The 115,343-nt window shown below is 33.0% G+C and carries 105 protein-coding genes and 3 tRNA genes (2 of these 108 cut by a window edge); 44 read left to right on the top strand and 64 right to left on the bottom strand.

Translation table 11 applies throughout. From position 1 onward, the window contains the following. From P0R33_RS11340 to P0R33_RS11330, 3 genes are all read left to right on the top strand, one after another. Positions 1-806, top strand: the 3' portion of a protein-coding gene (locus P0R33_RS11340) for an HlyD family efflux transporter periplasmic adaptor subunit (RefSeq protein WP_276175542.1). The gene continues 484 nt to the left of window position 1, outside the view; 806 of the gene's 1,290 nt are visible here — the last part of the coding sequence; the start codon falls outside the window, past its left edge; its stop codon occupies positions 804-806. Between the two features lie 42 nt (positions 807-848). Then, positions 849-2,498, top strand: a complete 1,650-nt coding sequence (locus P0R33_RS11335; protein ID WP_276175541.1) for a S41 family peptidase — start codon at positions 849-851, stop codon at positions 2,496-2,498. Between the two features lie 66 nt (positions 2,499-2,564). Then, positions 2,565-4,220, top strand: coding sequence for a S41 family peptidase (locus P0R33_RS11330; RefSeq protein WP_276175540.1), 1,656 nt, complete (start codon positions 2,565-2,567; stop codon positions 4,218-4,220). 46 nt (positions 4,221-4,266) lie between these two features. Here the strand turns inward: P0R33_RS11330 and P0R33_RS11325 are convergent, their stop codons facing one another. From P0R33_RS11325 to P0R33_RS11315, 3 genes are all read right to left on the bottom strand, one after another. Beyond that, a complete protein-coding gene (locus P0R33_RS11325; protein WP_276175539.1) occupies positions 4,267-4,974 on the bottom strand; it encodes a methyltransferase in 708 nt (235 codons plus the stop codon). An 81-nt stretch (positions 4,975-5,055) separates the two neighbouring features. Next, the gene (gene rimM, locus P0R33_RS11320) at positions 5,056-5,580 is read right to left on the bottom strand and encodes a ribosome maturation factor RimM (RefSeq protein WP_276175538.1); all 525 of its coding nucleotides are present in this window, start codon (positions 5,578-5,580) and stop codon (positions 5,056-5,058) included. Between the two features lie 15 nt (positions 5,581-5,595). Further along, positions 5,596-6,156: a 30S ribosomal protein S16 gene (locus P0R33_RS11315; RefSeq protein ID WP_276175537.1), complete on the bottom strand. Its 561-nt coding sequence runs from the start codon at positions 6,154-6,156 to the stop codon at positions 5,596-5,598. Positions 6,157-6,356: 200 nt separating this feature from the next. On the opposite strand from P0R33_RS11315, the gene P0R33_RS11310 reads away from it, so the two are divergent. Both P0R33_RS11310 and P0R33_RS11305 read left to right on the top strand, forming a co-directional pair. Next, entirely contained in the window at positions 6,357-6,851 is a 495-nt protein-coding gene (locus P0R33_RS11310; protein ID WP_276175536.1) for a DUF6252 family protein, read from the top strand. Positions 6,852-6,964: 113 nt separating this feature from the next. Then, entirely contained in the window at positions 6,965-7,312 is a 348-nt protein-coding gene (locus P0R33_RS11305) for an RNA-binding protein (RefSeq protein ID WP_276175535.1), read from the top strand. 122 nt (positions 7,313-7,434) lie between these two features. Here the strand turns inward: P0R33_RS11305 and leuB are convergent, their stop codons facing one another. The 4 genes from leuB to leuC all read right to left on the bottom strand — a co-directional run bounded on the left by leuB (position 7,435) and on the right by leuC (position 12,463). Continuing rightward, positions 7,435-8,490, bottom strand: coding sequence for a 3-isopropylmalate dehydrogenase (leuB, locus tag P0R33_RS11300; protein ID WP_276175534.1), 1,056 nt, complete (start codon positions 8,488-8,490; stop codon positions 7,435-7,437). A gap of 108 nt (positions 8,491-8,598) precedes the next feature. Beyond that, a complete protein-coding gene (locus P0R33_RS11295) occupies positions 8,599-10,119 on the bottom strand; it encodes an alpha-isopropylmalate synthase regulatory domain-containing protein (RefSeq protein WP_276175533.1) in 1,521 nt (506 codons plus the stop codon). 241 nt (positions 10,120-10,360) lie between these two features. Then, complete coding sequence (gene leuD, locus P0R33_RS11290) at positions 10,361-10,957, bottom strand: 3-isopropylmalate dehydratase small subunit (RefSeq protein ID WP_276175532.1); 597 nt, start codon at positions 10,955-10,957, stop codon at positions 10,361-10,363. 111 nt (positions 10,958-11,068) lie between these two features. After that, on the bottom strand, positions 11,069-12,463 hold the full coding sequence (gene leuC, locus P0R33_RS11285) for a 3-isopropylmalate dehydratase large subunit (RefSeq protein ID WP_229353150.1): 1,395 nt from the start codon (positions 12,461-12,463) through the stop codon (positions 11,069-11,071). Positions 12,464-13,123: 660 nt separating this feature from the next. Here leuC and dnaE point away from each other — a divergent pair. Together dnaE and P0R33_RS11275 are read left to right on the top strand one after the other, a co-directional pair. Beyond that, a complete protein-coding gene (gene dnaE / locus P0R33_RS11280; RefSeq protein ID WP_276175531.1) occupies positions 13,124-17,659 on the top strand; it encodes a DNA polymerase III subunit alpha in 4,536 nt (1,511 codons plus the stop codon). 178 nt (positions 17,660-17,837) lie between these two features. Beyond that, on the top strand, positions 17,838-18,788 hold the full coding sequence (locus tag P0R33_RS11275; protein ID WP_276175530.1) for an outer membrane beta-barrel protein: 951 nt from the start codon (positions 17,838-17,840) through the stop codon (positions 18,786-18,788). A gap of 207 nt (positions 18,789-18,995) precedes the next feature. Here P0R33_RS11275 and P0R33_RS11270 read toward each other — a convergent pair whose 3' ends face one another. The 4 genes from P0R33_RS11270 to P0R33_RS11255 all read right to left on the bottom strand — a co-directional run bounded on the left by P0R33_RS11270 (position 18,996) and on the right by P0R33_RS11255 (position 25,291). Continuing rightward, positions 18,996-19,991 carry a Gfo/Idh/MocA family oxidoreductase gene (locus tag P0R33_RS11270; RefSeq protein WP_276175529.1) on the bottom strand — a complete coding sequence of 332 codons (996 nt, stop codon included), beginning with the start codon at positions 19,989-19,991 and terminating at the stop codon, positions 18,996-18,998. Between the two features lie 236 nt (positions 19,992-20,227). After that, positions 20,228-22,336: a prolyl oligopeptidase family serine peptidase gene (locus P0R33_RS11265; RefSeq protein ID WP_276175528.1), complete on the bottom strand. Its 2,109-nt coding sequence runs from the start codon at positions 22,334-22,336 to the stop codon at positions 20,228-20,230. Positions 22,337-22,568: 232 nt separating this feature from the next. Continuing rightward, a complete protein-coding gene (locus P0R33_RS11260; protein ID WP_276175527.1) occupies positions 22,569-24,776 on the bottom strand; it encodes a TonB-dependent receptor in 2,208 nt (735 codons plus the stop codon). Positions 24,777-24,937: 161 nt separating this feature from the next. Beyond that, entirely contained in the window at positions 24,938-25,291 is a 354-nt protein-coding gene (locus P0R33_RS11255; protein ID WP_276175526.1) for a hypothetical protein, read from the bottom strand. Between the two features lie 222 nt (positions 25,292-25,513). Here P0R33_RS11255 and P0R33_RS11250 point away from each other — a divergent pair, with 222 nt between their 5' ends. Next, positions 25,514-26,218: a porin family protein gene (locus P0R33_RS11250; RefSeq protein ID WP_276175525.1), complete on the top strand. Its 705-nt coding sequence runs from the start codon at positions 25,514-25,516 to the stop codon at positions 26,216-26,218. Here P0R33_RS11250 and P0R33_RS11245 read toward each other — a convergent pair. After that, positions 26,213-26,818 carry a hypothetical protein gene (locus tag P0R33_RS11245; protein ID WP_276175524.1) on the bottom strand — a complete coding sequence of 202 codons (606 nt, stop codon included), beginning with the start codon at positions 26,816-26,818 and terminating at the stop codon, positions 26,213-26,215. The genes P0R33_RS11250 and P0R33_RS11245 overlap by 6 nt on opposite strands. Before the next feature lie 133 nt (positions 26,819-26,951). Between P0R33_RS11245 and P0R33_RS11240 the strand changes: the two genes are divergently transcribed. The 3 genes from P0R33_RS11240 (at position 26,952) to P0R33_RS11230 (ending at position 31,037) form a co-directional block, all read left to right on the top strand. Further along, positions 26,952-29,420, top strand: a complete 2,469-nt coding sequence (locus tag P0R33_RS11240) for a bifunctional UDP-N-acetylmuramoyl-tripeptide:D-alanyl-D-alanine ligase/alanine racemase (RefSeq protein ID WP_276175523.1) — start codon at positions 26,952-26,954, stop codon at positions 29,418-29,420. 68 nt (positions 29,421-29,488) lie between these two features. Continuing rightward, a complete protein-coding gene (mscL, locus tag P0R33_RS11235; protein ID WP_276175522.1) occupies positions 29,489-29,872 on the top strand; it encodes a large conductance mechanosensitive channel protein MscL in 384 nt (127 codons plus the stop codon). A 175-nt stretch (positions 29,873-30,047) separates the two neighbouring features. Next, positions 30,048-31,037, top strand: coding sequence for an aspartate-semialdehyde dehydrogenase (locus tag P0R33_RS11230; protein ID WP_276175521.1), 990 nt, complete (start codon positions 30,048-30,050; stop codon positions 31,035-31,037). Positions 31,038-31,169: 132 nt separating this feature from the next. Here P0R33_RS11230 and P0R33_RS11225 read toward each other — a convergent pair whose 3' ends face one another. From P0R33_RS11225 to P0R33_RS11215, 3 genes are all read right to left on the bottom strand, one after another. Beyond that, positions 31,170-31,487 carry a 2Fe-2S iron-sulfur cluster-binding protein gene (locus P0R33_RS11225; protein ID WP_091490641.1) on the bottom strand — a complete coding sequence of 106 codons (318 nt, stop codon included), beginning with the start codon at positions 31,485-31,487 and terminating at the stop codon, positions 31,170-31,172. A 197-nt stretch (positions 31,488-31,684) separates the two neighbouring features. Next, positions 31,685-31,924 carry a NifU family protein gene (locus tag P0R33_RS11220; RefSeq protein WP_057116000.1) on the bottom strand — a complete coding sequence of 80 codons (240 nt, stop codon included), beginning with the start codon at positions 31,922-31,924 and terminating at the stop codon, positions 31,685-31,687. A gap of 76 nt (positions 31,925-32,000) precedes the next feature. Next, positions 32,001-33,131, bottom strand: coding sequence for an Mrp/NBP35 family ATP-binding protein (locus P0R33_RS11215; RefSeq protein WP_276175520.1), 1,131 nt, complete (start codon positions 33,129-33,131; stop codon positions 32,001-32,003). A gap of 427 nt (positions 33,132-33,558) precedes the next feature. Between P0R33_RS11215 and P0R33_RS11210 the strand changes: the two genes are divergently transcribed. Continuing rightward, positions 33,559-35,148: a L,D-transpeptidase family protein gene (locus P0R33_RS11210; RefSeq protein WP_276175519.1), complete on the top strand. Its 1,590-nt coding sequence runs from the start codon at positions 33,559-33,561 to the stop codon at positions 35,146-35,148. Between the two features lie 64 nt (positions 35,149-35,212). On the opposite strand, the gene P0R33_RS11205 is transcribed toward P0R33_RS11210, so the two are convergent. The 3 genes from P0R33_RS11205 to P0R33_RS11195 all read right to left on the bottom strand — a co-directional run bounded on the left by P0R33_RS11205 (position 35,213) and on the right by P0R33_RS11195 (position 39,860). Continuing rightward, entirely contained in the window at positions 35,213-37,645 is a 2,433-nt protein-coding gene (locus P0R33_RS11205; protein WP_276175518.1) for an ABC transporter permease, read from the bottom strand. 125 nt (positions 37,646-37,770) lie between these two features. Next, positions 37,771-38,478 carry an ABC transporter ATP-binding protein gene (locus P0R33_RS11200; RefSeq protein ID WP_184158257.1) on the bottom strand — a complete coding sequence of 236 codons (708 nt, stop codon included), beginning with the start codon at positions 38,476-38,478 and terminating at the stop codon, positions 37,771-37,773. 140 nt (positions 38,479-38,618) lie between these two features. Further along, positions 38,619-39,860, bottom strand: coding sequence for an HlyD family efflux transporter periplasmic adaptor subunit (locus P0R33_RS11195; protein WP_276175517.1), 1,242 nt, complete (start codon positions 39,858-39,860; stop codon positions 38,619-38,621). A gap of 159 nt (positions 39,861-40,019) precedes the next feature. Here P0R33_RS11195 and P0R33_RS11190 point away from each other — a divergent pair, with 159 nt between their 5' ends. Together P0R33_RS11190 and P0R33_RS11185 are read left to right on the top strand one after the other, a co-directional pair. Continuing rightward, positions 40,020-41,381, top strand: coding sequence for a sigma-54 dependent transcriptional regulator (locus P0R33_RS11190; RefSeq protein WP_276175516.1), 1,362 nt, complete (start codon positions 40,020-40,022; stop codon positions 41,379-41,381). Positions 41,382-41,530: 149 nt separating this feature from the next. Continuing rightward, positions 41,531-42,856: a HAMP domain-containing sensor histidine kinase gene (locus P0R33_RS11185; protein ID WP_276175515.1), complete on the top strand. Its 1,326-nt coding sequence runs from the start codon at positions 41,531-41,533 to the stop codon at positions 42,854-42,856. Between the two features lie 176 nt (positions 42,857-43,032). On the opposite strand, the gene P0R33_RS11180 is transcribed toward P0R33_RS11185, so the two are convergent. From P0R33_RS11180 to P0R33_RS11160, 5 genes are all read right to left on the bottom strand, one after another. Next, positions 43,033-43,359, bottom strand: coding sequence for an MGMT family protein (locus tag P0R33_RS11180; protein WP_276175514.1), 327 nt, complete (start codon positions 43,357-43,359; stop codon positions 43,033-43,035). Positions 43,360-43,532: 173 nt separating this feature from the next. Beyond that, on the bottom strand, positions 43,533-44,171 hold the full coding sequence (locus tag P0R33_RS11175; RefSeq protein WP_276175513.1) for a LysE family transporter: 639 nt from the start codon (positions 44,169-44,171) through the stop codon (positions 43,533-43,535). A 42-nt stretch (positions 44,172-44,213) separates the two neighbouring features. Next, positions 44,214-44,891, bottom strand: coding sequence for a tRNA (guanosine(46)-N7)-methyltransferase TrmB (gene trmB, locus P0R33_RS11170; protein ID WP_144215838.1), 678 nt, complete (start codon positions 44,889-44,891; stop codon positions 44,214-44,216). Positions 44,892-45,108: 217 nt separating this feature from the next. Then, positions 45,109-46,491 carry an ammonium transporter gene (locus P0R33_RS11165; protein WP_276175512.1) on the bottom strand — a complete coding sequence of 461 codons (1,383 nt, stop codon included), beginning with the start codon at positions 46,489-46,491 and terminating at the stop codon, positions 45,109-45,111. Positions 46,492-46,753: 262 nt separating this feature from the next. Beyond that, positions 46,754-47,242: a nuclear transport factor 2 family protein gene (locus P0R33_RS11160; protein ID WP_276175511.1), complete on the bottom strand. Its 489-nt coding sequence runs from the start codon at positions 47,240-47,242 to the stop codon at positions 46,754-46,756. Positions 47,243-47,479: 237 nt separating this feature from the next. On the opposite strand from P0R33_RS11160, the gene P0R33_RS11155 reads away from it, so the two are divergent. Next, entirely contained in the window at positions 47,480-48,124 is a 645-nt protein-coding gene (locus P0R33_RS11155) for a hypothetical protein (protein ID WP_276175510.1), read from the top strand. Between the two features lie 90 nt (positions 48,125-48,214). On the opposite strand, the gene P0R33_RS11150 is transcribed toward P0R33_RS11155, so the two are convergent. The 5 genes from P0R33_RS11150 to P0R33_RS11130 form a co-directional block, all read right to left on the bottom strand. After that, the gene (locus P0R33_RS11150; protein ID WP_276175509.1) at positions 48,215-48,529 is read right to left on the bottom strand and encodes an HPF/RaiA family ribosome-associated protein; all 315 of its coding nucleotides are present in this window, start codon (positions 48,527-48,529) and stop codon (positions 48,215-48,217) included. Between the two features lie 146 nt (positions 48,530-48,675). Then, positions 48,676-48,948, bottom strand: a complete 273-nt coding sequence (locus P0R33_RS11145) for a hypothetical protein (RefSeq protein ID WP_276175508.1) — start codon at positions 48,946-48,948, stop codon at positions 48,676-48,678. A 21-nt stretch (positions 48,949-48,969) separates the two neighbouring features. Beyond that, complete coding sequence (locus P0R33_RS11140) at positions 48,970-50,283, bottom strand: restriction endonuclease PLD domain-containing protein (RefSeq protein WP_276175507.1); 1,314 nt, start codon at positions 50,281-50,283, stop codon at positions 48,970-48,972. Beyond that, positions 50,280-51,515 (bottom strand): DNA (cytosine-5-)-methyltransferase, encoded by a 1,236-nt coding sequence (gene dcm, locus P0R33_RS11135; RefSeq protein WP_276175506.1) that lies wholly within the window; start codon positions 51,513-51,515, stop codon positions 50,280-50,282. The genes P0R33_RS11140 and dcm overlap by 4 nt, the downstream gene beginning before the upstream one ends. Positions 51,516-51,612: 97 nt before the next feature. Further along, on the bottom strand, positions 51,613-54,087 hold the full coding sequence (locus tag P0R33_RS11130; RefSeq protein ID WP_276175505.1) for an AsmA-like C-terminal region-containing protein: 2,475 nt from the start codon (positions 54,085-54,087) through the stop codon (positions 51,613-51,615). Positions 54,088-54,330: 243 nt separating this feature from the next. On the opposite strand from P0R33_RS11130, the gene trxA reads away from it, so the two are divergent. After that, the gene (gene trxA / locus P0R33_RS11125) at positions 54,331-54,648 is read left to right on the top strand and encodes a thioredoxin (protein ID WP_008466289.1); all 318 of its coding nucleotides are present in this window, start codon (positions 54,331-54,333) and stop codon (positions 54,646-54,648) included. Between the two features lie 227 nt (positions 54,649-54,875). Here trxA and P0R33_RS11120 read toward each other — a convergent pair whose 3' ends face one another. After that, positions 54,876-56,960 (bottom strand): ATP-binding protein, encoded by a 2,085-nt coding sequence (locus tag P0R33_RS11120; RefSeq protein WP_276175504.1) that lies wholly within the window; start codon positions 56,958-56,960, stop codon positions 54,876-54,878. Beyond that, positions 56,957-57,661 carry a LytTR family DNA-binding domain-containing protein gene (locus P0R33_RS11115; RefSeq protein WP_276175503.1) on the bottom strand — a complete coding sequence of 235 codons (705 nt, stop codon included), beginning with the start codon at positions 57,659-57,661 and terminating at the stop codon, positions 56,957-56,959. Before P0R33_RS11115 ends, P0R33_RS11120 begins: the two co-directional genes overlap by 4 nt. 218 nt (positions 57,662-57,879) lie before the next feature. Here P0R33_RS11115 and P0R33_RS11110 point away from each other — a divergent pair, with 218 nt between their 5' ends. The 12 genes from P0R33_RS11110 to P0R33_RS11055 all read left to right on the top strand — a co-directional run bounded on the left by P0R33_RS11110 (position 57,880) and on the right by P0R33_RS11055 (position 70,458). Further along, positions 57,880-58,428 (top strand): hypothetical protein, encoded by a 549-nt coding sequence (locus P0R33_RS11110; protein WP_276175502.1) that lies wholly within the window; start codon positions 57,880-57,882, stop codon positions 58,426-58,428. A 51-nt stretch (positions 58,429-58,479) separates the two neighbouring features. Continuing rightward, a complete protein-coding gene (locus P0R33_RS11105) occupies positions 58,480-59,058 on the top strand; it encodes a hypothetical protein (RefSeq protein ID WP_276175501.1) in 579 nt (192 codons plus the stop codon). Between the two features lie 137 nt (positions 59,059-59,195). After that, positions 59,196-61,769 carry a M1 family aminopeptidase gene (locus P0R33_RS11100; RefSeq protein ID WP_276175500.1) on the top strand — a complete coding sequence of 858 codons (2,574 nt, stop codon included), beginning with the start codon at positions 59,196-59,198 and terminating at the stop codon, positions 61,767-61,769. After that, entirely contained in the window at positions 61,766-62,692 is a 927-nt protein-coding gene (locus P0R33_RS11095; RefSeq protein ID WP_276175499.1) for a DUF58 domain-containing protein, read from the top strand. The genes P0R33_RS11100 and P0R33_RS11095 overlap by 4 nt, the downstream gene beginning before the upstream one ends. 86 nt (positions 62,693-62,778) lie before the next feature. Beyond that, positions 62,779-62,852 (top strand) — tRNA-Asp (locus tag P0R33_RS11090). Positions 62,853-63,563: 711 nt separating this feature from the next. Continuing rightward, positions 63,564-63,637, top strand: a tRNA-Asp gene (locus P0R33_RS11085). A gap of 64 nt (positions 63,638-63,701) precedes the next feature. Beyond that, a complete protein-coding gene (locus P0R33_RS11080; protein ID WP_276175498.1) occupies positions 63,702-63,947 on the top strand; it encodes a GIY-YIG nuclease family protein in 246 nt (81 codons plus the stop codon). Positions 63,948-64,266: 319 nt separating this feature from the next. Continuing rightward, positions 64,267-65,091 carry an AraC family transcriptional regulator gene (locus tag P0R33_RS11075; RefSeq protein ID WP_276175497.1) on the top strand — a complete coding sequence of 275 codons (825 nt, stop codon included), beginning with the start codon at positions 64,267-64,269 and terminating at the stop codon, positions 65,089-65,091. 358 nt (positions 65,092-65,449) lie between these two features. Next, the gene (locus P0R33_RS11070) at positions 65,450-66,754 is read left to right on the top strand and encodes a TolC family protein (RefSeq protein WP_276175496.1); all 1,305 of its coding nucleotides are present in this window, start codon (positions 65,450-65,452) and stop codon (positions 66,752-66,754) included. Between the two features lie 66 nt (positions 66,755-66,820). Further along, positions 66,821-67,873 (top strand): HlyD family secretion protein, encoded by a 1,053-nt coding sequence (locus tag P0R33_RS11065; RefSeq protein WP_276175495.1) that lies wholly within the window; start codon positions 66,821-66,823, stop codon positions 67,871-67,873. Position 67,874: 1 nt separating this feature from the next. Beyond that, positions 67,875-69,458, top strand: coding sequence for an MFS transporter (locus P0R33_RS11060; protein ID WP_276175494.1), 1,584 nt, complete (start codon positions 67,875-67,877; stop codon positions 69,456-69,458). 331 nt (positions 69,459-69,789) lie between these two features. Next, complete coding sequence (locus tag P0R33_RS11055) at positions 69,790-70,458, top strand: HAD family phosphatase (RefSeq protein ID WP_276175493.1); 669 nt, start codon at positions 69,790-69,792, stop codon at positions 70,456-70,458. A gap of 60 nt (positions 70,459-70,518) precedes the next feature. Here the strand turns inward: P0R33_RS11055 and P0R33_RS11050 are convergent, their stop codons facing one another. The 3 genes from P0R33_RS11050 to P0R33_RS11040 form a co-directional block, all read right to left on the bottom strand. Beyond that, entirely contained in the window at positions 70,519-71,448 is a 930-nt protein-coding gene (locus tag P0R33_RS11050) for a YCF48-related protein (RefSeq protein ID WP_276175492.1), read from the bottom strand. 217 nt (positions 71,449-71,665) lie between these two features. Further along, entirely contained in the window at positions 71,666-71,974 is a 309-nt protein-coding gene (locus P0R33_RS11045; protein WP_229353082.1) for a hypothetical protein, read from the bottom strand. A 189-nt stretch (positions 71,975-72,163) separates the two neighbouring features. After that, on the bottom strand, positions 72,164-72,955 hold the full coding sequence (locus P0R33_RS11040; RefSeq protein ID WP_276175491.1) for a hypothetical protein: 792 nt from the start codon (positions 72,953-72,955) through the stop codon (positions 72,164-72,166). A gap of 573 nt (positions 72,956-73,528) precedes the next feature. Here P0R33_RS11040 and P0R33_RS11035 point away from each other — a divergent pair. Then, entirely contained in the window at positions 73,529-74,101 is a 573-nt protein-coding gene (locus P0R33_RS11035; RefSeq protein ID WP_276175490.1) for a helix-turn-helix transcriptional regulator, read from the top strand. 104 nt (positions 74,102-74,205) lie between these two features. Here the strand turns inward: P0R33_RS11035 and P0R33_RS11030 are convergent, their stop codons facing one another. Beyond that, positions 74,206-74,436, bottom strand: coding sequence for a helix-turn-helix transcriptional regulator (locus P0R33_RS11030; RefSeq protein WP_276175489.1), 231 nt, complete (start codon positions 74,434-74,436; stop codon positions 74,206-74,208). An 82-nt stretch (positions 74,437-74,518) separates the two neighbouring features. Between P0R33_RS11030 and P0R33_RS11025 the strand changes: the two genes are divergently transcribed. Beyond that, positions 74,519-74,752 (top strand): hypothetical protein, encoded by a 234-nt coding sequence (locus P0R33_RS11025; RefSeq protein ID WP_276175488.1) that lies wholly within the window; start codon positions 74,519-74,521, stop codon positions 74,750-74,752. A 185-nt stretch (positions 74,753-74,937) separates the two neighbouring features. On the opposite strand, the gene P0R33_RS11020 is transcribed toward P0R33_RS11025, so the two are convergent. From P0R33_RS11020 to P0R33_RS11010, 3 genes are all read right to left on the bottom strand, one after another. Further along, entirely contained in the window at positions 74,938-75,741 is an 804-nt protein-coding gene (locus P0R33_RS11020; protein WP_276175487.1) for a hypothetical protein, read from the bottom strand. Positions 75,742-75,782: 41 nt separating this feature from the next. Next, complete coding sequence (locus P0R33_RS11015) at positions 75,783-76,601, bottom strand: hypothetical protein (protein WP_276175486.1); 819 nt, start codon at positions 76,599-76,601, stop codon at positions 75,783-75,785. Between the two features lie 182 nt (positions 76,602-76,783). Beyond that, positions 76,784-76,865: transfer RNA gene (locus tag P0R33_RS11010), tRNA-Leu, on the bottom strand. A 109-nt stretch (positions 76,866-76,974) separates the two neighbouring features. On the opposite strand from P0R33_RS11010, the gene P0R33_RS11005 reads away from it, so the two are divergent. The 6 genes from P0R33_RS11005 (at position 76,975) to P0R33_RS10980 (ending at position 82,569) form a co-directional block, all read left to right on the top strand. After that, complete coding sequence (locus tag P0R33_RS11005; RefSeq protein WP_276175485.1) at positions 76,975-78,363, top strand: dipeptidase; 1,389 nt, start codon at positions 76,975-76,977, stop codon at positions 78,361-78,363. A 440-nt stretch (positions 78,364-78,803) separates the two neighbouring features. Further along, the gene (locus tag P0R33_RS11000; protein ID WP_276175484.1) at positions 78,804-79,820 is read left to right on the top strand and encodes a glycosyltransferase family 61 protein; all 1,017 of its coding nucleotides are present in this window, start codon (positions 78,804-78,806) and stop codon (positions 79,818-79,820) included. A 218-nt stretch (positions 79,821-80,038) separates the two neighbouring features. After that, the gene (locus tag P0R33_RS10995) at positions 80,039-80,470 is read left to right on the top strand and encodes a hypothetical protein (protein WP_276175483.1); all 432 of its coding nucleotides are present in this window, start codon (positions 80,039-80,041) and stop codon (positions 80,468-80,470) included. A 38-nt stretch (positions 80,471-80,508) separates the two neighbouring features. Beyond that, entirely contained in the window at positions 80,509-80,880 is a 372-nt protein-coding gene (locus tag P0R33_RS10990) for a BlaI/MecI/CopY family transcriptional regulator (RefSeq protein ID WP_276175482.1), read from the top strand. Continuing rightward, complete coding sequence (locus tag P0R33_RS10985) at positions 80,877-82,100, top strand: M56 family metallopeptidase (RefSeq protein WP_276175481.1); 1,224 nt, start codon at positions 80,877-80,879, stop codon at positions 82,098-82,100. Before P0R33_RS10990 ends, P0R33_RS10985 begins: the two co-directional genes overlap by 4 nt. Positions 82,101-82,128: 28 nt before the next feature. Beyond that, positions 82,129-82,569 carry an energy transducer TonB gene (locus P0R33_RS10980; RefSeq protein ID WP_276175480.1) on the top strand — a complete coding sequence of 147 codons (441 nt, stop codon included), beginning with the start codon at positions 82,129-82,131 and terminating at the stop codon, positions 82,567-82,569. An 87-nt stretch (positions 82,570-82,656) separates the two neighbouring features. Here the strand turns inward: P0R33_RS10980 and P0R33_RS10975 are convergent, their stop codons facing one another. Continuing rightward, the gene (locus tag P0R33_RS10975; RefSeq protein ID WP_276175479.1) at positions 82,657-84,021 is read right to left on the bottom strand and encodes a saccharopine dehydrogenase family protein; all 1,365 of its coding nucleotides are present in this window, start codon (positions 84,019-84,021) and stop codon (positions 82,657-82,659) included. 187 nt (positions 84,022-84,208) lie between these two features. Here P0R33_RS10975 and P0R33_RS10970 point away from each other — a divergent pair, with 187 nt between their 5' ends. Both P0R33_RS10970 and pckA read left to right on the top strand, forming a co-directional pair. Next, complete coding sequence (locus tag P0R33_RS10970) at positions 84,209-84,595, top strand: DUF423 domain-containing protein (protein ID WP_276175478.1); 387 nt, start codon at positions 84,209-84,211, stop codon at positions 84,593-84,595. A gap of 301 nt (positions 84,596-84,896) precedes the next feature. Continuing rightward, positions 84,897-86,501, top strand: a complete 1,605-nt coding sequence (pckA, locus tag P0R33_RS10965) for a phosphoenolpyruvate carboxykinase (ATP) (protein ID WP_276175477.1) — start codon at positions 84,897-84,899, stop codon at positions 86,499-86,501. A gap of 140 nt (positions 86,502-86,641) precedes the next feature. Here the strand turns inward: pckA and P0R33_RS10960 are convergent, their stop codons facing one another. After that, on the bottom strand, positions 86,642-87,700 hold the full coding sequence (locus P0R33_RS10960; protein WP_276175476.1) for a phytase: 1,059 nt from the start codon (positions 87,698-87,700) through the stop codon (positions 86,642-86,644). A 76-nt stretch (positions 87,701-87,776) separates the two neighbouring features. Beyond that, a complete protein-coding gene (locus tag P0R33_RS10955) occupies positions 87,777-90,587 on the bottom strand; it encodes a TonB-dependent receptor (protein WP_276175475.1) in 2,811 nt (936 codons plus the stop codon). Between the two features lie 239 nt (positions 90,588-90,826). Between P0R33_RS10955 and P0R33_RS10950 the strand changes: the two genes are divergently transcribed. Next, positions 90,827-91,927, top strand: coding sequence for a DUF4407 domain-containing protein (locus tag P0R33_RS10950; protein ID WP_276175474.1), 1,101 nt, complete (start codon positions 90,827-90,829; stop codon positions 91,925-91,927). 144 nt (positions 91,928-92,071) lie between these two features. Here the strand turns inward: P0R33_RS10950 and P0R33_RS10945 are convergent, their stop codons facing one another. The 8 genes from P0R33_RS10945 to ruvC form a co-directional block, all read right to left on the bottom strand. Continuing rightward, positions 92,072-92,773 (bottom strand): PH domain-containing protein, encoded by a 702-nt coding sequence (locus P0R33_RS10945; RefSeq protein WP_276175473.1) that lies wholly within the window; start codon positions 92,771-92,773, stop codon positions 92,072-92,074. 69 nt (positions 92,774-92,842) lie between these two features. Further along, positions 92,843-93,214: an MmcQ/YjbR family DNA-binding protein gene (locus tag P0R33_RS10940; RefSeq protein WP_276175472.1), complete on the bottom strand. Its 372-nt coding sequence runs from the start codon at positions 93,212-93,214 to the stop codon at positions 92,843-92,845. A gap of 6 nt (positions 93,215-93,220) precedes the next feature. Beyond that, positions 93,221-93,571 (bottom strand): DUF4260 domain-containing protein, encoded by a 351-nt coding sequence (locus tag P0R33_RS10935; protein WP_276175471.1) that lies wholly within the window; start codon positions 93,569-93,571, stop codon positions 93,221-93,223. After that, a complete protein-coding gene (locus P0R33_RS10930; RefSeq protein ID WP_276175470.1) occupies positions 93,568-93,969 on the bottom strand; it encodes a GNAT family N-acetyltransferase in 402 nt (133 codons plus the stop codon). The genes P0R33_RS10935 and P0R33_RS10930 overlap by 4 nt, the downstream gene beginning before the upstream one ends. 210 nt (positions 93,970-94,179) lie before the next feature. Continuing rightward, positions 94,180-94,977, bottom strand: a complete 798-nt coding sequence (locus tag P0R33_RS10925; RefSeq protein ID WP_276175469.1) for a cyclase family protein — start codon at positions 94,975-94,977, stop codon at positions 94,180-94,182. Positions 94,978-95,030: 53 nt separating this feature from the next. Further along, positions 95,031-95,408 carry a GxxExxY protein gene (locus P0R33_RS10920; protein WP_276175654.1) on the bottom strand — a complete coding sequence of 126 codons (378 nt, stop codon included), beginning with the start codon at positions 95,406-95,408 and terminating at the stop codon, positions 95,031-95,033. A 110-nt stretch (positions 95,409-95,518) separates the two neighbouring features. Continuing rightward, positions 95,519-96,655: a radical SAM family heme chaperone HemW gene (hemW, locus tag P0R33_RS10915; RefSeq protein WP_276175468.1), complete on the bottom strand. Its 1,137-nt coding sequence runs from the start codon at positions 96,653-96,655 to the stop codon at positions 95,519-95,521. 88 nt (positions 96,656-96,743) lie between these two features. Further along, the gene (gene ruvC, locus P0R33_RS10910) at positions 96,744-97,298 is read right to left on the bottom strand and encodes a crossover junction endodeoxyribonuclease RuvC (protein WP_276175467.1); all 555 of its coding nucleotides are present in this window, start codon (positions 97,296-97,298) and stop codon (positions 96,744-96,746) included. Positions 97,299-97,386: 88 nt separating this feature from the next. Between ruvC and P0R33_RS10905 the strand changes: the two genes are divergently transcribed. Together P0R33_RS10905 and P0R33_RS10900 are read left to right on the top strand one after the other, a co-directional pair. Next, on the top strand, positions 97,387-98,331 hold the full coding sequence (locus P0R33_RS10905; RefSeq protein WP_276175466.1) for a lysylphosphatidylglycerol synthase domain-containing protein: 945 nt from the start codon (positions 97,387-97,389) through the stop codon (positions 98,329-98,331). Further along, on the top strand, positions 98,328-99,431 hold the full coding sequence (locus P0R33_RS10900) for a glycosyltransferase (RefSeq protein WP_276175465.1): 1,104 nt from the start codon (positions 98,328-98,330) through the stop codon (positions 99,429-99,431). The genes P0R33_RS10905 and P0R33_RS10900 overlap by 4 nt, the downstream gene beginning before the upstream one ends. A gap of 2 nt (positions 99,432-99,433) precedes the next feature. Here the strand turns inward: P0R33_RS10900 and P0R33_RS10895 are convergent, their stop codons facing one another. Next, positions 99,434-99,919: a hypothetical protein gene (locus tag P0R33_RS10895; protein ID WP_276175464.1), complete on the bottom strand. Its 486-nt coding sequence runs from the start codon at positions 99,917-99,919 to the stop codon at positions 99,434-99,436. Between the two features lie 155 nt (positions 99,920-100,074). On the opposite strand from P0R33_RS10895, the gene P0R33_RS10890 reads away from it, so the two are divergent. Both P0R33_RS10890 and P0R33_RS10885 read left to right on the top strand, forming a co-directional pair. Then, the gene (locus P0R33_RS10890) at positions 100,075-100,575 is read left to right on the top strand and encodes a DUF456 domain-containing protein (protein ID WP_276175463.1); all 501 of its coding nucleotides are present in this window, start codon (positions 100,075-100,077) and stop codon (positions 100,573-100,575) included. Between the two features lie 265 nt (positions 100,576-100,840). Further along, the gene (locus P0R33_RS10885; protein ID WP_276175462.1) at positions 100,841-101,443 is read left to right on the top strand and encodes a DUF937 domain-containing protein; all 603 of its coding nucleotides are present in this window, start codon (positions 100,841-100,843) and stop codon (positions 101,441-101,443) included. A 66-nt stretch (positions 101,444-101,509) separates the two neighbouring features. Here P0R33_RS10885 and P0R33_RS10880 read toward each other — a convergent pair whose 3' ends face one another. From P0R33_RS10880 to P0R33_RS10855, 6 genes are all read right to left on the bottom strand, one after another. Beyond that, positions 101,510-102,418: a pseudouridine synthase gene (locus P0R33_RS10880; RefSeq protein WP_276175461.1), complete on the bottom strand. Its 909-nt coding sequence runs from the start codon at positions 102,416-102,418 to the stop codon at positions 101,510-101,512. A gap of 310 nt (positions 102,419-102,728) precedes the next feature. Beyond that, positions 102,729-103,685, bottom strand: a complete 957-nt coding sequence (locus P0R33_RS10875) for a geranylgeranylglycerol-phosphate geranylgeranyltransferase (RefSeq protein ID WP_276175460.1) — start codon at positions 103,683-103,685, stop codon at positions 102,729-102,731. A gap of 61 nt (positions 103,686-103,746) precedes the next feature. Continuing rightward, positions 103,747-104,337 (bottom strand): DUF502 domain-containing protein, encoded by a 591-nt coding sequence (locus tag P0R33_RS10870; protein WP_276175459.1) that lies wholly within the window; start codon positions 104,335-104,337, stop codon positions 103,747-103,749. A 174-nt stretch (positions 104,338-104,511) separates the two neighbouring features. Beyond that, a complete protein-coding gene (locus P0R33_RS10865; RefSeq protein WP_276175458.1) occupies positions 104,512-105,450 on the bottom strand; it encodes a mevalonate kinase in 939 nt (312 codons plus the stop codon). A 50-nt stretch (positions 105,451-105,500) separates the two neighbouring features. Then, positions 105,501-105,755 carry a hypothetical protein gene (locus P0R33_RS10860; protein ID WP_207298758.1) on the bottom strand — a complete coding sequence of 85 codons (255 nt, stop codon included), beginning with the start codon at positions 105,753-105,755 and terminating at the stop codon, positions 105,501-105,503. A 46-nt stretch (positions 105,756-105,801) separates the two neighbouring features. Further along, entirely contained in the window at positions 105,802-106,902 is a 1,101-nt protein-coding gene (locus P0R33_RS10855; RefSeq protein WP_276175457.1) for a diphosphomevalonate decarboxylase, read from the bottom strand. A gap of 145 nt (positions 106,903-107,047) precedes the next feature. On the opposite strand from P0R33_RS10855, the gene P0R33_RS10850 reads away from it, so the two are divergent. After that, positions 107,048-107,524, top strand: coding sequence for a TspO/MBR family protein (locus P0R33_RS10850; protein ID WP_276175456.1), 477 nt, complete (start codon positions 107,048-107,050; stop codon positions 107,522-107,524). A gap of 41 nt (positions 107,525-107,565) precedes the next feature. Here P0R33_RS10850 and P0R33_RS10845 read toward each other — a convergent pair whose 3' ends face one another. The 9 genes from P0R33_RS10845 to P0R33_RS10805 all read right to left on the bottom strand — a co-directional run. Beyond that, positions 107,566-108,288 (bottom strand): hypothetical protein, encoded by a 723-nt coding sequence (locus P0R33_RS10845; RefSeq protein ID WP_276175455.1) that lies wholly within the window; start codon positions 108,286-108,288, stop codon positions 107,566-107,568. Between the two features lie 20 nt (positions 108,289-108,308). Further along, complete coding sequence (locus P0R33_RS10840; protein WP_276175454.1) at positions 108,309-109,019, bottom strand: hypothetical protein; 711 nt, start codon at positions 109,017-109,019, stop codon at positions 108,309-108,311. A gap of 10 nt (positions 109,020-109,029) precedes the next feature. Beyond that, positions 109,030-109,749: a hypothetical protein gene (locus P0R33_RS10835; protein ID WP_276175453.1), complete on the bottom strand. Its 720-nt coding sequence runs from the start codon at positions 109,747-109,749 to the stop codon at positions 109,030-109,032. Between the two features lie 73 nt (positions 109,750-109,822). Then, entirely contained in the window at positions 109,823-110,497 is a 675-nt protein-coding gene (locus tag P0R33_RS10830; RefSeq protein ID WP_276175452.1) for an MBL fold metallo-hydrolase, read from the bottom strand. Between the two features lie 60 nt (positions 110,498-110,557). Continuing rightward, a complete protein-coding gene (locus P0R33_RS10825; protein WP_276175451.1) occupies positions 110,558-111,130 on the bottom strand; it encodes a Crp/Fnr family transcriptional regulator in 573 nt (190 codons plus the stop codon). A gap of 3 nt (positions 111,131-111,133) precedes the next feature. Next, on the bottom strand, positions 111,134-111,781 hold the full coding sequence (locus P0R33_RS10820) for an HAD family hydrolase (RefSeq protein WP_276175450.1): 648 nt from the start codon (positions 111,779-111,781) through the stop codon (positions 111,134-111,136). A gap of 6 nt (positions 111,782-111,787) precedes the next feature. After that, positions 111,788-112,996 carry an NAD(P)/FAD-dependent oxidoreductase gene (locus P0R33_RS10815; RefSeq protein ID WP_276175449.1) on the bottom strand — a complete coding sequence of 403 codons (1,209 nt, stop codon included), beginning with the start codon at positions 112,994-112,996 and terminating at the stop codon, positions 111,788-111,790. Between the two features lie 232 nt (positions 112,997-113,228). Further along, a complete protein-coding gene (locus P0R33_RS10810; protein WP_276175448.1) occupies positions 113,229-113,912 on the bottom strand; it encodes a glycerophosphodiester phosphodiesterase family protein in 684 nt (227 codons plus the stop codon). Positions 113,913-114,151: 239 nt separating this feature from the next. Next, a protein-coding gene (locus P0R33_RS10805; RefSeq protein ID WP_276175447.1) for an alpha-amylase family glycosyl hydrolase crosses the window boundary here: on the bottom strand, positions 114,152-115,343 show its 3' portion. It continues 470 nt past the right edge of the window; only the last 1,192 of its 1,662 coding nucleotides appear in the window; its start codon lies beyond the right edge, outside the window; the stop codon is at positions 114,152-114,154.

Genomic DNA, 115,343 nt, shown 5'->3' with positions numbered 1-115,343 from the left:
AAAGTATAGCGCAAAGCTCAGAGAAAATTCAGCTTAAAGAAAGATTGGATATTCTGCAGCAGCAAAAAGTGCTGAACGAAAGCGAACTCCAATTGCAGAAAAATGAAATTGCAAGATTTGAAACATTGTTCAATAAAGGTATTATTTCTGCCCAAGAAATGGAAGCCAAAAAGCTTGGATATCTTCAAGCAATGAAGAGCTATAAAGGACTTTTAACTTCGATTTCTCAAATAAAGTCATCTTTGATTGACAATACCAAATCAAGTCAAAATTCGCAGATAAACAGCACAAAAGAAGAAGTCAATCTGGGTAGAAGCATGGCACAATCTTTTTATCAGTTAAAAAAAGTGATAAAAGATTGGGAGCTGGCTTATACACTAAAATCTTCCGTAAGCGGTGTAGTTACTTTTTTGCAGGTTTGGAATGAAAATCAAACTATTAATGTGGGAGATAATGTTTTTTCGATAATTCCCGATGCAAAAAATACTTTTATAGGAAAAGTGAAAGCTCCGGCATTAAATTCAGGAAAAATTAAAATAGGGCAACGCGTAAATATCAGACTGGCAAATTATCCAGATAGAGAATTTGGTGTTCTAAAAGGCGAGATTAAAAATATTTCTTTAGTTCCAGACAAAGACGGAAATCTATTGGTGGATGTTGCTCTTCCAAACGGATTAAAAACATCTTATGATAAGCAAATTGTTTTTCAGCAGGAAATGAAAGGAAGCGCAGAAATTGTAACCGAAGATTTGCGCTTAATCGAAAGAATACTTTATCAGTTCAAAAGCATATTTGAGCAAGTTTAAAATTACCCAAAACTATTACTAACTAAAACCAATTTTTATTAAATGAAAAAACTTCTACTAGTTTCGATTCTTTTATTTTTTCAAAATTCATTTTCAAAACCAATAACCGAAACCCAAAAACTTGCTGCAACTTGTAAAGTTTGGGGATTTTTAAAATATTATCATCCTAATGTGACAGATGGAAGTAAAAATTGGGATGAACAACTCTTTCAAATTCTGCCAAAAGTTGAAGAAGCTCAAACTTCTGAAGCATTTTCTTTAGTAATAGAAAATTGGATAGATTCTTTAGGAGAAGTTAAAAAACTAAAAACAAATAAAGTGTCAAAAAAAGAATATTTTGATAAAAACTTCGATTTGTCATGGTTCAATAAAAAGGAATTGTTCTCGAAATCTCTTTCGAAAAAATTAAAATTCATTGAAGAAAATAGACTTCAAGGAAAGCAATTTTATGTTGATTTTGCATTTAATACAGGTAAGATGCCTTTGCAGTTTAATAATGAGGTAAAATATACAGATTTTAAATGGACAGATAAAAATATGCGTCTTCTTTCATTATTTAGATATTGGAACTACATCGAGTATTTTTTTCCATATAAATATCAAATGGATGAAAATTGGGATAAAGTATTGATTGAAATGCTTCCAAGATTTTATGCTCCAGAATCGGATAAAGATTTTGGTTTGGCAATGTGTGAGATTTCTATAAAATTAAACGATACGCACGCCTCTACTCAGATGCCACAATTATTTGAATATTTTGGAGATAAATTTATTCCAGCGGATGTCAAAATTATAGATGAAAAAGCAATTGTGTTTAGTTTGAAAAATGATTCATTGGCAAAAGTAAATGATTTAAAAATTGGTGACGTAATTACAAAAGTTAACGGAAAAAATATTGGTGAACTTATAAAAGAAAACCGAAAATATGTTGAAGGTTCGAATGAACCGTCTGTATTAAAAAATATATATTGGACAATTTTTAATGGAGCATCGCCATCAGTAGAAATTGAATTTATTAGAGACGGAAAAACGGCTGTAAAATCTATAAATCGTTATAAATACCAAGATTTAAAAATTCAGTTTCCAGAAAAAGGAAAATGGAAAATTTTAGAAGGAAATATTGGTTATGTCAATTATGGTGAATTAGAAGAGAGTGATATTCCAGCTTTAATAACTGCGCTAAATGATACAAATGCTATTGTTTTTGACAATCGAGAGCGTCCGCAAGATGTATTGTATGCTGTTTCAAACTGGCTTAATGCTGAAGAAAAAGAGTTTGCTAGATTTCTTGATCCTGATGTTAGTTATCCTGGGCGTTATGTTTGGAGAGAAAGAATTGAAAAATGTGGTAAAACCAATCCTGATAATTACAAAGGTCAAGTAATTGTTTTAATTGATGAAAAAGCTGTTAGTCATGCAGAATTTAATGCAATGAGTTTGAAAACAGTTCCTAAAGTTAAGATAATAGGTTCCCAAACTGGCGGAGCAGACGGAGCAAATTATGGATTTCCACTTATTAAAGGATTTTATACTTCGTTTACTTGTTACGGTGTTTTTTATCCAGATAAAAAAGAAACCCAACGTATAGGGATTGTTCCAGATATTGAAGTGAAACCGACTATTTTAGGTATTCAACAAGGAAGAGACGAAGTTCTGGAAAGAGCGATTCTTTTTGCTAAAAATGGGAAATAATATAAAAAACGTTTTTCATTCTCGATAATTAATTTAGACAATCAACTCACTTAATTCTGGTTTTTAATGAAAAAATATCTTTTAATTCTCCTTCTGTTATTATTTCAAAATTCATTTTCAAAACCGATTTCCGAAACTCAAAAACTTGCTGCAACTTGCAAAATTTGGGGATTTTTAAAATATTATCATCCAAATGTTGCCGATGGAAGTAAAAATTGGGATGAACAATTATTTTTGATTTTACCTCAGATTGAGAAAGCTCAAAGTGCTGAAGAATTTTCTTCTGTTATAGAAAAGTGGATTGCTTCTTTGGGAGAAATAAAGCCTTATAAAACGGTTGCGTCTGAAAAAAAGAAGGACTATTTTAATAAAAACTTCGATTTATCATGGATTTCTAATAAAGAATTGTTTTCTAAAGCACTTTCGAAAAAATTAAAATTTATCGAAGAAAATAGGATTCAGAATAAACAATTTTATATCCAATTTACAGAAGATGATGAAAAGGGAGTTTTTGAAGAAATTACGAACGAAATAGTTTATCAGGATTTTGTGTGGACTAATAAAAACCTGAGAATTTTAACTTTGTTTAGATATTGGAATTATGTAGAATATTTCTTTCCTTATAAATATCAAATGGATCAACATTGGGATAACTCTTTAAATGAAATGCTTCCCAAATTTATTAATCCTAAAGCAGAAGTTGATTTCCATTTGGCAATGAAAGAGTTGATTGTAAAACTGGATGATTCGCATGGTTTTTTTGGAACAAAAGTTCTGTATTTAGATTTTTTTGGAAATAAATTCGTCCCTTTTGAAACGAAAATTATTGATGATAAAGCTATTGTTATAAGCTTAAAAAATGATTCTCTTGCAAAATTAAGCGATATTAAGATTGGCGATGTTATAACGAAAGTTGATGGTAAAACCGTTAATGAAATTTTAAAAGAAAAAATAAATTATATAGAAGGTTCTAATATTCCAACAGTTTTAAGAAATTCGAATACGGCTGTTTTTAATGGAAGTTCGAAAAATGTAGAAATTGAATATACAAGAGGTGAGAAGACTGCTGTTAAATCCATAAACCGTTATATTTATTTGGATATGAAGGTAAAACCTGAAAAGAAAGAAAAATGGAAAGTTTTGGAAGACAATATAGGTTATGTAAATTTTACTTCGCTTATGTATGATGATATTCCTGCTTTGATCAAAAACTTAAATGATACAAAAGCTATAATTTTTGATAATCGCTGCTATCCTAATGGTGTGATGTCTGCAATCGCCGAGTGGATCAATTCTCAATCAAAAGATTTTGCAAGATTTACTTATCCAGATATCACTTATCCAGGAAAATTTTATTGGAGTAAAAATTTTGATATTGGAAGTGAAAATCCAAATCATTATAAAGGGAAAGTTATTGTTTTGGTAGATGAAAATACACAAAGCCATGCAGAGTTTACAGCAATGAGCATGAAAACGGCACCAGATGTTACAATAATAGGAAGTCAGACTGCTGGCGCAGATGGAAATGTTTGTAGTTTTCAGGTAATAAAAGGATTTTACACTGCATTTAGCGGAATAGGCGTTTTTTATCCAAACAAAAAAGAAACACAGCGAATCGGAATTGTTCCAGATATTGAAGTAAAACCGACTATTTTAGGTATTCAACAAGGAAGAGACGAAATTCTGGAAAGAGCGATTCTTTTTGCTAAAAACGGAAAATAGAACATACAATTCTTTGTCAAAGCTTTAAACTTTGACAAAGATGTTTTTACATCTTTAAATAAAAATCTTTAGTCAACTCGATATATTCTGGAGTATAAACGTGTCTGTCAATTTCGATAATTAATTCATCGATTTCGATTTTAGAAACTTCATTTCGGCTAAAAGCCAATAAACTACGTTTAATTTCAGTTTTTGGAGTTCCTTTTACGCGTGTAATTTTTATTGGATAAAGTTCGAATTCTTTTGCCAAAGCAGTGAATTTTTCTTCTTCTTTGAAAGGAATAATAACGGCTAAAATTCCATTTTCTGAAAGTAATAAATCTGCAGCTTCCACAATTTCTTCAAAAGGCATTGCGTCCTGAAATCTTGCCAGATCACGTTGTTCGTTTTCGGTTTTATAATCTTCGGCGTAAAAAGGCGGATTCGAAACGATTAAATCGTATTCATCTTCCGGTTCTTCAATAAATTCATCTAAACCAGCATGAAAACAAAATAATCGGTCTCCCCAAGGAGAAGCTTCAAAATTTTCTACAGCTTGTTCGTGCGCCTCTTCATCAATTTCTAGAGCGTCAATTTGTTCTGCGTTACTTCTTTGCGCAAGCATTAAAGCGATAATTCCAGTTCCTGCACCAATATCCAGAATACTAAAAGGATTATGATTAATTGGAGCCCAAGAACCCAATAAAACACCATCAGTGCCAACTTTCATTGCAGTTTTGTCTTGTTTGACACTAAATTGCTTGAATTGAAACATCTTAATTTTTGCTTGAAGATTAACGTTTTTTGATTTCAGATAAAAAAACTGAACACTAAAAACTGTAAACTGAATATTCTTTTAAAGGTACATTTCTACAAGACCTTCTGGAAGATCCATAATTACCTTTTTGTTTTCACGATCGATTTTTACAAGGAAATTGTCAATCATCGGAACTAAGATTTCTACTTCGCCATTTAAAACTTCAAAAAGAGGTTGAGCAGTAGAATCGTTAATAGAAGTTATTTTACCGAAAACACCTAAACGTTTATCTTCGATTTCAAAACCAATAACTTCGTGGAAATAAAATTTGTTACCTGAAAGTTTTGGCAACATTGTTAGCGGAAGATAAATGCCATTTCCGACAATTGCATCGGCATCTTCTTCTGTATTTACATCTTCAAAACGAACTCTCAAAAAGTCGTTTTTATGCATTGAACTTGATTCAATAAAAAAAGGAACCAAGTGTTTGTTGTGTTCAACAAACACTGATTCCAAGTTTTCGTATAACTCAGGTTCGTCTGTGTCTAAATAGATCAGAACTTCACCTTTGAAACTAAATTTTTTAGCGATTTTACCTAAATAAAAACATTCTTCTTTACGCATTATCGCTAAGTAAAATTATGCTTCAGTTGTTTCGTTATTCTCTTCAGCAGCAGGTGCTTCTTCAGTTGCTTCAGCAACTTCTTCTGTAGCCTCTTCAGCTTGTGCAGCGGCAGCAGCTTCAGCTTGTGCAGCAGCAGCATCAGCAACACGTTTAGCGTTAACTTCTTTCTCTGCTTTTAATGCAGTAGCTTTAGCGTCAGCTTTTGCTTTAGATAAACCATCTTTTTTAGCATCAACTTTTCCAGCTTTAGCTTCTAACCATGCAGTTAATTTAGCATCAGCTTGTTCTTGAGTTAAAGCTCCTTTACGAACTCCTCCATCAAGGTGGTGTTTCAATAAAGCACCTTTGTAAGAAAGGATAGCTCTTGCAGTATCAGTTGGTTGTGCACCATCGTGTAACCATTTAACTGCGCTGTCAAGGTTTAACTCAACAGTTGCTGGGTTTGTGTTTGGATTGTAAGTACCGATTTTCTCTAAGTATCTACCATCTCTTTTTGAGCGTGCATCTGCAGCTACTACCCAGTAAAAAGGTTTTCCTTTTTTACCGTGTCTTTGTAATCTAATTTTTACTGACATAATCTTATGATTAAATTTTGAGGTACTCGACCTCTGTTAATTAAGGGCGCAAAGATATAATTTTTTTATGAATAATGTGTTTCAAAACGTATTAAATGCAATTAAGGTGAATTTTTGTCATTTTTTACCCTATTTTGGGTTAATTTTGAAACGTTAATTAGCTGTAAAACGGTACTTTTGTGTAAAATTCATTTTTAAATATGAAAAAATACTTTTACTTTTTATCATTCTTGCTACTCATCACATCTTGTACAGAGGATATAAAATTTAATAATCCTGCTTTTCAAACTCTAAAAGATAATGTTTTTTGGAGAGGACGTAGTTATGAAGCCGAAACAGAAACTAATGGAGTTTTTACTATTGAAGGTTCTCTTGGGTATGAGAAAATAAGTTTCCAGTTTCCGGAGCCAAGCGAGAAAATCTATGTTTTAGGTATAAACAATACTTCAAAAGCAATTTACAAAAACACACTTTCTGGACACGAAGAAGAATTTGTTACAGGAGAAGGAAAAGGCAGCGGCGAGGTTGTAATTACCGAATATAATACTGTTGATAAAACCATTTCTGGAACGTTCAAATTTACTGCTGTTAATACAGATTCTAATGCCGAAAAACAAACAATGCATTTCTCAGAAGGCGTTTTTTATAAAATTCCGGTAAAACTAAGTGCGAACTTTGTCCCTGTTAATAATTAGCTCTAAAGCCATTATTTCTCTGCGAAATCAAAATAAAAACTTAAATAAAATCATAATATGGTTGATTACATATAAATAAGAGTACATTTGCTTATTATTATAAATAAATATCTATGAATATTTTTGTTGGAAGCCTTCCATTCAGTATTGAGGAAGCAGATTTAAGAGAGTCTTTTGAGGCTTATGGAGCAGTTGACTCTGTTAAAATTATTACTGATAAATTTACTGGAAGAAGTAAAGGCTTTGGTTTTGTTGAAATGCCAAATGATAGCGAAGCTCAGAAAGCTATAGACGAATTAAACGGTGCTGTTGTATCAGGACGTACAATCGTTGTTAATAAATCTGAGCCAAAACCAGAAGGCGAAAGAAGAAGTTTTAATAACAACCGTGGAGGAGATTCTCGCGGAGGTTATGGAAACAACCGTGGAGGAAATGACCGCGGAAACAGAGGAGGATATTAATATTTTTTTTCTAAAATATAAAAGGGATCAACGAAAGTTGATCCCTTTTTTTATGTTGTTTTTGTTTCAGGTTTCAAGTTTAACGTTACAACAACCTGAAACCTGAAACTTGAAATAACCAATTATACATTCGCAGCTAACCAGTCACCAACTTCTTTAGTACCGTATGCTTTGCCTCCGTTAGCTAAATCTTCAGTAACTACGCCAGCTTCTAAAGCTTTGTTTACAGCATCTCTCATTGCTTTTCCTTCTTCCATCAATCCGAAGTTTTCGAACATCATAGCAGCAGATAAAACAGTAGCCATTGGGTTTGCAATGTTTAATCCTGTAGCTTGTGGATATGAACCGTGAATAGGTTCGAATAAAGATACTTCAGCTCCCATAGATGCAGAAGGCATTAATCCCATTGAACCAGAAATTACAGAAGCTTCGTCTGTTAAGATATCTCCAAATAGGTTTTCTGTGATTAATACGTCATAAGAGTTTGGCCATTGAACCAAACGCATTGCTACAGCGTCAACAAATTCGTAGCTAACTTCAACCTCTGGATAATCTTTTTCCATTGCCTGAACTGTTTCTCTCCATAAACGAGAAGTCTCCAAAACGTTTGCTTTGTCAACGCAGCATAACTTTTTAGAACGAGTCATCGCTAATTCGAAACCTTTTTTAGCTAAACGCTGTACTTCTGCACGTGTGTAAACACAGTTGTCAAAAGCAGTATCTCCGTTGTCCTTTCTTCCTTTTTCTCCAAAGTAAATTCCACCAGTTAATTCTCTTAAGAAAACTAAATCAGTTCCTTCGATTCTTTCTCTTTTTAAAGGAGATTTATCTAATAAAGATGGGAATGTAAAAGTTGGTCTTACGTTTGCAAACAAACCTAATGCTTTACGCATTTTTAACAAACCTTGTTCTGGTCTTACTGGAGCAGAAGGATCGTTATCGTATTTAGGGTGTCCGATTGCGCCAAAAAGAACGGCATCAGCATTTTTGCAAACTTCGTGTGTTGCATCTGGATAAGGTTCGCCTACTGCATCAATTGCTGCTGCACCAGTTAAAGCTGGTTTCCACGTAATTTCATGTCCAAATTTTTGTGCAATAGCATCTGATACTTTTACTGCTTGATCAATTACTTCTGGTCCGATTCCGTCTCCGGCTAAAAGGGCTATGTTTAATTTCATTCTATATGTGTTATTAAGGTTCAAAGGTTTAGAGGAACAAAGGTTCAAAGTTTTAAAAGCAGGTAAAAACCTCTATGCCTTTGCAGCTTTGAACCTTTGTCCCTTATATTAAGTAATTATATTCAACATTTTTTGTGTCGCAATAATCGCTGCAACAGTTTGATCAGAGTCTAATCCGCGGGTTTTGAATTCTTTTCCGTTGTTTGTCCAAGTAATAATGGTTTCACACAACGCATCAGAACTACTTCCTGGCGGGATTCTAACTGCATAATCAATCAATTTTGGAAGCGTTAATTTTTTGCTTTTGTAAATCTTCGATAAAGCATTCATAAAAGCATCAAATTGACCATCTCCTTGCGCATTTTCTTCGATTATTTCTCCATTAAGATTTAATGATAGAGTAGTAGATGGACGCATTCCTTTAGAATGAACCAGCATATACGATTGAATGGTAATTTTTTCTTCGTAAGTATGACTGTCCAAAACATCTGAAATAATGTATGGAAGATCTTCTTTTGTAACAGTTTCTTTTTTGTCGCCCAATTCGATAATTCTTTGGGTAACCAATTTCAAATCTTCCTGATTTAATTGTAAACCTAATTCCTGAAGATTTTTCTCAATATTGGCTTTTCCGGAAGTCTTTCCTAAAGCATATTTTCTTTTTCTTCCGAAACGTTCCGGAAGCAAGTCATTAAAATAAAGATTGTTTTTATTGTCTCCGTCAGCGTGAATTCCAGCTGTCTGCGTAAAAACATTGTCGCCTACAATTGGTTTGTTGGCAGGAATTCTATAACCTGTAAAAGTTTCAACTAACTTACTTACAGAATATAAAGAAGTTTCTTTGATGTTGATTTTTACTTCTGGAAGATAATCATTAATTACGGCAACAGTGCTTTCAAGAGGTGCGTTTCCAGCGCGTTCTCCCATTCCGTTTACTGTCACGTGAAGTCCGTTAATACCCGCTTTTATAGCTTCCATAACGTTGGCAACGCTTAAATCGTAATCGTTGTGAGCATGGAAATCAAAATGAATCTGAGGATATTTTGCTTTTATTTTAGAAATAAATTCAAAAGTCAAAGACGGAATTAAAACACCTAAAGTATCTGGAAGTAAAATTCTTTTAATTGGCTGAGTAGACAAGAAATCCAAAAATTGAAAAACATAATCTGGAGAATTTCGCATTCCGTTGCTCCAGTCTTCTAAATAAACGTTCGTTTCGATGTCGTTTTCTTTTGCTAAAGCGATAATTTGAGCAATTTCGGAAAAGTGTTGTTCCGGCGTTTTTTTTAATTGATGCGTTAAGTGATTCATTGAGCCTTTGGTCAATAAATTCTGCACTTTTGCGCCAGATCTTTTCATCCAGTCAATTGATACACCACTATCAACGAAAGTTAAAACTTCGATTCTGTTTGTGTATCCTTTTAATTCAGCCCATGAAGTGATGCTTTTTACGGCATTAAATTCTCCTTCGCTTACACGCGCCGAAGCGATTTCGATTCTATCAATATTTAGTTCCTCCAACAACAATTGCGCAATGGTTAGTTTTTCTGCAGCAGAAAATGAAACTCCTGAGGTTTGTTCACCATCACGAAGTGTCGTATCCATTATTTCAATTTTTCTTTTTTCCATATTGATGTTGTTTCTAACGGGTGGATATTATTAATATCCCAATTTTAATTTTGGCACAGATTTAACTGATTTGTTTTAGTGAAGACACGGATTTAGCTGGATTTTTATTTTGGTTAAGAAATAAAATCAGTTTTTTTAGCGTTTTTGCGAAAGCAAATCGGTTTCATCCGCGTTCTATATTCTAGAAAAACCCGAGAGGTTTTAAGGCCTGTCGGGTCTAATAGATTTAACGATATTTCTATTAGTAAGGAAGTTTATCGGCAAAAGCCTTAATATCTTCCTTCATATCTTGTAAATAATCAATGTCGTCAAAACCATTAATCATATTGTTCTTTTTGTATCCGTTGATAGCAAAAGATTCTTGCTGTCCAGTTGATAATAAAGTAATAGTTTGATCTGGAAGATTGATTTCTAATTCTGTTTTAGGATCAGCTTCAATTGCTTTGAAAATATTTTCCAAAAATTCTGGGCTAATTTGAACTGGTAAAACACCAATGTTTAAGCAGTTTCCTTTGAAGATATCGGCAAAGAAACTAGAAACTACAGCGCGGAATCCGTAATCATAAACTGCCCAAGCAGCGTGCTCTCTTGAAGATCCAGAACCGAAGTTTTTTCCTCCAACAAGAATTTTTCCGCTGTAAGTAGAATTGTTTAAAACGAAATCTGCTTTTGGAGTATCGTCTCCATTATATCTCCAGTCTCTAAAAAGGTTGTCTCCAAAACCTTCACGTTTTGTAGCTTTTAAGAAACGAGCTGGAATGATTTGATCTGTATCAACGTTCTCAATTGGCAGTGGCACTGCACTGCTGGTAAGTATAGTAAATTTATCGTATGCCATTTTTTTTCTTTTGCTTTAGGCTGTAGGCTGTAAGCTTTAGGCTTTTCCTACAGGGTGTATTATGTATTGTGTTTTTGCTTAAAGCCTATTGCTTAAAGCTTACAGCGAGAATTAAAATAACTCTCTCGGATCTGTTAGTTTTCCTGTAACAGCAGCAGCAGCAGCCATAATTGGACTTGCTAATAAAGTTCTTGAACCAGGACCTTGACGACCTTCAAAGTTTCTGTTTGAAGTACTTACTGCATATTTTCCTGCAGGAACTTTATCATCGTTCATTGCTAAACAAGCAGAACAACCCGGCTGACGTAATACGAAACCAGCTTCAGTCAAAATATCTAAAATTCCTTCTTCTTTAATCTGCGCTTCAACAACGTGAGAACCTGGAACTAACCAAGCGGTAACATTATCTGCTTTTTTTCTTCCTTTTACAATTTCAGCGAAAGCTCTAAAATCTTCAATACGTCCGTTTGTACAACTTCCTAAGAAAACGTAATCGATTTGTTTTCCGATCATTACGTCATCTTCGTTGAAGCCCATGTAAGCCAAAGATTTTTTGTAAGTTTCCTCACCGCCTTCAACTTGGTTTGCACTTGGGATATGTTTTGTGATACCAATTCCCATTCCTGGGTTAGTACCGTAAGTAATCATTGGTTCAATATCCTCAGCTTTGATGTTTAATTCAGCATCAAAAACAGCATCAGCATCCGTTTTTAAAGTTTTCCAATATTCAACAGCTTTTGTCCAAGCTTCACCTTTTGGAGCGTAAAGTCTTCCTTCTAAGAAATCGAAAGTAGTTTGGTCAGGAGCAATCATACCTCCACGAGCACCCATTTCGATACTTAAGTTACAAACTGTCATACGACCTTCCATAGTCATGTTTTCGAAAACATCACCAGCATATTCAACAAAATAGCCTGTTCCTCCAGAAGTAGTTAACTGAGCAATAATATAAAGTGCAACGTCTTTTGGACCAACACCTTTACTTAGTTGACCGTTTACGTTGATACGCATTTTCTTTGGTTTAGGCTGCATAATACATTGAGTAGACAAAACCATCTCGACCTCAGAAGTTCCGATACCAAAAGCAATAGCTCCAAAAGCACCGTGAGTAGAAGTGTGTGAATCTCCACATACAATAGTGGCACCTGGCAAAGTAATTCCGTTTTCAGGACCAACTACGTGTACAATTCCATTTTTTTGGTGACCTAATCCCCAGTGCGAAATTCCGTATTCGTTAGCATTATCTTCAAGAGCCTGAAGCTGATTAGCAGAAAGCGGATCTTGAACTGGTAAATGTTGGTTTATGGTTGGTGTATTGTGATCTGCAGTTGCAAAAGTACGCTGTGGGTATAAAACGTTAACGCCTCTTGATTTTAATCCTAAAAAAGCAACAGGACTCGTAACTTCATGAATGAAATGGCGATCAATAAAAAACACATCTGGCCCATCTTCAATTTTACGCACTACATGTGAATCCCATACTTTGTCAAATAATGTCTTACTCATTTTTTATTTTTTTTAATTGTAATTTCTATAACCACAGCAATTCCCTGTTCATTATAATAGCAAAACAAAAGTAAAAAAAGATAAAAAAGCATCAATTTCGATATTTCATTATATACGATACCCAAACTAATTTACAAATTGCTAAACAGCTTTTGTACATTTAAATTTGAAAGAAAAATGATAAAGAAATTGATTTAATTTTTTCTTTTTGGCTTTAATTTTCCTTGTTTGTTTTTTGTTTTAATAGTTTGCAAATTTATTTCAAAATCACTACAAAATATAAGAATTTGTTTAAAAAAATCTAACAAATTAAATAAAAATAGTAATAATTGTTAGTTTTGATTTATTTGTAGAAAGGACACTTTTTAGGTTTTTTAAAGCTTTTAAACGAGTTTTTAAGGCGTTATTTAGATTCAATAAAACAACAAAATACTACGACATCCAAGAGGTGTATTTTTATGAAATTTTGTGAATTTTAAGAGAAAAACTGACGAATAAATAAGAATGCCTTTTTAGGAAATTATCCATTTTCTTTCTCCAAAAAAAACGTAAATTTGAACTTCCGCCATAATTTAAAAGCGATTTTTTACACTCCATATAATCAGATGTTTATATTGGAAAAGCTTTGGATTTGGAGTTTAATTTTTGTATTTTCACTCTATGTATTTAATATTCGATACCGAAACAACCGGATTACCAAAACGCTGGGATGCTCCAATAACCGATTCTGATAACTGGCCTCGCTGTATACAGATTGCGTGGCAGTTGCATGACGAAATGGGAAAGCTTATCGAACATCAGGATTACTTGGTAAAACCAGAAGGATTTAATATTCCGTATGATGCCGAGCGTATTCACGGAATCTCAACTGAATTGGCTGAAGCCGATGGAATCACTTTGGCCGAAGTTTTAGAGAAATTCAATATTGCTTTAAGCAAAACCAAATTTATTGTTGGACAGAATTTAGGTTTCGACGTTAATATTATGGGAGCCGAATTCCATAGAATGGGAGTAGAGTCTCAAATGAGTTCAATGCCTGTTTTGGATACTTGTACTGAAGTTACGGCTTCATTATTACAGCTTCCTGGAGGTCGTGGAGGAAAATTCAAACTTCCAACTTTGACTGAATTACACAGCTATCTTTTCGATCAGCCTTTCGCGGAAGCGCACAATGCAACTGCCGACGTTGAGGCAACTACGCGTTGTTTCTTAGAATTAGTTAGAAGAGAAGTTTTTACAAAAGAAGAATTAGATGTTCCGAAGGAATATTTCAAAGAATTTCAGGAAAGAAATGCGGAGCCATTTAAGTTAATTGGTTTAAAACACATTAATTTAAAAGCAGCTTCTGATAAAATCAGGGAACAGCTTAAAGCTTTAGTTGGAGAAGGTCAGCAGACCGTTGTTACAGAAGAAGATAAAGCTGATTTCAAAGCAGCAAAATTTGCACACTTGCACAATCACACACAGTTTTCGGTACTTCAATCGACTATCGGAATTGGGAATATAGTTGCCGCTGCCGCTAAAAACGGAATGCCAGCTGTTGCCATGACTGATACCGGAAACATGATGGGCGCTTTTCACTTTGTGAGCGCCATAATGAATCATAACAAAGCAGCTTCGGGAAAAAACAAAGCTTTGGTTGAAGCTGGCGAAGAACCAACAGAAACCGAAGTAAAACCAATCGTTGGATGTGAATTTAATATCTGCGAAAATCACTTAGATAAAAGTAAAAAAGACAACGGTTATCAGGTTGTTTTGATGGCTAAAAATAAAGCGGGTTACCACAACTTGGCTAAAATGGCTTCGATTGCGTATACTGACGGATTTTATTATGTTCCAAGGATTGATCGAAAGATTGTCGAGCAATACAAAGGTGATATTATGGTTTTGTCTGGAAATTTATACGGAGAAATTCCGAGTAAAATTCTGAACATTGGTGAAAACCAAGCAGAAGAAGCGTTGATTTGGTGGAAAGAACAATTTGGCGAAGATTTCTATCTTGAAGTAATGCGCCACAATCAGGAAGACGAAAATCGTGTAAACAAAACCCTGATTGAGTTTTCGCAAAAACACAATGTCAAATTAATTGCGACCAACAATACCTATTATTTAAATAAAGAAGATGCCAATGCGCACGATATTTTACTTTGTGTAAAAGATGGTGAAAAGCAGGCAACACCTATCGGACGCGGACGTGGTTACCGCTACGGACTTCCAAATCAGGAATATTATTTCAAGTCGCAAGACGAGATGAAAAAACTCTTTGCCGATTTGCCAGAAGCGATTATCAATATTCAGGAAGTTATTGATAAGGTTGAAGGATATTCGCTTTACAGAGATGTATTGCTTCCGAAGTTTGATATCCCAGAAGAGTTTTTTGTTGCAGAAGATGAAGCAGATGGCGGTGTTCGTGGTGAAAATAAATACCTGCGACACCTAACAATGGAAGGTGCTAAAAAACGATATGGTGAAATTACCGAATCAATTCAAGAACGTTTGGATTTTGAATTGCTGACAATTTCGAATTCTGGATATCCAGGTTACTTTTTGATTGTACAGGATTTCATTGCCGAGGCTAGAAAAATGGACGTATCGGTTGGGCCAGGTCGTGGATCAGCAGCGGGTTCTGCCGTTGCATATTGTCTCGGAATTACGAATATTGACCCAATTAAATACGACTTGCTTTTTGAGCGTTTCCTAAATCCTGACCGTGTATCGATGCCCGATATTGATATCGACTTTGATGACGAGGGCCGTGGACGTGTAATGGAATATGTAATCAATAAATATGGTCAAAAACAGGTGGCGCAGATTATCACTTATGGTAAAATGGCAACCAAATCGGCGATTCGTGATACGGCTCGTGTATTGGATTTACCACTATTTGAGGCGGATAGAATTGCAAAACTGATTCCGGGAATGATGCCGTCAAAATGGAATTTGGCGCGTTTTATTTCGGAGAGTGAAGATGAGGTTAAAAAAGCCCTTCGTTCGGACGAATTTGATAATGTAAAAGAATTAATAGCGATTGCCAATGAAGATGATTTGGCAGGAGAAACCATTCAGCAGGCAAAAATCTTGGAAGGATCGATGCGTAATACGGGAATTCACGCCTGCGGGGTAATTATTACGCCGTCGGATATTACGAATTATGTTCCTGTAACAACAGCAAAAGATTCGGATTTATATGTAACACAGTTTGATAACTCGGTTGCAGAAAGCGCCGGATTGCTGAAAATGGACTTCTTGGGTTTGAAAACCCTTACGCTGATAAAAGATACCGTTAAACTGGTAAAATATAGAACTGGAAAAGATTTGGATCCTGATACTTTCCCAATCGATGATGAAGAAACTTATGCGCTTTTCCAAAGAGGTGAAACTGTTGGAATCTTCCAATACGAGTCGCCTGGAATGCAGAAATACATGAAAGATCTGAAACCGACGGTTTTTGGAGATTTAATTGCCATGAATGCGCTTTATCGTCCGGGACCTTTGGAGTATATTCCGTCTTTCGTTCGAAGAAAAAACGGTGACGAAGAAATCAAATACGATTTAGATGCCTGTGCGGAATATTTGTCTGAAACCTACGGAATTACAGTTTACCAAGAGCAGGTAATGCTTTTGTCTCAGTCTTTGGCAGGATTTACAAAGGGTGAGGCCGACGTCTTGCGTAAAGCGATGGGTAAAAAACAAAAAGACGTACTGGATAAAATGAAGCCGAAATTTGTTGAACAAGCTGCTGCAAAAGGTCACGATGCTAAGGTTTTAGAAAAAATATGGAAAGACTGGGAAGCCTTTGCGAGTTACGCCTTCAACAAATCGCACTCGACTTGTTATGCTTGGATTGCGTATCAAACTGCTTATTTGAAAGCGCATTATCCTGCAGAATACATGGCAGCGGTACTTTCAAATAACATGAACGATATCAAACAAGTCTCTTTCTTTATGGAAGAATGTAAACGTATGGGATTACAAGTTCTTGGTCCAGACGTAAATGAGTCGTACTATAAATTTACGGTAAACGATGATTACGCGGTTCGTTTTGGAATGGGAGCAATTAAAGGAGTTGGTTCTGGAGCTGTAGAAACGATTGTAGAAAACAGGAAAGACGGAAGATATAAATCGATTTTTGATTTGGCAAAGCGAATTGATTTGCGTGCCGCTAATAAAAAAGCGATTGAGAATTTAGCATTGGCTGGAGGTTTTGATTCTTTTGAAGGAACAACCAGAGCGCAATATTTCCACGACGATGGTGACGGAATTACTTTCTACGAAAAAGCAATGCGTTACGGATCGAAGTTTCAGGAAAATGAAAACTCGTCTCAGGTTAGTTTATTTGGAGAAACCAGTGAAGTGCAAATTGCAGAACCAGTTGTGCCACCATGCGAAGACTGGAGCACAATGGAAAAACTGGCAAAAGAAAAAGAGGTTGTTGGAATCTATATTTCTGGGCATCCACTTGACGATTTTAGATTTGAAATGAAATACTTCTGTAATTCTCGTTTAGAATCGCTGAAAAGTATGAATGAGTATGTTGGGAAGAACCTAATGTTTGCTGGAATTATCAATAACGTTCAGCACCGTGTGGCCAAAAACGGAAAAGGCTGGGCTGCTTTCAATTTAGAAGGTTATGATGAAAGTTATGAGTTTAAGATTTTTGGTGAAGAATATTTAAAATTTCGTCATTTCTTGATTCAGAATAATTTTGCCTTTTTGAAAATAATGATTAAAGATGGTTGGGTAAATCATGATACGGGTAAAAAAACCGATCCGAGAATGCAGTTTGTTGAGATTCGACAGTTGCAGGATATTCTAGAAGCTTTTGCTAAAAAACTAATCTTGTTGTTAAATATTAAAGATCTTCATCCAGAGTTCATTCATAAATTAAGTCATTTGTTTAATGAGAATAAGGGAGACAATTCTGTGACTTTTGAAATTATGGAATTAGAAAAAATAAAACGACTCGTTGAGGTAGAAACTCCAACAGATTTTGAAGCCGAAGATGCCGTTTTTGAAGCAGAAAATGACAATGAAGATAGTGCAATGGAAGACACTAAAATTCAAGAAGTAAATGAAGTTGAAGAAATAAAAGTAGTAACTAAATTATCGATGCCAAGTCGTCGTTTAAAAGTGAGGATTTCCACGGAATTATTACAGGAATTAGAAAAAATGCAGATTAATTTTAAACTAAACTAAAAATTTAACAGTTAAAATTTAAACAGATGTTAATTTTTTGTGTTAAAAATATGCGTGCATAATAGTTTTTTAGTAATATTGCCCAAAATTACAACGATTTCGTTCCAAGTCTAACTTTGCAAACTTAAGAATATGTTAAAAATGCTCTAAGTTTGTATAAATCAATTAAATCAAAATTATGAAAAAGAACCTATTTTTATTAGGAATGCTAGTTTGCTCTATGGCAACGATGGCGCAAACAGAAAAGGCGGACAAACCAGAAAGCTGGTATTTCAAATTAGGTGGATCTTATTTTAACCAAACAGCTTCAACAGAATTTCCAACTGTAGGTGGAAATGCTGCATTAGATAGAACATATGTAGGAGGGAAATTAGTTTCTGAAAAAAGTGTTACAGGTTCGTTTGGACAAGGTTTCAGAACTGGCGTAACTGCAGGATATCGTTTTTCTACACGTCTTGGAGTAGAATTAGGAGTTAATTACTACACTAGTAATGACAAGAAAATGGCACAAACGACATCTGATGTTCCAATTACACCAAGTGGAGTTTATAGTTTTAAATCAGTAGGTCAAATTACTGCTTTTGATTTAGCACCGGCAATTGTAATGTTTTTAGGAGAATCTCATGGTTTTGAACCATATACTAAAGTTGGGGTTTTAGTACCTGTTCATGGTGATTTAGAAATTACTTCTGATGCGTATGCTCCAATTGCTTTTAGTCCAACAGGAACTCCAACAGCTTTTGGAAATGTTCACAGCGTTGATAAAGTAAAACCAAATCCAACAATTGGATTTACTGCTGCTGTAGGTACAACTTTTAAATTGACTTCACATCTTTCTGCATTTGCAGAATTAGAGTATCGTAACTTTACTGTTCACGGAAAAACAAAGGAGACTACAGAATTTACGGTAAATGGTAATGATGCTTTGGCAACGAGAACTACAGCTCAAATCCACACAAATTACAGAGATAAATTAGATGTTAATTCTAACAATGCTTTATTTAATCCTAACACAGCAACTCCTGATCAAAGAGATACTACAAGACCTAACGAGGCAATGGACGAATTAAGTTCTTATGTTGGAATCTCTGGTTTAGGACTAACATTAGGTATCAAATACAGTCTATAATTTTTTATAGAGTTTATAGTTTTTTGAAAAAAGGATATTCGAAAGAATATCCTTTTTTATTTTTTTGTCATTTCGGATTCTCGCTTTATTTGTCATTCCGAGGAACGAGGAATCTCCGCAAGAAACTCCGTAAAGAAAATCGTCAATCTTTGTTGAGCTACTTGTGGAGATTCCTCGTTCCTCGCAATGACAAAACTATGTAATACATTATTTAGAAGATGCTCTAAACTCCTTCAAAACCTGATCAATAACCCAAGTTGTTCTGGCTCCAGAAATTCCTTTTGAAGCCGAAGCACCTTCTTTTCCTAAAAGTTCCGCCATTACAGTTTCGATAAAAGGTTGTTGAATGTGAAGGGGATTTTCTATTGTAATACTTTCTTTTTCTCCATTTGTATATTGAATGTGTATTGGGTCATTTCCAAAAGTAGAGAAAGAAATTTTTCCTTTATCACCTACAATTTCGGTGTTGTCGTAACGCTCAAAACTGGCAAAATTCCATATTCCAGATCCATGAATTCCGTTTTCAAATAAGAATGACATTGAAACGGTATCTTCGGCAGGATAAGCTTTTAACTGAGAAGTTGCATGTCCGCGCACAGATTTTATCGGACCTAGAATAAAATCTAGAAAATCTAAAGTATGACATGCTAAATCAACAAAAATTCCGCCCCCAGAAATATGAGGCAACACAGTCCAAGGAAGATTGATTTCGTCATCGTAACGCGCTTCAAAAGGATGATATAAAACACAGTTTACATGTCTAATGTTTCCTAATTTGCCTTCGTCAATTATTTCTTTAATTTTTAAAAATCGAGGCAAGGCTCTTCTATAATATGCAACAAATAACGGAACATTATGCTCTTTGCAAGCAGAAATCATTTCGTTACATTCTTCAAAAGTTAAAGCCATTGGTTTTTCTACATAAACTGGTTTTCCGGCTTTGGCGCATAAAATGGTGTATTCTTTATGAGAAGATGGAGGAGTAGCAATATAAACGGCATCAACTTCTGGATCATTTATTAAATCTATAGCATTCGAATACCATTTTGGTACATTGTGGCGTTTGGCGTAATCTTCGGCAAGTGATGCATCTCTTCGCATAACAGCAACTAAAGCAGAATTTGGAGCTTTTTGAAATGCTGGTCCGCTTTTTACTTCTGTTACATTACCGCATCCAATAATTCCCCATTTTATAATTTTCATCGTTTGGTTTTTTAGTTTCTCAAATTTAAAAAAGGTTTGCCACGAATTACACTAATTTTCACGAATTATTTTTTGAAGTTTTGCCACAGATTAAAATGATTGTCACAGATTTTATAAAAATCCATTAAATCCTTTTAATCTGTGGCAAAAAAATAACCACGAATTACACATTCCTCACAATTTAAATTCGTGGAAATTAGTGCAATTCGTGGCTAATAAAAAATCAGTTTAAAGTCTTACTTTTTAGGTAAAGCTTTAAAACCCATATTGTAAAGCGTAAAAGCTTGAATATCTACATTTTCTTGAATTGTAGCCGCAACAGATTTTCCTGCACCGTGACCAGCTTTAACATCAATTCTAATTAAAACAGGATTTTCTCCAGCTTGTTTTTCTTGCAATTCAGAAGCAAATTTAAAACTATGCGCCGGAACAACACGATCATCATGATCTCCAGTTGTTACCATCGTAGCAGGATATTGAGTTCCTTTTTTAACATTGTGAACAGGAGAATAACCTTTTAAATATTCGAACATTTCTTTGTTATCTTGAGCAGTTCCGTAATCGAAAGCCCATCCAGCACCTGCTGTAAAAGCATTGTAACGAAGCATATCCATAACACCAACTGCTGGTAATGCAACTTTCATCAAATCTGGACGCTGTGTCATTGTTGCTCCAACTAATAATCCTCCGTTAGAACCTCCGCGAATCGCTAAATAATCAGATGAAGTATATTTTTGTGCAATTAAATATTCCGCAGCAGCGATAAAATCGTCAAAAACATTTTGCTTTTGCAATTTCGTTCCTGCATCATGCCATTTTTTTCCGTATTCACCACCACCTCTTAAATTGGCAACGGCATAAACGCCTCCATTTTCCATCCAAACGGCATTTGCAATACTAAAACTTGGCGTTAAACTAACATTGAATCCGCCGTAACCATAAAGGATAGTTGGATTTTTACCGTCTAATTTTGTTCCTTTTTTATAAGTAATAATCATCGGAACTTTTGTACCGTCTTTTGAAGTATAGAATACTTGTTTAGACTCGTAATCTTCACTCTTGAAATCAACTTTTGGTTTTTGATACACTTCAGATTTACCAGATTTTGGTTCGAAAGAGTAGATGCTTCCTGGAGTTGTATAATTTGTGAAACTGTAATACAAGATTTTTTCATTCTTTTTTCCGCCAAATCCGCCAGCAGATCCCACCGCAGGAAGTTTAATTTCGCGAACTAATTTTCCGCTATAATCGTATTGTAATACAAACGAAACCGCATCTTTTGTATAATTGGCAAAAAAGTATCCAGCGCCAGTTGATGGAGATAAAACATTTTCCGTTTCTTTGATGAAATCTTTCCAGTTTTCTACTTTTGGATTTCCTGCATCTACAGTAACCACGCGTCCATTAGGAGCATTGTAATCTGTTTGTATAAATAGTTTTGTGCCTTCATTTTCAATGATTGAATTCTCAGCATTAAAATTATCTACAATAGTAACAATTGGGCTATTTGGTTTAGTTAAGTCTTTAATGTAAAGTTCGTTTCCGTAAGTAGAGTTCGCCGCAGTAATAATCAAATAGCGATCATCTTCAGTAACGTGACCTCCAATATATCTTCTCTTCTGATCTGCACCAAAAATCACTTTATCATCTTTTTGAGAAGTTCCTAATTTATGAAAATACAATTTGTGCTGATCTGTTTTTGCAGATAATTCGCTTCCTTTTGGTTTTTCATAACTAGAGTAATAGAAACCTTCATTTCCATGCCATGAAATTCCGCTGAATTTTACATCAACCAAAGTATCTTCTAAAACTTTTTTAGAAACAGCATCAATAATAATTACTTTTCTCCAGTCGCTACCGCCTTCAGAAATTGCGTAAGCAGCTTTGCTACCATCTTTAGAAAAATCTAAACCGCCAAGAGAAGTTGTTCCGTCTTTAGAAAAAGTATTCGGATCTAAGAAAACCTCTTCTTTTCCGCTTTTATCTTTTCTGTACACCACAGATTGATTTTGAAGACCGTTATTTTTAGAAAAATATGTAAATTGTCCTTCTTTGTATGGAGCGCCGATTTTCTCGTAGTTCCAAAGTTTTTCCATTCGTTTTTTAAGTTCTTCACGAAATGGAATTTGATTTAAGTAACCATAAGTTACCTCATTTTCAGCTTTTACCCAAGCTCCAGTTTCAGCAGATTTGTCGTCTTCAAGCCAGCGGTAAGGATCGCTCACTTTTGTATCAAAATATACATCAACGGTTTCTCCCTTTTTGGTTTCAGGATATTTGATCTTGTTTTGAGCAAAAGAAATTCCCGCAGTTGTGATTGCCATTAATAAAAAAGTTTTTTTCATAGTTAATTTTTATCTGTTGTAACAAAAATAGTACTTTCTGTGAGATTGTTGTGTTATTAACCACAAAGAACGCAAAGTATTCAATATTAATCTCGCAAAGATGCAGAGACGCAAAGTTTTAAAATTTTTTTGCGACTTCGCGACTTTGCGAGATTCTTTTTAAACGTTGTCTAATAAAATAAAACTTAGCGAACTTTGCGTAATCTCATTGCGTTCTTTGCGGTTAAAAAAATTATAAATTAAAATTAACTCCTAGAACGATGTTTCTCCCAATATTCGGAATTCCATCTGTTTTCAATCTAGAAAGGTGCGCAATATATTTTTTATCGAATAAATTGTTTCCGTTTAAGTTAATATCGAAAGCCGTTTTCCCAAGTTTTACAGTACCTCCAAAACCTAAATTTACCAAAGTATAACCTTTAGAAGCAGTTTCAAATCCGCTTACATTATCTTGGCTGAAAGTTGAAGAAACGTTTAAAGAAGCAAACCCTTCGCTTAACCAATCTTTGATATTAAATTCTGTTCTTAATGTATTATTCCAGTTGTTTGCAGGAATTAAAGGTAAATAATCGTCATTATCTTTTTTACCTGTCACAGTTTCAAAACTTGTTTCAAAATGCAACCAATCTAGCGGATGTGGGTGAAAATGCAGACCAACTTCACCACCATATAATTTTGCATTATCTTGAACATAAGCAAAAACATCATTATCGTCACGAATTTCTCCAGTTGGCGAAGTATAGATATAATTATTTACATGATTATAAAATCCGTTTACGAAGAATTCGAAATGTGTGTTTTTGTATTCTAAGTTTAAATCTGTCTGAACGTTTTGTTCTGTTTTCAAATTTGCATTTCCAATTTCGTAACGATTTGTTCCTTCGTGAACACCATTTGAAGTCAATTCTGCTAAGTTTGGTGCTCTAAATCCTGTAGCAACATTCAATCGAAGCGTTAACGGTTCAGCCAATTTGGTTTTATAACCTAACGAAGCATTAAAACTGTCAAATGATTTGTCTAGTGGCAAGAAATAACCTTCTTCACCTTCAGTTCCGTGCGCTATTGACGTTACATTTCTGTTGTCAAAACGTAATCCAGCTTGCAAAACGTTGCTGTTCCATTCGTAATTTGCAGTTCCAAAAACACCAAAATCATTTGTTGTGGCATCTGGAATCAAATATTCTTCACCAGAATTTTTGTTTGTTTGATGCATTCCCTGAACACCAACGATAGTTTCAATTTTTCCAAATTTTGGAAAATGGTATTTTGCATTATAATTGAAAGTGTTCAATTTCATGTGAAGAGAAGCTTCATTGCTATCTTCAAATTCACTTCTGTCATTTGCGATATAACCTAAATCAACATCTAATTTTGAGTTTTCAAAAAAGATAACATTATTCAAACTCAACAAATGATTGAAAATTCCTTGTCTCGGAAATTGTGTGTCTTTGCTTGAAGATTGTTCTGCAATTCCGTCTTCTGGAATTCCGATATCCAATTTGTTGTAGTTGTATCTTAAAACACTTGAGAAAGTTGAATTACTGTACCCAATTCCGGTTTTAAAATCAGTTTCGTTGTAACGTGAATTGGTTACGCGGTCGCCATCGGCAATTTTGTAATCAGAATGGGTGTTGTAACCTCCTCTAACCAAAAATTTCCAATTATCTGTAGAAGTTTTTAATCCGATAGAAGAATTACTTCCTTGAGTATTCGTAAAATATTTTTGACTGAAATTAGCTTTAAAATCTCCAGCATCAGCAAATTTTTCTGGATTAAAATATAAAACTCCTCCCAAAGCATCAGATCCGTATAATAAAGAAGCTGGCCCTTTTATGACTTCGACACTTTCGATTCCTCCATCATTTAAACCTAAACCATGTTCGTCTCCAAACTGCTGATTTTCGATACGAACGCCTTGAGAATAAACCAAAACACGATTTCCGCTAAGTCCGCGAATAACTGGTTTTCCGATTGAAGTTCCGGTTGAAATTTGCGAAACTCCAGGAATTGTCGCCAAACCTTCAATCAAAGTTGAGGTTCCTTTCTGCTGTAAAGTTTTAATACTTTCGTGCTCAATCTTCATTACGTTTTGCGATTGCAATTTGTTAAAAGGTGTTGAAACTACGACTTCATCCATTTCTAAAATAGATTCTTCAAGCGTAATGTCTAAAGTGTTTTGTTTTAATAATTTAGCAATCGTTTTATTTTGATTGGCATACCCAACATAAGTAAAAGCAAGACGTAAAGCTCCGTTCGGAAGATTGTTCAATTCGTATTTTCCGTTTGCGTCAGTTGTCGTTCCTTTATGTAATTCTGGTACGTAAACAGAAACGCCTGGTAAAGGTTGATTTTGGTTATCAGTTACCGTTCCTGAAACCGAATTTTGAGCAGAAAGCATGCCCGAAAACCCTAAAATAAGGGCAATTATAAATTTTTTCATTTGAAAATGATGCTATAGTTAATTTGATTTTTTTCTTAGAATGAAAACCAAAAACCAACAATAAAGCATTCTGATCCTAGATTGAAAATATAGGATTAGGAAACTCAATGTTATTTGAATTTAAATTGGAAGAAATGTGATTTTTTTCGAATAATCGAAACCTAAGAAACTATAACTGAGGGCGGACCTCGTAAGAAATACGAAGTGGCTGAAATAGAAAAAATCTTCTCTGAAACAGGAAAGAAATAAGGAATTTCTTTTTCAAAAGAATGAAATTGAAATTGAAAAGTTTCAGGAACAATATAACTTCCAAAAGCAAAATTACAAACAAAACAAACCTCAAAATCATGATGTTGGTGCGTTATTTCGCCACTTGGATCATTGTAGTTATGATGGCATTGTTTTTCTGAAAGCTGTTTTACAATGTGCTCATAACTATGTATCGACTGAAACAATATCGAGAACAATATTGTCACAGCAAAAGACAAACTTAATATGAGCTGCTTTCTTTTCATACTCCGCAAAGGTATAAAGATTAAATAGAAAATTAATTTATTTTTTGCCTTTGTAAGCTTGTTTATTGAAAAAAACGCAGCAATTAATTTTGTGAAGCATCAAAAAGAGAATATTTTTATTTCTTCTAGCTACTAGAGAAACCATTATATTATATTTGTATTTGAAATAAATATACTTACAAAACGTTTATTTTTAAATATCTCTAAAACCAAACTTACGATATGAGAATTATTTTCAGCTGTTTATTTTTACTTAGTTTTTTTAACTCTTTTGCACAAGAAGCAGTTAAACCTGAGATAAAACCAGTAGTAAAAATAGATTCTTTATATCGAGAGGATCAGTTTTATTTTTCGGTAACTTATAATATGTTTACCGATATTCCGGTTGATTTTAAGCAAAATAAGTTCTCTCTTGGACTTTCTGGAGGTTTTCTTCGTGATATGCCAATTAATAAATCGAGAACTATTGCTATTGCGGCAGGTTTAGGTTTGAGTTATCAGAACTATTATCAAAATCTAACCATTTCTCAAGATGCGTCGGGAGGTATTATATATGGCGTAAACGATTATGGACAATTTGTTTCTAATCGATACAGACAATATTCTGTAGATCTTCCGATAGAATTTAGATGGAGAAATTCGACTTACGAAAGCACCAAATTCTGGCGTATTTATGGCGGTGTTAAATTGAGTTATGTGTTTTCGAATTCTTCCATTTTAGACGATGGCGAAAAGACGTACAGAATAAACAATAATGCAGCAATCAATAAATTTCAATACGGACCATATATTGCTGCAGGATATAATACATGGAATGTTTATTTGTATTATGGTTTAAGTCCATTATTTAATTCGGCAACCACGCTTTCGGGCGAAAAAATCAATATGAAAACCTTAAACGCAGGTTTGATTTTTTATATTTTATAACCACAAGTATAAAAACAAAAGTTGCGGCATTATTCCAGTGAATAGCCCAATTAGTATTTCTCTAGAAGTATGCGCATTCATTTCTAAACGAGACGAAGCTACAATTCCAGATAACAAAATCAATAATGCTGGCCAATACGGATTATGCATTTGAAAATGGATATTCAGACCAATTACAAAAATGGCAAAACCAGAAATGGCGACCATATGTAAACTTGGCTTTTTCTTGAAAAGCACAAAAACTAAAGCTAAAATTGTACTGAATAGCGCACCAAGAAAAAAGAAATGAAGTTCTGGATAGCGAGTAATTACAATACTTCTTTTTACTAATAAAATATATAAAAAACATTGCAATACAAGTGGAACAGTTCTCTCTGAAACTTGACTTAGCATGATTGATTTTACATGTCCTGTTGATTTTAAAAGTAAATAAAACAAAACGGGAACAATTACATTGATCACTGAAATTTGTATTAAAACAAAATATTTTTCTTGCGTACTGAAAACATCTCCAGCTGCATACAAATAAAATAATGTGGCGTATACCGATATAAAAATCGGGTGTAATATGTAAGAGAATATTGGAAGTAAATTTTTCAAAAGGCTCAAATTTGTGGTGCAAAAACAAATATACAGAAATATCAATAAGGAAGAACGGTGACTTTATTTTTTAAGAAAATCACAACTCTTTTCTACCTTTAATATCTTAATTTTGAAAAAAAGAAATTTCTAAATGAGCATAAATTCAAAAGACCTAACCTCAGTTATAAATGCCAAATGGACTGGCTCCAAAGAGGCTGTTTTAATCGATCATATTTCTATTGATAGCCGTTCGCTGCAAAACGGATCGCAAACTTTATTTTTTGCTTTATCAGGCGTAAACAATGATGCTCATTTATTTATTCCTGATTTAATCGAAAAAGGAGTTCAGAATTTTGTGGTGCAACATATACCCGAAAATTGTGCAGAGAAAGCTAATTTTTTAATTGTTGAAAATACCTTAAATGCGCTTCAGGAATTTGCAGCATATTATAGAAATCTTTTTCATTTTCCAATTATCGGCTTAACCGGAAGTAACGGAAAAACAATTGTAAAAGAATGGCTTAATTTTTTATTGAGCCCAGATTATAATATTGTTAGAAGTCCAAAAAGTTACAATTCTCAAGTTGGAGTTCCGCTTTCGGTTATTTCAATTAATAAAAATCACAATTTAGGAATTTTTGAAGCTGGAATTTCTACAGTAAACGAAATGGCTAAATTGGAGAAAATCATTAAACCCAATATTGGTATTTTAACAAGCATTGGTTCTGCACATGATGAAGGCTTTTTAAATTTAGTTCAGAAAATTGACGAAAAACTTCTTTTGTTCAAAGACTGTCCCGTTATTATTTATCAAAAAAATGAAGTTGTAGATTCTTGTTTGACGCAATTTGCAGCAGAATATATGATGCATCCTCGTGAACTTTTTTCATGGAGTTTTACAGATAAAAGCGCAGATGTTTTTGTTCTAAAAAAAGAAATCAAAAACGACCACACGCTTATTGAATATCAGTACAAAAAAGAAAAGTTTCATTTAGAAATTCCATTTAGCGATTCTGCTTCGGTAGAAAATGCCATTTCTTGTTTGTTAGTTTTATTGTATTTTAATTACGATCAGACCACGATTCAAAATCGAATTGAGATGCTTTATCCTGTTCAAATGCGTTTAGAAGTAAAAAACGGAATTAACAATTGCAGTATTATTGATGATAGTTACAGTTCTGATTTTCAGTCTTTAAAAATTGCATTGGACTTTTTAGAAAGCCAGAAAAAGAATGCATCGAAAACGGTTATTTTATCGGATATTTTTCAAAGTGGTTTTTCGAATGAAGAATTGTATTCAAAAGTAGCCGATTTAATTGCATCCAATAAAATAAATCGCGTCATCGGAATTGGAGAAACCATTAGCGCTTTCGCTGATAAATTTTCAAACATCACTATTTTCAAAACTAAAAATGAATTTATTGAGGCTATTGAAAGTTTAAATTTCAACAATGAAACTATTTTGGTAAAAGGCGCAAGATCTTTTCATTTTGAAGAAATTGTGTCGCTGCTGGAAGAGAAAACGCATGAAACAGTTCTCGAAATTAATCTGGATGCCATTAGCCATAACTTCAATTATTTCAAATCAAAATTGGCTCCAAACGTCAAAATGATGGTGATGGTAAAAGCTTTTGGATATGGAAATGGAGGTTTGGAAATAGCCAAATTATTAGAACATCATAAAGTAGATTATTTAGGTGTCGCTTTCGCGGATGAAGGAATTTCGTTGAAAAATGGCGGAATAAAATTGCCAATTATGGTTTTAAATCCCGAATCGACAAGTTTTCCATCGATAATTCAATATCAATTAGAACCAGAGATTTATAGCATAAAAGGATTAAATGCCTTTTTGAAAATTGCACGAGAAAAGAACTTAAGAGATTTTCCGATTCACATTAAAATTGATACCGGAATGCATCGTTTAGGTTTTGAAGAAAATACGCTTCAAGAATTAATTGAAACTTTAAAAGGAAATTCGACCGTTAGAGTTCAAAGTGTTCTTTCGCATTTAGCGACAAGCGATGATCCGAAACATTATGATTTTGTAAATCAGCAAATTGTTTTGTTTGAAAAATTGTCTTCAAGATTGATTTCCGAATTGCATATTAATCCGATCCGTCATATTTTAAATACATCTGGAATTAGCAATTTCCCGAATGCTCAATATAATATGGTGAGATTAGGAATTGGTTTATACGGCGTTTCCAACGATCCGTCAGAGCAGAAATATTTAGAAAATGTTGGGACTTTAAAATCGATTATTTCTCAAGTCAGAACCATTCCCGCTGGCGACAGTGTTGGTTACGGAAGACGTTTTATGGCGGAAAAAGAAACTAAAATCGCTACAATTCCAATTGGTTATGCAGACGGAATTGCAAGATTATGGGGAAATGAAGTTGGTTTTGTAGTCATTAAAAATCAAAAAGCCAAAATTGTCGGAAGCGTCTGTATGGATATGTTGATGGTAAACGTGACAGAAATTGATTGCAAAGAAGGCGATTCTGTAATCATTTTCGGCGAAAGCCCAACCGTTATTGAGATGGCTGAGGCATTAAAAACGATTCCGTACGAGATAATGACGAGTATTTCGCAACGTGTAAAGCGCGTATTTTTTAGATAATTTTAAGAATTTTAAATAAAATTACGTATTTTCGAGATTCATTTAATATTCAACTAAACAGATCAAATATGGGATTTTTTTCAGAATTTAAGGCATTTGCAATGAAAGGCAACGTGGTTGACCTTGCTGTTGCAGTAATTATTGGAGCTGCTTTTGGTAAAATTGTAAGTTCATTTATTGAAGATGTAATCACACCTTTAGTGTTAAAACCAGCTCTAGATGCAGCTCACTTATCTAAAATAGAAGATTTAACAGCTTTTGGTGGCGTAAAATACGGATTGTTTCTGTCAGCCGTTATCAACTTTTTGATTGTAGCTTTTGTTTTGTTTTTGATTATCAAAGGAATTAATAGTCTTAAAAAGAAAGAAGAACCAGCACCAAACCAACCTGCAGCACCAACTCAGGAAGAATTGCTTACTCAAATTAGAGATTTGTTGAAAAACAAACAATAAAATATAATACCGCTACACTAAGTCTAACTTAACCGCCTTCTAAAGAGGCGGTTTTTTTACAAAATGTTTGTTTTATAACATTTTGTTATTTTTTGTGAATCACCTTGCAGAGACTTTTATATTACTTACTTTTGCATTACAAATTAGATTAATTGATTTATTTAAACATATAAAAATGAGAATTGCAGTTGTAGGAGCTACCGGAATGGTTGGCGAAGTAATGCTTAAAGTTTTAGCGGAAAGAAATTTTCCTGTTACAGAATTAATTCCTGTTGCGTCTGAAAGATCAGTAGGAAAAGAAATTGAATATAAAGGAACAAAATATAAAGTAGTTGGTTTACAAACAGCAGTTGATATGAAAGCTGATATCGCTGTTTTCTCAGCTGGTGGAGATACTTCATTAGAATGGGCACCAAAATTTGCTGCTGCTGGAACAACTGTTATCGACAACTCTTCTGCTTGGAGAATGGATGCGACTAAAAAATTAGTAGTTCCAGAAATCAACGCTTCTGTTTTAACTAAAGAAGATAAAATTATTGCAAATCCAAACTGTTCTACAATTCAGATGGTTTTGGCTTTGGCTCCTTTGCATAAAAAATACAACATTAAAAGAATTATTGTTTCTACGTACCAATCTATCACAGGAACTGGTGTAAAAGCGGTAAAACAATTAGAAAACGAATACGCAGGAATTCAAGGTGATATGGCTTACAAATATCCAATTCACAGAAATGCGATTCCACATTGCGATAGTTTTGAAGAAAACGGATACACTAAAGAAGAAATGAAATTAGTTCGCGAAACTCAAAAAATTCTTGGTGATAACACGATTAGAGTTACAGCTACTGCAGTTCGTGTGCCAGTTGTAGGCGGACATAGTGAAGCAGTAAACGTTGAGTTTACAAATGATTTTGAAGTAAATGAAGTTCGTGAAATCCTTCACAATACAGACGGAGTAGTAGTGCAAGATAATTTAGATACCTTTACTTATCCAATGCCATTATACGCTGAAGGTAAAAATGATGTTTTTGTTGGAAGAATTCGTCGTGACGAAAGCCAACCAAATACATTAAACATGTGGATTGTTGCTGATAACTTAAGAAAAGGCGCTGCAACAAACACAATCCAAATTGCTGAATATTTAATTCAAGCAGGTTTGGTATAATCTGAGAGATTAAAGAAAATTGTTATAAAGAGAAAGCCGTAATTGCATTTTGTAATTACGGCTTTTTTGATTTTGTTAGAAACAGAAAACAAAAAAGCGAGAATCAATATAATTCTCGCTTTCTTATTTTTTTTAATATTCTGGAGCCAATTCTAATTCCAAACCTTCAAGATCTTCGGTAATTGGAATCTGGCAGCCTAAACGGCTATTAGATTTTACATAAAATGCTTCCGAAAGCATTGCTTCTTCATCATCTCCCATTTCTGGTAATGCAACATCATTTAGAACATAACATTGGCAAGAAGCGCACATGGCCATTCCGCCGCAAGTTCCTTCAACAGGAAGTTCGTATGCTTTGCATAACTCCATTATATTCATTGCCATATCAGTAGGAGCCTGTAATTCGTGTATAACTCCTTCTCGATCTTTAATCTTGATTAATACATCCATTTTAAATTATTGGAATTTTATTTTAGAATCTGAAAACGTGTTCAAATTCTGTAATTAATTTTAAATTTTTCGATTACTGTTTTGGGCTTTTTATAATGCGATAATGATGAAAAAGATATTTTTGATGTTTATGTAAACATCAGAAATTCTTATCGATTCGCTGTAAAAACATTAGTCGAAAAAAACAATCTGGTTTATTACATAATATTTACCACAGTTTCAATTTGTGGTGCGTATTTTTTTATTGTTGTTTCAACTCCTGCTTTCAGCGTCATTTGATTAACGCTGCAGCTAATACAAGCCCCTTCCAAACGAACTTTTACATGTTTATCATCTTCGATAGAAATTAATGAAATATCTCCACCATCAGATTTTAAAAATGGTCTTATCTCGTCTAAGGCCAATAAAACATTATTTGTTAATTCTTCTGTTGTCATAATTTTAAAGTGTCAATTAGGCAATGTGTCAATTAGAAAATTAATTATCTAATTGGCACATTATCTCATTATCTAATTAATTTTTCTTAACTGCCGAACAACCTGCCATTGTTGTAATTTTAATGGCTTCTGTTGCTGGTAAGCTTTCGTTTCTGTTTACTGTTTCTTGCACCACATTTCTGGTGATTTCTTCAAAAACTTTTTCTATTGGAGAAGCTGTCTGCAATGCTGCTGGACGACCATAATCTCCTGCTTCACGAATAGACTGTACAATTGGCACTTCTCCTAAAAACGGAACGTCTAAATCTTGAGCAAGGTTTTTAGCACCTTCTTGTCCAAAGATATAGTATTTATTTTCTGGCAATTCTTCTGGTGTAAAGTACGCCATATTTTCGATAATTCCCAAAACAGGAACATTGATATTATCCTGCATAAACATTGCAACTCCTTTTTTAGCATCTGCAAGAGCAACTGCTTGTGGAGTACTTACTACAACAGCACCTGTTATTGGAAGTGACTGCATGATAGATAAGTGAATATCTCCAGTTCCAGGAGGTAAATCAAGTAACATAAAATCTAATTCTCCCCAATCTGCATCAAAAATCATTTGATTTAAAGCTTTTGCAGCCATTGGACCTCTCCAGATTACGGCTTGACTTGGAGCTGTAAAAAATCCGATTGAAAGCATTTTGATTTCATAACTTTCAATAGGTTTCATTTTCGATTTTCCGTCAACAGTAATAGAAACTGGTTTTTCGTTTTCAACGTCAAACATAATTGGCATTGAAGGACCGTAAATATCAGCATCTAAAACACCAACTTTAAAGCCCATTTTTGCAAGTGTTACCGCTAAATTTGCTGTAACAGTAGATTTTCCTACTCCTCCTTTTCCAGAAGCAACTGCAATAATATTTTTGATTCCAGGAATTGCGCGACCTTTAATTTCAGGTTTCTCTGGAGATTCTACTTTAATGTTTACTTTTACTTTTGCGTCTGGCGATATTAATTCGTGAATTGTTTTTTTAATATCATCTTCAGCTCTTTTTTTAATGTGCATCGCAGGTGTGTGCAATACAAGGTCTACTACAGCTTCATCTCCAAATGTAATAACATTGGTTACAGCGCCGCTTTCAACCATATTTTTTCCTTCTCCAGCAATAGTAATTGATTCTAAAGCTTTAAGAATTTCTTTTCTATCTAATTTCATTGTAATGGGCTATTTTTCTATTCGCAGAATCCTGTTTTTAAAGATTATACTTATTTAAACCGAATTCAGGGTGCAAAGATAACAGATTAAGTTCGGAATTAAGCGATTTTAAATTGTAATTATTGATAGAGAGATTATTCAAAATTATGTAACATCGTTTTTAAAGTACTTTTTGAGGTTCAATTGATTATAACATGAAACGGTTTTCTCTTAAATGCATTTAATATTTTAAAAATGAAGCATTATGTTTTTGTCAAAATTTTCTGTTTTTTACCGCTAAAATCTCACAAATCTTGTGTATATTTGATTGCCCAAATCGATGATTTCCAGATGAAAAAAGAATACGAAAACTTGTTTTTCTAGAAGTGTTTTTTGGGTTTTCGATATTTTTTTTGAAGTTATTTTCTTCCACTTAAACTTTAGAAATATGCGAAATTTTACTTTTTCTACCATCATTATTGCAATTAGCTTTTTAGGTTTTTCATTTAACTCATTTCCTGAGAAAAGTAAAATGAAAGAAACTGCTAAAAATGCTTTTGTTATTACAATAGACGCAACGTCTATAAATGCGTTTTTTAAAAAATATCCTAAACTAAAAAAGTATCAGAAAGAGGTTGAAGATGTTTACAAAGCAAAACAATACAAATCTATTTGGTATGATAATGATAAGATAACCGAATTTGGGGCATTATTATACCAGAAAGTAAATGTGCTGAAAGATCAGGGAATAGACAGTAAAATGCCTTATAAAGAAATAATCGATCAAGCCTTTAACGAAAGCGATAATATTGATCCGCCGCAAGTTGACACAGAATTATTGCTGACAAGTATGTATATTTTTTATGCGAGTAATGTTTATTCTGGTGTAGATCCTGCAACTTTAAAGAAAATTGGCTGGTATTTGCCTGCTAAAAGTATTTCGTATTCTAAAATTCTAGATTCTCTAATTGTCGATACAAACCGATTGAATGAAGATGACAATCTTTTATTTAGCCAATATTACAAATTGAAAGATGCCTTAAAAAAATACCGTAAAATCGAAAAGGATAATCTTTGGCAAAAAATTACAATAGACAGCGCAACCTTTAAAGAATTAAGACCTGATGATACAGCCGTGGCGATTAAGCAAATTAGAAACCGTTTGTATGTTACGGGAGATTTGAAACAGGATTCTAAAAGCAATGTTTATGATGAAGAACTGATGGCTGGAATTTTAAATTATAAAAAAAGATATAATCTAAAATTGAATTATGTTATAACGAGAGATCATATCAATCAGTTTAATGAGCCAATTAGCAAAAGAATTAAAACCATAATGCTCAATATGGAAAGATGCAGATGGATTCCGACCAATTTGTCTAAAGCAAGTGAATATGTAATGGTGAATATTCCGTCGTTTAGAATGTTTTATGTGAAAGATGGGCAATACGCACTCGTTTCGGATATTTTTGTCGGCAATAGGCTGAGTGAAACAGTAATATTTAGCGGTATGATGGATCGAATCGTTTTTAGTCCGTATTGGTATGTGCCGAACAGTATTATTCAAAATGAATTAAAACTACAGATGGCAAGAGATAAAAACTATCTGGCAGAAAATAATATGGAGTGGAATGGAGGCCGCGTGAGACAAAAACCTGGCCCTAAAAATTCATTAGGATTGGTGAAATTTATGTTTCCAAATCCAAATGATATTTACATGCATGACACGCCAGCGAAGAGTTTATTCGAATTTGAAAAACGTACTTTTAGTCATGGCTGTATAAATGTAAAAGAAGCAAAAAATCTTGCACTAGCGATTTTAAAAGACGATCCAGATTGGCCAGCAGATAAAATTGACAAAGCAATGAGCGGCGAAAAGGAAACAACTTGTATGCTAAAAAATAAAATTCCAGTTTACATCGGTTATTTTACGGCTTGGGTTCAGGATAATGGTGAAGTTAATTTTTTTCCAGACGTTTACGATAGAGATGAAAGCTTAGATAAACTTCTTTATTCTGATGCTGTAACAATGAACTAAAAATAAAAGCCCGGCGGATTGAACTGAAATCTGTCGGGCTTCTTAAAAAAAATGGTCTACAAGCTTATTCGTATTTTAAATATTTTAAAACGTCTATTTTAGTTACTTGATATGCCTTTGTTAGTACAATTATTAATGTTAGAATTACCAACGAAATAAGTGCAACTGTAAACGGCACAACAGAAATATTAATTCTGAAAGCAAAATCCTCAAGCCATTTTTGCAATAAAATGTAAGCAGGTAGTATTCCGATTGCGAATCCCATAAAACAAAAAATGATATATTGTTTTGATAATTCTTTTAGCAAAATATCTGTTTCTGCACCCAGCGTTTTTCTAATTGCAATTTCTTTCAGTCTTCTTTCCATCGAAAATGATGCCAAAGCTAACAATCCGAACACAGCAATTATAATTACGACCAAATTTAAGATAAAAAACAGGTTTTTTTGCTTGATTTGTTCTTGATAAGTTCTAGCAAATCCTTTGTTAACAAATTCGTAATCAAAAGGATAGTCTGGATTTACGTTTTTCTCCCAATAAGATTTCAATTTTTCTAACGTTTCTGTTAAATTATTTGGAGAAACTTTTACAAGAATGTTGTTGAAATTATTCCATTTTAAGGTTTTGATGTTTACAAAAACCATTGGTGGAACTTTATTTTGAAGTCCTGTAATATGGAAATCTTTCACAACACCCACAATTTTAAACTTCAAATTATTGCCATCTCCAATACTCCAGCCTGAAGTTACAATCGTATTTATTGGTTTTTTCAAATTCAGCGTTTTAGCTAGCGTTTCATTAATAAGCATACTGCTTACGGTATCTGATGCAAACTCAGGTGATAAATCTCGCCCTTCGACGATTTTTATTTTCATCATTTTAAGGAAACCAAAATCGATTTCAGCATTTCTTGGTTGTACAAAAATACCATTGTGTGTAAATCCAGAACTTGAGTTGGTGCTGCCTCCAAAACTTCCTGCAAACGTAGTAACATCTACAACTCCAGATATTTTTTGGATTTCAGATTTATCAACGCCATATTGCTGTACTCGTTTTTGTCTGTCTGGTTTGTTGTACGGAATTGAAATTACCTGATCGCCAGTGAATCCAAGATCTTTATTCATCATATAATTCACCTGAGAGTTTACAATCAACGCGCCAATGATAAAAAATGCTGCAATTCCGAATTGAAAAATAAGCATCGAATTTCGAATCCAAATACCGCTTTTACTTCTAGAGAAATTACCTTTTAGAACTTTCAACGTCTCAAAATTTGAGATATAAATGGCAGGGAAAATACCCGCAAGAATGATTACTAATCCAAATATTAAAATGAGCTGCAGGTAAAATTCACTGCCATTCATAGTCAAATTTTTCTTTAAAAAGGTATTGTAATACGGTAAAGAAAGCTCTACAATTGCCAAAGAAAACAAAATAGCCAGTGTCACAATTATTGCTGTTTCAAAAATAAACTGTGCTATAATTTGATTCTTTGAAGCTCCAACAATTTTGCGAACTCCAACTTCTTTTGCTCGTTTTATTGCCGAAGCAGTAGCTAAATTGATGTAATTAACCAATGATAAAACAAGAATTAAGACAGACAAACCGCCCATGATGTAAAGCAACTTTAAATTTCCTACACCTTCTGGAAAATTTTGCCCTGCTGAACTTTTTGTTCCGTGCAAACGAGACATTTGCAATTGGTCAAGAATAACGGTGATTTCTCCATTTTCTTTTACATACTGTTCTACGGTCTGTCCGCTTTCTTTAGCATCTTTCAAAGTTCGATTAACAAAATTTACATTTTGCATTTTCTTTAAAACTGCAACTGGATCAGCCCCTTTTTTTATTTTAACAAGCAAACCATAATTAAAGTTTCCCCAACTATTTTCATCGCCTTCACGTTTTACACCGCTAAAAACATAATTAGGTTCCATAGATGACGGTTTAATAATACGATAAACCGATTTTACCGTATAAGCTACCGTGTTGTAGATTATGGCTTTTCCAATCGGATCTTCATCTTTAAAAATTAATTTTGCTTGTTCTTCAGAAATTGCAACGCTGTTTTTCTCTTTTAGAATATTGGTTTTTGCTCCTTGTACAATTTCAAAAGGGAAAAAATCGAAGAAACTTTCATCACTTACAGTGATTTTTTTAGCCATCAATTTTTGACTCTGATATTTGATCATTTCGTCGTCGTACCAAGTATTGAAAAAACAGATTTTTTCGATTTCGGGTATTGATGCTTTACAAGTTTCTCCAAACGGAATAGAATTAGAACCCCAAGTATCTCCAGTAGCGCCAATTTTATTCAATACCATATAAGCACTTTCCTTATTTGGGTTCCATTGATCATAAGAATGCTCATTATTCCAATAAAGAATGGCAAAAATAACACTCGCAATCCCGATGCTTAATCCTAAAACATTTAAAAACGAAAACAATTTGCTTTGTCTTAAATGATAAATAAATATTTTAAACCAGTTAAAAATCATGGTGTTTGTTTTTAGTTAAATGAGTTTCAAATCGTAAAGATTTCTTTAAAGCATTGTAAAAATTTTGCACACAAATTCTACCAGAACTACAAGTGCAGTAACAATAATTTTGATCATGATTTTTTTTATTTAGCGTCCATAAAAACATCTACATTTCTCTGATTTAATTTCTCAGAAAATATAACTCCGTCTTTCATATGAATGGTTCTTTGCGAGAAAGAAGCATCATAATCAGAGTGGGTAACCATCAGGATTGTTGCGCCTTTAGCGTGCAAATCGGTTAAAAGTTCCATTACTTCATTACCGTTTTTACTATCTAAGTTTCCGGTTGGCTCATCGGCTAGAATAATTTTCGGATCATTTACCAAAGCTCTTGCAACGGCAACTCTCTGCTGTTGTCCTCCAGAAAGCTGTTGCGGAAAATGTTTCAAACGATGAGAAATATTTAATTTTTCTGCAATCGCTTCAATTTTCTGTTTTCTTTCAGAAGCTTTTACGTTATTGTAAAGAAGCGGTAATTCAATATTATCGTAAACAGAAAGCTCGTCGATTAGGTTGAAGTTTTGAAAAATAAAACCAATGTTTTCTTTTCTCACTTGCGCTCTTCCTTTTTCTTTAAGTCCGATCATTTCTTGATCTAACAGTTTGTAACTTCCGTCGTTTGCACTGTCTAGAAGTCCGATGATATTCAATAAAGTCGATTTTCCGCAACCAGAAGGTCCCATGATTGTTAAAAAATCTCCTTTTTTTATTTCTAAATTGATACCGCTCAAAGCAGCAGTTTCTATTTCTTCTGTTCTAAAAACTTTGGTTAAATTCTGAATTGTGATCATAATTTTTTAAGGTTTTGAAATGTTATTAAAAACGTTTTTTGATTGATGATTGAAACGATGATTGTGTATTTATTGTTTTTTTGTTTCAAGTTTCAGGTTTCAGGTTGTTCGGTGCGTTAACCTGAAACTTGAAACAAAATTTAATTATCTAGCGAAAGCTCTTCAATATCTTTGTAATCAGAATAAGAAGAAGTTATTACAGATTCGCCTTCTTTTAAACCTTCTAAAACTTCATAATAAGAAGGATTTTCGCGTCCTAATTTTATATTTCTTCTTTCGGCTTTGTTTCCTTTTACTACAAAAATCCATTTTCCTGCCGCTTCTTGATTAAAAGTTCCTCTCGGAATTACAAGTGTTTTGTTTTTCTCTGATAAAATCAATTTTACGCCAAAACTAAGTCCGTCTTGCAATACAATATTTTCTTTTGAAGTGAAAGCCAATTCTACCGTAAAGCGCCCGCTTTTTACTTCTGGAATTACTTTAGTAACGATTACTTCTAGATTTTTTCCTTTAAATTCAACTTGACCTTTTAAACCTTCTCTGATTTTTTCTAAATAAAATTCATCAACTTCAGCAGCCAATTTGTAACCTTTGTTAGAATCAATTTTTCCGATGCTTGCTCCAGCCTGAAAACTTTTTCCTAAAACTGGTTCAAAAGAAGTTAACCTTCCTGTTTCTGGCGCTGTAATTAAGAAGTTCTTTTTGTTGTTTCTAAGGATATCCAAACTTTTTTCCATGGTTTGAATCGAGCGATTAATTTGAGAAATCTGAACTTGATTACTTTGTTTTTCTTTCTGAACACTTTGCAGAATTGTTCTTTTTCTTTCTTCTTGAAAACGAAGACTTTCTTTAAAAGTATTCCAATCATTTTTAGAAATCACGTCTTTCTCGTAAAGTTTTGCGTTCATGTCATATAATCGTTTGGTATCATTATAATCGTGTTCAATTAAAACCAAATCTTTAGTCAAGTTTAATTCTTGATTTCTAATGTTTAATTTCCCTGTATTTAAGTTGTTGATTTGCTCAATAATAGCAGTTTCTTGCGTTAAGTAATTCAATTCTGTATTAGGGTTGTATAAACGAGCTAGTGATTGTCCTTTGGTTACCATTGCGCCATTTTCTACAAAAATTTCTTTTACAGAGCCGCCTTCCGTAACATTTACCAGCATAACATTTAATGGCTCAACTTTTGCCTGAAAAACTACAAAATCTTCAAAAAAGGCTTTTTCAGCTTTTTGAATGACCAATTCATCAGCTTTTACATTTAAAGTTCTTTTTGAATTGAAAGCAAAAGCAACGATAACAACCAAAACTAAAAAAACAGCAATTGCTATTGTGAGATATCTAATTTTTTTATTTTTACGAGGAATTATCTTGTCCATTTTTTTAAATATTTTACTGATAATCAATAGGTAAATACTGTGCCAGTAAATTTATTATTTGTAAAGTGTTGATTTTAAAGAAGCTTTCAAAACCACTATAAAAAAGTAGTGTTCGATAATGAACAGTTGACCGTTCGAAACCGAACAAAAAAAGACCTCATGAGAAAAAAGCAAGCACAAATCTTAGTTGTTGACGATCAGGAAGAAATTCTTTTTTCGGCAAAAATGATTCTCAAAAAGCATTTTGAAACAATTTTCACAACTAGCAGTCCAAAAAAAATCATTTCAATTTTAAGTGAAAACGAAATTAATGTGGTGCTTTTAGATATGAATTATCGAATTGGTTTTGAAGATGGGCGAGAGGGAATTCATTGGCTGAAAGAAATAAAAACACTTTCTCCAAATACAATTGTAATCTTAATGACGGCTTTTGGTAAAATCGAAACGGCAGTTGAAGGCATAAAAATAGGCGCTTTTGATTATGTTTTAAAGCCTTGGCATAATGAGAAACTTCTCGAAATTATTGAAAAAGCAGTTGTAGAAAGCAGAAAAAACAGCAAAAAAGCAGTTGCTGAAGAAGATAAAAACGAAAAAAGATATTTTGTAGGAACTTCAGCCAAAATAAAACAAGCTTATGCAATAGCCGAAAAAGTAGCCAGAACTGATGCAAACGTTTTGATTTTGGGCGAAAATGGAACAGGAAAATATGTCTTTGCCGAATATATTCATAAGCATTCTGAAAGAAAAAATCAGCCTTTTGTACATGTCGATTTGGGTTCTTTGAGCGATAATTTGTTCGAAAGCGAACTTTTTGGTTATGCAAAAGGAGCTTTTACAGATGCTAAAATCGATACTCCAGGACGTTTTGAAAATGCATCAAACGGGACTATTTTTTTAGATGAAATAGGAAATATTCCGCTGCATTTGCAAGCTAAACTTTTGCACGTTTTACAAACCAAAACCGTAACGCGTTTGGGCGAAAGCAAACCTCGTCCGCTAAATGTTCGTGTAATTGCAGCAACAAATAGTGACATTAAAACCGAAGTAAAAAATAAAACCTTTCGAGAAGATTTATTGTATCGAATTAATACAATGGAAATTAATCTTCCCGCTTTACGCGAAAGAAAAGACGATATTGTTCCGATGGCAAATTTTATTTTAGAACAAATCGCAGAAAAATACAATCATGGTCCCGAAGCTTCGGGATGGCGTTTTGATGAAAATGTCGACTCTTATTTAGAAAAATATCCATGGAAAGGAAATGTTCGAGAAATGGAAAACAAAATAGAACGCGCTTTAATTTTAGCCGAAAACAATACAATTTCTGTACTCGATTTAGATATTTTGGATTTTGAAGAAATTCAGGAAAATGATGAAAATCCGTTGTCTGAAATGGAAAAAGGAGCAATTGAAAAAGCATTATTCAAACACAACGGAAATATCAGTAAAACTGCCGAAGAATTGGGTTTATCTCGCGCCGCTTTGTACCGAAGAATTGAAAAATACGATTTAAAGAATTAAAATCAAATGAATAGCGTCCAGCTTTAGCTGGATGTAAATAAGTAGCCGATATTAAAGGCTTTAGCCAAAATCGTTTAGGTTTGGCTAAAGCCCATATTTATGAATAATTTATCTCTCCAGCTAAAGCTGGAGGCAATTCAAATAAAAGAATGAAGAATTGGAAGTTTTATAATGCTTTATTTATAAGGGTTGTGTTTATCATGGCGCTTTTTCTTTGCAGCGCTTTATTGTTTTATAAAGGATTTGAATACAACGCAATTTTGATTGCAGCTTTTGTCTTGATCTTTCTTTTCGAAATGTACTTTTTCGTCAAAAACCAATTGTCTTTTTATGATAAAACCATAAACGCTATTTTGCATAGCGATTTTTCTACGCATTTTCCTGAAGAGCATAAAAGAGGCAATTTTAATAGCTTATATCAATTGTACGATGCTTTAAAAGTGCAAAAACAAGAACAGACTTCTAAAGAACTAATTTATCGTTCGATACTCAACAGTATTGATACTGCGGCTCTTATTTTAGAAAAAGAAAATGATAATTGGTCTATTTTTATAATGAATGACTGTTTTTCTAATCTCTTTAAAGTGCCAAAAGTAACACATTGGAAATACCTTAAAAATTATCTTCCTTCACTTTGCAATGAAATTGAAAATGTTGGTTTTGCTGAGGTTAAAACGGCCATTTCAATAAAAATTGAAGATCAGGATTTGCAGACATTTATGCTTCAAACTTCGCATACGCAAACGTACAATAAAGAATATTTTATCATTTTATTAGATAGTATTCAGCGTGTTATTGAGAAAAAAGAAAAAGAGGCTTGGATCAATTTGATGAAGATTATTTCGCATGAATTAATGAATTCTTTAACGCCGATTCGTGCGCTTTCTCAGAATTTGCTTCATATTGTAGATCAAGAGGAATTGGAAGAAGATGATTTTGAAGATATTAAAAGCAGTATTTCGACTATTATAAATCGAAGCGATCATTTGCAGTTTTTCGTTGAAAATTATCGAAAACTGGCAATGTTGCCGACTCCAAACAAACAAATGACGCCAATTAATGCATTGTTTGAAGATTGTTTGCGAATTATGAGTCCGATTTTGAAAGATGAAGGAATCAAATTGATTAACGAAATTCACAGTTCACGTTCGATTTCAATTGATAAAAATCAGATGGAACAAGTGATTATTAATTTGATAACCAATAGCATTCATGCTTTAAAAGAAAAAGAAGAAAAGAAATTAATCATTTCAAGTTATACCGAAAACAATCGCTTTTTTATTACGATTTCAGATAACGGAAAAGGTGTAGATGCCGAGATTCGAGATAAAGTTTTCTTACCTTTTTTCACCACTAGAAAAGATGGAGCAGGAATCGGATTAACGCTTTCTAAAAATATTATCGAAGCGCACGGAGGTTATTTAAGTTACCAAACCGATGAAGATCAAACGAGTTTTGTGATTTGTTTGATTTAAAAAGGTTTTACCATATAAGTTATATAAGTTCATATCAAGCATTGCGCATAAATCTCTCGCAAAGACGCAAAGGAAAATAAATAAACTTTGCGACTTCGCGTCTTTGCGAGATTAAATTGTAAAGTAAATTATTAGAATACTTAAAATGAACTTATATAACTTATATGGTGAAAAAACTAAAATTGAACTTCAGGTTTCCAAAAGTGTTTTTCTAAATCTACAATCTGATTATTCACGACTTTAATGCCTTCGTTTTCTAAAAGTTGCTGCATTAAATTCGTTCCGTCAAAATGATGTTTTCCTGTCAAAAGTCCTTTTTGGTTAACGACTCTGTGCGCCGGAACATCATCCATATTATGGCATGCATTCATGGCCCAGCCAACCATTCGCGCAGAACGGGCAGTACCTAAGGTTTTTGCAATTGCGCCATAAGAAGTTACTTTTCCGTATGGAATTTGTCTGGCAACCGCATAAACTCTTTCGAAAAAATTTTCCTCAGCCATAAATTGTTTTTTTTTGTCTCACGCAGATTGGGCATAATTTAGCAGATTAAAATTAAATCAAAAAACCTTTTAGATCTGCGCAAATCTGCAATCTCGATAGCTATCGGGAGCGTGAAAAATTTCATCAAAAAGTAAAAAAACGCTTTAATCCTATTAATCTGTGGCTATATAAATTAACCGAAATAGTAATTCAGGATATTAAAAAGCGTTGCAAGTGCGATTAATCCTGTAATGCTTCCAATAATAGTATTCATGTTTCGCATTAAGTAATCTGTTTTCTTTTCGATTCGTCCAAAAAAGGCAATGTAACTATACAAAGCGGCAAACGAGCCCAAAACAGATCCTAATACAAAAGTGAAGATGATATTGTTTTCGAATACAAAAAGATGATACGACGCCAAAGTAACGCTCACTACAACGTAATACGGAATTGGAAAGAAATTTAATCCTGAAAGCAGCATTCCAAGAAAAAAACGGCTTTTTTTACTGCTTTTTTTAATCTTCGATTTTTTCTTGGTTTTGGGTTCTTTTGCAATAAATAAAAAGTAAATCGTTAAAAGCGAAAAGATTCCAAAACCAACTTCACGCAATAAAGTAATAACATCTGGGCGATTATCGATTACGCGAGCAAAAAGAACCGCAACATAAACTTGAAAAAAAATAACAAGAACAGCTCCAACAGCAAACCACATAGCATTCTTTTTTCCTTCTTTCAGATTTATTTTGGCTGCCGTCATGTTGATTAATCCTGGTGGAATAATCCCAATTGCAGCGGCTATAAATCCAGAAATAAAAGGAGTAAATAAGGCCATTAAGTTGATTTGTAAGTTGTAAATTCAGTTTTTAAATTAAGATTAATCTTTAATTTTGAAACGAATATACGTAATTGCCTTGTTAATTTCTAAATATTGTTTCTCATAAAATGTCTGAATCGAAGTTACAACTTCTGGACTTCCTTCATTTTTGTACACATTATGATTCGCGTATAAAACTTCGTGTCCTTCTCCGTGAAGCAAACCTAAAGTATAACCGTGCATAAATTCGCTATCGGTTTTAAGATTTACAACACCGTCTTTTTTCAGGATTTTTTTGTATAATTTCAAAAATTCAGAATTGGTCATTCTGTGTTTTGTTCTCTTGTATTTGATCTGCGGATCTGGAAAAGTAATCCAGATTTCGTCTACTTCGCCTTCAGCAAAAATATGATTGATCAATTCGATTTGAGTACGAACGAAAGCCACATTATGAAGACCGTCTTCAACGGCAGTTTTAGCACCACGCCAGAAACGCGCGCCTTTAATATCGATTCCGATAAAATTTTTGTCTGGGTATTTTTCAGCTAATCCAACAGAATATTCTCCTTTTCCACATCCTAATTCTAAAACTAATGGATTGTCATTTTTAAAGAAATCAGAATTCCATTTTCCTTTTAAAGGCATTAAATCGCCTACAACTTCTTCTCTGGTTGGTTGAAAAACGTTTTGAAATGTTTCGTTTTCTCTGAATCTTTTTAGTTTATTTTTACTTCCCACTTTTACAAAAATTTTCCGCAAAATTAAGGAATATAAACGAATGAAATAGAGTAAGTGGATTTAAATGTTTTTTTGCCACAGATTTCACAGATTAAAAGGATTTTTTTTTAAATATTTTCGCCACGAATTACACGAATTTTCACGAATCAGTTTAACTGCAATACAGAAAAAAAATTAGTGAAAATTCGTGTAATTCGTGGCAAAAAAAAATATTTTTTTAACCGTAATGAGGTTCCGTAATTGGTTGTGCTTTCGGATCAAGAGATTCATCGTGTTGCGATAAATCCAATCCGATGTGTTCTGATTCTTCAGAAACTCTCAAAGGAATAATAAAGTTCGTTACTTTGAATAAGAAATAAGCTCCGAAGAAAGTAAATACAGAAACCAATACTAAAGCCATCATATGGTGTCCAAAAACATTCCATCCGCCGTGAAGTAAACTTGCGTCTTCTCCATGAGCAAAAATAGCTGTTAAAATCATTCCCATAATTCCTCCAACTCCGTGGCAAGCAAAAACGTCAAGCGTATCATCAAATCTTTTTGAGTATTTGCAATTTACAGCTGTATTAGAAACTAATGCGGTTACAAATCCGAAAAACATACTTTCTGGCACCGAAACAAATCCTGCAGCTGGCGTAATAGCAACTAAACCTACAACGGCTCCAATGCAAGCACCAAGGGCAGACACTTTTCTGCCGTTCATTCTATCAAAGAAAATCCAAGTTAACATTGCGGCAGCCGATGAAGTAGTGGTTGTTGCAAAAGCCATAGCAGCAGTTCCGTTGGCAGCGAGAGCAGATCCAGCGTTAAATCCGAACCATCCGAACCAAAGCATTCCAGTTCCTAATAATACAAAAGGAATATTGGTTGGAATATGCTGGCTGTTTTTTCTTTTTCCTAAAACAATAACTCCAGCCAAAGCAGCAAAACCAGAACTCATGTGAACTACAGTTCCTCCTGCAAAATCTTTTACGCCAAAATAACTTCCTAAAACTCCAGTTGGATACCAAACGGCGTGACACAAAGGAGCATATATAAAGATGGTGAATAAACTAATGAAAACTAAATATGAGATAAAACGAACACGTTCTGCAAATGAACCCGTAATAATTGCAGGACAAATGATGGCAAATTTCATTTGAAATAAAGCAAAAAGCATAAACGGAATCGTGTTTGCTAATTGTTTATGAGGAAGAACGCCCACATAATCCATAAAAGCAAAAGTAGTTGGGTTTCCGAAAAAGCTGTAAAAATGCTCTCCAGAACCAAAACCAACCGGTTCTCCAAAAGCCAAACTAAATGCTACCACAACCCACAAAAGCGTTACTACACCTAAGCAAATAAAACTTTGAAGCATAGTAGAAATTACATTCTTTTTTCCAACCATCCCGCCGTAAAAGAATGATAATCCAGGTGTCATAATTAAAACCAGACAGCTTGAAGTTAGCATCCAAGCAACATCGGCAGGAACAATATGATCTGTGGTTCCGAATTCTGATAAAACATAACTATTTTCTGTTACTGTTGGCCAAAATGCACCAATTGTGCAAACGACACTGATCATAATAAAGGAAATAATCCAGCGTTTTTCTATTTTCATTTTGAAATACTTTGTTTAACCCTATTTTTTTTGGGGGCAAAGTTAAAAAAAAATAAAGATTCTTGTTTTGAAGGCTGTTAAAATAGAGGTTGTGCTTTTATTTTGATTGATTTTATAAAATACAGATCGTTTTTTTGATAGTATCTTATTTTAAAGTTACAAAAAAGCACCGTTTTTGCCGAATTAATTAAAATTATTTTCTTAATTCGGCTTATAAGGTGCTAGAAAAGTTATGTTTATAAAAAGAAATATCTAAAATGTTTTATTTCTTTTGAAGCTTAGCGATTAATGCGTCTTCGATTGGTGCTTTTATTTTAGTTACAGCATCAACTTCATCGTTCGGAATTGTCATTGACAAAACGTAATGCTGAATTTTCCATTCGTTACCCACTTTTACCAAAACTCCAGAACCGCGACAAATTTTCATCTGAGTATCAAGTAATTCATCAAACCAAGCGATTTTTCCAGATTTATCAAAAAAGATATGACGTTCTAAGGCTTTAAAATTCCATGTCGTTTTTTTGTCAAAATAAGGTTTTGCCCAGATTTGAAATTCTTTTTTTGTCCAGTTTTCTGTTGCGTCTGTTCCAATGTAGATTGCGTCGTCTGCCAAAGCGTTGAAATAAGCATCAAATTTTACTTCGCCGGCGGCTTTATGCCAAGCGTCTAAAGTCTGATTGATTTTGTTTTTGTCGGTTTGTGCATTTGCAAAAGAAGCAACGAACAAAAGAAGTAAGATTGTTTTTTTCATGAGTTATAGTATTTGAGTTTAAAGGTATAAATTTTTTGAGATTTTAAGGTTTCATGCAGATTTTGCAGATTTTAGCAGATTTTAATTAAGAAAATATCTGTTAAGATTTGCCTAAATCTGCGTGAAATAAAGAAATATAGAATTTAAAAATCCTGTCTTTAATTATCATTAACATTCCCTATGTTATTTAATCCCTAAAAAACATTTATATTTGAGAGATTTTAAAATACCGCCCCAATGAATGCAAAAATACTTTTAAGTTCACTAGCCATAACTTCCTTATTAGTCATTTCCTGCAAAAAGGAATTAGAGCCTCAAGAAAGTACAGCAACCTCAGAATTAGTTAGGTTAGGACTTGCAAAAGACTCAACAAAAACGACTGCGCCAGTTGTTCAAAATCCTGCAGCAAATCCAAATACAGTTTTAGGAGATACAAAAGGTCTGAATCCGGCACACGGACAGCCTGGGCACCGTTGCGATATTGCAGTTGGTGCGCCATTAAATTCGGCACCAACACAACAAGGTCAGGCAGTTCAGGTAAATCCAAATCAACAGCAACAAGTTGTGACTACAACAACTGTAGCGCAAGTAAAAACAGCAAAAGGAATGAATCCGCCTCACGGGCAGCCAGGACATCGTTGTGATATTGCGGTAGGAGCGCCATTAAATTCTCCAGTAGCAAAAACTACAACTACAGCACAAAGCGGATCAACTTCGCAGAGTTTTACTGTTACGCCCCCGCCATCAAATGCGGTTCCAGCATTGTTGAGTACAGAAAGTGCTGGACAAGACACAGGAATTGTAGACGGAATGAATCCTGCGCACGGAAAACCAGGTCATAGATGCGATATTGCCGTTGGAGCTCCGTTGCCAAAATCATAAGTTAAAGACAAAGTTATAAAGCAGAAAAGCGACAAAGGTTCCAAGAAAACTTAGAATCTTTGTCGCTTTGTTACTTTGCAACTTATTATATTAATGTGCTTTTATTTTTTCGAAAGTGGTAGTCAACGACTTTTTGGCTTTAGCCAATGCACCGCTAAATGCTTTCTCAAGCGTGTCGGCATGATCTGTAACTGTGATAGCCTGTAATTTTACAGGACGAACCTCAATTACACATTTTTTGTCGTGCAAGCTGAATTTTTCTCCATTCTCATCTCCAAAATGAATTTCTACGCGAGTAATTTTATCCTGAAAACGATCTAAGCTTTTTTCTGTTTCTGCAGCAAAATAACTTTCTAATCTTGCACTTCCTTCAATGTTTTTGTCGGTGTTGATTTGTACTTTCATAACGCATAATATTTAATGATTCATTCTCAAACTTATTTATTTTAAAGGAGAAAGGCAAGTTGGTTAAGGAAATATTATGATAAAATTATGGGAATGTTTTTTTGTGTTGAAAGAAAAATTTTTGAAGAATTAGAAATCTCTAATGATTATTCTTCATCTAACATTTTTTCTGGATAAATTGTATTAAAATAATTTTCGAAAGCTTTGGATAATAATTCTTTATCAATTTTTAATAATTCACTTCTAACATTCCAATTCTTAATATATTCTTCATCATTTTCAGAAATTTGTTCTCCTTCAAGTTTCTTAGTCAAAATGTTGCTAAGTAAAACATTATTACAACTGGAATATTCTGGATAAAATTTTTCAATGAATGACCAATAATTAAATTGATCTTTTTTCTTTTTTAAATATTCCATTCTTTAAACATTGTTATGTTTTTATTGTAAAAAGTTATCTTCATCTATCGGAACAGGTTCGTCTTTCATGAACAATTCAAAAGAACCGATAGGAGCGAAGTCAATGTTAATTATGTTATAATCATTTTTATTTCGCCATAAACGAATAGAATCTGTCCCTTTCTTTTCTAACCATGCACGAGTAACAGGTTCTCTTTCTTTGAGGCCTAAAACATCTACAAGCAACCATTGGCCTAAAGCAGATTGTCCAAATCTTTTTCCATTTTCATCTTTTAAAATGTTGCTTCCAGATTGTAAGCCTTTCATGTTGTCTTGAGTAACTAAAGCAGGAATTATTTTTCCATTCGGAAGCTTTAATGAAAAACGTACTTCAGGTTTTTCATCTGAAAGACCTTTATAGTTTTCTTTAATTCTTTCAAATTCAAAAATATCAGATGTGAAAAAATCAGGATGCTTTTTGTGAAATTCTCTAGGAATAGGAACATAAATTTCATTTAAAGGTCTAGGAATGTTACTGCCTTTATTTTTAGATGCGGCATTCCAGGCATTTAATCCAGATTTTTCTTCTACTTCTTTAGATTGATAAGAATATAATGGTAAATAAACTTCAATTATATCTGGTTCTGCTACTTTTGTAGTTTCAATAAGATTAAAGTATGCTTGTAGTAAAAATGAAAATGGATCTTCAATAATTTTAACGTCAAATTTATTTAACGTTAAAGTATCGTATTTGTCAGAATCAAATTTTTGCCATATTTGAGAATCGGCAAATGTATACCTGTAATCTTTATTACCATCGGACCAAGATAAAGCAGATGATGTGGCGCTAAAATCTTTAATTTTATTTACATCAATTAATGGATATGCGCATTCATTTATGGTAAAAATACCTTGATCACGAGTTATATAATGATAAATGTTTTTGTCTTCTGATAATCCTAAACGTTCATAATCACTTTTCATTCGTTGATTTTTAATCTCAGAAATTTTATAAGCTAATGAATGTAAATCTCCACGATATACGTTTATATCATTTTGATAACGTTTAAGTTGCATTACTTTTTGGAATGAAGGTTTACTGCCCATCCAAGTTTTTAGTCCTATTCCAATTCGTTCATTACCAAAAATAGAAAGTACATCATGAGGCGTATTACCAATATCTACATTTTGACCATTAAAAATTTTTGTAAAAACAGTTTCCTGAAATTTAGAATCAAGATACGGAATTAAGTCTCCTTGTTTTTGTCGAAATAAGTTTGATAATGCTCCATAAACTTGTAAAAACTTTATATACTCTTCTCTTTGGTCACTAGAAAATTGTTCCCAGACACTCATGGCAATAAGACATTTAAAATTTCTTGGCTGATTCTTTCTATTAATGGAGTTGTAACTGAATTTCCAGCCTGCATATATAATTTACTATTAGCAATATTTGGCAAAATATATTTATCCATTGGATATCCTTGAAAAGAAAAACATTCTTTAGGAGTTAATTTTCTAATGCCATAATCATCTAAAATTAAAGGAACATTATGTCCTCCTGTGCCCATATTTGCTGTTAGGGTTGGACAAACTTGATTTTTATTTTCCCTAACATAAACTCTCCTCCATTGATATATTGTGTCTTTTGAAGTTATTGTTTTTTCTAATTCAGGATAATATTGGTGGTCTTTTTTATAATAAAGATTATCTGCTTGTTTTCCTTTTTCTAAAATATCATGTATTGTTTTAGTTAATGGAATTGCTTCTGGAAATTTAAAATCGCCATGATTTGTTACTTGTTCTTTATCAAATGCAACAATAAAAATTCTTTCTCTATTTTGAGGAACATTAGCATGTGTAGAAGAATTTAATACTTTAGTGTATGCTTTATAGCCAAGCTTTTCTTCTAGAATTTCTAAGATTACTTTGAAAGTATTTCCTTTATCATGAGAAACTAGATTTTTAACATTTTCAAGAAAAACCACCTTAGGTCTTTTTGCTTCAATGATTTTTTCTACATCAAAAAACAATGTACCTCTCGTATCTTGAAATCCTTTTCTATTTCCTGCAATTGAAAAGGCCTGGCAAGGAAATCCTGCACATAAAATTTGGATATCATCAGGAATATAATTTTTTGTAACTTCTTTAGTAATATCCCCAAATGGGACTTCTCCAAAATTAGAACGATATGTTTTTTGTGAGTCTACATTCCATTCGCTAGTATAAACACATTTACCTCCTAAATTCTGCAACGCAATTCTAAATCCGCCAATTCCAGCAAAAAGATCAATAAATTTAAAAGTATAATTTTCAGGAGTTGGAAATGGAACATCTTCGACTTCAAAAAGTAATTGTTGTAATGCAGAATCGGAAACGATATTTAGTTTCTCTTCTTCATTTTTGTATTCAACAATTTGTTTTATGTATTCAGCAGCTTCTTCTTCAAAATGATCTTTAACGCCATTGTGATAATTATGTAGATAATGCGTAACAACGGCCTTTCTATTATCGTCTTCTTCTACAAAGCGATTTTTAAATTTTTTACCATCAAATTCGTCAATGTTGATCTTTTCTTCTCCCGTCATTTTTTCGCTAAAATTAAAGGTGCAATTTATGAATAATAATCCAAAATTAGGAATTAACTTTTCCACAAACTAGGCTTGATATATAGTAGATATTTATCTATTCTTTATCCCTCTTCCCCCACTTAATCTTAATCTTCCCCTCATTATCATAAGCAATCAAATGCAGCACAATGCCACGTTCTCTAACAGCTTTGCGCTCTTCTTTAGTGGCAAGGCTCGAGTCATTCTTAGAATTTCTTAGCGGAACTGTAAGCGCGAGATTTGTACCTCGGCCAAAAGAGTAAATTCCGTCTATGTCGAAGTTTAAGACGCTGGAACTAATGGTTAATTTATGAATGTCAACTTGTTCTCCACGAAGATTAAGCGAACCCGATAAATCGCTAAAAGTTATATTTTCTACATCGCGAAACGGAAAAGCAAATTTGCCTATTTTCATAATCGGTTCAAAGTTGAGTAAAGCGCCTTGATTCACATTAAAATCTAATTTACCTCGCATCGAATTCACAATCAAATCGCCTTTGCTGCTCATTAAACCCGTAACATTGGCGTTGCTGCTTAATCGTCCTTTAATGTTTTTCGGACTGAAAGATTTAATGCCGAAATTATTGAAAGATCTTAAAAAGCTCGCAATATCTACGCGGTTTACTTGTGCGGTCGAACTAAAAATATATTGGTTTCCGCTAGGCAGAATGGCGCCGTTAAACGCAATGCTTCCGCCAGAAGTTTGCAAAGTTCCGTTTTTGAGTAGTAATTTCGAATTCAGCATTTGCAAAGTCGCTTTGGTATTCGTTGCTGTAAGCGAACCGTAAGTGATTTTATCGGCCTTGAGATTGATTACAGCGGTACATTTCTCAATAACCGATTTCAGCTGATTTGTAAAATTGACGTTCTTCTTTTTAGTTTGTTTTTGTTGCGCTATTTTTTGAGTTGGCGAATTTTTTAAAACACCTAAAAACTGTTTTACATCAATACTAGGGCAGTAAATATTCCAGTTTACAACCATTTTTTCGGGTGCGTCGTAATACAGATTCAAGAAATTATCAATTTTCCCGTCAATGCGAATAATGTTGTTTTTGTGTTTATAAGCTATTTTTTTGATGTAAAGCGCCTGCTCTGTAAACGATAATTGTACAGCGGTTTTTTCGGCATGAATGCTTTTCGGAAGATAATCAAACGTAGCATTATCAATATCGACTTCGCCCGTTATACGCGGTTTGTTGATGTATAAATCGACAATATCAAACTGAAATCTTAAATTGGCTTTGGCATGTCCGCTTTCAAAATGAAGAATTTTTTCGTTGCTCATCTTGTTAAGTTTCGAAATATCAAAATCGGCATTTACGATTCCAGTAGCAATTGGTTTTTCGAGATTATTAATAACAGCTTGTGAAATCGTAAGCGGAATCGTTTCATATTCAGCTTTAAAATGTGTTAGAATTATAGCAGAATTCGGATCATTAAAACCTTTTTCGGGTTTAAAATTATTTGTAAAAATACCTTTGAAACTGCAATTGGTAAACAAACCATCTGGAATCGTCAATTCGTTATTTCGAATATCGGCCTGAACTACAATTTTCGGATCGCCTTCAACATTCAAATCGCCTTTTATATCGCAATTGACTTCAATCGGTTTCTTTAAATCAAATTGATTTAGTTTCGAACTGATATTTCCCGATAATAAATTGGATGCATTTCGCCATAAAATATTGGTTTCGATGTTAATGCCGAAAAGTGAATTCTCTTTTCCGATATTAAAGAAAGCTTTAATATCAAAAGCATCGGAACCAATTTTAAGTTTTTGGGTTTTAATATCAATTTTTTGAGATGCTTCAGAATACGAAACATCAAAATTGCCTTGCAGTATTTTTTCTTTGGCAAAACTTCCGTGAACGGTATTAAAAGCCAGACTATTAATTTTGGTTTTCAAAAACAAATTTGTCTGCCAGTTTTCATCATCATAATTCACTTTTGAATCTAGAGAAGCCACATCAAAATCGAATAATTTGTGTCCTAAATGATTGTCAATAATTACATGAACATTGTTGAGGTTTACTTCGTCAATGGTCGTTTCGGTTTTTTCTTTGTTAGATTCTGTTTTTTTCTTTTTCGGTTTAAAGATATTTACATTCGAATAACCGTTCTCTGCTTTGTAAATGTAAATCTGAGCATCATTAATTAAGATTTTATGAATGCTGATTTCTTTCTTTAATAAACTTAAAATGTTTAAACGAGCTTCTATTTCTTTGGCTCTTAATAAAGTATGTTTGTGGTTTTGCCATTGATTATCTTTTATTTCTACATCATTTAATGCCAAAGTGAAGTTCGGAAAACCAGTTAAAAACTTATAATGAAAATCGTTTACATGAAATTTACCATTTATATTTTCGTTGATTTTATGATTGACTTTCGCAATAATTTCTGCTTTATTCTGATTAAAATAGATAGACAAAGCGCCACACGCAATCAGAAGCAAGGCAATTAATCCTAGAATAAAAAATCCAAACCGTTTTGCATATTTTTTAAACGGATCAGATTGAAGAAAGGTTTTTATTTGAAGTAAAGTTTGCTGCATTTTAAATTAAATCTTTGGAGTACTAAAGATACTACAAAAAAGATTAACATTTTATTAGGTTGGTTTTCAGTGGAATATATCGTAAATTGAAATCTAAAAAAGTTTTATACAGTTGATAATTAATGACAATACATTTATAATGAAAACTAATTTAGTAATCGTGTTTGATTTGTTTTAAATTTTTAAATTTGTACTGTAGTTTGAAAGTTAAAAATTCAAACATAATTTTAATCTTAATATATTATGGCATTAGCAATAACAGATGCTACTTTTGATGAAGTAGTTTTAAAATCAGATAAACCAGTAATGGTAGATTTTTGGGCAGCATGGTGTGGTCCTTGTAGAATGGTTGGTCCAATCATTGACCAATTAAGCGAAGAGTACGCTGGTAAAGTAGTTGTTGGTAAAGTAGATGTAGATGCTAACCAAGAATTTGCTGCAAAATATGGTGTGCGTAACATACCAACTGTTTTGGTATTCCAAAATGGTGAAGTAGTAGGAAAACAAGTAGGAGTAGCTCCGAAACAAGCCTACGCAGATAGCTTAGACGCTTTATTGTAATCTTAGATTACGATTGATATAAAAAAGGTTTGGCGAAAGTCAAGCCTTTTTTATTGGAATAAAATGAGATTAGTTTTTAAACACATAGAATCATAGATTTTGTAAGCTTAATAAAAGGCATTTCATTTATTTAAAACAAACATAGAATGTTTAAAGGCATTTTGACACTGAAACTATGTTTATTTAAACAAGTGAAACGTCTTTATCCACAAAGAAAAACTATGATTCTATGTGTTTAAAAAAATAATGGTAAATGTAGCGCCTGCATCTGGTTTTGAGCAAACTTGTATTTTACAATTAATTGCAGTCGCCAAATCACGAATTAGATGCAATCCTAAACCAGATTTGATTCCTATAACTTGAGATTCGTCGTATAAAGCTTTAAATTTTTCCTGAGTTCCGCCTGGGCCATTGTCGGTTATCGAAAGATAATTATTGCCATTTTCCTGCCAAGCTTTCCATATAATTTTGGCATTTGAAGTTTTGTCTAAAGCTTTTATCGCGTTTCCGGTAAGGTTTCGCATAATCGTTTTTAGATAATTTTCGTCTGTTTCTAAAATGATGCTTTCAGGATTTTCAAAAACAATTTCGATGTTTTCAATGTTAGAAAAATGCTTTTCAGTTTCTTCAAACAAAACTTCAATTGCTGTTTTTCTAAACTGAGGAGTGAAATTTTCCATTTGTCCTTTGCTCCAAAGCAAAATATCTTCCATCGATGATAATAAATTTTCAGCTCCAGTTGTAATTTTATTTTGCATTCTGATCGCCGTTTCTTCATCAATAAGTTCGGGATTTTCTTTTTGAAGATGCAGAAAATGAATGAGATTTGAAATCGGACTTCTTAAATCATGATTTAAAATACTAAAAAATTGCGCTTTAATTTTATTCGCTTCGTCCAATTCTTGATTCAAAGCCTGAAGTTTCAAATTGGTTTTCTTTCTGTTTTGGCTTTGTTTCATCAATAATAATCCGATAATGCAAACCAAAGCAATTCCAGAAATTAAGAAAATACGCTGTTGTTTAGCTTCTTCAATCTGAATATTTTTAATGGCATTTTCGGTCGAAAGATTCTTGATTTCCTGTTGTTTAGTCTTATTCTGATAACGAGCTTCTGCATTTGCAATACTTTGATTAGCAGATTGCTCCATTACTTCGTCATTATGTTCGCTGTAAATTTCGTTATAATGATAAGCTTCTTTCCATTGGCCAAGCGCGGCATAACTTTGAGAAAGTTTTTTATTTATGGTTACAAAAGATTCCTTATCGTAAGTTAAAGCATTAAGAGAGGCTTTTTTAAGGGTTTCAATAGCTTTTTTATATTCTCCTTTTTGATATAAAACTTTTCCCATTGCTGTTTGGGCTTCCATTAAAATCTCGTCATCAGTCGATTTTTTTCCTAGCGAAACGGCTTTTTGAGCATAAGAAAACGCTTTGTCGGTTTGGTTCTGATTAATGTAGTATTCGGACAAACTTCGGTTGGCAAAACTTAAATTTAAAAACAAAGAATCTTTTTTTGAAGGATACGTATAAACCAGTTTGTAATATTTCCTGATACTGTCCAAATTTCGTAAAGGAACAAAACATTGTAAATAATAATTGCACAAAAAAGCACTTACATAAGGCGAAGTTTTTACATGTGGCTTGGCGTAATTGAGATATTCGATTGCTTTGTTGTATTGCTTCATTTTTGCGTAAGCAGATCCAATTTGGCAGTATGAAATCCCTATATTTTCAACATTAGCAATATCTTTCGGAAGCTGTTTTTTGTAATTGATGGCTGTTAATTGATAATCAATAAATGTTTCATAATCAGCGTGATCTAAATAGTATTCGCCAAGACTTCCGTTAAGAATAGATTGCGTGTAATTATTTTTAGTAGTATCGAGAATTTGTTTAATGTAAATAATAAGATTATCACGCTTTTTAATTTCGTTTAGCGAATAATACATATAATTCAACCTCATGCAATTTGAGGTAATATTTTTGAGGTGTTTTGCTTTTTGAGCGTAAGTCAGAGAAGTTTCGTAATTTTTTACTGCCTTTTGATATTGGTTGTTATTGAATTCGTAACCGAAACCTTTTAAAAAATAGAATTTTGAAACGTATGAAAGTTTGTTTTTAGCAATCGAAATTCCTTTATCTGAAGCATTGATGAGTTTGATGTATTCATCTGCACTTAGAAGTTCGTTACAATATTTCAGCCAGACTTTGAGTTTTTCGTCTACTGTTTTGTAACGCGCCAAATTGGGTTCCTGCTGTGCAAAAGCATTGCAACTAATTAGAAGTAAGAGCAGGAACTTTAGATTTTTCATGCCATCAGGTTTAAGTTTTCTTTATAACTTCTTCCAATCGGAATGACGGTATTATTATTCAAAATTATTTCGCTCGAATTAATCTTTTGAACGTACTGTTTTTGCACGGCATAACTTCTGTGAATGCGAATAAAGGACTGAAAATGATCTTCTTTCAATAAATTTCCAATACTCGAAAGTACACAATGCCTTTTTCGGTCTGTAACTACCAAAGTATAATCTTTTAAAGCTTCGAGATATAAAATTTCATGCAGTTTTACTTTTGTCTGTTCGTGACCTTCTTTAATATAAATCGTATCGCCGCCAATACTCGCTTCAAACAAAGAGGCTTTAAGTTTAATTTCCATAAATTCTTCAATACGATTTATGGTCTGTGTAAAACGATCTAATTTTAAGGGTTTTACAATAAAATCTAATGTTTCGATTTGAAAACTTTCTACCGCATGTTCAGGATGTGCGGTTATAAAAACACAAACGGGAATATCTAAAGCTTGTTTTCTAAATTCGATTCCGTTTAAACCCGGCATATCAATATCCAAAAACAAAATGTCAATTTTTTCTTTTTCTAAAAAAGGAACAGCATCCTCAGCCGATTCAAAAATGCCTAGAATATCTAAAACAGGAAATTTCTTGGCATAAGAAACCGCAGTCAGCCTATCTATTTCATCATCATCAATTATAATACACGTGTATTTCTTCATCCAAAAATGATTTTTAAAAAATAAAAAGCATAAAAATGGTTGTCTGTCTATTTAAAATGCTGTTCGTCTATTAGCGATTTTTTGCTAGAATTTATTCCGACAACTTTGTCATGTAATTAAATCAAAAGGAAAGAAACTGCCTTTATGATAATTGCAAAAATAATGTTATTGAATTAAATAAGAACCATTTGACCAATTTTTTAAAGACTAGAATTATTATGAAAACTTTTAAAGCCCTTTTTTCAATTTTTTTACTTGCAATTAGTACCATTTCATGCAGTGGCGATGATGGAGCTAACGGAATCGATGGAACCAATGGAGTTGATGGTGCGCCAGGAGCAACAGGAACAGCAAATGTTATTTATAGTGCTTGGATGACTGCCCCAGCAGCGGTTGCCGAAACAATAGACGGAACTTCAGGATTATCGACTACGATTAATGCTCCAGAACTATCATCTGATATTTTGGCAAAAGGAACAATACTTGTTTATATGTCTTTTGGAAGCTCAATTTACACTTTGCCTTACACATCAACAGCTGGAGGATCGGTAAATACGATTACGGCGATTTCAACTGTGCAAAAAATTAAGCTTTTTAGATTTAAACATGCTGCAGACGGAACAACTGTTTCTTTGCCAACTTCTCTAAACTGGAGATACATTTTAATTCCAGGCGGAAAAGCGGCAGCAACTGCAAAGACTGCAAAACTGGATTATGCTAAAATGAGTTACGAAGAAGTTTGTGCGCGTTTAAATATTCAGCCTTAATTTCTAAAACAACCAATTTCAACCAAACAAAAACTATCAAAATTTTATATCATGAAAAAGTTTAAAACCATTATAACCATTTTAGTAACTGCCATTTTAGCAATTTCTTGCAGCAGCGATAAAGACGATAAACCAACATATAAAACTGAAAATCCGTTAGAAGTTTACTACACTGCAACAGGTTTTACTACAGTAACTAATTTTATTAATTCTGGAGATTACGAATTCGGATTGGTATTTACGCCAACAGTTAAAGGTAAAATTAAAGCCATTACTTTAAAACTTCCAGCAACAAACCCTTCTGTTCGTGTTACGATTTGGGACTATACAGCGAAATCTGTATTGCGTTCTGAAACCTTAAACGTTGCCACTGCAGATGTACAGGTTGCTAAAGAAATTAGCGAACTGGCTTTAGATAAAGACAAAAAATATATGATTACCATGAACTCAAATGATTGGTACAAAAAGAACAAAGCAGATCTTACAAATGTTACTTACCCAATTGTTGCAGGAAACATCACATTTAACGAATACAGATGGATTTCTGGAACTGCACAAATTTTCCCAACAAATGTTTCGGCAAATTACAATGCAGGAGATTTAAGCTTTGATTTTCAACAAACTGAATAATTCTTTTTTTGGATAGCTTTGAATTAGTAAAGGAAAAGGTTTGACGATTGTCAAGCCTTTTTCGTTTTCTGTCGAATCGAAAGTTTTAATGTCGTTGCTTTTTTTTATTTTTAACGAATCTTATATCCCTCTCAAAAATGAAAATTTTCTACAGCTTTCTTCTTTTTTTAATGACAATTACAATCGGATTTTCCCAATCAAAAACAAAAGGAAATCTTATTTTAGAAAATGGTGTTTCAGAGCAACTGGCTCAATTTAGAAAGCGCCAAATCTCAAACGTGACTTATAATCTTTCATTCGAAATTCCGAAACAGAAAAGTCAAAACATTAATGCTCAATTGGCGTTGATTCTTACTTTATCCGATTTAAGTCAGTCTGTTTATCTTGATTTTAAAGAGAAATCTCAAAATATAAAATCGGTTTCAGCAAATGGAAAACAAATTGCAATAGTTCATGAAAAAGGACATATTGCGATTCCAGCAAGAAGTTTAATTTCAGGAAAAAATACAATCGAAATTTCATTCATTGCAGGGAATTTATCTTTAAACAGAAACGAGGATTTTCTCTACACATTATTAGTTCCAGATCGTGCAAGCACTTTATTTCCTTGTTTTGATCAGCCAGATATTAAAGCAACTTACAAATTAAGTCTTTCTGTGCCAAAAGAATGGTCGGTTTTGGCTGGAGCCGATGTAAAAGAGAAAGTTGAAAAAGGCGATTTTACATTATATACTTTTGGAGAATCTGATAAAATGAGCACGTATTTGTTTTCATTTGTCGCTGGAAAATTCAATAGCATTACAAAGAAACCAGGTTTAGAAATGACGTTTCTTTATCGTGAAAATGATAAAAACAAAATAGAAAGCAGCACCGATACTATTTTCAGTTTACATCAGCAATCGTTAGACTTTTTAGAAAAATATACCAATTATAAATTTCCATTTCAGAAATTGGATTTTGCCTCAATTCCGGTTTTTCAGTATGGCGGAATGGAACATGTTGGTGCAATTCAATACAGAGAATCGACTTTATTTTTGGATAACAGCGCAACTGACAGCGAAAAATTAAACCGAGCAAAACTCATCGCACACGAAACTTCGCACATGTGGTTTGGCGATTTGGTTACAATGAAATGGTTTGACGACGTTTGGATGAAAGAAGTATTTGCCAATTTCATGGCAGACAAAATCATGAATCCAATTTTTCCGAAAGTCAATCATAATCTACAATTTTTCACTGCGCATTATTCCAGCGCTTACGCGGAAGACCGATCTTTGGGCACGCATCCGATCAGACAGCATTTGGAAAATTTGAAAGATGCTGGCTCGCTTTACGGAGCCATGATTTACAACAAAGCGCCAATTATGATGCGTCAATTAGAAGCTTCGATGGGAAAAGAAGCTTTTCAGAAAGGAATTCAAAAATACATTCAAAAATACGCTAACGACAATGCTGATTGGAATAATCTTGTAGAAATTCTAGATGCAGAAACGCCTTTGGATATGAAGAAATGGAGCGAAGTCTGGGTAAATAAATCCGGAAGAACCATTTTTACAGATAAAATAGAATACGATTCTAAAAATAAAATTAAAAAATTTGAAATTGCACAACAAGCAGAAGATAAATCAGGAAATATCTGGCCTCAGGTTTTTCAAATTGGGTTGATTTATGCAGAAGATGTGAAGGTTTTAGCAACTAATATTAATGATAAAAATACAGTTGTAAAAGAAGCTGAAGGACTTGAAAAACCGCTTGCCGTTGTTTACAACTATAATGGTTTCGGGTACGGAGTTTTTCCGCTTGACGGCAATAATTTAAATTATATTTCAAGTTTAAAAGATGAGGTTGCAAGAGCGTCGAGTTACAGCAATTTTTTTGAAAATACATTAATTGGAAATGTTTCTCCTGAAAAAGCGTTCGATTGTTTTTTAAAAGGAATTCAATCGGAAGAAAATGAGTTGGTTTTGAGAATTGCATCAAACAGTTTGAATACAATTTATTGGAGATTTTTTACCGAAGAACAGCAAAATAAAGTCCAAAAACAGCTTTTAGGTATTTTATATGAGCGTTTGCAAGCTAATTTGTCAGCAAATATCAAAAAGACTTTATTCGGATTGTTCAGTTCAGTTGCTTATTCAGATTCAGGAAAAGCGAGTTTGTACAAGATTTGGAATAGAGAAGTTTCTATTTCTGGATTGAAATTAAATGAAGACGATTATACTAATATGGCGATGAATTTAGCTATTTTCAAACATGAAAAAGCAGATGAAATTTTGGAAAAGACAAGAACTTCAATATCAAATCCTGACAAAAAGAAGCGATTTGAATTTCTGCTTCCGTCTTTATCCAAAGATGAATCGGTTCGAAATGCTTTTATAGAATCATTAAAAGATGATTCAAATCGAGAAAAAGAAGCTTGGGTTTCTGTAGGTTTGGCAAATGTAAATCATCCGCTTCGCCAGGAAAGTGCACAGAAATATATTAGATTTTCATTAGATTTGGTAGACGAAATTCAGCGCACGGGAGATATTTTCTTTCCAAAAGATTGGCTTGACAATACTATCGGGAAATATTCGTCTAAATATGCTTTTGATGAAGTGCAGCGATTCTTAAAAGAAAACCCTAATTTTAGTCCAATCTTGAAGCGTAAATTATTTATGGCGACAGATTTGCTTTTTAAAGCGCAAAATATTAAAAAAGAAACCGAATGAAAATCGAATCGGAAATAGAAAAAGTCTCGAGTTTTCAGCACCTAGAAATGCTGGCGAATCAGGTTGTGGAAGGTTTTATATCGGGAATGCATAAGAGTCCATTTCTTGGATTTTCTGCCGAATTTGCGGAACACAAGGTTTACAATGCGGGCGAAAGCACCAAACATATCGACTGGAAATTGTTTGCCAAAACAGACCGTTTATATACGAAGCGTTTTGAGGAAGAAACCAATCTGCGTTGCCATTTGATTGTCGATAATTCATCATCAATGCATTATCCAGAACTAAAATCAAATCAGCCTTTTTACGAAAAGAAGATTGGTTTTGCGGTTTTGGCTTCGGCAGTTTTAATGAATATTTTGAAGAAACAGCGCGATGCCGTTGGTTTAAGCGTTTTCTCTGATAAATACGAATATTATGCGCCAGAAAAAGGAAGCGATCGCCACCACAGAATGCTTTTGAATAAGCTGGAAGAATTATTAGTGCAGCCAAAAGTCAAAAAAACGACCGATACAATTACGTATTTGCATCAAATAGCCGAGAAAATGCATCGCCGTTCGATGATTATTCTGTTTACAGATATGTTTCAAACCGAAGATGATGAAAAACTTTTTAACGCTTTACAGCATTTAAAACATAATAAACATAAAGTTGTTTTATTTCATGTTGTTGATAATCAAACAGAAATGAAATTTGATTTTGACAACGCGCCAAGAAAGTTTATCGATTTAGAATCGGGAGAAGAAGTTTCAATTTTTGCCGATAATGTAAAACAAGAATATGAAAAAAGGGTAGAAGCTTATTTTAAAAATCTGGCTTTAACCTGCGCAAAGAACCAAATTAAGTACGTTTCGGTAAATGTTGGCGATAATTTTGAAAAAATATTGACTACATATTTAGTTGAAAAACAAAACTTTGGATAAATATTTTAAAATTTATTTCATTTTTTTTACAAAAATACTTGCAGAAACGAAATTCTGTTATATCTTTGCAACCGCAATAACGCAGAGGTTTGGTAGTTCAGTTGGTTAGAATACATGCCTGTCACGCATGGGGTCGCGGGTTCGAGTCCCGTCCAGACCGCAATATTGGGAGAAGCCTTTCTTAACAGAAAGGCTTTTTTGCCCAAATACGGTATCTAAGATTAGTTGTGTTGTTTTGCTACGACTTTGTAACTCGTAGCTGGTTTAGTAGTTAGACCAATGAAAAGCTTTCCACTTTTGTGGATGGCTTTTTTGATTTATAACACTTTTGTTTTGTTTAAATCCGAAGAAATTTTACCGCAAAGAGCGCTATCCCGAAGCCTCGGGATACGCAATCCCGATAGCTATCGGGAGCAAAGATATTTTTTAAAGAATGCAAAGTCGCAAAGCTTAATCAATTTTAAGCTTTGCGATTTTTTTTTTTGTGTAATTATGATTTAAACGAACAGTTTGTTATTCTGAGGAACGAAGAATCTCCGCAAGTAAGTCCACAAAGATTTTCCATTTATATATTAAAATATAGCCCGTGGTTTCAACCACGGGAAACGTATTGATTTACATTGTGTACCCGCGGTTAAAACCACGGGCTATGTTTAATAAGAATAATAGATGTTTTCGTTCTAAAGGCGCAAAGTTTAATTAAGCTTTGCACCCTTTGTAGTTAAAAAAGAAAGAAACTTCTTCTTTTTTGATTTCCTAACCGATTTTTAAAATATTGGAATTTAACCAATTAAAAAATTCTCAAATTTTATTCGTAAAAACGCTTGCAGAAACGAAATTCTGTTGTATTTTTGCACTCGCAATAACGCAGGGTTTGGTAGTTCAGTTGGTTAGAATACATGCCTGTCACGCATGGGGTCGCGGGTTCGAGTCCCGTCCAGACCGCCTAAGTTGTTTAAAATACCTATCGTAATGATAGGTATTTTTTTTTGCCATTAAGTTTTGATTTATGTTTTACGTTTACATCATTTATTCTAAAACTTTTGATGTTTATTACAATGGGTTTAGTGAAGATATTACTCAAAGGTTATTGTATCATAATGAAAATAGAAGCAGATATACTTCGAACAAAGGACCATGGGAGTTGGTTTATTCGAAAGCATTTGAAAATAAAAAAGAAGCTTTGATTGAAGAATTGAGATTGAAAAAGTTGAATAGAAAATCACTCGAAGCTTTAATTAAGGATCAAAAATAATAAAGGTTGAAAGACATGGCTGTCATCTCGTCTAGGGACGAGACGGGTTCGAGTCCCGTCCAGACCGCCTAAGTTGTTAAAAGCCTTTCTTAACGGAAAGACTTTTTTGTTTTTATATGGTAATATAAAGTTTAACCGCAAAGAACGCTTAGATTTACGCAAAGTTCGCAAAGTTTTATATCCATATAGCTTTGCGAACTTTGCGTTTATAAGCGTAATCCTGGAAAAAAATCCTTGCGCGCTTTGCGGTTAAATATTTTTAGATTCCGGTTTTGGAATTTGAAAAATTTGGAACTTATTTCTTTCCTATCTTTATATTATGGAACCAGGAACTTTTAAAGTAGACAAATATTACATCAAGAAAGTAGATGCTGATAAAAAAAGCATTTACTGTCATCATGATATAATGGGAGAACTGCTTGTTCCGACGCATAAACACGACAAAGCACAAATGTTATATGCGGAAGGCGATGTGGTTTTTTTAACAACTGAAACGAAATCTTATTTTTTGCCTGCAAGACATTTTATTTGGATTCCGGCTGGATTGGAACACAGCATCGAACCAAAATCGGAACATGTAATGATGCGAAATCTCTATTTTCCGGTTGAAAAAGATGAAAATGAGTTTTATAAAAAGGAAGGCATTTATCCTGTCAATAATCTACTCTTGCAGATGATGCTTTTTACCAATCAGTGGAATGGGGATTTGAAAAAAGGTTCTCCAAACTTTACCATTGCAAAAGCGATAAAAGCGATTCTTCCTCAAATCTGTCATACTAATTTACCTTTAGAACTTCCACAGCCAAAAGATGCGCGTTTGGGTAAAATTTTGCGTCATGTAGAAAACAATCTTGGAGAAACAATTCTGTTTGCTGATGTGGCGCATGAATTTGGTTACAGCGAACGCTCTTTGTATCGTTTATTTCAAAAAGACCTCAAAATGTCATTTATTCAGTATTATACCATTCGAAGAATTTTAAAAGCAATTGAACTTTTGTTAGAAAGGAAACTTTCTGTAAAAGAGGTAGCTCAAGAAGTTGGTTATAATAGTGTTCCGACTTTTAGCAACACATTCTTCAAAATTTTAGGACAAAGACCTTCTGATTACTTAAACGGAGAAGAAATTTTAGAACGAGGTAAATAGATATTTTGTTTCACGCAGATTCCGCAGATTTGAGAGATTTTTTAAATGCTTTATAATCTGCATGATCTGCCAAATCTGTGAGAGTAAAAGAAAAATCTGTGCACATCTGCTAAAATCTATTAAATCTGCGTGAAATATCACAATCAAAATCTATTTTGTAATAAATTGTTTTCCAGTGTTTTAATATAACGTTTTCGGGAAATGGCATTTTAACATTTGTCCGAAATGAATATGTTATTGACTTTTTAGAATCATCAGCCATAGAAAAAATGAAGGAACTTTACAGCATAAAAATATTTATTTATTCATGTTCCTTAAAACAACAAACTCTAAAGAAGATTGTTTTCTCAAAAACGTATTGATATTTCTAATCCTATTAGCATTCAATAGTTTACAAGCTCAGGAAGTTCATTCGGTTTCTTTACAAGAAGCAATGAAGCTGGCAAAGGAAAACAATAAAAAAGTCCTAAAATCTCAACTTGAGATTGCGCTCGCTGAGCAAAACATCAAAGAAAGAAAAGAACTTAGATTGCCAGATGTAGAATTAAACGGCATGTATTCTAGAATTACCAATATTACCGAATTTAAGGGAAATGGTTTTTTGAACGGAAAAGAAGTTACAAAAGCAATTCCTGAGATTTACGAGGTCAATTCTACCTTTAAAATGCCAATTTACGTTGGAAACAAAATCAACAACGCAATTAAAATTGCGAATCAGGAAAACGAAATTGCCAAAATAAAATCGGAAAAGACAGAAAATGATATTGAACTGGAAGTAGTTGCAAATTATCTGGCGATTTATAAAATGATGGAACTTCAGAAAATTTTTAAAGAAAACATCAAGGAAGAAAAAAGCCGATTGAGAGAAGTACAATCTCTCCAGAAACACGGAACGGTAACTAAAAATGAAGTTATACGTGCCGAATTACAGCTCTCAGATCGCGAATTGAATGCGTTAACTAACTCCAAAAACATTAAAATCGCACTTCACGATCTGAAGACTTTAATTCAGCTTCCAGAAAACGAAGAAATCGCGATTGATACAACAAGTAGTCTTGACGAAATGAACGGTTTAGATCCGTATGATTTTTATATGACTAAAGCGCTTCAGAATGAAGAAATGCGTGTTGCAAGCCAAGAATTGGATATTAGTAAGACCGAATTGAAAGTGGTAAAAGGGAATTACCTGCCAAGCGTACATTTTTTTGGTAATTACGGATTTTATTATCCAAACTATAAATTCTTTCCGCCAAACCCGTATTTGTACACTTTAGGGCAAGTCGGAATTGAAGCTTCTTTTGATCTTTCTTCTTTGTATAAAAACAAAACCAAGATGGATCAGGCAAACACTAAAATCAAATGGCAAGAAATGCAGTCTGAAATTATAAAAGACGAAATTCAAGATAAGCTGTATACAGAACATACACAATATCAGGAAATCCTTGAAAAATTTGTTGTGGTAGATAAAGCCTTGGATTTAGCAACTGAAAATTACCGAATCGTGAAGCTGAAATACTTGAACCAATTGGTTTTGATTACGGAAATGGTCGATGCTGATAATGCTTTGCTTCAAGCGAAATACAATAAAATTTCTATTCGATTGGATGCAATCCTTAAACATTACGAGTTGCTTCATACAGCGGGAATTATGCCTCAGAGTTAGAAGTTTTTTAGAAGAAAGAAGCAAGAGACAAGACTTAGAAAATAGAATATAGAGAATAGAAAAGATATGGTTAAGATAAAAAATGAAACTAGCAGAAATAGAACGTTTCATATACTAATAACAGTAATTGCGAGTGTGCTTGTAGTAAGCGGAGTTATTTTAGGAATTTGGTTTTATGTGTTTAACCGAAATCACGAAGAAACAAATGATGCTCAGGTAGAGCAATATGTAACACCAATTATGTCGAGAATTACGGGCTACGTTCAGGAAGTTCGTTTTGAGGAAAATCAGTTTGTGCATAAAGGCGATACTTTGGTGATTATTGATAACAGAGAATATCAATCGAAATTGAATGTGGCTCTTGCCGATGTTCAAAACGCGCAGCAAAATAGTGTTGTCGCTCAAAAAAATGCTATTAATACGGCAAGTGCAACGGCAATTAATGAATCGCAATTAGAAGCTGCAAAATCGAATCTTTGGAAAACAAAACTAGAATACGAAAGATATAAAGCTTTGGTAAAAGACGAAGCGGCAACTACTCAGCAATTAGAAAAAGTCCGCGCCGATTACGAATCGGCACAGGCGCATTTTCAAGAAATAAAAAACAGAATTCATTCGGCTACTTTAAGTACTTCTGTTGCTGAAGCAAATGTTCCGACTACGCAAACCAATATTGCATCAAAACAAGCTGTTGCTGATAATGCGGCATTGTTTCTTTCGTACACCATCATTACTGCGCCTTACGACGGTTGGGTTGGAAAACGAACTTTACAGCCTGGACAATTGGTAAAAGAAGGACAGTCTTTGCTTTCTATTGTTAGTAAAGAAAAATGGATTACCGCAAATTTTAAAGAAACACAACTGCAGTATTTAACGGTTGGTCAAGAAGTAGAAATAAAAGCCGATGCCGTAAGCGACAAAACCTTTATGGGAACAATTGCTTCTTTATCTCCAGCGAGTGGAGCGAGGTTTTCTTTGCTTCCTCCAGATAATGCGACTGGAAACTTCGTGAAAATAGAACAGAGAATTCCAGTTCGAATTCAATTAAAAGAACAAGACAAACAAACCGATTTTTTAAGAGCAGGAATGAACATTACGGTTGTTGCTGCACACAAATAAAATGGAAGATAAAAGTATATTTAAATCGTGGGTTCCAAAATGGGCGATCATTATTATTTTGTTCGTTTGTTTATTGCATTCCATGATTTTATTAGGAGTTTATACGTCCAACGTAACATATGCGGCAAGTTTTCTCGATATTGAGCCCGAAGATTTGCAGTTTGCGATGTGCGTTACGTACGGAACTTTACTGGCAACCATTTTAATAGAAAGCCGATTTTCGAGTTTTTTCCCTGCAAAAAATTACCTGATGGCAGTTTATTCCTTAATCGGAATTACGATTGTTACATCGGCATATATAACCAATTTTTCGGTTTTTTTATTGATGAGAGTTGCGGAGGGAATTCTGATGGCGCTTCCGGTAATTACAATCAGACAGTTGCTCATCGAGCAGTTTAATTCTAAAAATGCCATTATCATCGGGTTTTCATTTTACTATGGCTCGTTGTTGTTGTCCACGCCCTTTATTATGAATATTGCCGTTTGGTTTCTAGATCATTACGACTGGAAATACATGCTGTATGTATCGGGAGGGCTTCAGGTTCTCAATGTGTTTTTAATCTTAGTTACTTTCAGAGGGCACCGAATTACAAAGAAGATTCCGTTGTATCAGATCGACTGGATGAGTTATTTTTTGGTTTTAATTTCGATTCTTTGCGGTGCCTATTTTTTTGTTTATGCTGAAAAAAAATATTGGTTCGAATCTTCAGAAATGGTTTTAATGCTAATGATTTCGCTGATAACAGGCGGATTATTCATTTTTAAAGAACGTCTCGTAAAAAGACCAAGTTTTGATTTTGAAGTGATAAAATATGCCAATCTGCGCATCGGATTTTTATTGTTTTTCCTTTTTTACATCAGCAGAGCAACGCTGAGTTTATGCCATTCTGCGATGTTTTCTATTTGGAATTGGGATCCGTCACGTGTTGCGGGCGTGCAATATCTAAATGGTTTAGGAAATGTAATCGGACTTATTCTAGCCGCTTTTTTTCTGATGAAATCGGTTTCTACTAAAATCATTTTTATGATTGGTTTTACGCTGATTGCCATTTTTCATTTCTGGTTTACTTTTCTTTTTGTGCCTGATGTTGCATTGAGCGATATTATTGTTCCTTATATTTTGCAAGGAATTGGTGTCGGATTTTTATTTGTTCCATTAATTTTATTTACCACATCTTCAGTTCCGTCCAAAATGGCTGTTTCTTCTGGAATTGTAGGGGTTTCGGGACGTTTTTGGGGAAGTACGATTGGTTTTTGTGTCATGCAGAATGCGATGGTTTTCTTAAATAAAAAACACTTTTTAAAATTAAGTCAGTTTGTAACAGCTGAAAATTCCGAAGCACAACAGACTATTGCTTCAACAACGCAGAGTTTTATTGCCAAAGGATATTCGGCAGATAATGCCAATGTTTTAGCCATGAAAAAAGTCTTCGGAACCATTAGTAAACAAGCAACTTTATTGGCTGATATGGAAATTTATACAGTCGTTGGCTACGGTTTGGTGGTTTTGATTATTCTGATTGCTTGTAACCAGCATTTAAGACAAACAATGACTTTGGTAAAAAGTAAGATTTGGATTGGCTAAAGATTTAATCTCGCAAAGTCGCAGAGTCGCAAAGGTTTTATTTTTAAAGCCACAGATTAATAAGATTTAAAGGATTTTTTTTCTCATTTTATGTCATTTCGACGAAGGAGAAATCTTCGCAAGTAACTCCGTAACTAAAGTCCAATCTTTGTATAGCTACTCGTGGAGATTTCTCCTTCGTCGAAATGACAAACTGTACGATGTAGATTGCTTAAATAAAAAGTCTTTGCGACTCTGCGACTTTGCGAGATTCAAAAAAACTCTTAGCGAATCTCTATGTAATAACCGCTTTATTACCCTATCTTGCAACCGTTAAAAAACAAATAAAATTATGAGCCAGCAATGTGTAATTTTTGATATGGATGGCGTGATTTGCCACACTAATCCGCATCATGTAGTCGCTTTTGAGGAATTTTTCAATAAATATAAAATTCCGTACACGCAGGAAGAATTCGAAGAGCATATGTACGGAAAACATAATAGTTATATCATGACGCTTTTCTTCAAGCGTCCAATTACTGGAGACGAATTGATAAAACTGGAAGATGAAAAAGAAGGAATGTTTCGCGAGATTTACAAAGACAAAGTCGAAACAATTCCGAATTATATGGATTTTTTAAATGAATTAAAATCGCGCGGATTTAAAACCGCAGTTGCCACATCGGCGCCGCGTGCTAACTTGGATCTGATTGCTAATTTCCTAAAACTGGACGAAAAAATGGATTCGATGATGTCTAGTGAAGACGTTACCTACCACAAACCAAATCCCGAAGTGTATCTAAAATCAGCAGAACGCGTTGGTGTTTCTCCTTCTGACTGTGTGGTTTTTGAAGATTCATTTTCTGGCGTTACAGCTGGATTAAATGCAGGAATGAAAGTCGTTGGTGTTTTGAGCACGCATACCAAAGAAGAACTTCCGCCATGCGATTTTTATATTAATGATTACAGCGAAGTGAATGTAGATAAGATAATTGAGTTGTTGGGAAATAAAATCCAATAATTAGATTTCTAGCGATATTACAGACCTTTGTCAAAGTTTAAAACTTTGACAAAGGTTTTTTTATCTTTTTCTAAGAAACAATCCGTTGTCTCCTATTGCAAATACGGCATTATCTTTAGTAATAATTTTAAAGATTCGTTCGGCAGGTTCGTTATGAACTATTTTCCAATTTAAACCTGCGTCTTTTGTTTCTAAAATTTTTCCCTCGTATGTTGAAATGTATCCTATCTTTTCATTAATAAAACAAACAGATGATGGATAAAAAGGCAAAGTCGTTATTTTTACCCAAGTAGTAGAGCCGTTTATAGTTTTCTGCAATTCCATTTTAGTATTAACATAATAGCCAATATTATCTGAAATAAAAGATACTGAAATAATATTTGAATCTGAATTTAAGGTAGTAACCCAAGTTTGACCGCTGTCAGTTGTTTTAAGAATTTGACCATTATCTACCGCGTCTGAAGTATATCCGCCGTAAGCGTAAGCAACTAAATCTGAAGTTATTTCTAAATTACTGGAATTGCTAAGATTATAAGTTTCCTTCCAATTATTTCCAGAATCGGTAGATCTAAAAATAGAACCACTTCTTATTAGTAATCCTTTAGTTGGATTAAAAAATTTGATTGCAAAAATAGTTGAAGTAACAGGAAGATTTTCATTTTTTTTAAACGTAGCACCAGAATTTGAAGTAGCAAACAGGTCAAGTCTTGCGGTATAGAAATTTTGTGCATTTACCATAAAAGCGCTCATAAAGGTTTGATTATCTCCCACATTTAAATGCGTCCATGTTTTTCCGCCGTTATTTGTTTTGGACAAAAAACCAAGAGAACCGCAAATTATTCCTTGATTTTTATTGATAAAGGAAATATCAGTTAAGCTTTGCGTAGTATTGGTATTCATTTTCTCAAATGCATTTGCACTATTATCTGCATCAGAAGTGCAGCCGAGAATTACTAAAGATAAAAACAGGAAACCAATCATTTTTTTCATAAGTATCTTTTTTTTATATAGATATTTGAATATCAAAATGGTTGCGTGAATTTAGTAAGTTTTTTGTGTCTTTTTTTTTGAAATCCTGTAGTCGCAAGATATTGTCATTTCTCGAAATGACAAACAAGAATGAAAATAAAATTAGTTGAATTGCCTCCTGTTTTAGCTAGAAGTATTTTACGGTTTTAATAAAAAGGCTTTAACCGAAGTTTTTTCTTTATTCTTCCAACTTCAAATACTCACGCGGAACATTTAAAAATTCTTGATAACACCAGCTATTCGGACAATTTTCATTCATTTCAGAATGTTCAGCGATTCTGATTCTGATGGTTTCTTTTTCGTCGTCAAGACCTTTAAAGGTTTCTCCGACTTTAAAAGTTCGTTCGCGCGTGCCAACCACGCCGCCAACAGTTATAGTTGTGGTGTACGGAGCGGTGAATTTAAAATTTTTGGTTGGTTTATCATCGTCAGAAGTACAACCAAGAATTCCTAAAGTCAGAATCAAAAAGTAAAAAAATCTTTTCATAACGCCTCTTTTTGTTTAGATATCTGAATATCAGGATGGTTGCGTGAAGTTACGAAGATTTTTTAATATTTCTTTAACAAATAACTAGAAATTATTGTCGTTCTTAACAGATTAAAAATCCATTTTCGAAATCATAATCATCATTTTTGTTAATCTGCGAAATTCAAGGTTTTCTAAATAGAAAAACTTTCAATACTTCTCATTCAAAAAAGCAATCCAGCCTTTCTCAAATTCTTCAGAAGTAACGTTTAATGTTTTCTGAATATTGCCAAACGAAGCAATTAATTTTGGCAAAATATCTTTTCCCCATTTTTGAGTAAGATATTCTATAATTGTATAGCCAATATTGTAAATCTGATTGCTTTTGTTTAAATCTTCTAAAGTCAAATTTTTGCTTTTGGCGTATTTTACACTTAAAGTATTTACTTCTTTAGCTTCAAAAATACTAATCGATTCCCAAAGCCAGCGCGGATATTCGGCAGCAAATTTTTTATCGAATTCCTTTTCAAAAGTTCGTCTGTCTTGGGTAATAATCGTGTCTTTTGCTTTGTGAATTAATATGTTGAGTTGAACGCAATGCGTAAATTCATGCAAAGCCGTTTTTAGCGGATCATCGGGAAAAATAGAATTAAACCAATTGGTATATATAAAATGAAATTCGTTCGGACCGCGACTTGTGCCTTTTGCTTTTTCTTTTAAACCCGTAGCATTCATAAACTTAAATTGCGAACCGTAAATAAAAACCTTTATGATGTCGTGTTTTACATCTTTTAGATTTTCTCTTATTGTAGCATAATTGTCTTCGAGATGTTTGCTGACTTTTTCGGCTTCGCTTTTATAAATTCCGCTGTAAGAAACAATAAAATGTTCCGATTGAAGCGTTCGAGTTTCTTGTTTAACCGTAAAGCTTCGAGCCGCTCTCGCAAAGTAAAAAAGGGCAATAATTCCTAAAAGAATGACTAATAATCTGTATTTCTTCATGTGTTCTAAATGATTTTAGAGATTTAAAAACAAAATAAAATATGCAGATTTAGGTTTTTGGTATTTTAAAAATAAGAATATTTTGAGATTAAAACATGAAATAATTTGAGAAATTTCTGAGTTTATAATCTTTTGTTGGTTTTAATCTCTCAATCCCGATAGCTATCGGGAGCAGAGATGCAAAGTTTTTTTTCAGCCACAGATTATTAGGATTAAAGGATTTTTTTTCATTGTAGCGAGAAAATATTTGTCATCTTTTCTCTGCTGATTTTAATCTCGCAAAGTCGCAGAGTCGCAAAGTTTTTTCGCATTTTTTGTCATTCTGAGGAACGAAGAATCACAAGTAATTCCGCAAAGTAAATTCGCCAATCTTTGCCGAGCTTCTCGCGGAGATTTGCTTCGCCAGTTCGTTATCGTTCGTGTGTTCGGAATACTTTATATAGTTCAATTCTTGTGCATTAAAATTAATTATATATTAGCGACATTATGAAATGTCGTAGAAATGCCGTAAGAAAACCGTTATCAAAAAATGCTTTTCGAAATAATTTTGGGATAAAATTAAAAATACGAACCATGAGTTTTATAGGAAAAAAAATTAGTGAAACGAGAAAGCAAAAAGGCTTTACGCAAGAAGAACTTGCAGAATTGTCGAAAGTTAATTTGAGGACAATTCAAAGAATCGAAAACAGTAATAATGAACCGCGAGGCAAAACGCTGGAATTAATTTGCGAAGTCCTTCAAATTGATAAAGCAGAATTACAAGATTTAAATAAAGTATCAGAAAATAATAAAATTGGAGCTTTCGTTGTCAATGCAATCTTTTTGATTCTTTTAAATCTTGCCATAACACTTACTTTTAGTTATATGGTGACACCCATAGAAGCTAGTGCGAACAGTAAATTTGGAGCAGTTCTTTTGAGTTTTTTTATGCCATTTACCATCTTTTATTATACGCAGCATATGAATGCTACTGAACGTATTTTTAAGTTTGGAATTTGCTGGATAATATATCTTTCGACTTTACTATATGCACAAGGTTTTCGTGGTGCGCTTGGTATTGGATTTAGAACATGGATTTTTCCCTGTATTTTAATCTATTTTGGTGTATTGTTTTATGGAAAGGTTTTGTTTAAATCGGAGAAATAAAAATATAAAAGACAATCTTTAAACTTCATTAAAGAATAAATGAATTGCCTCCTGCTTTAGCTGGAGGTTTTTTTGTTTGAAAGTGAAAGGCTTTAGCTGAATTATTATTTCAAAGGAAAATCAAGCAATTCTTTAAGATCAATATCTAAAGCATTCGCTATTCGTATAAGGGTTTTTATACCTGTATTTATTTCAGCTCTTTCAATTCTGCCAATTTGATTTCTTGGAATGTCGCAATCTTCGGCTAAAGCTTGTTGTGATAAGCCTTTCTTTTCACGTAGTTGTCTAATGTGAATGCCTAGATTTGAGATAAAAGTTTCTTCTGAAATATTCATATTTCAAAAGTCATAACAAATATTTTTTGTTTTGACACAAATTTGTGTCAAAAAATGTTATATTTGACCGAAAAATAAGATAATGATTACAGAAAGTGTATCGAAAGAACTCGAAACGAGATTAAAAGATTTTTTTAGTGATGTTGTTGATGTAAAAGATATGGCGAAGATGCTTAGACAGGTAAATTATTCCCTTTCGCTAAGTTCTATGCGAGGTCGTGAAAGTGTTAATGCAGAATTGCCTCGAATTGGGGATAATTTTTATTGGCTGAACAGATTGGCAGAAGTGCTCGATCCTTATTTGGATGCTAATTAATACAAATAAAATCTTCATCTCGACGAAAGGAGAAAGTAAAAGCAAACCAACAAAAAATTGAGAGTGATTTCCGCAAATTTTTATGGCGTACAAACTGTTGGTTTTGCTGGAAAAGCTCCTTTCGTCAAGATGAGGTTTGCTATTTTGAAGGATGTAGAATTTATAAGAATGAAAACATCCTTTTTTTACTTTGTAAATAATTTGTTTAGTTCCATTATATAAACTTTATCTTCTTTCTTCATTTTTTTTTTATCTTTTGAAGCTTTTTGAGGAATATTAATAAGTTTAATGAATAAATATTTATCGTTAAAGTAAAGTAATTCCTGTTTTGTATTAGGGTACTTTAAAGAAACATCTTTTTTTATATTTTCAATATTAATAATATTGTTGGTATTTATAAAAACGGAATGAATACGTTTGCTAAGAAAAATTGCAATTATAACATACAGTATTAAAAGGAAAAAATTACAAAGTTTAAAAATCTTCTTATGTTTGTCTTGTGCAAAATTGTAGCATGCATTCAAGGTGCGATTTAATGTTATAATAAATATAAGTGTTATACTAACTGAAGATTTTAAATCAGTGAAGTTTGGTGTTTTGTACATGAATTTTAAAAAATAAAACAATGAAAATGAATATGACATTAAAAATATAACCATCCATTTTGATAATTCCTTCTTTCTGTGTTTCTCATAATCATCCGAATTTAATAATTCAGAATCAGCAGATTGTTTGTTAATAAAAAACAATCTATCACCAAACCAGCCAAGCATATAAGTAAAACTAGCAATCAGCATAAATATTAAAATTAGTAAGCCGTCTGACACAATTTGGCTTAATGAAAAAAATCTAATAAAAGATATTGATATATTTGATAGTTCTATTAATTGCCATAAGCCTCCAATAAATGCGGGTACTATAATTAATATATTAAGATACTTTTGAATAAATTTAATTATATCAGTTAAGGTAATACCTGTTTGGATCATTTTTAATAGTTTTTATTTTAAAATTAGATAGAAAAGTTGGTTTACATTTTGCTTTTTGGTTCGCTTTTTTTAAAAGTGTAGATGTCAGAATTGCGTATTATAAAATTGGTTTTTTCTTTTTTAAACCTAAAAAATGTATATTCATTCGTTCTGCCTATAAAAATAAAATTGCTATTACTTTTTATTAATTCTTTTGAGTTTGTTATTATTGTAACTAATGAATTATCTACGTTTTCCATTTTCTTTATTGCTCCTATTTTTTGAGATAAATAAATGAATAATGTTAATATCAAAAAGTAATTTGACATTTTTATGATTAAAAACTTATTTCCTGAAAAAGAGTTTGAAAAAATTGGTTCTAGAATGAACACCAGCCATGTAAAAGTTAAGCCGTAAAAAAGCCCTTCTACTTCTTCAATTTTTTGATTTTCATTTACAGCTATCCAAAATTTTATTGTTCCCCATAATAAGAATAAAAAACATAAAGAGAAAGGATGAGTTAGTATGCTTAAAAATATTTTAAATCTTGTATTTATTTTTAATCTTTTATTTAAAACAAAATCTAATAAATATATTCTTGTTCTTCTATCTTCTTTCGTTTGTGCTCTTTTGGTATAGTTCTTTCCATTACTTATAAGAGGTTGCTCCTTAGGACGTAAAATAGCAAGATAAATAATTAGGCCAATTGGTATAAAATATTGGACTATTATGGGAAAAAATGAGAGGAGTAATTCCGAAGTAGTAATGTAATTATATATTACAATATCAAATTCATTATAATAAAAATGATAGCGACAATAACCTAAAAAGATCAGACTTCCTGTGATTAATGCTGTGTATTTATTTATAAAACTTATCATTTATTTTTAAAGTTTATTGTTGCCTAATTTAAAGAATCAATAAAAGAATAGATTTTCAAAAATAAAAATAGAAAACAACAATTAGTTATTGTAGTAAATTGCTTATCAACAATTTTAATAACAAAAGGCAAAATGAAGTAAAAACAAAAAGCTTCTGAAAAAATATTCAGAAGCTTTTTTAGTGCGGATAATAGGACTCGAACCTACACGCCTTGCGGCACCAGATCCTAAGTCTGGCATGTCTACCAATTTCACCATATCCGCGGAATTGTGGGTGCAAAGATAAGCATAGTTTCCAATTATCAAAGACTTTTTTCAAAATTTTTTTTAATTCTCTTTTTTGTACATTTGGTTTTCTATAAAAATAATTTAAATGGAAAATATTAAGTCCTACGTTCAACAACATAAAGATCGGTTTATCAACGAATTGATCGAATTATTAAAAATTCCGTCGGTAAGTGCCGACACTGCATATTCTCAAGATGTTATTGACACAGCAGAGGCTGTAAAAGAAAGTTTATCAAAAGCAGGATGCGATTATGTCGAAACTTGCGACACTCCAGGTTACCCAATTATCTACGGAGAAAAAATTATAGATCCAAATCTTCCAACGGTTTTAGTTTACGGACACTACGACGTACAACCGCCAGATCCATTAGAATTATGGACTTCACCACCTTTTGAACCCGTTATAAAAACTACAGATATTCACCCAGAAGGCGCCATCTTCGCGCGTGGAGCATGTGACGACAAAGGGCAAATGTACATGCACGTAAAAGCGCTTGAATATATGGTGCAAAACAATAATTTGCCTTGCAACGTAAAATTCATGATCGAAGGTGAAGAAGAAGTAGGTTCAGCAAGTTTGGCTTGGTTTGTAGAACGTAATCAGGAAAAACTGAAAAACGATGTTATCTTGATTTCAGATACAGGAATGATCTCTAACCAACAACCGTCTATCACAACAGGTTTAAGAGGTTTGAGTTATGTTGAAGTAGAAGTTACAGGTCCGAACCGCGATTTGCATTCAGGCTTATACGGTGGAGCAGTAGCGAATCCGATTAATATTTTAGCAAAAATGATTGCTTCTCTTCATGACGAAAACAATCATATCACGATTCCAGGATTCTACGATAAAGTTCAGGAATTATCTGCAGAAGAAAGAGCTGAAATGGCAAAAGCGCCTTTTAGTTTAGAAAAATATAAAAATGCTTTAAACATTGCCGATGTTTACGGCGAAAAAGGTTATGTAACAAACGAGCGCAACTCAATCCGTCCGACATTAGACGTAAACGGAATCTGGGGCGGTTATACTGGCGAAGGTGCAAAAACGGTTATTGCGAGTAAAGCTTTTGCTAAAATCTCGATGCGTTTGGTTCCAAATCAGGAATGGGAAGAGATTACAGAACTTTTTACCAAACATTTTACAAGCATTGCGCCAGCTGGAGTTACGGTAAAAGTAACGCCGCATCACGGTGGTCAAGGTTATGTAACGCCAATTGATAGCATTGGTTATCAGGCGGCAAATAAAGCGTATACAGAAACGTTTGGAGTTCCTGCAATTCCTGTTCGTTCTGGCGGAAGTATTCCGATTGTGGCTTTGTTTGAAAAAGAATTAAAAAGCAAAACTATCTTAATGGGATTTGGTTTGGATTCTGATGCCATTCATTCGCCAAATGAACATTTCGGAATTTTTAATTACTTGAAAGGAATTGAAACTATTCCTTTGTTTTACAAGTATTTTGTGGAGCTTTCTAAGTAGTTTTTTTAACCGCAAAGAGCGCTAAGAATTTACGCAATCCCGATAGCTATCGGGAGCTAAGATTTTTTTAAGTAAGATTTATAAAAGTTCGCAAAGCTATATGATAAAGCTTTGCGAACTTTTCGTTTATATACTTTTTCTTAGAAAAACCTTGCGCTCTTTGCGGTTAAATTTTTTGTTTTTAATGGTTTCAAATTTTATCTTTTTAATATTAAAATTTTAATGTTGTGTTTGTGTTTTGTTTAATAATTTAAGTTAAATTTGATTTTATTATCATCGATTGTGTTTTGATATTAAATATAGTTTTGTTTTTACAAATTTTTCTAATGTTATTTTAATGTTGATTTTAATATTAGCCAATGGACATAATTCAAAAAAAAATTAGATTTTCGCCGATAGCATATACAAGATATCTTAGAGGAATAAAAAAATCACATGCTATGTTTCGCGAGGGAGAAATTTTAGATTACCTCGCTGTAAAATCATGGCAGATTGCTCCCGGAAATACTACTATTTCGCCAAAAGCTTTTTTTCTAGAAGGACAATTAGAGCGTATTACAGGTACAGCATACACCGATGATCCGTTTAAGGCTATGCACGGAGGTTTTGAAGTTGAACATCAAGAAACGCGAGCGTACAAGCTTAAAGATATCTGGATGATTAATGGTTTTATTTATAAAGGACTTCATAATTTTAGGCTTCATCCGACTTTTCAGCTTTCTAATAAAATGAATTATTTTCCGAAGGTTTTAATGAATACGGAAATTGATCATGCAGCACTTTACAGTACTTCTGAAGGCAATCAATATTTTGGGCTTTGGCTTACAGATGATTGCGCTAATTATGCTTTGGCTGCTGCCGAAGGAACACCTGTAACTTCCAATATTATTCCGTATTCTCACATGGCGGAATACGAATCGTTCTTAGAAATGAATCCGTTTCGAACGAATTCGGCATATCTTAAAAATGCGATTTTCTTCGATGATAATTGGGGAAATAATGAAAGCAAACATCTCAGATTTGCGGCAAACAGAACAAAACTATTAGCACGATTTCCAGCAAATTCTCATCCTGGCGTTTTTATTTTAAGACGAAACTCTGGAATATCGCGCGTTATGTTAAACGAAATCGAAATTGCAGAAAAACTCCGCGAAAAATACGGTTTTAAAATCGTAGACGTAACTCAAAATACTGCATCAGAAATACTGTTGGCTTGTTCGGGCGCCAAAGTTCTCATTGGCATAGAAGGAAGCCATTTGTTTCATGGTTTAATGATGCTGGAATCTGGTTCTTCTGTTTTGGTTCTGCAACCGCCAACTCGTTTTAGTGCGGTTATTAAAAATACAACAGACATGGAAAATATCAATTATAGTTTTGTTGTTGGAATTCAGAAAGAAGAAAATTTCTATATCGATTTGGATGAAGTGGAGAGAACTTTAGAGCTGCTTCCGTTTTAAGAGGTTCAAAGTGACAGAGAGACAAAGTAACAAAGGTTTGTTTGTTTTGAAGGATTTTTTATATCTATTTATCTTTGATTTTATTGGTTTTAATCAATAAGAAATACTTCCTATTTTGTTGATAATTTGATTTTTAAAGTTAAAAAGAAAACTTTTTCTTGCTTTTTTGAAATTTAATTCTACATTTGTAGAGTTGAATCTATAATTGTAGAGGTAGAATGATTAGAAAAATACTTTTTGCTATAATCTTAGTATCATTTTTTGGATGTAAATCGAAGCTTATTAATCAGAGAATTGATAAAAAGAGAGAAGGGAAATGGGTTGATATTTATGTTCAGGATAGTACAGAATATAAATCTGTTGAATTTTATAAAAATGATCTGCCTGTTAAAAAATGGAAAACTTTTATAAACGGGAAACTTTACAAATTAGAAAAATATAAAAACGGAATCTGTATTGTAAAAAGTTATTACGAAAACGGGAAACTGGAATCGAAAGGGAAAACCAAATTAGAAATAAGCGAGACAGAATCGCATTGGTTTTATTTTGGAGAATGGAAATTTTACTCCGATAAAGGAAAATTATTTCAGATTAGAAAATATGAAAAAGGAGAATTAATTTCAGAACAAAAAATAAATATTAAAGGCTAAAAAACTTAGCATCTTAGAAACTTAGCAACTTCAAAAACATGCAATTATCAAACTCAGAAGAACAATTAATGGAATATTTATGGAAGCTTGAAAAGGCTTTTATGAAAGATTTGCTAGAAGCATATCCAGAACCTAAACCTGCAACGACGACGGTCGCGACTTTATTGAAACGAATGATCGGAAAGAATTTTGTAGCGTACAACGAATTCGGAAATTCGAGAGAATATTATCCTTTGGTAAAAAAAACAGATTATTTCTCCAAACATGTAAAAGGACTGATTAGTAGTTTCTTTAATAATTCGGCTTCACAATTTGCTTCTTTTTTTACAACCGAAACTAATTTATCGGCCGCAGAATTGGAAGATCTTAAGAAAATAATTGATTCAGAAATTCAAAAAAAGAAAAAATGATAACGTATCTTTTAAAATCAGGTTTCCTTCTTATTGTGTTTTTTGCAGTGTACAAAATACTGTTGGAGAACGAAAAAATGTTTCGTTTTAATCGTGCTTATTTGCTCGCAAGCATTGTTTTTAGTTTGACAATTCCGTTGCAACTTTTTTCGATTGATTCCTCTTTTTCAAGAAAAATCACGACTATTCAATTGGATGGAATGATGATTTTGGCTGATAGATCAGTATTAAACAAAATAAATTACGGCGAGATTTTTATATACTTTTTGAGTGTTGTTTATGTTGTAATTGCGACGATTTTAATTGTTCGTTTTATACGAAATGTATTTTCTTTTTATATCAGAATGAAAAAGAATAAAGTTGAAATCATTAAAGGACAAAAAGTTGTTTTGACACAAGAACATGTTTTGCCACATTCGTTTTGGAATGCGATTTTTATCAATCAAGAAGATTTTAAAAACGGTAAAATTCCATCAGAATTAATAGCGCACGAAAAAGCGCATTTAGAGCAAAAACATACTTTGGATGTTCTATTTGTTAAAGTTATTCAAATCGCGTTTTGGTTTAATCCGATGTTTAAGCTTTATGAAAAAGCGATTAAACTCAATCACGAATTTTTAGCAGATGAAGCAGTAAATAAGCAATTTGGAGAAGTTCGAAATTATCAAAATCTTCTGTTGGATTTTGCCTCTCATAAAAATACAGTTTCTCTTGCAAGTAATATTAATTATTTAATTACTAAAAAACGTTTACTTATGATGACTAAAGAAGTTTCTCCAATAAAAATGATTTTGAAAGTTGTATTTACAACAGTTGTTTTTGTTATGTTGCTGTTTGTTTTTAGTACAGAAACAATTGCGCAATCAAGTATAAATTCAAAAAATCAAAAAGTTCATAAAGTCATTTACGATACAACAAGCGTAAAAGAACCGCAATTTCCAGGTGGAATAGAAAAATTCTACAAGTTCATTGGTCAGAATTTTAAAATTCCTGCAGAATTTGATAAGCTAAAGATAGATGGAAAAATTTTTATGGAGTTTATGATTGAGAAAGATGGAAGTTTATCTGAGTTTAAAGTGGTAAAAGATTTAGGATATGGTTTAGGCGATGAAGCAATTCGAGTATTAAAACTTTCTCCAAAATGGATTCCTGCTTCTGAAAATGGAGAAGCTGTTCGTGTAATGTATACTCTACCAATTACAATTCAATCAGAAAAATAAATTAAAGCTAATCTTTAATACAAATATTATGGCAGCAAAACTGGTTTTATTAAGAAAGTGGAAAGAGGTTGTATTCATTTTAATGTTTTGTGTTTTTTGTACCGACAACTGGGCGCAAGGAGTTCATAACAAAGCTGAGTTTAAAGAAAGCGATATTTATGCAACGTTTGATGAAGTGGAAGAAAAACCCGAATTTCCTGGCGGACAATCTGAGTTTTATAAATTTATTGGAAGAACGTTTAAAGTTTCTGCAGAAGCAAAGAAAAATAAAGTAATAGGAAAAGCATTTGTGCAATTTGTAATTGAAAAAGACGGAAGCTTATCCAGCTTTAAGGTTGTTAAAGATTTGGGTTTTGGCCTTGGAGACGAAGCGATTCGGGTTTTGAAGCTTTCTCCAAAATGGATTGCAGGCGCTGTAGATGGAAAAGCTGTTCGTGTAAAATATGATTTGCCTATCACTATAAATTAAAAAAATCCGCTTTCAGGATTCTGGAAGCGGATAAAATTAAAAACTAATTAAAAAAAAATTCTAAAAATAAAAAAATGCAAATCCAGCCTAAAATAAGTCTGGATTATATCCAAAATACGGTACTTTTTGTTCGTTAAAAATGACGCCGTATTCTTCTAATTCTTTCAAAATAGGTTCATAAACTTCTTTTTTAATCGGAAGCTGAACGCCTGGAGTTGTGATTTTTCCGTTTAAAATCAATAAAGTAGCAATTGCAACGGGAAGTCCGACAGTTTTTGCCATTGCGGTATAGATTTGATCGTCGCCAATGCAAACCATTTTCGAATCGATTTGTTTTTTTTCTCCATTCAATTCGTAACCAAATTTGTGATACATCACAATCATATCTTTATCGTCTGGTTCTAAAGCCCAGCTATCGGTTAAGATTTTTTCTAAAATCTGCGCTGGTGTTGCATGCGGAAGATTTACTTTTTTGTTCGGATTGAATAAATCTAGTTCTAAAAGTTTATCCCACATAATATCGTCTTGATCGATTTTTAAAATCAAACGTGTTTTAATTTCCACAGAATCTGTCGGATGATAAGGCAGAAAAGAATTGATAAACTGGCGATAACTCATATCTTCGGAACCTTCTATAATATAGCTGTCATCGGTCATTCCGAGTTGCACAAACATATTCCAAGCCCGAGAATAACCAACTCTTCTGATTGTTCCTCTATATAAAGTCAGAATATCATCCAAACCATAAATAGATCTGTATTTGAGCGAATCACGGTTTGAATACGCTTCAAATTTTCCGTAACCTTCAACTTCCAGAAATTCTGTTCTGCGAAATAAAGCGCTGTACGGAATATATTTATAAGTTCCTTCTTGAATAAATTTTGCCGCGCCACCTTGTCCCGCCAAAACAACATTTCGAGGCGCCCAAGTAAATTTATAATTCCAAAGATTATTGTCAGATTCTGGGGCTACAAGTCCGCCACAAAAAGATTCAAACAAAAGCATTTTACCTCCTTTTGCGCGAATTTCGTCAATAACTTTCATGGCGCTTATATGATCGATTCCGGGATCAAGACCAATTTCGTTCATAAAAATCAAATTGTTCTTTATTGCTTCTTCGTTTAAAGCCTGCATCGGATCACTTATATAGGAAGCCGTAACCAAATGTTTTTTGAATTCTAGACAATCTTTTGCAATTTCGATATGAAGATGCGCCGGAAGCATCGAAATTACGATTGAAGCATTTGCAATCGCTTTTTTTCTTTCTACAGAATTAAAAATATCTAAAGCAAGGGGAGTGGCATTAGGATGTTCTTGCGTTTTGGCTTTCGCTAAAGGCAAAGAAAGATCGGCTACAGTTAAATGCAGTTGCTGTTCAGTAGATTTAGATAATAAATACCGAATCAAAGACGATGCAGATCTTCCTGCTCCAATTATTAAAACGTTTCTCATGTTTTAAATATTTAACACAAATATATTTAAATGTTATAAATGTAACAATATAAATTAAATAAAAGATAATTTATTTTTAAAATTAAGAGAAAAAATAATTTGATTTTGTTCTAAATAATATCGAATGAGAAGCGGTTTTTTGGTTGGTTTGAAGTATTTTTGTGTCAAATTTCAAAAGATATAAATCATGAAAAGAAAACTTGTTCTTACTGGAGCTTTTATAGGTATGTTAGCAATTATTTTGGGTGCTTTTGGTGCTCATTTATTAAAGAAATATCTTTCGGTTGATCAATTAAATACTTTTGAAGTTGGTGTTCGTTACCAAATGTATCACGCTCTTTTTCTGCTTTTTTTAGCTACGCAAAAAGACCTTGCAGAAAAAACACTAAAAACGATCTATAATTTTATAGTTGCTGGTGTTGTTCTATTTAGCGGTTCAATCTATTTAGTTGCCACAAAAGACTATACTTTGTTTTATTCTAAAATTATCGTATTCGCAACTCCAATCGGTGGTTTTCTATTAATTATAGGTTGGGCGCTATTATTCTTTACGATTTTGAAGCGAAAATCATAAAATCCCGAAAAAAAAATTCTGTCTAAGAATTAATCTTTAATTTTGTCACATAAATAACATATGGCTTTATTTATGTGATTTTTTGTTGTTTTATGTTTTTAAACAAAAATAATATAACAAAAATTACTTATAAGGCTGACAATAAACAAATTAAAGGCGCTTATTTTTTTGTTTTTATTTTTTTTAAAGTGAAATTTTACTTTTTTGATATAAATCAGAGTGAAATTTGAGTATTTTGAGTCAAATAAAAATTAATCTGTAATTTTGCTTTAAACAAAAAACCACAACATAACTTAAATTTATGGACACTAACACAGTTTTCGCGCAATCGATTTCGTTAAAAGACTTAGGAATTGAAAATGCAAAAGTTCGTTATCAACTATCAGCAGATGAATTACATGCTATTACGTTGCAATCAGGACAAGGTGTTGAGAATTCTACCGGAGCGTTAGCAATTAATACAGGTGAATTTACAGGTCGTTCTCCACAGGATCGTTTTATCGTAAAAGACGAAGTAACCAAAGACGAAGTTTGGTGGGGAAATGTAAATATCCCGTTTGAACCTCAAGCTTTTGATAAGCTTTATAACAAGGTAACAGCATTTTTATCAGACAAAGAAGTTTTTGTTCGTGATTCTTATGTATGTTCTGATGCAAATTATAGATTAAATGTACGTGTTGTAACAGAAACAGCTTGGTCAAATTTGTTTTGCTACAATATGTTTTTACGTCCAGAAGAATCTGAATTGGCTAATTTTTCTCCAGAATGGACAGTAGTTTGTGCTCCAAGTTTTATGGCAGATCCTGCAGTAGATGGAACGCGTCAGTCTAATTTTGCTATTTTAAATTTTACTAGAAAAATCGCTTTAATTGGCGGAACTGGTTATACAGGAGAAATGAAAAAAGGAATTTTTTCTGCATTGAACTTTATTCTTCCAGTTTTTAAAAATACGCTTCCAATGCACTGTAGTGCAAATGTTGGAGAAGACGGAGATACAGCCATTTTCTTTGGTTTATCTGGAACAGGAAAAACAACTTTATCAGCAGATCCAGAACGTAAATTAATCGGAGACGATGAACACGGATGGACAAACGAAAATACGGTTTTCAATTTCGAAGGTGGATGTTACGCGAAAGTAATTAACTTAACTGAAGAAAATGAACCAGACATTTTTAGAGCAATCAAAAAAGGAGCGCTTTTAGAAAATGTGGTTTTTAAAGCTGGAACAAACGAAGTAGATTACGATGATGTTTCAATTACTCAAAATACTCGTGTAAGTTACCCAATAACACATATTGATAATGTACAGCCAGGTTTGGTTGGACATAATCCTAAAAATATATTTTTCTTAACGGCTGATTCTTTCGGAATTCTGCCTCCAATTTCAAAATTGACACCAGGTCAGGCGGCGTATCACTTTATTTCTGGATATACAGCAAAAGTGGCTGGAACAGAAGCAGGTGTAACAGAACCGCAACCTAATTTCTCTGCTTGTTTTGGAGCGCCATTTATGCCTTTGCACCCAACGCGTTATGCTGAAATGTTAAGCAAAAAAATGAAAGATGCGGGTGTAAAAGTTTGGTTAATCAACACAGGATGGACTGGCGGACCTTACGGAACAGGAAGCCGTATGAAATTGAAATATACTCGTGCAATGATTACCGCAGCCTTAAAAGGCGAATTGGATAATGTAGAATACGTTAACCATTCTGTTTTTGGAATTGCAAAACCACAATCTTGCCCGAATGTTCCAGAGGAAATTTTAAATCCTAGAAATACTTGGGAAGACAAAGATTTATACGATAAAAAAGCGTTAGAATTGGCTGGAAAATTCAAAGCTAATTTTGCGAAATTTGAAGAGTTTGCAAATGCTGAAATCTTAGCAGGAGCACCGATTACAGAATAAAAGGAATTCATTAATTCAAATAAAAAAAGCTGTTCAGTTAATGAACAGCTTTTTTGTTTGGTTTCCAATCGCAGTAAAAAAAATAAAAAAAAATAAATAGAACACTGAAAAACTGCGACTGAAAAACCTCAAAAAATAAATTACTTTTTCGCTTCGTCAATACGTTTTTGTATTAAATCCCAAGCATAATAATGGAATGTCATTCCGTTGCTCATCGCTACGAAAAGCCCGTTTTTATAAGCTCCGCCTAAGTTTAGACTTGTTACATCTGCACCGTCACATTCGATAGTAGAAGTTGGAATTTCAGCCAATAAAGGATAACTGTTTGGATTTCCTTTTGCGCCTTCTCTCGGGTAAACCATAAAAGTATTTGCCTGCTGATTTGATACTAAAATATATCCTGTAGAATCTGTTTTCTTGTAGATTGCAATTCCTTCATTATCTGCTTTAAAATCTTTTTGCCCGAAAAGAGCCAATTCTTTATTATCGTTTAAAGCTGGATCTGCATTGTATTTTCTAATTCCAAATTGTTCGTCGCAATATAAAACAGTTCCTAATTCGTTGTCCACGGCAATGGCTTCGATTTCTTTTTTACCGCTGTAATTACCGAATTTACGAACGACTTTTGCTGCAGCAAATTTTCCGTTTCCAGAAAGTTCATATTGCCATAAATAACTTCCAGAAGGCCCAGTTTTTCTTCCAACAATAGCAAAAATCTTTCCGTCAGTTTTACGCGTATACAAGGCAATTCCCATTGGATCGCGTTGTGCTTCTCCTTCAAAAACAGGAATTCCGCCGTTATCAATTGGTTCTAAATCAGGTAAACTAAAAATTCTGATTTTATTTTCTTCACGTTCTGTAGTTACCGCAACGTCTACTTTTTTTCCGTCAATAATCAATCCATAAGCGATATCAACATTGTTTGGACGTTTTAAGGTAATTGATTTTTTAAGGATTTTTCCATTCAAATCAAAAGCATACAAACCGCCGTCTGTGTCTTTGTCTGTTCCAACAATTATGCTTTTTGTAGCATCAGTTGGGTTAATCCAAATTGAAGGATCGTCTGTATCGTGAGGTAAAGCTTCTGTAACAGCTGTTGGTTTAACTGCATTTGGCTGAATTGGCGCTAATTTATCATCTTTACAAGCTGTAAAAGAAATACTTAAAAGTAAAAGAGCAACTAATGATTTATTTTTCATTTGTGTTATATATTTTAATGCAATTAGACAGAGCGGTTAAACTCTGTCTAATTTAAGAATTTTTAAAAGTAGTATGTTACAAGTCTAATTTCAATCCTAAGTTGTAACGAGCTTGGTAATATTCAGCTTGTTTTGTATGTGCTGCAACTCCTTGGTAATAACGTAACGGTTGGTTTGTTAAGTTGTTAGCTTCAGCAAAAACTCGTAATTGTTTTGTAATTTTATAAGAAGCATTTGCATCTAAGAAAAATTGCTTGTCATAAAAACTATCTTTATAAGATTCAGAACCTAATTCATCTAAGTAATCAGATGTAAAGTTTGTAGAGATTCTTGCAGAAAAACGTTTGTTTTCCCAAGATAAAGATCCGTTAAACATGTGTGGTGCAGTACCTGGAAGACTAATGTTGTTTCTTTCATTTCCATCTTCATCGGCAATTCCGCTTGCTTTAGATTTTGTGTAAGTATAGTTCAAGTAGATACCAAAACCTTTTAAGAATTTACCAGGCAAGAAATCTAACTGACGTTGTAAAGCAACCTCAAATCCGTAAACATTTACATTGTCTCCGTTTCTTGATTGTAAGAAAGACCAGTTTTCTCCCGCTGGAATTGGATTTGATTGGTTTGGAAAATCTGCGGCAAATTTTGCATCAGTATATTGATTGTCGCTGTAGTTGTAAATGAAATCATTTAATCTTTTGTAGAAAACACCTCCAGAAATTAAACCAACAGATTTGAAATAGTTCTCTGCCATAAAATCGTAGTTGTATGCGTATGTAGCTTTAAGGCCTGGATTTCCAGCTGTAATTTCTTTATCTGCAGCAATATTGTTTACATAAGGCGCAAGTGCATAATAGTTTGGTCTAGCCAAAGCTGTTGTTGCTGCAGCTCTTAAAATTAAATCCTTTGTAGCGTTGTATTGGAATGAAATACTTGGCAATACATTTGTGTATGAGTTTGTATTGTTGATTTTGCTTTCTAATTCTTCCTCGTCTAATACACGGTTTCCTGTATAATCAATATGCGTATTCTCAACACGAACTCCCATTACCATTGAAAGTTTGTCATTAAAATCTTGATCCCATCTTACATAAGCAGCAGAAATTCTTTCTTTAGCATTGTAGTTTACTGCTAAATATTCAGCTGGATCTGTTTCTTTTTCAAATAAAGAAGCGTTGTTTAAATCTAAACCTCCTAAATAATTTGCCGAAGCAAAAGTTCCCGGTACATATTGGCTTCCCGGGTTAAAACCTTGTCCGTCAAAATAACTTGTTGGAACTTGTGATAACAATTCCATATCATTGTTTAATGGAGTATAAGAATAAAACATGTTGTTTCTTTCTTTTTCTTTCAAACGAAGTCTAAGACCAGTTCTCAATCTTCCTTTTTCTCCAGCAATAACTGAAAATGGGAAACGGATGTTTACTTTAGCTCCAAATTCACTTTCGCTAGTTTCGTCTGTGTTTTCTGTAACTGAATCAAATTCGAATTGATCAAGAGCTTCTCCAGTTGTAGTAACTAATGGAAATCTTGGATCTGTTAAGTTTTCAAAAACATCAAGACCTTTTTGACGGTATTCGATATAACGTTCACCTGGACGGTATTCTCTAGCTTTTGCATAGTTTGCAGACCAATCTAAATCTAAAGTAGAGTTGATTAAGTGCTCACCGCGAAGAGAATAATTCTGAACTCTTTGATCTTCTAATCTTCTGTTTTTGTTTCTGTTGTTATCCAAACCACCTTTTGTCTGACGTTTTACACGACCTTCAAAACCTGTGATTTCTTCACCATTGTAAATAGGCTCGATATCATCGTAAGTCGTTCTGAAACGATTTTCTCTATCATCTCTCCAATTGTAGATGGCATTAGCAAAAATCGTATTGTTTTCATTGAATTTATAATCTAAAGCAATAGATCCGCTTCGACGAATACGCTGTACATCATATTTTCTAATTTCTGAAGCTTGTAAATATTCATTTCCGAAATCATCTTTTACCCATTCGTTTTCGATGTTATCAGAACCGTAATCTACATTATTATAAGAACCACTCACAACAACTCCAAGTTTGTTGTCAATAAAACGATTACCATAAACAAAGCCAGCTGTATAAGAAGCGTGATCGCGAATTGGCAAATATCCTCCAGCAAGAGTTGCAGAAATTCTTTCTCCGTTTGGAGTTGCTCTTGTAATCAAGTTTACAGAACCTCCAATCGCATCAGCATCCATGTCAGAAGTAAGTGTTTTGTTTACTTCGATTGTAGAAATCATATCAGACGGAATTAAATCCATTTGTACGTTTCTGTTATCTCCTTCCGCAGACGGAATTCTGTCACCATTTAAAGTAACAGAGTTTAAAGACGGAGCCAAACCTCTAATAATAATGTTACGAGCTTCACCTTGGTCGTTCTGCATTGTAATACCAGGAACACGTTTCAAAGCATCTCCCACGTTCGCATCGGGAAAACGTCCCATTTGATCAGAAGAGATTACGTTTCCGATATTTTTATTGTTTTTTTGCTGATTCAAAGCTTTTGCTTGACCTTTTAAGATGTCTCCAACAACAACTTCTTTCAATTCATTTTCAGAAGCTTTCAAGGCAAAATCAATTACGTTGTTTTTTCCCTGTTCAACTTTTATTTCTTGAGTTAAAGTAGTATATCCAATATATTTTACTTCAACTTTGTAAGTTCCTTCATTAATATTTAATAATTCAAAACGACCGTTATAGTCAGAAACGGTATATTTTTTTTCTCCTACAATTTGAACCATAGCTCCAGGCAGAGGAAGTTTGTCATCGGCATCTAATATCTTTCCAGATATAATCCCTTTTTGAGCAAAACCTGTAAAGGCGAATAAAAAGAATGCGGTTAATAAATAAAATTTTTTCATTGTGTGTGTTTAGTTTGATTTTTCGTTTGCGAAGCTAGAATCCTATTATTACTAAACTCTTGAAAAAAAATTAACATAGTGTTATGATTAGTCGCTTCATGTTAATATTTATTAATCTTTAAATAACATCAAAAGCACCAAATAATTGATTCCCAACGAAAAGAAAAATAATATTATGATTGTAATTGAAAATTTGGAGTTAAATTTGCCGTATCAATCACAATCAAAAATCATCAATCATGTTAAAACAATTTTTTATCCTATGTTCGGGAGTCGACCGTGATCTCCTAAAAGACTGCTCAGAAGGCGAACAAACCAAATATGTTGGTATTGGAGCCACAGTATTTTTTACAGCAGTTATGGCTTTCTTAGCCAGTGCTTATGCGCTTTTTACCGTTTTCGATTCTATTTATCCCGCTCTAATTTTCGGATTTGTTTGGAGTTTGCTAATTTTTAATCTAGACCGTTTTATCGTTTCTACGATTAAGAAAAGAGATCGTTTTATGGACGAATTTCTGCAAGCAACACCTCGTATTATATTGGCGGTTATTATTGCGATTGTAATTTCTAAACCTTTAGAGATTAAAATTTTCGAAAAAGAAATCAATACTGTTTTGTTGAAAGAGAAAAACGAAATGGAATTGGCGAATAAAAAGCAAATCGGAACGTATTTCAAAACAGATTTAGATAAAAATAAAGCCGAAATTGCCGCTTTAAAAGCTGATATTGTAAAGAAAGAAAAAGAAGTAAACGATTTGTATTCTGTTTATATTACTGAAGCCGAAGGAACTGCTGGAACCAAAAAACTTGGAAAAGGTCCAGTTTATAAAGAAAAACGCGAGAAACACGACGCAGCTTTAAAAGAATTCGAAACGCTAAAAAAAGCCAACGAAGCCAAAATTGCCGAAAAAGAAAAAGCAGGCGTACAGCTTCAAGCCGATTTAGACAAAAAAGTTTCGCAAACCCAACCAATCATCGAAGGTTTTGACGGATTAATGGCGCGTATCAATGCGTTAAACAAATTGCCTTGGTTGCCTTCATTTTTCATTATGCTTTTGTTTCTTGCAATTGAAACTTCGCCAATTATTGCCAAATTATTAGCTCCAAAAGGTGAATTCGATTTCAAACAAGAAGAAGCTGAAACGGCAATGAAAGCTACTTTATCGCAAAATAAATACCAACGCGAGTTATTGATTAAAACCAGCGCCGAAATGCACGATAAAGTCTACGCAGATATTGCAGAAGATAAAGGTTTATTCGATTTACAGCGAAAGAATGCAAAAGAATTATTGGAGTTGCAATCTCATAAATTTGTAGAAAAACAAAAAGCGACGCTTTAGTCTGAAAGTCACAAGTCGAAAGTCTCAAAGTCGAATTGCAGACTTAAAAAGATAAAGCCAGAAATAGAATTTCTATTTCTGGCTTTTATTATTTAGACAAAGTCAAAAACTTTAAGACTTTCGACTTGTGACTTTAAGACTAACCTACATGTAGCTTAAAATCTCTTTTTTGTAAGCATCATATTCTCCTTGCATGATTAAACCATTGTCAAGAAGTTTTTTGTAATTCTGTAATTTATCAAAAAGTTCTTCTTTAGATAAATCACTTAATTTACGCTCTCCAGTTGGTTGAGTCGGAAGCGGTTCGTAAGTTTCTGTAACAGCTGGCGCAGCTGGCAAAATTTCAGCAAAGCTTGTTACTTCTTCTGTTTCAACTTCTTCGATTTCTTCTTCAAATTCTGGTTCTGCTTCTTCAACAATTTCCTGAATCGGTGTTGCAGTTTGAACAGGATTTTTTAATAAATCTAATTGTTCTTTAGCGTAAGTATAGATTTTTCTAGCCTGAATTTTCGGAATATAATCGATAGAAACAGCTAAATCAGTTTTTGTTCCAAATGAAAATTCAGAACCTAAAATATTCTCTTTTACAAAAGTGCTCGCAATATCATCCCAAGTATAATCTGTGAAATCCATCGAAAGACCTAAATTTTTAGGTTTACAGATAATAATACGTTTGTTTGTTAATACAATGCTGTCTGGAAAAACAGTAATTGCAGGTTTTTTTTGAACTGCGATGTACCCAACTTCTTCACCTTTCATCAATAAATCGTTTAGTTTCGAAGTGATTTTTTCAATCGCTTTTGGATCTTGTTCTTCGTTCAGAAATTTTTTAAATTGTTCTTTCATTTTTTAAGGTTCTAAGTTACTAAGCTACTAAGTCGCTGAGTTTTTTTACTGACGCTACAAATGTAATGCCTAATTTTCTATTTCGATAATTTCATTCTGAATTTTCTTTGTCAAACTTTTGAAAACCAATTCATAAGAATGATCTATCAATTCTTTGACAAATTTCGCAGGTAAATTTCCGTTTAATGCAACCGTATTCCAATGCACTTTGCTCATATGAAATCCGGGTTGAATTTCGTCATATTCTGCTCTCAGTTCTTGTGCGCGCTCTGGATCGCATTTTAAGTTCACCGATTGTTCGTTTTTTTCCCATTGCGATAGAGAAGATAAAGCAAACATTTTGCCGCCCACTTTAAAAACTAAAGTATCTTCATCAAAAGGGAAATGTTCGCTAACACCTTTTTTAGAAAGACAATATTCGTAAAACGTTTCTAAATTCATAACTTTTTATTTACCAATTTCACCTAAATGCGTGTATTTAAAACCTTTTTCATATTTAAGACCGTATCCAAAAATACGATCCATTGCCGAATGTGAAAATAAAATAATTCCAGCTAATTGAATGCTTTCAATGCTTAAATAACATCCAATTGCATAAATTAAAAGTGCGATTCCTTTATGATGAAATATATTGTATAAGAATGCACCAGTTTTATTGCCAAAAGCATATCCAATCATAGATAAATCTGGAGCTAAAATTAAAGCTAAAAACCACCACCAATCATAATTTAAACGGTTAAAAAGAAATATTCCGAGAATAAATAAAGCGACTTCCTCAAGTTTTAAGACAGTTTTCATTTGATTATTTTTTCCATCATCTTTTCAGGATGATTCAGTTTTGTAAATCCAAATTTCTCATATAAAAAGTGAGCATCAGTTGTGGCCAATCTCCAAATTTTTACTTCTTGTAATTGGGGCTCGTTCATCATGGCATCAATTAAAATCGATGAATAACCTTTTCCGCGATATTCTTCATCAATTAAAACATCCATTAAATAAGCAAAAACAACATAATCGGTTATAACGCGCGCAAATCCAATTTGTTTGTCATCCAAATAAATGCCAAAGCAAACCGAAGCATCAATAGTGCGTTGAACTTCTTCAATAGTTCGTCCCGCAGCCCAATAAATGTCTTTAAGGAAGTTTTGTATAAACGGAACGTCAAGTTTTGTTTTATCTATAGAAACACTAATCATTTTAATTTTAGATTTTAGAGTGTAGATTTTAGATTTTTTTGCCAGGAATTTCACGAATTTGCACGAATTAATTTTTTGCCACAGATTAAAGGATTAAAATGATTAAATCTGTGTAAATCTTTTTAATCTGTGGCAGAATGAAAAAAGAAATTAGTGCAAATTAGTGAAATTGCTTCGCCTGTTCGCTATCGCTCGGGTCGTGGCAAACCTTTAAATCTTATATAAAATTGGTTTGCTCGGACTTGCGTCATTTTCAAACGAAGCGATTTGAATATTTAGTATATAATTTCCATCTTCAATTTCGTCTGAAACATAAATCATTTCGGTAATTGTGGCATTTAATCTTGCGTCAGAATTTAGATTATGCGTGTCTTTTACATTCCAAAATGCCTTATGCGCCAATAATTTTCCTTCGTCATGTTCTTTGTCAACACTTGGAAGATCGATTAGCAGATGCTGAATTTCGCTTTCGCGGATGAAAATCGCAGCTTCTTCAGACAAATATGGTGGATTGGTATTGGAATATTTTCTTGATTTTTTTTCGTTTTGGTTTGGAAGAGTCCGAATTATTAAGGCTTCGTTTGTCACGCTGAGCGATCCCGAAGCCTCAGGAGAAGCGCCCTCAGGCGATGTCACATTGAGCGAAGTCGAAATGCTTTCTTTCGTAATCACAAAATCATCTCCAATTTTCTCAGGTTCAACCGTAATCAATTTAGCAAAAAAGAAAAACTGTTTCAACGATTGATTAATGCTGTAAAAATCATTCGTAATATGCCCCAAACATTCCGTATGCGTTCCATGCCCATGCGGATTGAAGAAAATATTATTAAAATTTGTAGACGATTTTCCTTCTGAAACTTTCCCAATCCAATCGCCAAAAACTACCGGTTCAATAACTGGTTTTTCGATATACCAAGCAATTGGGTTTTCGTCTGTATTGGTTAATGGAATAGAGATATCAATGGGTTTTGATAAGTCGATTTCGAAGTTGTTGATTTTTGCTATCATAATTTAACCGCAAGGTTCGCTAAGGTTTACGCAAAGGGCGCTAGGATTTTTTTTTAAAGATTATTTGCCACTCTTTTAATTTCGTTTTTTATTAGAGAAACATTGAAATTTATTAATAAACCTAATTTGCAATTTGTTAATTTTAAATAAGTCAATAGTTGTGCAAGGTGAACTTCATTTAAACAATCGACTGCTTTTATTTCCAAAATTAGTTTATTTTCTACTAAAATATCTAATCGATAACCAACATCTAATTTTACTTCTTCGTAAATTAGAGGTAAAGCCTTTTGTTTTTCAACTATTAAGTTAAGTTTCTTTAACTCATAAAATAAACATTCTTCATAAGCGCTTTCTAAAAGTCCTGGACCTAAAGTTTGATGAACTTTCAAAGCAGAATTAAATACAATTCGAGATAAATCATTCTCTGTCATAAAATCAATATTAAAATTCAAATATAATATTTGAAAATTTAAAATATAATTTTATTCCTACAAAAAAAAACAAATAGCGTTCTTTGCGTAAACCTTAGCGAACTTTGCGGTTAAACCTCAGAATCTAAATAAAATAAATCTGAAGCAATTCCATCCGTTAAAAATTTTCCTTTTGGAGTTGGTTTTAGAATGTTGTTTTCTATCGAAAGCAAATCGTCGGTTAAGAATTTTTGAGATTGTTCTAATAAATAATTCAAATATTCTGAACCAAATTCTTTTTCAATTCTTTCTAAAGAAACACCCCAAATCGTTCGTAAACCTGTCATAATATATTCATTGTAACGATCTGAAATAGTTAGAGTTTCCGTTTCAATAGGAAGTTCATCGTTTTGAATCGCTTTTAAATACAAAGAGTTATTCGCAATATTCCAGCCTCTTTTTTCGCCGTCATAACTATGAGCAGAAGGTCCGATTCCTATATATTTTTTGCCTAACCAATAAGCCGAATTGTTTTTAGAGAAATAATTCTCCTTTCCAAAATTGGATAATTCGTAGTGAATAAAACCGTTTTTTTGAAGCATTTCAACCAAAATCATAAAATGATTTGAAGCGACTTCGTCTTGAGGTTCAGCAATTTTCCCTGTCTGAATTAATTTGCTTAAAGCCGTTTTTGGTTCAACCGTCAAAGCATAACTCGAAATATGCGGAATGCCAAAATCTAAAGCAGTCTGAATGTTTTGTTTCCACATTTCATCGCTCATTCCAGGAATTCCGTAAATCAAATCGAGCGAAATATTATCAAAATACTTTGTCGCTTCTTCTAAACATTTTTTGGCTTCTGTCGAATTATGAGCGCGATTCATCATCTTCAAATCTTCTTCATAAAAAGACTGAATTCCGATACTTAATCTGTTTATCGGACTTTTAGATAATTCCAGAATTCGTTCAGCAGACAAATCATCAGGATTGGCTTCAAGTGTAATTTCTGGGTTTTCTACAACTTTATAATTTTTATAAACTTCGGAAATTAAAAAGTTTATTTCTTCATTTGATAATACCGAAGGAGTTCCGCCACCAAAATAAATGGTTTCTACAACCTCATTTGTAAACTCAGTTTTACGAACGGCGATTTCTTTAGCCAAAGCCAAAACCATTTCATCCTTTTTCTTCATCGAAGTAGAAAAATGAAAGTCGCAATAATGACAAGCCTGCTTGCAAAACGGTATGTGAATGTAAATCCCCGACATTTTTAATTAGATAATTAGAGAATGTGTCAATTAGATAATTTATTTCGTTGTCTATGGAATTATCTAATTATCAAATTGGCACATTGACTCATTTTTTAACTCGATCTTCGTTCTGTTTCACAAAAGCATCCCAACCAGAATAACTTTTTCCTGCAACAATTTTCCCTGAATTAAAGTGATGACAAACCGCAGCAGCCAAGCCATCTGTAGAATCCAGATTTTTTGGTAATTCTTTCAAACCTAAAAGCTGTTGCAGCATTTTAGCAACCTGTTCTTTACTGGCATTTCCGTTTCCGGTAATTGCCATTTTTATTTTTTTAGGTTCGTATTCAGTAATCGGAATTCCTCTAGAAAGTCCCGCAGCCATTGCTACACCTTGAGCGCGTCCTAATTTCAACATCGATTGTACGTTTTTGCCAAAGAAAGGCGCTTCAATCGCGATTTCGTCTGGACAATGCGTTTCGATTAATTCGATGGTTCTTTCAAAAATGATTCTTAGTTTTTGGTAATGATTATCGTATTTGGACAATTGCAATTCGTTCAATTGCAGAAATTCCATTTTTTTATTGGTTACTTTAATCAAACCAAAACCCATAATTGTGGTTCCAGGATCAATACCTAATATGATGCGTTCTTGTGTCAAGATTTTTGTTTCTAGTTTAATGTTTCAAGTTTAGAAAATTGACTCATTTTCTAATTATCTAATTGCCACATTTGATTACTTTTGCGGCATGATTTCAATTCCTCACAAAGCTAAGCAATTCCTTGTTCTTCTGGTCAAACTTTTGATTGTTGCAGGTGCATTTTATTTTATTTACAATCAGCTGGCAAATAACGATAAGTTGGACTGGAATAAGTTCATTGTTTTATTTCAAAAAAATCAATCGGTTTTAGGAGTTGGCTTTATTCTGCTTTTGAGTGTTTTGAATCGCTATTTCGAGATTTTAAAGTGGCAGAATTTGGCTAAAGTAATTCATAAAATATCGGTTTACGAAGCTACAAAGCAAGTTTTAGCGGCGTTAACGGCTGGAATCTTTACGCCAAATGGAGTAGGAGAGTACGCAGGAAAAGCTTTGTATTATCCGAAATCGGAAGCTAAAAAAGTCGTTTTTCTAAACTTAATCTGCAACGGAATCCAAATGATTTTAACCGTTATTTTCGGAATTTTCGGATTACTTTATTTTAATGCCCAATTTAATGTCATCACAACAAAAACAGTTTTACTATTATTTGGCGGTTTTTTACTCATTCTGATTGTTTTATTTTCAATCAAAAAAATAAAAGTTAAAGGATATTCGATTGAAAAACTGATTCATAAAATCAATGAAATTCCAAAATCGGTTCACCAGAAAAACATTTTTTTAGGAATCTGCCGTTATTTGGTTTTTTCGCATCAATATTACTTTTTGTTTTTAGGCTTTGATGTCGATTTGCCTTATTTAACTTTAATGGCGGCTATAACTTCTGTTTATTTTCTGGCTTCTTCATTGCCAACTTTTCAATTTTTAGATTTTGCAGTAAAAGGAAGCGTAGCTATTTATTTCTTCGGAATTATTGGCGTAAACGAATGGATTGTCATTTTTATAAGCACTTTAATGTGGTTTTTAAATGTTGTTTTACCCGTAGTTTTAGGAAGTTATTTTGTGCTGAATTTTAAAACCAAAATAGCAGAATGATTTTTGGATTATTTTCCATATTAGGAATTTACATGTCTAGCATTAGTTTGCTTATTTATGGATTTTTCAAAGTAAAAAACTATCAGAATAAAGGGTTAGATCCAAAGACAAGTTTTACAATTATAGTTCCATTTCGAAATGAAAAAGAAAATCTTCCGATACTTTTAGAAAGTTTTTTAAAACTAAACTATCCAACTCATTTGTTTAAAGTAATTCTGGTCGATGATGCTTCAAGTGAAAAGTTTTCATTATCAATTGTTAATTTTCAATTGTCCATTATAGACAATATTCGTCTTTCAAAATCTCCAAAAAAAGATGCCATTACAACCGCAATGCAGCATGTAAAAACCGATTGGGTAATTACAACAGATGCCGATTGCATAGTTCCAGAAAATTGGCTTTTAGCTTTTGATAATTACAATCAAGAGAATAAAGTTTCGATGCTTGCCAGTGCAGTAACTTATGAGTGTAAAAACTCTTTTTTAAATCATTTTCAGCAATTAGATTTAACAAGTTTGCAAGGCGCCACAATTGGAAGTTTTGGAATTCAGAAAGGTTTTATGTGCAACGGAGCTAATTTTGCATACAAAAAATCACTTTTTGAAAGTCTAAACGGTTTTGAAGGAAATGATAAAATTGCCAGCGGAGACGATGTTTTCTTACTTCAAAAAGCAATTGAAAAATTCCCAAATGAAGTTCATTATTTAAAAGCAGATGACGCAATTGTAATTACAAAACCCACAGAAAACTGGAGCGGTTTATTTTACCAAAGAGTGCGTTGGGCGGCAAAAACAAGTTCGTACAAAAGTACTTTCGGAAAGTTTTTAGGATTAATTGTTTTCTTCGGAAATTTGAGTTTTGTACTCGGATTTTTATTTCTTCTTTTCGGAATTTGGTCTTATCCGATTTTTGTAATTTTTGCTTTTTCTAAATTTTTAGTTGATTATGTTTTGCTTTATTTTACCAATAAATTTTTAACTCAAAGTAAAATTAAAAGTCTTTTGCTGAGTAGTTTACTATATCCGTTTTTTAGTTCTACGGTGGCTTTGTACAGTTTATTTGGTTCTTATAAATGGAAAGATCGCCAGTTTAAGAAATAAAACTACTTTTCGTCTTTAGCTTTAAGAATAACCGGAAGAATAAATTGCGTCTTAACTGGAATTCCGCGTTTGATGGCAGGATTAATTTTCGGAAAATCAACCAGACGCGCATGCAAAATACTATCAATTTTTATGGTATCGTAAGCCACAGAATCTTTAGGAAACTGAGGTTCAAATTTCATTGTAGCATTCGGAAATACAGTTACTTTAACTTCGATCGTGTCCAATTCAGGATATAAAATCGATAAAGTATCAACGTTTAGTTTTTCTTCTATAAGAGTCGACATTACTTCAAAAAAACATTGCTGGCGCAGTTTTTTATCGGCGATCTTTTCGCAATTAGGTAACGACGGATATTCGTCAACTTCTTTCCAGTTGATTGATTTTAATTCCTTTTGAAGTAATTCTTTTTCAGACGGAACTTGCTTCTCAAAATATTGACAAGAATTGAAAAGGATGCAAATGAAAAAAGGGAAAAACTGCCTCAAAGTTTTAATGTTGAATGAATAAACAAAAATACAATTATTTTTTTGGGAAACTTTCTATTGCCTTGAATCTTCTCATTTTCAAGACCACATTTTTGAAAATTTGCGCAATAGAGATTAAAATGCTAATTTGGAATAACAAATTTATCAAAATTTATATGGATTTACTACTAGTTTTGCTCGGATTTATCTGCATGATTGTTGGAGTTTTTGGAAGTTTTCTTCCTGTTTTGCCTGGTTTGTCAAGCTGTTGGGTAGGTTTACTTTTACTGTATTTGACTAAAGCAGTAGAAAATAATTATTGGGTTCTGGGAATCACTTTTGTTCTAATGGTAATTATCACCATTTTAGATTATGTTATTCCGTCTCAAGGAACTAAACGATTTGGCGGAAGTTCTTATGGAATTTGGGGAACAAACATCGGATTAATTATCGGGATTTTATCTCCGCTTCCGTTTGGAGTAATAATAGGACCATTTGTAGGAGCGTTTTTCGGCGAATTATTATACGATTCAAAAAATCATAAAAGAGCTCTAAAAGCAGCCACAGGATCGGTACTCGGATTTCTAGCTTCTAGCTTTATCAATTTTCTGTTTTCAATTGTTTATCTAGGTATTTTTTTAAATGTTTTGTGGGAATATCGAAACATTTTATTTTAATTATGTAACAAATTTTTATCGAGATTATTGTCTTAAAGAAAAAATTATGATTTTTTTTATATTTTAATTTGATAATGAAAGTGTTGTCTTTACAGGTGCTCACAGGTTTTTTCTGTTAACAATTGGTTATTAAGGCACTAATTTTTTAACTTAATTTTTGGAAATGTTAAAATTTTTTATATTTTTATCACGATAAACGATAAAAAGCCTCACTTTGTCGATTATTTTAAACGAGTATAAATAATCATTTTTTTAAGTTATGAGTATGACCCCCAACCTACAGATTGAACTTAGACGCTTTATTTCTTCAAATGTGGTCTCCAAGTTAAACAAGTTTTATTTCGAGAACGATGCACTTTTAATAAAAGGAATTGACGTTTCAATAGGAACAATTTTAATGGGACTCTACAACAAAGCCGATCAACCTGATTTTTACTCCGAAATAGTTGCAATGGTAGAAGAAGATTCTACTTTTTATCAAGAAGTCGATTTTAATGCAGGCAGAATTTTATCAGTAGACGATTGTTATCGATTGGAAGGCAACGATTTGCTTAAAGAATTGTTCTCAAACAAAAAAGGAAGAATTTCGGAAATGGTTTCAAACGAAGTAGGAATCAAAAGCGAAACAGCCAGAGAAATACTTAACTTTTCTGCACTTCTTGTCATCTCATATTTAAGATCTAATCTTCAGTTATTAGAGAGCTTAAAACTTCTTTTAGAAGACCAAAAAAGAGATATACTAAACAGTATTCCGCCAGGAATCAAAATTATCCTAGGTTTTTCAAGTTACGAAACAGTAGAAGAAAAGAACCAATCTATCGGAAGATCAATATTTACACTTTTCGGACATAACTTCTTTAGTTTCTAAAATAAAAAAATCCCATTTTCAGAGAAAATAGGATTTAATATAATTTTGAATTTGAAAAACGTCGTATTAAACGTTTTTCAAATTGATAACTTCTTGATCTGTCAAAAAGCGCCAGTTTCCTCTTGGAAGATTCTTTTTCGTTAATCCTGCAAAAGAAACGCGGTCGATACGTAAAACATTGTATTCTAAAGATTCGAAAATAGAACGAACCACTTTTACGTTTGCTGTACGTAATTTAAGTCCCACTTCACTTTTTGGTTCATTATCAATATAGCTTACTTCTTCAACAGAAACGCGGTGTCCGTCAAGAACCAAACCTTTGCTGATTTTTTCTAAATCCTCAAATTTCAAGTTTTTGTCTAAAGAAACCTGATAAATTTTAGACGATTTCTGATTCGGTAAAGTAAACTTACGAATCATATCAGTATCGTTTGTAAACAACAATAATCCAGTTGTGTTTTTATCCATTCTTCCAACAGCAGCAATTTTTGCATTTGTTGCGCCACGTACAAGTTCTAGAACGTTACGAAATTCTTGACCTTCGTCAAAAGCAGTCGTAAAGTTTTTAGGTTTATTCAATAAGATATATTCTTTCTTTTCTGGAGTAAGAGTTACACCATCAAAGTTTACAACATCATTAATTTTTACCAAATATCCCATTTCGGTAATAACAGTTCCGTTAACTTTCACGTTTCCAGACTGAATATAAATATCAGCATCACGACGAGAACAAACACCAGAATTAGAGATGTATTTGTTCAAACGTATTTCATCTGAAGCTTTTTGTCTCTTTGCGGGTGTATTTTGTTTTCTGAATTTTTCAGCAGCAGCTTCCTGCGCCGCTTTCACTTCAGGTTTCACTTTTTTAGGCCCTTGAGCACGTTTTGCCATAGGAGGTTTTGGCTTACTAGAGTTTGATCTTGAGCTATTTGGTCTCGATCCGCCTCTTTTATTATTGCCTTCCTTGTTGTTCATAAAATCATTAATTTGTGCAAAGATAGGTTTTTCCTGCTAATAAAACTTAAGTTCAATGTTCTTAGATTGATAGCCATAACTTTTTGATGAATTTGAAGCATCACAATTGGCATTTTTCTAAATATGGATTCCCGCTTTCCGTTCCCAATTTTTTATTTTTTAAAGAAAAAAATAAAAAGATTTCCACTTCAATCGGGGCTAGAATTCAAACAATTGGCTTCTTTTAAATATTTAGTATTAATATAATTTAAAAATTGCATCAATTCGCAAAGAAAAAATCTGCCAAATCTGCGTGAAACAAAAAAAAGCTTTAGTAATTAGAAATCAATTCTCTTCCGTGCCACAAAACGCTAGGATTAATCAAAACAATACAGAAAACCCCAGAAACAATCAAGAATTTCAATAGATTATGAAGTTTTAAAAATTGTTCTTTAGAATCTGATTTCCATAAAAAAATCAGGAAAAAAAGTAAAACCCCAAAGCAGACATAAAAATAGATATCCATATAACCAACATCATATACATTAACCAAAATGTAAACCGGAAATATAGTAGAAATCGTTAAAGCAGTAATAATCTGTTTCGATATTTTCTCACCATAAATTACTGGAATTGTTCTGTAATTGTTTACTAAATCGCCTTTTAGATTTTCTAAATCCTTTATCATTTCTCGAATCAGCAAAAGTAAAAATAAGAATACCGCGTGAGCAGAAATAACCACAAAATGGCTCATATGGTTTTCTATATCTTCAAACGAAATCTTATTGTAGAAATATAATAAAATAGCGAAAAATGGAGTCACAGCGAGCAATGCCGACATTAAATTTCCGATAATCGGGTATTTCTTTATTTTGTGAGAATAAAACCAAATCAAGAAAATGTAAGCAGAAAAGAATAAAAAAGCGCGCCAAGAAACAATAGAAGCCATTAAAACCGCCAAAAAGTTCAGACTGAAATAAACCGTCAATTTGGTTTTCTGACTAATTAAACGATCCAACATTGACTTGTTTGGTCTGTTTATCAAATCCTTCTGACTATCGTAAAAATTATTGATAATGTAACCCGAAGCAATTGTAATGGCCGAAGCGAAAACAATTAGAAACAAGTAAAAATCTAGAAGAATATCCAATGCTCGAATTTCTGGCGCCAATATAAAAATTGCCGATAAATATTGCGCTAAAACGATAATCGGAATATTGTAACCTCTAACTACAGAAAACAGACTAACAATTTTCATTATTAAAAGTTTGTGCTGTCTGCTTAACATAGATTAAATTTTGTAGAGGTTTAGATATGGGAAGTTAACGGATATTTTTGGTTTTAAAAATTTAGAGTTTGTTTTTTAACAATTCTTTAGAGCCAAATCCTAATTTTCTAATGCATGCCAAAGCTTGCTTTTGAGTCATATCAATTTCTTTAATGTCTTTTTTTTCTACAAAAACCACAGATCCACTCCACGGATTTGGAGCATCTGGAACAAAAACTGTAAAATTATTATCGTCGATTTGTTCGATCAAAAAGGCAAATTGCCAGCCAGCATCAGTAGGAACTAAAATTACTTTCAAGTCTTCTTTAGATTCAATTCCAATTATGTTTTCATTCATGCTTTTCATAAACGAATAACCAGGAACAAAGCTTAAAATACCATCTTCTAATTTTTGAATCAATTCTTTAGCTTTTGCAGTTCTTGCTAACAAACCCGCTAAAAAACAGATTACTATTATAATTAGAATTCCGATTAGTTCTTGAAGTGCCAATCCTAAAACCTTAACTTTTGGTAAATTATTTACAAGCGGTAATGTAACTTTTTGAATAATGCCGTATCCTTTTTCAAGAATAACAAGCAGAACCACTAAAGGTGCTAAAAAAAGAATTCCTCCTAAAAAAGTTGCTTTGATTATTTTAAAAATGCTTTTCATAATAAATAACTTTTTAGGATGAAAACTTATAAAAATCTACTCAAATAATACCACATGCAAATGTTATTTAGGACAATATATATTTTGGTATAATGCCGATGAAACAAAATAATAGTTCAATTTTTTTAGACTATATATTTTGTCCAATCGGTATAACTTCGGCTTTTAAGTGTATTAAAACTGATAAACTACTTCTAATTTATAATCTTTCAGAGAGGCTTTTGCACGTTCTAAATCTTCAGTAAAACCAAGAATATAACCGCCACCACCAGAACCGCAAAGTTTTAGGTAATAATCATTAGTGTCAATTCCTTGCTGCCAGATTGCATGAAATTGCTCTGGAATCATTGGTTTAAAGTTATTTAAAACAACTTTAGAAAGTTTTTTAGTATTGCTGATCAAAGACTTCATGTCGCCATGCAAAAAGTTGTCGATACAGACATCTGTGTATTTTACAAATTGGTTTTTTAGCATTGCGCGGAAACCTTTGTCTTTTAAGCTTTCCATAAAAATGCTAATCATTGGAGCAGTTTCTCCCACAATTCCAGAATCTAACAAAAAGACAGCGCCTTTTCCGTCAACACTTTGTGTAGGAATACCTGTTGTCTGAATATTATCTTTAGAATTGATTAAAATCGGAATGCTCAAATAACTGTTTAATGGATCTAAACCAGAACTTTTTCCGTGAAAAAAGCTTTCCATTTGAGAAAAAACATTTTTTAAATGCAATAATTTTTCTCTTGTTAGATTTTCTAAAACCGTAATTTTATTTGTAGCATATTTATCATAAATAGCCGCTACAAGAGCACCGCTGCTTCCAACACCGTATCCTTGCGGAATACTAGAATCGAAATACATTCCGGTTTCGACATCATTTTTAAGATTTTCTAAATCGAAAGTAACCAATTCTGGCTGCTGTGTTTGTAAAACTTCAAGGTAAGAAACAAAACTTCTTAAGCTTTTATTTGATGCAATGGCTTCATCAGAAGGTTCTTCGGATTTTTTCAAAGCGCCATTATAAAAGTTATAAGGAATAGCAAGTCCTTTTGAATCGCGGATAATTCCGTACTCTCCAAAAAGCAATATTTTTGAATAAAATAATGGTCCTTTCATGATTTATTTTATGTCTTTCTTAATTTTAATCAGAAGATTTTTTTAATTTTTTAGCCTTTAATATATAATCCAATAATCATCATTGCCAATGCGAAAAATAGGCCAACAAACCATTTAATCATATCATTTTTTGCATCTATAATTTCTTTTTTTACAAAATCTTTAGTAGCAATTTCATTTTTGTCTTGTCTTATTTCTTCGCTAATAGTTCGATCGATTGCTTCAACAAATTCTTTAGCCTTACTCTCGTCAAGATTAAGTTCTTTTCTAAATAAATCGTAAAGTTTTATAGTTGCAGTATTCATAATTATTACTTAATAAAGTGCATTCTAAATATAAAGATACGCAAAATTATAATGCAATCGCACCTTCTCCAATTTTGTCGCAAATGTATTGACTATTCTGACAAAATACAACTAATTCGTCCTGAATAAATTGTAATACTTTTTCGCTAACGTTTTCGGGATAAAGCACATGCACATTTGCCCCTGCATCAAGTGTAAAACAAACTGGAATTTGTGTTTCTTGTCTAAATTTCCAGATGGCATTTATGATTTGCAGCGTGTTTGGTTTCATCAAAATAAAGTACGGCATCGAAGTCATCATCATGGCATGCAAAGTCAAAGCTTCACTTTCTACAACTTTGATGAATTCGTCTAAATTTCCGCTTTCAAAAATGGAAATTAATTGATCCAGATTTTCATGCGCTTGTACAAAACGTCTTTCTGCATATGGATGATTATGCATTAAATCATGCCCAACGGTGCTCGAGACTTGTTTTTCTCCTTTATCAACTAATAAAATAGTATCTTGATAATTCTTGAAATTTTCGTGAATTGTATACGGATATTCAACTCCAAACAAATCAGAACTTCCTTCAATGTTTGCCTGATTTCCCCAAACAACCACATTACCTTTTACGCTTCTGCAAGCACTTCCAGAACCTAAACGAGCTAAAAATGATGCTTTTTGATAGAAATAATCATCCGTCATTACTGGATTTAGTTTTCTTTCTAAACTCATAAAATTCATTGCTAAAGCCGCCATTCCAGATGCCGAAGAAGCAATTCCAGAACTGTGCGGAAAAGTATTTTGAGTGTCAATCGTAAAATGATACTCTTTTAGAAATGGCAGATAAACTTCAACTCTTTCTAAAAATTTCTGAATTTTCGGTTTGAAATCTTCCTTTGGTTTTCCTTCAAAAAGCAAATCGAATGAAAAACCATTTGTCACGTTGAGCGGAGTCGAAGCGTCTCTTTTTTCAAAGCCTAATTTCGTAATCGTTTTACAATTATTCAAAGTAAAACTTACCGAAGGATTTGCTGGAATCTGGTTGTCTTTTTTCCCCCAGTATTTCACTAGTGCAATATTGCTTGGAGCACTCCACTCAAAGTTTCCGTTTTCGATTGTTGATGTATATGATGTTGGAATAAAATCAGCTGCTGTAAACATGAATTATAAAATTTTGGCAAAGATAGTTTTTTAACCATATAAGTAATATAAGATAATATAAATTGGTTTTGCTAAAAATGAACTTACATCACTTATATGGTTTAAATTTTTCTTTTGACTATTTTTGAATTCAAATTTTAACAAAATGAATAAATTCGTAAAAATCGCAATAGCTTTAATTATTTGTTTAACAGTTGGATATTCTGCAAGTTTGGTGACAAGACCAAGTATTGAGACTTGGTATGTAGATTTAGAAAAACCAGTTTTTAATCCGCCAAATTGGATCTTTATGCCAGTTTGGACTGTTCTTTATATTTTTATGGCAGTTGCGGCGGCTTTAGTTTGGGACAATATTAAAGTGCAAACCGAAAAAGTAAAAACGGCGCTTCTTTTCTTTATAATTCAGCTAATCTTAAATGCAATTTGGTCTTATTTATTCTTCGGTTTAAAAAATCCGATGCTGGCTTTAATCGAAATTGTGCTTTTATGGCTAATGATTTACGAAACGTATTTGAAATTCACCAAAATAAATAAGATTTCTGGATATTTATTGATTCCGTATTTAGTTTGGGTTGGATTTGCAACGGTTTTAAATGCAAGTATTTGGTGGTTGAATAAATAAGTTTTGTTTCAGGTTTCAGGTTTTCTTTGTTTCAAGTTAAACTACTTCAAATTCTTAAACTCTTCATTTTTAATATAAAGGAAATCCATTATTTCGAAATCATTTGATTTCTCTAAAAGGGTTTTAGATTTCGGATCGGCATTACAAAAGTTTAAGAAAATTTCTTTTTCTTCGGGTTTTATTTTCAAATTTTTGATGAAAAAATCTGGAGGAAAAGAAGCGACGATAAGTTTCTTAAAACGGTCATCACGAGGCTCAATTTTTTTCTTCGGTTTATCAAAAATGGGATAACTGAAATCTAATCCATTTTTAATTCTACCGTCATAAACATTCACTTTTGAAGTTACTTCATCAAATTGTTTACGATTTTTAATCTCCTTTATTTTTTCCTTATTATTGGCGATATTTTTAATTTCGTTTTTATTAAAAACAGATCTAGAAACTACAACATTATCCAATTCTTCAGCTTTTGCAATCATTTCAACAACCAGATTGTTTTTTTCTAAATCTTTCAACGTTACTTTCAATCTTGTAAATAAGTAATCCTTTGAGAAAAATAACAAACTGTCTTTCTCTTTTACTAAAATTGAAAACTCTCCCAATTCATTTGTTCTCGCACTAATTTGGGCAGTTTTATTAATTACTTCAACTTTGTCAAGCGGAATGTCTTGCGAAATAACTTTTCCGTTCAATACTTTTTCGGTTTGAGAAATACTTAATTGATACGTGAAAAAAGAAATGGTTGTGAGTAATTTTACTTTCATAAAAGAATTTTTATTTTTAATTACTGTTTTAACTTCTTAAATTCTTCGTTTTTAGCATATAAAAAATCCATAACAGTCAAAACATTTTGATTTTCCAGAAGCGTTTTCGATTTCGGATCTGAGTCGCAAAAAGCAATAAAAAGCTCTTTTTCTTCAGGTTTTAGTTTTAAATTTTTAATGAAAAAATCGGGTGGACAATAAGCTATTACCAATTTCTTAAAACGGTCGTCTGCAACTTCAATTGTTTTCTTCTGCTTGCCTTTTAAAGGAAATGAAACTCGAAGCCCTTCTCTAATTGTATTATCATTAACTCCTGTATTCCAAAATAAATCTTTGGCATTTTTACCGATTAATACATCTGCGGTAGCATCAGCATTAACCTTCACTTTATCAAATTCGACTTTAGTTATTACAACTTCATTCAATTCTTCAGGTTTCAGTATCGTATTCACAATTAGATTATTCTGATTTATATTCTTCTGAGAAATTTTCAACCTTGAGAAAAAAGAATCTTTATAGAAAAAAATAAGACTGTCCTGCACTTTTACTAAAATCGAAAACTCCCCCAATTCATTTGTTCTCGTGCTGGTTTTGGCAGTTTTGTTAATTACTTCGACTTTGTTGAGCGGAATGTTTTGCGAAAGAACTTTTCCGTTCAATACTTTTTCGGTTTGAGAAATACTTAATTGATACGTGAAAAAAGAAATTGTAGTAAGTAGTTTTAATTTCATTTAATGGCTTTTAGTTTTTGATTTCAGAACTTAGTTTCTTGAATTCTTTGTTTTTAGTGTGTAAAAAGTCCATAGTGTAAAGTAAGTTTTTCTGCTGTACAAGAGTTTTGGCATTCGGATCGGCGTCACAGAATTGTAAAAACAAATCTTTTTCTTCAGAATTTATTTTTAAGTCATTCGTAAAAAAATCTATTGGAACTGTTGCTTCGGCTAATTGTTTAAAATCTAATTCTTTGAATTTAATAGCTTTTATTTTTTTATCCTTTTTTCTAAACAAACTGAAAACAGCCAGTAAATTCACTCCGTTAGTAACGCCAGTATAAACGCCAGGATTAGATATTGCGGGTCTTGGCACTATCAAAGAATTTTCATCGGCAGGGCTAACTTTAGGAAATTTTATCTCCGTAATTAAAACTTCATCAAGTTCTTCAGGTTTCAGAATCATATTCACAATAATATTGTTCTGATCTATATTTTGTTGAGAAATTTTTAATCGTTTAAAAAAGTAATCTTTAGAGAAAAAAATCAAACTGTCTTTTGGGCGAACTAAAATTGAAAACTCTCCCAATTCATTTGTTCTTGTGCTTGTTTTGGCAGTTTTATTAATTACTTCCGCTTTATTAAGCGGAATATTCTGGGAGAGAACTTTTCCATTTAATACTTTTTCGCTTTGAGAAAAGCTAAGTTGGTAGGTGAAAATAGAAATTGTGGTAAGTAATTTTACTCTCATACAGGATTAATTAGTTGAGAGTAAAATTATTAGAATAGTCTTAATGAAAACTTACGGAATCTGTAAATTCTTGTTAATTAAAATTAATTGAGTTTTTGAATTGCTCCAATTCACCATTATCAAATAAAACCGGACCATGACCAAAACACAGTATTTTAGGTTGTAACAAAGCGAGTTTTAAAATCGATTTTCTATTGGTTTCTTTGTCGGCTGTGAACAAATTGGGAGGTTCATGAAGCCCAACTTTTGTGGTTAATAGATTCATGTTGGTTAGAACGTCGCCCACAATTAAAACGCCGTCTTTTTCTCTGAAAAAAGATAAATGTCCTCGTGAATGCCCAGGAGTTTCAATAACGGTAAATCCGCCAATTAGATCGCCTTCTTTTAAAGTTTGAGAAACGGAATGTCCTTTTCCTGCCCAGAAGTTTTTCTGAAATTTCGAAATAATATGATTCGGGTTTGGGTATTCGAGAATTACATTTCCGTTTTCAGCAAATTCTTTTTCGGGCTCACTGCACAAAAGCGGAATGTTCAAAGTTTCGCAGATTATTTTGCTGCTTCCTTGATGGTCTGCGTGCGCATGAGTCAGCGCGTGTTTGGTTATGTTTTTGTCTTTTAAAGCTTTTAGAATTATTCCGCTTGAACTTCTAATTCCAGCATCAATTAAAACATCTTCAATTAGAAAACAATTAATTGTGTTTCTTGGAAATAACGGAATTTGGTAAACGTCTTTGGCAATATTCTTCATCTTTTCAAATTTAATTTTGACAAAGATTTGAATTCCGATTTTCAATCCACTTGATAAATGTTAAGAAATATCTTGACGGATTCTGCTCAAAGATTCTGGAGTGATTCCGAGAAAAGAGGCGATATAAATTAAAGGTGTTCGCTGAATTATTTTGGCTGGAGCCGATGCTAAAAAAGTATGATATTTTTCTTTTGCGGGAATCATTTGCAGTTTGAGAACACGATCTGCCATGCAAAGGTAATTTTGCTCAGCTAAAATTCTTCCAACACGTTCCCAATTTGGAATTTGGTTGTATAAAAACTGCATTTTCTCGTAAGATATCGAAAGCACTTCGCAATCTTCAATACATTGAATATTTTCAAAAGAAACCGATTGATTTATAAAACTAGAATAAGAAGCAATAAAACCTTCGTCGCAGCTTAAATAAGTGGTAATTTCTTTTCCATTTTTTAAATAATAAACTCGTGCTAAGCCTTCAACAATAAAAAAGATTTTACTGCTGATTTTTCCCATTGAAGAAAGAAAATCTTTAGCTGTAAACTTTTCATATTCAAAACAAGAATCAATCCTTTCGATTTCATTTTCAGAAAACGAAGTGATTGATAGGATTTGTTTTTGTAATGAAGGATTCATGATTTACAATATTTCGATTAATTCCGAAGCATTGTTGATAACCAATTTTGCACCGCTAGTTTTTAGTTCTTCTTGGGTTCTGTAACCCCAAGTAACGCCAACTGGAAACATATTGGCATTTACTGCCGTTTGCATATCAATGTCAGAATCGCCTACGAAAAGAATTTCTTCTGGTTTTAAATTCCATTTTTTGCTAATTTCTAAAGCTTCAAATGGATTTGGTTTTTTAAGTTCTTCTGTACTCAAACCAACTGCTGTATCGAATTGTTTTGGAAATAATTCATAAGCTATTTTCTTTGTCAATTCGTCGGCTTTGTTAGAGAAAACCGCCATTTTAATGTTTTGCGAAGTTAGATTTTCCAACAGTTCAACAATTCCTTCATAAGGTTTTGTTTTGAGCGTACAGATTTTAGTGTATTCATCGACCATACATTCAAAACAACTTTCAATTTCATCATCAGAATTGTTTGTGGCTGGCAATGCTTTGCTTACCAAATTTCGTAAACCATTTCCGATAAAATATTGATAAGTATCGTAATCATGTGTTGGGTAACTTAGAGCGGTAAGCACTTTATTCATCGCATCCGAGATATCGTGTAATGAATCTACTAGTGTTCCGTCTAAATCAAAAATAATTCCTTTAAATTTCATTTTGTATTAAATATTTTGAGCCAGAATAAACCCGCTTGTCCAGGCATTCTGAAAATTAAATCCACCAGTTATGGCATCGATATTTACAATTTCACCCGCAAAATAAAGATTTTCATGAATTTTGCTTTCCATTGTTTTGAAGTTGATCTCTTTTAAATCGATTCCGCCCGCCGTTACGAATTCTTCTTTAAAAGTACTTTTTCCGTTTACTTTAAATTCGGCTTTCGTTAGTTGTGAAGTTAGATTTTGCAATTGAATTTTAGATAAATCTGCCCATTTCGTTTCAGAATCAATTCCCGAAGCGAGAACCAAACTTTCCCATAAACGATTCGGAAAGTCAAAAGGCGATTTTTTAGAAACGGCTTTTTTGGCGTGTTCCTGTTTTAAATCTTTTAGGATTTTTTCGGCATCTTCAAAATCAACATCATTTAACCAATTTACGAAAATGGTAAACTGATAATTTTTATCGTGCAGAATGCGTGCGCCCCAAGCCGAAAGTTTTAAAATTGCAGGTCCGCTCATTCCCCAATGCGTGATTAATAAAGGTCCTGTAGATTCTAGTTTAGTATCTTTTACTTTTACGGTAACTTGTGCCGCTACGCCCGGCAATTCCTTAATTCGAGAATCTTTGATATTGAAAGTGAATAGGGAAGGAACGGGGCTCACAATTGCGTGTCCGTGCTCCTGAAGCATTTCCCAGATTTTAGGATTGCTTCCCGTTGCCATTACTAATTTTTCGGCAGCATAATTATCGGTTTGTGTATCTATTTTCCAATGATTTTCTTTTTTGAAAATGGATTGTACACTTTGACCTGTCAGCACTTTTATGCCTAATTTTTCAGTTGCTTTTAGAAAACAATCAATTATAGTTTGTGATGAATTGGAAACAGGAAACATTCTTCCGTCTTCTTCGATTTTTAATTCTACGCCATGTTTTTCGAACCATTCAATTGTGTCTCCCGAACAAAATTGATGAAAAGGTCCTCGAAGTTCTTTTTCTCCGCGAGGATAAAATTTTACCAACTCGTTTGGTTCAAAACAAGCGTGCGTTACGTTACAGCGTCCACCGCCAGAAACGCGGACTTTAGAAAGTACTTCTTTTCCTCTTTCTAAAATGGCGATTTTTAGTTTCGGATTTTTCTCTGCAATGTTAATTGCAGTAAAAAAACCAGCAGCGCCTCCGCCAACAATTATTATATCGAAATTTTTAATCATACTTTTATCTTTTTGCCACGACTCGAGCGATAGCGAACTGGCGTAGCAATTGCACGAATTGGCACTAATTTTTTTTATTTGCCACAGATTATACAGATTAAAAAGGATTTTTTCTTTTGCCACGAATTTCACAAATTTCCACGAATTAATTTATTCTATTTAAATTTGTGCCAATTCGTGCAATTCGTGGCAAACAAATCTGTGTTAATCCTTTTAATCTGTGGCTGAAAATTTATATTTTATCTGGATTATCAGAGATAATTCCGTCTACTTTGTAACTTTTTACTTTTTGAATGTCTTCTTCTGAGTTTACTGTCCAAGGCAAAACCAAAAATCCTTTTTCCTGAATTTGTCGAACATTTTCTTCATTCAATAAATTAAAATCAGGATGAATGGCTTTTGCTTTTATTTTTTCGACGAAAGCCAAAGCATTATCTATATCTTCTTCTGTTAGAACACCAATCGGGATATTTGAATTTAGATTTGATGTTTCTTGCAGCATATTCCAATCAAAACTTGAAATAATAAAATCCTCGTATTTCCAGTTTTTTTCTGCAATGTATTTTTCAATTAATGCAACAACTTTAGGCGCAGTTCCCAAACCTTTTAATTCAATATTGATCAGACATTTTTTGTCAACTAAATCAAAAACTTCATTTAAAGTTGGGATTTGATATTTTCCATCAATCAAAAATGATTTTAATTCTGCTAAAGTAAAATCATTTACTAAACCTTTTCCGTTAGCAGTTCTGTCGATAGTTTCGTCGTGAATTACGATAATATATTCGTCAGCGCTAAGGTGAACATCAAGTTCAATTCCGTCAGAATTTAGATCTAAGGCTTTTTGGAAAGCTTGTAAAGTATTTTCAGGTTCGTAGGCTTTGGCGCCTCGATGTGCAATCTTTAAAACATTCATTTTATAAAGGTTCAGAGTTGCAAAGGTACAAAGTAGCAAAGGAAAAATAATAGCCACAGATTAAAGGATTAAAATGATTTTTTCTTTTGCCACGAATTACACTAATTTCCACGAATTAATTTATTCTATTTAAATTTGTGAAAATTGGTGTAATTCGTGGCAAACAAATCTGTGTTAATCTTAATAATCTGTGGCTAAAAACCTTTGCGAACCTTACGTAAAACTTTGCGCTTAAACTTTTAAATCTCTTCTAATAGAACAATATCAAAATCATTGTCAATAATAACTTTTCCATCAATTACTTCCACTTCTTGATTCGAATAAGTGTCTTTTAGTTTTGTTCCGTTTGGGAAGACGTCGCCAACAGGAAGTTCTTTTCTGCCTTTTGGTAAATCTACTCCCATAACTACTTTATCTGTAAAAGAACCTTTTGTAAATGTTCTGGAAAAAGTATAAGGATATGAATTAATAAGTTTATGAACGCCCGCTCCAACTGCAGGGTGATTTCGTCTAAACTGACCTAATTTCTGCCAATGCAAAAGTGTTTTCTGTGTTTCAGGATTATTCTGAATATCGTTCCAATTCATGTTTGAACGTAATGTTGCATCGCCATTTGTGCCTTCAATTACTAAAGAACGATTCGATTCATCACCATAATAAACTTGAGACATCCCTGGAGAAAGTAAAAGTTTAGTTCCCGCTTCAATTCCTTTTACTCGGTTGGCATCAAAAGGCTGTCCGTCGTCGTGAGAGGACATATAATTAAGGACAGAATATCCTTTTAATTCATTGTTTAAAGCATTTGAATATTTAGAAAATAAACCTTCATAATCGTTTTGAGCGGCATTCCATTTAAATTCAAAATTAATCATGCTGTTGAAACCGTTTTGGAAATAATTGACTTTTCGATCTCCAAAATCATAATCCTGTCCACCGCTGATTCCGTAACCGTAAACTTCGGCAATCGTATAAAACGGATTCTGATCTAAAACCTGCATCGGATGGTGTTTTTTCCAAGTTTCAAAAGCATAATCACATTCTTTTTTAAAGTCTGCCCAAACGCCTTCTTCGGTATGTTTTACGGTGTCGGCGCGGTAGCCGTCAATTCCGAATTCGGTAATATAATCCGTAAGCCATTTTATGATGTAATATTTTGGAGTTCTTGGGTAACCTGTTCTTTTAAAGAACTCGTCCAATGAAGCAATTTCTTTTTCGTAACGACCTTCTTTTTTCCATTTTTCGATTAAAAAAGGAGGCAATTCTACATTTTGAGTACTTTCAGTTTTTACATCTGGAAGATTTTCTACCAAAGTACACATTGTAGTATTTTCAAATGACTTGTAATCGCAGACAACGCCAGTTCTTACCCAGTCTGAAGGCCAAACGGGATCTTCTGGAGTTACGGGGCCAGTATGATTGATTACGCCGTCA

Source organism: Flavobacterium sp. YJ01 (assembly GCF_029320955.1).
In the GTDB taxonomy this organism is placed as follows: Bacteria; Bacteroidota; Bacteroidia; order Flavobacteriales; family Flavobacteriaceae; genus Flavobacterium.
This window is presented reverse-complemented; position numbering and strand designations above follow the sequence as displayed.

Bases quoted from the DNA above. Each gene is read 5' to 3' on its own strand.
- P0R33_RS11335 (WP_276175541.1), top strand. From the start codon at position 849: ATGAAAAAACTTCTACTAGTTTCGATTCTTTTATTTTTTCAAAATTCA.
- P0R33_RS11330 (WP_276175540.1), top strand. From the start codon at position 2,565: ATGAAAAAATATCTTTTAATTCTCCTTCTGTTATTATTTCAAAATTCA.
- P0R33_RS11325 (WP_276175539.1), bottom strand. From the start codon at position 4,974: ATGTTTCAATTCAAGCAATTTAGTGTCAAACAAGACAAAACTGCAATG.
- rimM (WP_276175538.1), bottom strand. From the start codon at position 5,580: ATGCGTAAAGAAGAATGTTTTTATTTAGGTAAAATCGCTAAAAAATTT.
- P0R33_RS11315 (WP_276175537.1), bottom strand. From the start codon at position 6,156: ATGTCAGTAAAAATTAGATTACAAAGACACGGTAAAAAAGGAAAACCT.
- P0R33_RS11310 (WP_276175536.1), top strand. From the start codon at position 6,357: ATGAAAAAATACTTTTACTTTTTATCATTCTTGCTACTCATCACATCT.
- P0R33_RS11305 (WP_276175535.1), top strand. From the start codon at position 6,965: ATGAATATTTTTGTTGGAAGCCTTCCATTCAGTATTGAGGAAGCAGAT.
- leuB (WP_276175534.1), bottom strand. From the start codon at position 8,490: ATGAAATTAAACATAGCCCTTTTAGCCGGAGACGGAATCGGACCAGAA.
- P0R33_RS11295 (WP_276175533.1), bottom strand. From the start codon at position 10,119: ATGGAAAAAAGAAAAATTGAAATAATGGATACGACACTTCGTGATGGT.
- leuD (WP_276175532.1), bottom strand. From the start codon at position 10,957: ATGGCATACGATAAATTTACTATACTTACCAGCAGTGCAGTGCCACTG.
- leuC (WP_229353150.1), bottom strand. From the start codon at position 12,463: ATGAGTAAGACATTATTTGACAAAGTATGGGATTCACATGTAGTGCGT.
- dnaE (WP_276175531.1), top strand. From the start codon at position 13,124: ATGTATTTAATATTCGATACCGAAACAACCGGATTACCAAAACGCTGG.
- P0R33_RS11275 (WP_276175530.1), top strand. From the start codon at position 17,838: ATGAAAAAGAACCTATTTTTATTAGGAATGCTAGTTTGCTCTATGGCA.
- P0R33_RS11270 (WP_276175529.1), bottom strand. From the start codon at position 19,991: ATGAAAATTATAAAATGGGGAATTATTGGATGCGGTAATGTAACAGAA.
- P0R33_RS11265 (WP_276175528.1), bottom strand. From the start codon at position 22,336: ATGAAAAAAACTTTTTTATTAATGGCAATCACAACTGCGGGAATTTCT.
- P0R33_RS11260 (WP_276175527.1), bottom strand. From the start codon at position 24,776: ATGAAAAAATTTATAATTGCCCTTATTTTAGGGTTTTCGGGCATGCTT.
- P0R33_RS11255 (WP_276175526.1), bottom strand. From the start codon at position 25,291: ATGAAAAGAAAGCAGCTCATATTAAGTTTGTCTTTTGCTGTGACAATA.
- P0R33_RS11250 (WP_276175525.1), top strand. From the start codon at position 25,514: ATGAGAATTATTTTCAGCTGTTTATTTTTACTTAGTTTTTTTAACTCT.
- P0R33_RS11240 (WP_276175523.1), top strand. From the start codon at position 26,952: ATGAGCATAAATTCAAAAGACCTAACCTCAGTTATAAATGCCAAATGG.
- mscL (WP_276175522.1), top strand. From the start codon at position 29,489: ATGGGATTTTTTTCAGAATTTAAGGCATTTGCAATGAAAGGCAACGTG.
- P0R33_RS11230 (WP_276175521.1), top strand. From the start codon at position 30,048: ATGAGAATTGCAGTTGTAGGAGCTACCGGAATGGTTGGCGAAGTAATG.
- P0R33_RS11225 (WP_091490641.1), bottom strand. From the start codon at position 31,487: ATGGATGTATTAATCAAGATTAAAGATCGAGAAGGAGTTATACACGAA.
- P0R33_RS11220 (WP_057116000.1), bottom strand. From the start codon at position 31,924: ATGACAACAGAAGAATTAACAAATAATGTTTTATTGGCCTTAGACGAG.
- P0R33_RS11215 (WP_276175520.1), bottom strand. From the start codon at position 33,131: ATGAAATTAGATAGAAAAGAAATTCTTAAAGCTTTAGAATCAATTACT.
- P0R33_RS11210 (WP_276175519.1), top strand. From the start codon at position 33,559: ATGCGAAATTTTACTTTTTCTACCATCATTATTGCAATTAGCTTTTTA.
- P0R33_RS11205 (WP_276175518.1), bottom strand. From the start codon at position 37,645: ATGATTTTTAACTGGTTTAAAATATTTATTTATCATTTAAGACAAAGC.
- P0R33_RS11200 (WP_184158257.1), bottom strand. From the start codon at position 38,478: ATGATCACAATTCAGAATTTAACCAAAGTTTTTAGAACAGAAGAAATA.
- P0R33_RS11195 (WP_276175517.1), bottom strand. From the start codon at position 39,860: ATGGACAAGATAATTCCTCGTAAAAATAAAAAAATTAGATATCTCACA.
- P0R33_RS11190 (WP_276175516.1), top strand. From the start codon at position 40,020: ATGAGAAAAAAGCAAGCACAAATCTTAGTTGTTGACGATCAGGAAGAA.
- P0R33_RS11185 (WP_276175515.1), top strand. From the start codon at position 41,531: ATGAAGAATTGGAAGTTTTATAATGCTTTATTTATAAGGGTTGTGTTT.
- P0R33_RS11180 (WP_276175514.1), bottom strand. From the start codon at position 43,359: ATGGCTGAGGAAAATTTTTTCGAAAGAGTTTATGCGGTTGCCAGACAA.
- P0R33_RS11175 (WP_276175513.1), bottom strand. From the start codon at position 44,171: ATGGCCTTATTTACTCCTTTTATTTCTGGATTTATAGCCGCTGCAATT.
- P0R33_RS11165 (WP_276175512.1), bottom strand. From the start codon at position 46,491: ATGAAAATAGAAAAACGCTGGATTATTTCCTTTATTATGATCAGTGTC.
- P0R33_RS11160 (WP_276175511.1), bottom strand. From the start codon at position 47,242: ATGAAAAAAACAATCTTACTTCTTTTGTTCGTTGCTTCTTTTGCAAAT.
- P0R33_RS11155 (WP_276175510.1), top strand. From the start codon at position 47,480: ATGAATGCAAAAATACTTTTAAGTTCACTAGCCATAACTTCCTTATTA.
- P0R33_RS11150 (WP_276175509.1), bottom strand. From the start codon at position 48,529: ATGAAAGTACAAATCAACACCGACAAAAACATTGAAGGAAGTGCAAGA.
- P0R33_RS11145 (WP_276175508.1), bottom strand. From the start codon at position 48,948: ATGGAATATTTAAAAAAGAAAAAAGATCAATTTAATTATTGGTCATTC.
- P0R33_RS11140 (WP_276175507.1), bottom strand. From the start codon at position 50,283: ATGAGTGTCTGGGAACAATTTTCTAGTGACCAAAGAGAAGAGTATATA.
- dcm (WP_276175506.1), bottom strand. From the start codon at position 51,515: ATGACGGGAGAAGAAAAGATCAACATTGACGAATTTGATGGTAAAAAA.
- P0R33_RS11130 (WP_276175505.1), bottom strand. From the start codon at position 54,087: ATGCAGCAAACTTTACTTCAAATAAAAACCTTTCTTCAATCTGATCCG.
- trxA (WP_008466289.1), top strand. From the start codon at position 54,331: ATGGCATTAGCAATAACAGATGCTACTTTTGATGAAGTAGTTTTAAAA.
- P0R33_RS11120 (WP_276175504.1), bottom strand. From the start codon at position 56,960: ATGAAAAATCTAAAGTTCCTGCTCTTACTTCTAATTAGTTGCAATGCT.
- P0R33_RS11115 (WP_276175503.1), bottom strand. From the start codon at position 57,661: ATGAAGAAATACACGTGTATTATAATTGATGATGATGAAATAGATAGG.
- P0R33_RS11110 (WP_276175502.1), top strand. From the start codon at position 57,880: ATGAAAACTTTTAAAGCCCTTTTTTCAATTTTTTTACTTGCAATTAGT.
- P0R33_RS11105 (WP_276175501.1), top strand. From the start codon at position 58,480: ATGAAAAAGTTTAAAACCATTATAACCATTTTAGTAACTGCCATTTTA.
- P0R33_RS11100 (WP_276175500.1), top strand. From the start codon at position 59,196: ATGAAAATTTTCTACAGCTTTCTTCTTTTTTTAATGACAATTACAATC.
- P0R33_RS11095 (WP_276175499.1), top strand. From the start codon at position 61,766: ATGAAAATCGAATCGGAAATAGAAAAAGTCTCGAGTTTTCAGCACCTA.
- P0R33_RS11080 (WP_276175498.1), top strand. From the start codon at position 63,702: ATGTTTTACGTTTACATCATTTATTCTAAAACTTTTGATGTTTATTAC.
- P0R33_RS11075 (WP_276175497.1), top strand. From the start codon at position 64,267: ATGGAACCAGGAACTTTTAAAGTAGACAAATATTACATCAAGAAAGTA.
- P0R33_RS11065 (WP_276175495.1), top strand. From the start codon at position 66,821: ATGGTTAAGATAAAAAATGAAACTAGCAGAAATAGAACGTTTCATATA.
- P0R33_RS11060 (WP_276175494.1), top strand. From the start codon at position 67,875: ATGGAAGATAAAAGTATATTTAAATCGTGGGTTCCAAAATGGGCGATC.
- P0R33_RS11055 (WP_276175493.1), top strand. From the start codon at position 69,790: ATGAGCCAGCAATGTGTAATTTTTGATATGGATGGCGTGATTTGCCAC.
- P0R33_RS11050 (WP_276175492.1), bottom strand. From the start codon at position 71,448: ATGAAAAAAATGATTGGTTTCCTGTTTTTATCTTTAGTAATTCTCGGC.
- P0R33_RS11045 (WP_229353082.1), bottom strand. From the start codon at position 71,974: ATGAAAAGATTTTTTTACTTTTTGATTCTGACTTTAGGAATTCTTGGT.
- P0R33_RS11040 (WP_276175491.1), bottom strand. From the start codon at position 72,955: ATGAAGAAATACAGATTATTAGTCATTCTTTTAGGAATTATTGCCCTT.
- P0R33_RS11035 (WP_276175490.1), top strand. From the start codon at position 73,529: ATGAGTTTTATAGGAAAAAAAATTAGTGAAACGAGAAAGCAAAAAGGC.
- P0R33_RS11030 (WP_276175489.1), bottom strand. From the start codon at position 74,436: ATGAATATTTCAGAAGAAACTTTTATCTCAAATCTAGGCATTCACATT.
- P0R33_RS11025 (WP_276175488.1), top strand. From the start codon at position 74,519: ATGATTACAGAAAGTGTATCGAAAGAACTCGAAACGAGATTAAAAGAT.
- P0R33_RS11020 (WP_276175487.1), bottom strand. From the start codon at position 75,741: ATGATCCAAACAGGTATTACCTTAACTGATATAATTAAATTTATTCAA.
- P0R33_RS11015 (WP_276175486.1), bottom strand. From the start codon at position 76,601: ATGATAAGTTTTATAAATAAATACACAGCATTAATCACAGGAAGTCTG.
- P0R33_RS11005 (WP_276175485.1), top strand. From the start codon at position 76,975: ATGGAAAATATTAAGTCCTACGTTCAACAACATAAAGATCGGTTTATC.
- P0R33_RS11000 (WP_276175484.1), top strand. From the start codon at position 78,804: ATGTTTCGCGAGGGAGAAATTTTAGATTACCTCGCTGTAAAATCATGG.
- P0R33_RS10995 (WP_276175483.1), top strand. From the start codon at position 80,039: ATGATTAGAAAAATACTTTTTGCTATAATCTTAGTATCATTTTTTGGA.
- P0R33_RS10990 (WP_276175482.1), top strand. From the start codon at position 80,509: ATGCAATTATCAAACTCAGAAGAACAATTAATGGAATATTTATGGAAG.
- P0R33_RS10985 (WP_276175481.1), top strand. From the start codon at position 80,877: ATGATAACGTATCTTTTAAAATCAGGTTTCCTTCTTATTGTGTTTTTT.
- P0R33_RS10980 (WP_276175480.1), top strand. From the start codon at position 82,129: ATGGCAGCAAAACTGGTTTTATTAAGAAAGTGGAAAGAGGTTGTATTC.
- P0R33_RS10975 (WP_276175479.1), bottom strand. From the start codon at position 84,021: ATGAGAAACGTTTTAATAATTGGAGCAGGAAGATCTGCATCGTCTTTG.
- P0R33_RS10970 (WP_276175478.1), top strand. From the start codon at position 84,209: ATGAAAAGAAAACTTGTTCTTACTGGAGCTTTTATAGGTATGTTAGCA.
- pckA (WP_276175477.1), top strand. From the start codon at position 84,897: ATGGACACTAACACAGTTTTCGCGCAATCGATTTCGTTAAAAGACTTA.
- P0R33_RS10960 (WP_276175476.1), bottom strand. From the start codon at position 87,700: ATGAAAAATAAATCATTAGTTGCTCTTTTACTTTTAAGTATTTCTTTT.
- P0R33_RS10955 (WP_276175475.1), bottom strand. From the start codon at position 90,587: ATGAAAAAATTTTATTTATTAACCGCATTCTTTTTATTCGCCTTTACA.
- P0R33_RS10950 (WP_276175474.1), top strand. From the start codon at position 90,827: ATGTTAAAACAATTTTTTATCCTATGTTCGGGAGTCGACCGTGATCTC.
- P0R33_RS10945 (WP_276175473.1), bottom strand. From the start codon at position 92,773: ATGAAAGAACAATTTAAAAAATTTCTGAACGAAGAACAAGATCCAAAA.
- P0R33_RS10940 (WP_276175472.1), bottom strand. From the start codon at position 93,214: ATGAATTTAGAAACGTTTTACGAATATTGTCTTTCTAAAAAAGGTGTT.
- P0R33_RS10935 (WP_276175471.1), bottom strand. From the start codon at position 93,571: ATGAAAACTGTCTTAAAACTTGAGGAAGTCGCTTTATTTATTCTCGGA.
- P0R33_RS10930 (WP_276175470.1), bottom strand. From the start codon at position 93,969: ATGATTAGTGTTTCTATAGATAAAACAAAACTTGACGTTCCGTTTATA.
- P0R33_RS10925 (WP_276175469.1), bottom strand. From the start codon at position 94,977: ATGATAGCAAAAATCAACAACTTCGAAATCGACTTATCAAAACCCATT.
- P0R33_RS10920 (WP_276175654.1), bottom strand. From the start codon at position 95,408: ATGACAGAGAATGATTTATCTCGAATTGTATTTAATTCTGCTTTGAAA.
- hemW (WP_276175468.1), bottom strand. From the start codon at position 96,655: ATGTCGGGGATTTACATTCACATACCGTTTTGCAAGCAGGCTTGTCAT.
- P0R33_RS10905 (WP_276175466.1), top strand. From the start codon at position 97,387: ATGATTTCAATTCCTCACAAAGCTAAGCAATTCCTTGTTCTTCTGGTC.
- P0R33_RS10900 (WP_276175465.1), top strand. From the start codon at position 98,328: ATGATTTTTGGATTATTTTCCATATTAGGAATTTACATGTCTAGCATT.
- P0R33_RS10890 (WP_276175463.1), top strand. From the start codon at position 100,075: ATGGATTTACTACTAGTTTTGCTCGGATTTATCTGCATGATTGTTGGA.
- P0R33_RS10885 (WP_276175462.1), top strand. From the start codon at position 100,841: ATGACCCCCAACCTACAGATTGAACTTAGACGCTTTATTTCTTCAAAT.
- P0R33_RS10880 (WP_276175461.1), bottom strand. From the start codon at position 102,418: ATGAACAACAAGGAAGGCAATAATAAAAGAGGCGGATCGAGACCAAAT.
- P0R33_RS10875 (WP_276175460.1), bottom strand. From the start codon at position 103,685: ATGTTAAGCAGACAGCACAAACTTTTAATAATGAAAATTGTTAGTCTG.
- P0R33_RS10870 (WP_276175459.1), bottom strand. From the start codon at position 104,337: ATGAAAAGCATTTTTAAAATAATCAAAGCAACTTTTTTAGGAGGAATT.
- P0R33_RS10865 (WP_276175458.1), bottom strand. From the start codon at position 105,450: ATGAAAGGACCATTATTTTATTCAAAAATATTGCTTTTTGGAGAGTAC.
- P0R33_RS10860 (WP_207298758.1), bottom strand. From the start codon at position 105,755: ATGAATACTGCAACTATAAAACTTTACGATTTATTTAGAAAAGAACTT.
- P0R33_RS10855 (WP_276175457.1), bottom strand. From the start codon at position 106,902: ATGTTTACAGCAGCTGATTTTATTCCAACATCATATACATCAACAATC.
- P0R33_RS10850 (WP_276175456.1), top strand. From the start codon at position 107,048: ATGAATAAATTCGTAAAAATCGCAATAGCTTTAATTATTTGTTTAACA.
- P0R33_RS10845 (WP_276175455.1), bottom strand. From the start codon at position 108,288: ATGAAAGTAAAATTACTCACAACCATTTCTTTTTTCACGTATCAATTA.
- P0R33_RS10840 (WP_276175454.1), bottom strand. From the start codon at position 109,019: ATGAAATTAAAACTACTTACTACAATTTCTTTTTTCACGTATCAATTA.
- P0R33_RS10835 (WP_276175453.1), bottom strand. From the start codon at position 109,749: ATGAGAGTAAAATTACTTACCACAATTTCTATTTTCACCTACCAACTT.
- P0R33_RS10830 (WP_276175452.1), bottom strand. From the start codon at position 110,497: ATGAAGAATATTGCCAAAGACGTTTACCAAATTCCGTTATTTCCAAGA.
- P0R33_RS10825 (WP_276175451.1), bottom strand. From the start codon at position 111,130: ATGAATCCTTCATTACAAAAACAAATCCTATCAATCACTTCGTTTTCT.
- P0R33_RS10820 (WP_276175450.1), bottom strand. From the start codon at position 111,781: ATGAAATTTAAAGGAATTATTTTTGATTTAGACGGAACACTAGTAGAT.
- P0R33_RS10815 (WP_276175449.1), bottom strand. From the start codon at position 112,996: ATGATTAAAAATTTCGATATAATAATTGTTGGCGGAGGCGCTGCTGGT.
- P0R33_RS10810 (WP_276175448.1), bottom strand. From the start codon at position 113,912: ATGAATGTTTTAAAGATTGCACATCGAGGCGCCAAAGCCTACGAACCT.